Source organism: Thiomicrolovo sp. ZZH C-3 (genome assembly GCF_054862725.1).
Map to the genome: position 1 here is coordinate 170,636 of NZ_JBTKXX010000002.1, position 112,714 is coordinate 283,349.

At 56.1% G+C, this 112,714-nt stretch carries 112 protein-coding genes and 5 tRNA genes (1 of these 117 only partly in view); 27 read left to right on the plus strand and 90 right to left on the minus strand.

From position 1 onward, the window contains the following. The 13 genes from ACXWTF_RS09260 to ACXWTF_RS09320 form a co-directional block, all read right to left on the minus strand. Positions 1-347: the 5' end (the start) of an aldo/keto reductase gene (locus tag ACXWTF_RS09260; RefSeq protein ID WP_461714728.1), read on the minus strand. It extends 880 nt beyond the left edge of the window; only the first 347 of its 1,227 coding nucleotides appear in the window; the start codon lies at positions 345-347; its stop codon lies beyond the left edge, outside the window. 101 nt (positions 348-448) lie between these two features. After that, positions 449-2,197 (minus strand): glutamate synthase-related protein, encoded by a 1,749-nt coding sequence (locus ACXWTF_RS09265; RefSeq protein WP_461714729.1) that lies wholly within the window; start codon positions 2,195-2,197, stop codon positions 449-451. Then, positions 2,198-2,635 carry a DoxX family protein gene (locus ACXWTF_RS09270; protein WP_461714730.1) on the minus strand — a complete coding sequence of 146 codons (438 nt, stop codon included), beginning with the start codon at positions 2,633-2,635 and terminating at the stop codon, positions 2,198-2,200. Between the two features lie 137 nt (positions 2,636-2,772). Further along, complete coding sequence (gene rplQ / locus ACXWTF_RS09275; protein ID WP_416768616.1) at positions 2,773-3,123, minus strand: 50S ribosomal protein L17; 351 nt, start codon at positions 3,121-3,123, stop codon at positions 2,773-2,775. 9 nt (positions 3,124-3,132) lie between these two features. Further along, positions 3,133-4,125: a DNA-directed RNA polymerase subunit alpha gene (locus ACXWTF_RS09280; protein ID WP_461714731.1), complete on the minus strand. Its 993-nt coding sequence runs from the start codon at positions 4,123-4,125 to the stop codon at positions 3,133-3,135. Positions 4,126-4,146: 21 nt separating this feature from the next. Then, positions 4,147-4,773 carry a 30S ribosomal protein S4 gene (rpsD, locus tag ACXWTF_RS09285; protein WP_461714732.1) on the minus strand — a complete coding sequence of 209 codons (627 nt, stop codon included), beginning with the start codon at positions 4,771-4,773 and terminating at the stop codon, positions 4,147-4,149. A gap of 11 nt (positions 4,774-4,784) precedes the next feature. Continuing rightward, complete coding sequence (gene rpsK / locus ACXWTF_RS09290) at positions 4,785-5,177, minus strand: 30S ribosomal protein S11 (protein WP_231019312.1); 393 nt, start codon at positions 5,175-5,177, stop codon at positions 4,785-4,787. Positions 5,178-5,188: 11 nt separating this feature from the next. Continuing rightward, positions 5,189-5,551, minus strand: a complete 363-nt coding sequence (gene rpsM, locus ACXWTF_RS09295) for a 30S ribosomal protein S13 (RefSeq protein WP_231019313.1) — start codon at positions 5,549-5,551, stop codon at positions 5,189-5,191. Positions 5,552-5,553: 2 nt separating this feature from the next. Further along, positions 5,554-5,667, minus strand: a complete 114-nt coding sequence (gene rpmJ / locus ACXWTF_RS09300; RefSeq protein ID WP_231019314.1) for a 50S ribosomal protein L36 — start codon at positions 5,665-5,667, stop codon at positions 5,554-5,556. A gap of 281 nt (positions 5,668-5,948) precedes the next feature. Beyond that, a complete protein-coding gene (locus ACXWTF_RS09305) occupies positions 5,949-7,025 on the minus strand; it encodes an RDD family protein (RefSeq protein ID WP_461714733.1) in 1,077 nt (358 codons plus the stop codon). Between the two features lie 150 nt (positions 7,026-7,175). Continuing rightward, on the minus strand, positions 7,176-8,384 hold the full coding sequence (locus ACXWTF_RS09310) for a BspA family leucine-rich repeat surface protein (RefSeq protein WP_461714734.1): 1,209 nt from the start codon (positions 8,382-8,384) through the stop codon (positions 7,176-7,178). A gap of 237 nt (positions 8,385-8,621) precedes the next feature. Further along, the gene (locus tag ACXWTF_RS09315; protein ID WP_461714735.1) at positions 8,622-10,328 is read right to left on the minus strand and encodes a multiheme c-type cytochrome; all 1,707 of its coding nucleotides are present in this window, start codon (positions 10,326-10,328) and stop codon (positions 8,622-8,624) included. 142 nt (positions 10,329-10,470) lie between these two features. Then, positions 10,471-12,189, minus strand: a complete 1,719-nt coding sequence (locus tag ACXWTF_RS09320; RefSeq protein ID WP_461714736.1) for a hypothetical protein — start codon at positions 12,187-12,189, stop codon at positions 10,471-10,473. Between the two features lie 134 nt (positions 12,190-12,323). On the opposite strand from ACXWTF_RS09320, the gene ACXWTF_RS09325 reads away from it, so the two are divergent. Further along, positions 12,324-12,986: a response regulator transcription factor gene (locus tag ACXWTF_RS09325; protein ID WP_461714737.1), complete on the plus strand. Its 663-nt coding sequence runs from the start codon at positions 12,324-12,326 to the stop codon at positions 12,984-12,986. Between the two features lie 68 nt (positions 12,987-13,054). On the opposite strand, the gene ACXWTF_RS09330 is transcribed toward ACXWTF_RS09325, so the two are convergent. Genes ACXWTF_RS09330 through ACXWTF_RS09340 form a run of 3 tightly spaced genes read right to left on the minus strand, consistent with a single transcriptional unit; the run spans position 13,055 to position 16,522 of the window. Further along, the gene (locus tag ACXWTF_RS09330) at positions 13,055-15,085 is read right to left on the minus strand and encodes an ATP-binding protein (protein WP_461714738.1); all 2,031 of its coding nucleotides are present in this window, start codon (positions 15,083-15,085) and stop codon (positions 13,055-13,057) included. Beyond that, positions 15,082-15,501, minus strand: a complete 420-nt coding sequence (locus ACXWTF_RS09335) for a hypothetical protein (RefSeq protein WP_461714739.1) — start codon at positions 15,499-15,501, stop codon at positions 15,082-15,084. Before ACXWTF_RS09335 ends, ACXWTF_RS09330 begins: the two co-directional genes overlap by 4 nt. A gap of 10 nt (positions 15,502-15,511) precedes the next feature. Further along, the gene (locus ACXWTF_RS09340; protein WP_461714740.1) at positions 15,512-16,522 is read right to left on the minus strand and encodes a hypothetical protein; all 1,011 of its coding nucleotides are present in this window, start codon (positions 16,520-16,522) and stop codon (positions 15,512-15,514) included. A 56-nt stretch (positions 16,523-16,578) separates the two neighbouring features. Between ACXWTF_RS09340 and ACXWTF_RS09345 the strand changes: the two genes are divergently transcribed. The 3 genes from ACXWTF_RS09345 (at position 16,579) to amrS (ending at position 18,765) form a co-directional block, all read left to right on the plus strand. Then, positions 16,579-17,433, plus strand: coding sequence for a CvfB family protein (locus ACXWTF_RS09345; RefSeq protein ID WP_461714741.1), 855 nt, complete (start codon positions 16,579-16,581; stop codon positions 17,431-17,433). Between the two features lie 4 nt (positions 17,434-17,437). Then, a complete protein-coding gene (locus tag ACXWTF_RS09350; protein ID WP_461714742.1) occupies positions 17,438-17,635 on the plus strand; it encodes a hypothetical protein in 198 nt (65 codons plus the stop codon). A gap of 104 nt (positions 17,636-17,739) precedes the next feature. Further along, positions 17,740-18,765 (plus strand): AmmeMemoRadiSam system radical SAM enzyme, encoded by a 1,026-nt coding sequence (gene amrS, locus ACXWTF_RS09355; protein ID WP_461714743.1) that lies wholly within the window; start codon positions 17,740-17,742, stop codon positions 18,763-18,765. A gap of 9 nt (positions 18,766-18,774) precedes the next feature. On the opposite strand, the gene ACXWTF_RS09360 is transcribed toward amrS, so the two are convergent. From ACXWTF_RS09360 to rpsJ, 28 genes are all read right to left on the minus strand, one after another. Continuing rightward, positions 18,775-25,065 carry a cadherin domain-containing protein gene (locus tag ACXWTF_RS09360; protein ID WP_461714744.1) on the minus strand — a complete coding sequence of 2,097 codons (6,291 nt, stop codon included), beginning with the start codon at positions 25,063-25,065 and terminating at the stop codon, positions 18,775-18,777. Beyond that, positions 25,062-25,898 (minus strand): Ig-like domain-containing protein, encoded by an 837-nt coding sequence (locus ACXWTF_RS09365; RefSeq protein ID WP_461714745.1) that lies wholly within the window; start codon positions 25,896-25,898, stop codon positions 25,062-25,064. Before ACXWTF_RS09365 ends, ACXWTF_RS09360 begins: the two co-directional genes overlap by 4 nt. Before the next feature lie 210 nt (positions 25,899-26,108). Further along, positions 26,109-27,377, minus strand: coding sequence for a diguanylate cyclase (locus ACXWTF_RS09370; protein ID WP_461714746.1), 1,269 nt, complete (start codon positions 27,375-27,377; stop codon positions 26,109-26,111). Between the two features lie 117 nt (positions 27,378-27,494). Next, positions 27,495-28,214, minus strand: coding sequence for a 2OG-Fe(II) oxygenase (locus ACXWTF_RS09375; RefSeq protein ID WP_461714747.1), 720 nt, complete (start codon positions 28,212-28,214; stop codon positions 27,495-27,497). 78 nt (positions 28,215-28,292) lie between these two features. Next, positions 28,293-28,369 (minus strand) — tRNA-Pro (locus ACXWTF_RS09380). 89 nt (positions 28,370-28,458) lie between these two features. After that, positions 28,459-28,677 (minus strand): translation initiation factor IF-1, encoded by a 219-nt coding sequence (gene infA / locus ACXWTF_RS09385; protein WP_461714748.1) that lies wholly within the window; start codon positions 28,675-28,677, stop codon positions 28,459-28,461. Then, positions 28,678-29,445: a type I methionyl aminopeptidase gene (map, locus tag ACXWTF_RS09390; RefSeq protein ID WP_461714749.1), complete on the minus strand. Its 768-nt coding sequence runs from the start codon at positions 29,443-29,445 to the stop codon at positions 28,678-28,680. It abuts the gene before it with no gap. 5 nt (positions 29,446-29,450) lie between these two features. Beyond that, positions 29,451-30,713 (minus strand): preprotein translocase subunit SecY, encoded by a 1,263-nt coding sequence (gene secY / locus ACXWTF_RS09395; RefSeq protein ID WP_231019336.1) that lies wholly within the window; start codon positions 30,711-30,713, stop codon positions 29,451-29,453. Then, complete coding sequence (rplO, locus tag ACXWTF_RS09400; protein ID WP_461714750.1) at positions 30,713-31,111, minus strand: 50S ribosomal protein L15; 399 nt, start codon at positions 31,109-31,111, stop codon at positions 30,713-30,715. Before rplO ends, secY begins: the two co-directional genes overlap by 1 nt. A 4-nt stretch (positions 31,112-31,115) precedes the next feature. Then, on the minus strand, positions 31,116-31,559 hold the full coding sequence (rpsE, locus tag ACXWTF_RS09405) for a 30S ribosomal protein S5 (protein ID WP_461714751.1): 444 nt from the start codon (positions 31,557-31,559) through the stop codon (positions 31,116-31,118). A 10-nt stretch (positions 31,560-31,569) separates the two neighbouring features. Next, on the minus strand, positions 31,570-31,926 hold the full coding sequence (rplR, locus tag ACXWTF_RS09410) for a 50S ribosomal protein L18 (RefSeq protein ID WP_231019339.1): 357 nt from the start codon (positions 31,924-31,926) through the stop codon (positions 31,570-31,572). Between the two features lie 11 nt (positions 31,927-31,937). After that, on the minus strand, positions 31,938-32,474 hold the full coding sequence (gene rplF / locus ACXWTF_RS09415; RefSeq protein ID WP_461714752.1) for a 50S ribosomal protein L6: 537 nt from the start codon (positions 32,472-32,474) through the stop codon (positions 31,938-31,940). Positions 32,475-32,485: 11 nt separating this feature from the next. Further along, complete coding sequence (rpsH, locus tag ACXWTF_RS09420; protein ID WP_461714753.1) at positions 32,486-32,881, minus strand: 30S ribosomal protein S8; 396 nt, start codon at positions 32,879-32,881, stop codon at positions 32,486-32,488. Positions 32,882-32,917: 36 nt separating this feature from the next. Continuing rightward, a complete protein-coding gene (locus ACXWTF_RS09425; protein WP_231019342.1) occupies positions 32,918-33,103 on the minus strand; it encodes a type Z 30S ribosomal protein S14 in 186 nt (61 codons plus the stop codon). Then, positions 33,103-33,648, minus strand: coding sequence for a 50S ribosomal protein L5 (gene rplE, locus ACXWTF_RS09430; RefSeq protein WP_461714754.1), 546 nt, complete (start codon positions 33,646-33,648; stop codon positions 33,103-33,105). Before rplE ends, ACXWTF_RS09425 begins: the two co-directional genes overlap by 1 nt. 3 nt (positions 33,649-33,651) lie before the next feature. Next, positions 33,652-33,882, minus strand: coding sequence for a 50S ribosomal protein L24 (rplX, locus tag ACXWTF_RS09435; protein WP_231019344.1), 231 nt, complete (start codon positions 33,880-33,882; stop codon positions 33,652-33,654). Then, positions 33,882-34,250 (minus strand): 50S ribosomal protein L14, encoded by a 369-nt coding sequence (rplN, locus tag ACXWTF_RS09440; protein WP_231019345.1) that lies wholly within the window; start codon positions 34,248-34,250, stop codon positions 33,882-33,884. The genes rplX and rplN overlap by 1 nt, the downstream gene beginning before the upstream one ends. After that, complete coding sequence (rpsQ, locus tag ACXWTF_RS09445; protein WP_231019346.1) at positions 34,247-34,498, minus strand: 30S ribosomal protein S17; 252 nt, start codon at positions 34,496-34,498, stop codon at positions 34,247-34,249. The genes rplN and rpsQ overlap by 4 nt, the downstream gene beginning before the upstream one ends. 10 nt (positions 34,499-34,508) lie before the next feature. Then, positions 34,509-34,694, minus strand: coding sequence for a 50S ribosomal protein L29 (gene rpmC / locus ACXWTF_RS09450; protein ID WP_461714755.1), 186 nt, complete (start codon positions 34,692-34,694; stop codon positions 34,509-34,511). Beyond that, a complete protein-coding gene (gene rplP / locus ACXWTF_RS09455; RefSeq protein WP_345969994.1) occupies positions 34,681-35,106 on the minus strand; it encodes a 50S ribosomal protein L16 in 426 nt (141 codons plus the stop codon). The genes rpmC and rplP overlap by 14 nt, the downstream gene beginning before the upstream one ends. Positions 35,107-35,108: 2 nt before the next feature. After that, positions 35,109-35,810 (minus strand): 30S ribosomal protein S3, encoded by a 702-nt coding sequence (gene rpsC / locus ACXWTF_RS09460; RefSeq protein WP_231019350.1) that lies wholly within the window; start codon positions 35,808-35,810, stop codon positions 35,109-35,111. A 2-nt stretch (positions 35,811-35,812) separates the two neighbouring features. Further along, a complete protein-coding gene (gene rplV, locus ACXWTF_RS09465) occupies positions 35,813-36,130 on the minus strand; it encodes a 50S ribosomal protein L22 (protein ID WP_231019351.1) in 318 nt (105 codons plus the stop codon). 3 nt (positions 36,131-36,133) lie between these two features. Further along, positions 36,134-36,409 carry a 30S ribosomal protein S19 gene (rpsS, locus tag ACXWTF_RS09470; RefSeq protein WP_231019352.1) on the minus strand — a complete coding sequence of 92 codons (276 nt, stop codon included), beginning with the start codon at positions 36,407-36,409 and terminating at the stop codon, positions 36,134-36,136. A 3-nt stretch (positions 36,410-36,412) separates the two neighbouring features. Beyond that, positions 36,413-37,243, minus strand: coding sequence for a 50S ribosomal protein L2 (gene rplB, locus ACXWTF_RS09475; protein ID WP_461714756.1), 831 nt, complete (start codon positions 37,241-37,243; stop codon positions 36,413-36,415). Between the two features lie 2 nt (positions 37,244-37,245). Next, positions 37,246-37,527: a 50S ribosomal protein L23 gene (locus ACXWTF_RS09480; RefSeq protein ID WP_231019354.1), complete on the minus strand. Its 282-nt coding sequence runs from the start codon at positions 37,525-37,527 to the stop codon at positions 37,246-37,248. Position 37,528: 1 nt separating this feature from the next. Further along, positions 37,529-38,140, minus strand: a complete 612-nt coding sequence (gene rplD / locus ACXWTF_RS09485; protein WP_461714757.1) for a 50S ribosomal protein L4 — start codon at positions 38,138-38,140, stop codon at positions 37,529-37,531. After that, complete coding sequence (gene rplC / locus ACXWTF_RS09490; RefSeq protein ID WP_461714758.1) at positions 38,140-38,715, minus strand: 50S ribosomal protein L3; 576 nt, start codon at positions 38,713-38,715, stop codon at positions 38,140-38,142. The genes rplD and rplC overlap by 1 nt, the downstream gene beginning before the upstream one ends. Before the next feature lie 11 nt (positions 38,716-38,726). Then, on the minus strand, positions 38,727-39,038 hold the full coding sequence (gene rpsJ, locus ACXWTF_RS09495; RefSeq protein WP_231019358.1) for a 30S ribosomal protein S10: 312 nt from the start codon (positions 39,036-39,038) through the stop codon (positions 38,727-38,729). 180 nt (positions 39,039-39,218) lie between these two features. Between rpsJ and ACXWTF_RS09500 the strand changes: the two genes are divergently transcribed. Both ACXWTF_RS09500 and ACXWTF_RS09505 read left to right on the plus strand, forming a co-directional pair. Continuing rightward, positions 39,219-40,289, plus strand: coding sequence for an ATP-binding protein (locus tag ACXWTF_RS09500; RefSeq protein WP_461714759.1), 1,071 nt, complete (start codon positions 39,219-39,221; stop codon positions 40,287-40,289). A gap of 55 nt (positions 40,290-40,344) precedes the next feature. Continuing rightward, complete coding sequence (locus tag ACXWTF_RS09505) at positions 40,345-42,663, plus strand: putative bifunctional diguanylate cyclase/phosphodiesterase (RefSeq protein WP_461714760.1); 2,319 nt, start codon at positions 40,345-40,347, stop codon at positions 42,661-42,663. Between the two features lie 18 nt (positions 42,664-42,681). Here the strand turns inward: ACXWTF_RS09505 and ACXWTF_RS09510 are convergent, their stop codons facing one another. From ACXWTF_RS09510 to ACXWTF_RS09540, 7 genes are all read right to left on the minus strand, one after another. Next, entirely contained in the window at positions 42,682-44,454 is a 1,773-nt protein-coding gene (locus ACXWTF_RS09510) for a hypothetical protein (protein ID WP_461714761.1), read from the minus strand. Positions 44,455-44,541: 87 nt separating this feature from the next. Continuing rightward, entirely contained in the window at positions 44,542-46,416 is a 1,875-nt protein-coding gene (locus ACXWTF_RS09515) for a PhoX family protein (RefSeq protein ID WP_461714762.1), read from the minus strand. Positions 46,417-46,534: 118 nt separating this feature from the next. Then, the gene (locus ACXWTF_RS09520) at positions 46,535-47,671 is read right to left on the minus strand and encodes a hypothetical protein (protein WP_461714763.1); all 1,137 of its coding nucleotides are present in this window, start codon (positions 47,669-47,671) and stop codon (positions 46,535-46,537) included. Beyond that, positions 47,668-48,336 carry an ABC transporter ATP-binding protein gene (locus ACXWTF_RS09525; protein ID WP_461714764.1) on the minus strand — a complete coding sequence of 223 codons (669 nt, stop codon included), beginning with the start codon at positions 48,334-48,336 and terminating at the stop codon, positions 47,668-47,670. The genes ACXWTF_RS09520 and ACXWTF_RS09525 overlap by 4 nt, the downstream gene beginning before the upstream one ends. Continuing rightward, positions 48,333-49,568 (minus strand): ABC transporter permease, encoded by a 1,236-nt coding sequence (locus ACXWTF_RS09530; RefSeq protein WP_461714765.1) that lies wholly within the window; start codon positions 49,566-49,568, stop codon positions 48,333-48,335. Before ACXWTF_RS09530 ends, ACXWTF_RS09525 begins: the two co-directional genes overlap by 4 nt. Next, positions 49,561-50,778, minus strand: a complete 1,218-nt coding sequence (locus ACXWTF_RS09535; RefSeq protein ID WP_461714766.1) for an ABC transporter permease — start codon at positions 50,776-50,778, stop codon at positions 49,561-49,563. Before ACXWTF_RS09535 ends, ACXWTF_RS09530 begins: the two co-directional genes overlap by 8 nt. Positions 50,779-50,787: 9 nt before the next feature. Then, positions 50,788-51,519 (minus strand): outer membrane lipoprotein-sorting protein, encoded by a 732-nt coding sequence (locus ACXWTF_RS09540; RefSeq protein ID WP_461714767.1) that lies wholly within the window; start codon positions 51,517-51,519, stop codon positions 50,788-50,790. Positions 51,520-51,587: 68 nt separating this feature from the next. On the opposite strand from ACXWTF_RS09540, the gene ACXWTF_RS09545 reads away from it, so the two are divergent. Continuing rightward, a complete protein-coding gene (locus tag ACXWTF_RS09545; RefSeq protein WP_461714768.1) occupies positions 51,588-52,148 on the plus strand; it encodes a ribonuclease HII in 561 nt (186 codons plus the stop codon). Between the two features lie 5 nt (positions 52,149-52,153). Here ACXWTF_RS09545 and ACXWTF_RS09550 read toward each other — a convergent pair whose 3' ends face one another. From ACXWTF_RS09550 to ACXWTF_RS09585, 8 genes are all read right to left on the minus strand, one after another. Then, complete coding sequence (locus tag ACXWTF_RS09550) at positions 52,154-52,930, minus strand: glutaredoxin family protein (RefSeq protein WP_461714769.1); 777 nt, start codon at positions 52,928-52,930, stop codon at positions 52,154-52,156. Positions 52,931-53,027: 97 nt separating this feature from the next. Next, complete coding sequence (locus tag ACXWTF_RS09555) at positions 53,028-53,729, minus strand: lysophospholipid acyltransferase family protein (protein ID WP_461714770.1); 702 nt, start codon at positions 53,727-53,729, stop codon at positions 53,028-53,030. Between the two features lie 61 nt (positions 53,730-53,790). After that, positions 53,791-54,231, minus strand: coding sequence for a hypothetical protein (locus ACXWTF_RS09560; RefSeq protein ID WP_461714771.1), 441 nt, complete (start codon positions 54,229-54,231; stop codon positions 53,791-53,793). A gap of 78 nt (positions 54,232-54,309) precedes the next feature. Further along, positions 54,310-56,733 (minus strand): S8 family peptidase, encoded by a 2,424-nt coding sequence (locus ACXWTF_RS09565; RefSeq protein WP_461714772.1) that lies wholly within the window; start codon positions 56,731-56,733, stop codon positions 54,310-54,312. Between the two features lie 259 nt (positions 56,734-56,992). Continuing rightward, positions 56,993-57,081 (minus strand) — tRNA-Ser (locus tag ACXWTF_RS09570). A 22-nt stretch (positions 57,082-57,103) separates the two neighbouring features. Continuing rightward, positions 57,104-57,177, minus strand: a tRNA-Cys gene (locus ACXWTF_RS09575). 5 nt (positions 57,178-57,182) lie between these two features. Next, positions 57,183-57,270, minus strand: a tRNA-Leu gene (locus ACXWTF_RS09580). Between the two features lie 81 nt (positions 57,271-57,351). Then, positions 57,352-57,426, minus strand: a tRNA-Gly gene (locus ACXWTF_RS09585). A gap of 130 nt (positions 57,427-57,556) precedes the next feature. Between ACXWTF_RS09585 and ilvD the strand changes: the two genes are divergently transcribed. Beyond that, positions 57,557-59,245, plus strand: a complete 1,689-nt coding sequence (ilvD, locus tag ACXWTF_RS09590; RefSeq protein WP_461714773.1) for a dihydroxy-acid dehydratase — start codon at positions 57,557-57,559, stop codon at positions 59,243-59,245. 137 nt (positions 59,246-59,382) lie between these two features. Here ilvD and ACXWTF_RS09595 read toward each other — a convergent pair whose 3' ends face one another. From ACXWTF_RS09595 to ACXWTF_RS09670, 16 genes are all read right to left on the minus strand, one after another. Then, positions 59,383-61,161, minus strand: a complete 1,779-nt coding sequence (locus tag ACXWTF_RS09595) for a UDP-N-acetylglucosamine 4,6-dehydratase family protein (protein ID WP_461714774.1) — start codon at positions 61,159-61,161, stop codon at positions 59,383-59,385. Next, positions 61,158-62,264, minus strand: coding sequence for an aminotransferase class V-fold PLP-dependent enzyme (locus ACXWTF_RS09600; protein ID WP_461714775.1), 1,107 nt, complete (start codon positions 62,262-62,264; stop codon positions 61,158-61,160). Before ACXWTF_RS09600 ends, ACXWTF_RS09595 begins: the two co-directional genes overlap by 4 nt. Further along, entirely contained in the window at positions 62,261-62,875 is a 615-nt protein-coding gene (locus tag ACXWTF_RS09605; protein ID WP_461714776.1) for an acetyltransferase, read from the minus strand. Before ACXWTF_RS09605 ends, ACXWTF_RS09600 begins: the two co-directional genes overlap by 4 nt. After that, a complete protein-coding gene (locus ACXWTF_RS09610; protein WP_461714777.1) occupies positions 62,862-63,467 on the minus strand; it encodes a sugar transferase in 606 nt (201 codons plus the stop codon). The genes ACXWTF_RS09605 and ACXWTF_RS09610 overlap by 14 nt, the downstream gene beginning before the upstream one ends. 3 nt (positions 63,468-63,470) lie before the next feature. Then, on the minus strand, positions 63,471-65,579 hold the full coding sequence (locus ACXWTF_RS09615; protein ID WP_461714778.1) for an STT3 domain-containing protein: 2,109 nt from the start codon (positions 65,577-65,579) through the stop codon (positions 63,471-63,473). Beyond that, positions 65,560-66,780: a glycosyltransferase family 4 protein gene (locus ACXWTF_RS09620; protein WP_461714779.1), complete on the minus strand. Its 1,221-nt coding sequence runs from the start codon at positions 66,778-66,780 to the stop codon at positions 65,560-65,562. The genes ACXWTF_RS09615 and ACXWTF_RS09620 overlap by 20 nt, the downstream gene beginning before the upstream one ends. Further along, positions 66,777-67,886 (minus strand): glycosyltransferase, encoded by a 1,110-nt coding sequence (locus tag ACXWTF_RS09625; RefSeq protein WP_461714780.1) that lies wholly within the window; start codon positions 67,884-67,886, stop codon positions 66,777-66,779. The genes ACXWTF_RS09620 and ACXWTF_RS09625 overlap by 4 nt, the downstream gene beginning before the upstream one ends. Continuing rightward, the gene (gene wecB / locus ACXWTF_RS09630) at positions 67,887-69,002 is read right to left on the minus strand and encodes a non-hydrolyzing UDP-N-acetylglucosamine 2-epimerase (RefSeq protein ID WP_461714781.1); all 1,116 of its coding nucleotides are present in this window, start codon (positions 69,000-69,002) and stop codon (positions 67,887-67,889) included. Beyond that, positions 68,999-70,126: a glycosyltransferase gene (locus tag ACXWTF_RS09635; protein ID WP_461714782.1), complete on the minus strand. Its 1,128-nt coding sequence runs from the start codon at positions 70,124-70,126 to the stop codon at positions 68,999-69,001. The genes wecB and ACXWTF_RS09635 overlap by 4 nt, the downstream gene beginning before the upstream one ends. Next, a complete protein-coding gene (locus ACXWTF_RS09640) occupies positions 70,123-71,466 on the minus strand; it encodes a polysaccharide deacetylase family protein (protein WP_461714783.1) in 1,344 nt (447 codons plus the stop codon). The genes ACXWTF_RS09635 and ACXWTF_RS09640 overlap by 4 nt, the downstream gene beginning before the upstream one ends. After that, positions 71,463-72,419 (minus strand): GNAT family N-acetyltransferase, encoded by a 957-nt coding sequence (locus tag ACXWTF_RS09645; RefSeq protein ID WP_461714784.1) that lies wholly within the window; start codon positions 72,417-72,419, stop codon positions 71,463-71,465. The genes ACXWTF_RS09640 and ACXWTF_RS09645 overlap by 4 nt, the downstream gene beginning before the upstream one ends. Continuing rightward, a complete protein-coding gene (locus ACXWTF_RS09650; protein ID WP_461714785.1) occupies positions 72,412-73,383 on the minus strand; it encodes a sulfotransferase family protein in 972 nt (323 codons plus the stop codon). Before ACXWTF_RS09650 ends, ACXWTF_RS09645 begins: the two co-directional genes overlap by 8 nt. Beyond that, positions 73,376-73,918, minus strand: coding sequence for an acyltransferase (locus tag ACXWTF_RS09655; protein WP_461714786.1), 543 nt, complete (start codon positions 73,916-73,918; stop codon positions 73,376-73,378). Before ACXWTF_RS09655 ends, ACXWTF_RS09650 begins: the two co-directional genes overlap by 8 nt. After that, on the minus strand, positions 73,915-75,177 hold the full coding sequence (locus ACXWTF_RS09660; protein WP_461714787.1) for a lipopolysaccharide biosynthesis protein: 1,263 nt from the start codon (positions 75,175-75,177) through the stop codon (positions 73,915-73,917). Before ACXWTF_RS09660 ends, ACXWTF_RS09655 begins: the two co-directional genes overlap by 4 nt. Before the next feature lie 88 nt (positions 75,178-75,265). Then, entirely contained in the window at positions 75,266-75,922 is a 657-nt protein-coding gene (locus ACXWTF_RS09665; RefSeq protein WP_461714788.1) for an acyltransferase, read from the minus strand. A gap of 2 nt (positions 75,923-75,924) precedes the next feature. After that, entirely contained in the window at positions 75,925-76,884 is a 960-nt protein-coding gene (locus tag ACXWTF_RS09670; RefSeq protein WP_461714789.1) for a Gfo/Idh/MocA family protein, read from the minus strand. 331 nt (positions 76,885-77,215) lie between these two features. Here ACXWTF_RS09670 and ACXWTF_RS09675 point away from each other — a divergent pair, with 331 nt between their 5' ends. Next, positions 77,216-77,818 carry a class I SAM-dependent methyltransferase gene (locus ACXWTF_RS09675; RefSeq protein WP_461714790.1) on the plus strand — a complete coding sequence of 201 codons (603 nt, stop codon included), beginning with the start codon at positions 77,216-77,218 and terminating at the stop codon, positions 77,816-77,818. Between the two features lie 51 nt (positions 77,819-77,869). Then, positions 77,870-79,663, plus strand: coding sequence for an asparagine synthase (glutamine-hydrolyzing) (gene asnB / locus ACXWTF_RS09680; protein WP_461714791.1), 1,794 nt, complete (start codon positions 77,870-77,872; stop codon positions 79,661-79,663). A 9-nt stretch (positions 79,664-79,672) separates the two neighbouring features. Here asnB and ACXWTF_RS09685 read toward each other — a convergent pair whose 3' ends face one another. Genes ACXWTF_RS09685 through ACXWTF_RS09695 form a run of 3 tightly spaced genes read right to left on the minus strand, consistent with a single transcriptional unit; the run spans position 79,673 to position 81,950 of the window. Next, positions 79,673-80,083, minus strand: coding sequence for a CBS domain-containing protein (locus ACXWTF_RS09685; RefSeq protein WP_461714792.1), 411 nt, complete (start codon positions 80,081-80,083; stop codon positions 79,673-79,675). Next, complete coding sequence (locus ACXWTF_RS09690; protein WP_461714793.1) at positions 80,080-80,433, minus strand: transcriptional regulator; 354 nt, start codon at positions 80,431-80,433, stop codon at positions 80,080-80,082. Before ACXWTF_RS09690 ends, ACXWTF_RS09685 begins: the two co-directional genes overlap by 4 nt. Continuing rightward, positions 80,430-81,950, minus strand: coding sequence for a DUF1538 domain-containing protein (locus ACXWTF_RS09695; RefSeq protein ID WP_461714794.1), 1,521 nt, complete (start codon positions 81,948-81,950; stop codon positions 80,430-80,432). The genes ACXWTF_RS09690 and ACXWTF_RS09695 overlap by 4 nt, the downstream gene beginning before the upstream one ends. 100 nt (positions 81,951-82,050) lie before the next feature. Between ACXWTF_RS09695 and arsC the strand changes: the two genes are divergently transcribed. Beyond that, on the plus strand, positions 82,051-82,407 hold the full coding sequence (arsC, locus tag ACXWTF_RS09700) for an arsenate reductase (glutaredoxin) (protein WP_461714795.1): 357 nt from the start codon (positions 82,051-82,053) through the stop codon (positions 82,405-82,407). Positions 82,408-82,443: 36 nt separating this feature from the next. Here the strand turns inward: arsC and ACXWTF_RS09705 are convergent, their stop codons facing one another. Both ACXWTF_RS09705 and dcd read right to left on the minus strand, forming a co-directional pair. After that, positions 82,444-82,680, minus strand: coding sequence for a YdcH family protein (locus ACXWTF_RS09705; RefSeq protein ID WP_461714796.1), 237 nt, complete (start codon positions 82,678-82,680; stop codon positions 82,444-82,446). A 60-nt stretch (positions 82,681-82,740) separates the two neighbouring features. Next, on the minus strand, positions 82,741-83,301 hold the full coding sequence (gene dcd / locus ACXWTF_RS09710) for a dCTP deaminase (RefSeq protein WP_461714797.1): 561 nt from the start codon (positions 83,299-83,301) through the stop codon (positions 82,741-82,743). Positions 83,302-83,442: 141 nt separating this feature from the next. On the opposite strand from dcd, the gene accB reads away from it, so the two are divergent. Beyond that, on the plus strand, positions 83,443-83,901 hold the full coding sequence (gene accB, locus ACXWTF_RS09715) for an acetyl-CoA carboxylase biotin carboxyl carrier protein (protein ID WP_461714798.1): 459 nt from the start codon (positions 83,443-83,445) through the stop codon (positions 83,899-83,901). Beyond that, complete coding sequence (locus ACXWTF_RS09720) at positions 83,901-85,241, plus strand: acetyl-CoA carboxylase biotin carboxylase subunit (RefSeq protein ID WP_461714799.1); 1,341 nt, start codon at positions 83,901-83,903, stop codon at positions 85,239-85,241. Before accB ends, ACXWTF_RS09720 begins: the two co-directional genes overlap by 1 nt. A 65-nt stretch (positions 85,242-85,306) precedes the next feature. Here the strand turns inward: ACXWTF_RS09720 and ACXWTF_RS09725 are convergent, their stop codons facing one another. Continuing rightward, the gene (locus ACXWTF_RS09725) at positions 85,307-86,152 is read right to left on the minus strand and encodes a peptidylprolyl isomerase (protein WP_461714800.1); all 846 of its coding nucleotides are present in this window, start codon (positions 86,150-86,152) and stop codon (positions 85,307-85,309) included. A 191-nt stretch (positions 86,153-86,343) separates the two neighbouring features. On the opposite strand from ACXWTF_RS09725, the gene gltX reads away from it, so the two are divergent. Then, entirely contained in the window at positions 86,344-87,732 is a 1,389-nt protein-coding gene (gltX, locus tag ACXWTF_RS09730; protein ID WP_461714832.1) for a glutamate--tRNA ligase, read from the plus strand. Positions 87,733-87,744: 12 nt separating this feature from the next. Beyond that, complete coding sequence (locus tag ACXWTF_RS09735) at positions 87,745-89,025, plus strand: malic enzyme-like NAD(P)-binding protein (protein ID WP_461714801.1); 1,281 nt, start codon at positions 87,745-87,747, stop codon at positions 89,023-89,025. Positions 89,026-89,028: 3 nt separating this feature from the next. Here ACXWTF_RS09735 and ACXWTF_RS09740 read toward each other — a convergent pair whose 3' ends face one another. From ACXWTF_RS09740 to ACXWTF_RS09755, 4 genes are read right to left on the minus strand one after another with little or no spacing between them, the layout of a single operon-like run. Further along, complete coding sequence (locus tag ACXWTF_RS09740) at positions 89,029-92,217, minus strand: NAD-glutamate dehydrogenase domain-containing protein (protein WP_461714802.1); 3,189 nt, start codon at positions 92,215-92,217, stop codon at positions 89,029-89,031. Between the two features lies 1 nt (position 92,218). Beyond that, on the minus strand, positions 92,219-94,333 hold the full coding sequence (locus tag ACXWTF_RS09745) for an EAL domain-containing protein (RefSeq protein WP_461714803.1): 2,115 nt from the start codon (positions 94,331-94,333) through the stop codon (positions 92,219-92,221). Further along, positions 94,330-95,256 (minus strand): cytochrome-c peroxidase, encoded by a 927-nt coding sequence (locus ACXWTF_RS09750; protein WP_461714804.1) that lies wholly within the window; start codon positions 95,254-95,256, stop codon positions 94,330-94,332. Before ACXWTF_RS09750 ends, ACXWTF_RS09745 begins: the two co-directional genes overlap by 4 nt. 51 nt (positions 95,257-95,307) lie before the next feature. Beyond that, positions 95,308-95,961, minus strand: a complete 654-nt coding sequence (locus ACXWTF_RS09755; protein WP_461714805.1) for an MqnA/MqnD/SBP family protein — start codon at positions 95,959-95,961, stop codon at positions 95,308-95,310. Positions 95,962-96,070: 109 nt separating this feature from the next. Between ACXWTF_RS09755 and ACXWTF_RS09760 the strand changes: the two genes are divergently transcribed. The 9 genes from ACXWTF_RS09760 (at position 96,071) to ACXWTF_RS09800 (ending at position 103,378) form a co-directional block, all read left to right on the plus strand. After that, positions 96,071-96,292 (plus strand): MoaD/ThiS family protein, encoded by a 222-nt coding sequence (locus ACXWTF_RS09760; RefSeq protein WP_231019418.1) that lies wholly within the window; start codon positions 96,071-96,073, stop codon positions 96,290-96,292. 3 nt (positions 96,293-96,295) lie between these two features. Then, positions 96,296-96,745: a molybdopterin synthase catalytic subunit gene (locus ACXWTF_RS09765; protein WP_461714806.1), complete on the plus strand. Its 450-nt coding sequence runs from the start codon at positions 96,296-96,298 to the stop codon at positions 96,743-96,745. Then, positions 96,742-97,956 carry a molybdopterin molybdotransferase MoeA gene (locus ACXWTF_RS09770; protein ID WP_461714807.1) on the plus strand — a complete coding sequence of 405 codons (1,215 nt, stop codon included), beginning with the start codon at positions 96,742-96,744 and terminating at the stop codon, positions 97,954-97,956. Before ACXWTF_RS09765 ends, ACXWTF_RS09770 begins: the two co-directional genes overlap by 4 nt. A 14-nt stretch (positions 97,957-97,970) precedes the next feature. After that, entirely contained in the window at positions 97,971-98,573 is a 603-nt protein-coding gene (rdgB, locus tag ACXWTF_RS09775; protein WP_461714808.1) for an RdgB/HAM1 family non-canonical purine NTP pyrophosphatase, read from the plus strand. 51 nt (positions 98,574-98,624) lie between these two features. Continuing rightward, positions 98,625-99,593 carry a KpsF/GutQ family sugar-phosphate isomerase gene (locus ACXWTF_RS09780; RefSeq protein WP_461714809.1) on the plus strand — a complete coding sequence of 323 codons (969 nt, stop codon included), beginning with the start codon at positions 98,625-98,627 and terminating at the stop codon, positions 99,591-99,593. Beyond that, positions 99,590-100,360 (plus strand): pseudouridine synthase, encoded by a 771-nt coding sequence (locus tag ACXWTF_RS09785; RefSeq protein WP_461714810.1) that lies wholly within the window; start codon positions 99,590-99,592, stop codon positions 100,358-100,360. The genes ACXWTF_RS09780 and ACXWTF_RS09785 overlap by 4 nt, the downstream gene beginning before the upstream one ends. After that, the gene (locus ACXWTF_RS09790) at positions 100,357-100,755 is read left to right on the plus strand and encodes a secondary thiamine-phosphate synthase enzyme YjbQ (RefSeq protein ID WP_461714811.1); all 399 of its coding nucleotides are present in this window, start codon (positions 100,357-100,359) and stop codon (positions 100,753-100,755) included. The genes ACXWTF_RS09785 and ACXWTF_RS09790 overlap by 4 nt, the downstream gene beginning before the upstream one ends. A gap of 2 nt (positions 100,756-100,757) precedes the next feature. Further along, positions 100,758-101,948 carry a replication-associated recombination protein A gene (locus ACXWTF_RS09795; RefSeq protein ID WP_461714812.1) on the plus strand — a complete coding sequence of 397 codons (1,191 nt, stop codon included), beginning with the start codon at positions 100,758-100,760 and terminating at the stop codon, positions 101,946-101,948. Between the two features lie 95 nt (positions 101,949-102,043). Next, on the plus strand, positions 102,044-103,378 hold the full coding sequence (locus ACXWTF_RS09800) for an MFS transporter (RefSeq protein WP_461714813.1): 1,335 nt from the start codon (positions 102,044-102,046) through the stop codon (positions 103,376-103,378). A gap of 83 nt (positions 103,379-103,461) precedes the next feature. Here the strand turns inward: ACXWTF_RS09800 and recJ are convergent, their stop codons facing one another. Beyond that, positions 103,462-105,060, minus strand: coding sequence for a single-stranded-DNA-specific exonuclease RecJ (recJ, locus tag ACXWTF_RS09805; protein WP_461714814.1), 1,599 nt, complete (start codon positions 105,058-105,060; stop codon positions 103,462-103,464). Next, positions 105,044-106,672, minus strand: a complete 1,629-nt coding sequence (locus ACXWTF_RS09810) for a CTP synthase (protein ID WP_461714815.1) — start codon at positions 106,670-106,672, stop codon at positions 105,044-105,046. Before ACXWTF_RS09810 ends, recJ begins: the two co-directional genes overlap by 17 nt. Before the next feature lie 103 nt (positions 106,673-106,775). On the opposite strand from ACXWTF_RS09810, the gene ACXWTF_RS09815 reads away from it, so the two are divergent. The 3 genes from ACXWTF_RS09815 to ACXWTF_RS09825 all read left to right on the plus strand — a co-directional run bounded on the left by ACXWTF_RS09815 (position 106,776) and on the right by ACXWTF_RS09825 (position 110,235). Next, positions 106,776-108,386, plus strand: a complete 1,611-nt coding sequence (locus ACXWTF_RS09815; RefSeq protein WP_461714816.1) for a cation:proton antiporter — start codon at positions 106,776-106,778, stop codon at positions 108,384-108,386. 250 nt (positions 108,387-108,636) lie between these two features. Continuing rightward, positions 108,637-109,146, plus strand: a complete 510-nt coding sequence (locus tag ACXWTF_RS09820; RefSeq protein ID WP_461714817.1) for an RDD family protein — start codon at positions 108,637-108,639, stop codon at positions 109,144-109,146. Next, a complete protein-coding gene (locus ACXWTF_RS09825; protein ID WP_461714818.1) occupies positions 109,147-110,235 on the plus strand; it encodes an MFS transporter in 1,089 nt (362 codons plus the stop codon). Here the strand turns inward: ACXWTF_RS09825 and ACXWTF_RS09830 are convergent. Genes ACXWTF_RS09830 through ACXWTF_RS09840 form a run of 3 tightly spaced genes read right to left on the minus strand, consistent with a single transcriptional unit; the run spans position 110,232 to position 112,656 of the window. Next, a complete protein-coding gene (locus tag ACXWTF_RS09830) occupies positions 110,232-110,984 on the minus strand; it encodes a DUF481 domain-containing protein (RefSeq protein ID WP_461714819.1) in 753 nt (250 codons plus the stop codon). The genes ACXWTF_RS09825 and ACXWTF_RS09830 overlap by 4 nt on opposite strands. Before the next feature lie 41 nt (positions 110,985-111,025). Further along, entirely contained in the window at positions 111,026-111,817 is a 792-nt protein-coding gene (locus ACXWTF_RS09835; protein ID WP_461714820.1) for a DUF481 domain-containing protein, read from the minus strand. Next, positions 111,814-112,656, minus strand: a complete 843-nt coding sequence (locus ACXWTF_RS09840) for a mechanosensitive ion channel family protein (protein ID WP_461714821.1) — start codon at positions 112,654-112,656, stop codon at positions 111,814-111,816. Before ACXWTF_RS09840 ends, ACXWTF_RS09835 begins: the two co-directional genes overlap by 4 nt. Positions 112,657-112,714: the final 58 nt, after the last annotated feature.

Here is a 112,714-nt window from a genome sequence, read left to right on the forward strand (position 1 = left end):
AGCCGTTCCAGCGAACGTTCCAGCTGATCCCGCATAAAATCGGGATGGATACAGTGGAAAACGTGCGGCGCGTATTCGACGACCTCCTCGAACTGCTCCCCCGCTTCCAGGCGCGCCATCGTACTCCCCTGGATGTATCCGAACTTGCTGACGACTTTCACCGCCTCCCGCGCATCGTCCTCCATAAAACGGAGCGCCTTGGCGATGGCACGCTCCGCGCCCCCGTCCATGTAGTTGGTCGAGGTATCGATGACGCTGACGCCCGAAGTGACCGCCATCCGCAGCGCCTCGATGTGTTCGGGGTTTTCGTCGCTGACACGGTAGGTGCCGAAACCGATCTCCGCCATTGCTTCTCCCTTACCGGCGGCCCTGCTCCCAATTGGGAACACAGGGCAGCCCATGCTTTTCGTAACCGAAGGATGCCATAGGCCTCTTTAGCTTTTCCTGCCTATCCGGCAACGGCCGCCTCGAAATAGGCATCGACGTCACGGTTCCATCCGTTCGACCCGTCCCGCACAGCGAGCCGTGTATGGTCCAGCTCCCCCAGTGTACGGACCCCCGCTACCGCCATCAACCCCCGGATCCCTTCACACATGTGGCGGTGGTAATTGGCCACCCGGTGCGCTTTCTGCGCAATCAGGAAGGAGGCGCGTTTTTTCCGGTCCTGGGTCGCCAGTCCCACCGGGCAGTGGCGGCCGTTGGCCCCGGAACACTCCCGGGCCCGGATGCACCCCGCCGACATCATAAAAGCCCGCGCAATGCCGACGTAATCCGCCCCGAGGGCCAGCAGCAGGGTCGCATCATCCGGCGTCAGGACCTTCTCACTGGCGATGATTTTTATCTGCTCCCGGGCCCCGATCCGCTTCAGCTCCCGGTCGACGATATAGAGGGCTTTATGCAGGGTCATCCCGATGCTCATCATCATCTCCAGCGGTGCGGCACCGCTGCCCCCGTCCGCGCCGTCGACGGTGATAAAATCGGGACAGGCATCGGAGCCCGCCGCCAACCGTGCCTCGATCAACGCCGCGTACGGTGCAAAGGCGTCTGGGGAGGCCAGGACGATCTTGATTCCGACCGGCTTTTCCGACAGCCCCTTGAGCTCTCCGACAAAATCAAAGAGCTCCTCCAGAGTGTGGGCATAGGGGAAACGGTTCGGGCTGTTGATGTCTTTGAACGGTTCGATGCCCCGGTAGTAGGCGACGGCATCGGTCACCTTCTCGGCCAGTAGCTTTCCCCCCGTCTGTTTGGCCCCCTGGGCAATCTTGATCTCCGTCATCCGGCAAAAACGCATCACCTTACGGTAGCGTTCCGGATCGAAATTCCCTTCGCCGTCGCGTACCCCGTACAGCCCGCTGCCCATCTGGAAAATGATATCGGGAAGGTCCCCCGGCACCGTCTCGGGAAAGGCGTCCAGCGGTGCGCTCCAATCGATGCGGTAGCAGTTCAGGGATGCCGGATCGAACAGGTAGGTCTCCTCCGCTTTCGGTTCGAGGACCATATGGCGGTAGACGCGCTCGGCGATGGCCGGATTGAGGAGCAGGCGCATAACCCGGTAGACGCCCCGGGCGAAAAGCGTTCCCCGCTCCGCCTCCATGTAGCGGCAGTTTTTGGGATCAAAGCGGTGTGTCATCAGGAAATTCGACGTCAATCCCCCCTCCCCCGTATTGATGGGAAAGTTCCCCAGAAAAGCCCCCCAGGCAAAGGCCTTGGTCCCTTCAGGCGATATGGCACCGTCGCTCATCGCGGAACGCCCCACCACCGATGCCGCGGTAAAGGGGAAACGGACACTGCTGCCGAAGGTCACGTTGAACTGCTCCGGCACCTCCTCTTTGTTCAGGACGACATTGGCGTTTTTCAGCGTCAGGCGCGTACCGTGCAGCGGCTGCCCCGGCGAGAAGGAGGAGACGAGCCCCTTGTTCTCCGCCGCGTTATAGACCCAGCGTACCTTATCGAAGGAGTCGAAAAAGTTTTCATCCCCGAAATACTGCCGCATGGGGTCCCGCAGGGCATAGAAGACATAGCGCATCCGCCCGATCAGGGGGTAGTTGATCAGCAGCTGGTTTTCACGCTGGATATAGCGGTCGTACACATAGAGGATTACACCCAAGAGCAGCAGCACGGCGCCCGCACCCTGCAGCAGAAACGTCAGGATCGGAAAACCGTGCTCCCCCTGGATGAAATCGAGCAGCTGGTCCATCTAATTGCCTTTGAAGAGCAGGTGGTCCAGGCTGTATCTTCCCGGACCGTGGCTGAGGAAGAGGCCGAGGAAGATGAAATAGTAGAGCGGGATCTCAAATCCGCTTTTGCTGCACTCGAATCCGTTGGGTAGGTGGACCGTCAGTATCGCCGTCACCATAATGATCATCAGCGGTACCGTGATCAGGCGTGTCAAAAAGCCCAGCGCCAGCAACACTACCCCGACGACCTCGACCGATGAGACGAGGTAGGCGGTAAAGTGCGGAAGCGGGTATCCCAGTACCGCGAACCACTCCGCCGTTGCATCGATCGCTTCCCATTTGAGATGGGCGGCTTCGGTAAAGCCTGTCGCCACCGCCAGACGCGCCGCCAGAAGGAAGAGGCTCGAACCGTATTCGCCCAGGCGCGAGAATTCGCCATAGAACTTTCCGAATTGCATCACGACTCCTTATGGGTGTCATGTGACCATTGTAGCCTAATTCAAAAACGGCCCATTAACGGGATCAAAGCAAAAAAGAAAAAAATAGGGGGAAAGGTTGAAGAAGGTACGAAGGGGGAAATCCCTTCGCGATGCAGTTATACCAGTTCGATGAAAGCCATCGGTGACGCATCACCGCGGCGTGTTCTGGTTTTGATGATGCGGGTGTAACCGCCGTTGCGCTCTTTGTATTCCGGTGCAACTTCGTTCATCAGTTTTTTGACCGCTTCTTTGCTCTGCAGGGAAGCGAAGACGGCGCGGTGCGCGTTGGCGTCACCTTTGCGTGCCGTCGTGATCAGCTTCTCAACGTAAGAGCGGAGCTCTTTCGCTTTCGGCAGCGTCGTTTCGATTTTTCCGTTTTCGATCAACGCAATGCTCATGTTTTTCAGCAGGGCGGCGCGGTGTGCGCTCGTACGACCGAGCTTGCGGTATCCGTGACGATGTCTCATGACAGTTCCTTATTCAGATTCAATTTTCTTTTTCAGTACGCTGATCGTTTCGTCGCTCATCTCCTGACCGACCTGGAAGCCGGCTTCTTCGAGCTTTTCAACGATCTCGTCATACGATTTTTTGCCAAGGTTCTTGACGTTTTTAAGGTCATTCTGGCTCATCAGGACGATCTCACCGATGTATTTCAGGTCAGCGCGGTCCAGGCAGTTGAAGCTGCGTGCGGAAAGGCCGAGCTCTTCGATCGGTGCTGTCAGCTTGCCGATCTCTTCGGAAGCTTCGGCGCGTTCGATCGTTGCCGGGGACTGGATGCTGATCTCGCTGCTGAAGACCGCCATCTGCGCATGCATGACGTTCAGCGCGTTGCGGAACGCGTCCAGCGGGCTGATCTGACCGTCGGTGACGATGTTCAGGACAACCTTCTCAAAGTTCGGGTTGTCTTCGACGAGGACGTTCTGGATCGCGTAGGTCGCTTTGCGGACCGGCGTAAAGAACGCATCGAGAGCGATATAGCCCTCTTCGATTTCGTCGCGGATATCTTCGCTCGGAACGTAACCGATCCCCTGGAAGATCTTCAGCGAGAAGTTCAGCGTCGCGTCTTCGTTGAGCGTTGCGAGGAAAGCGTCCGGAGTGACGACGTCGACGTCGTCATTGATCAGGTCACTTCCTTTGATCTCGCACGGTCCGACGAAGCTGTAATCGATCGTCGCCTCTTTGGCATCGTTTTTCAGTTTGAAACGGATGCTTTTGAGGTTGATGATAAAGTCAGAAATATCTTCGAGCATACCGCGCACGGAGTCGAACTCGTGCTTGGCTCCCTCGATCTTGATCGCGATCGGCGCATAGCCTACCGAGCTGCTCAGCAGGAACCGGCGCAGCGGGTGCGCCAGTGAAACCGCGTAGCCTGTCTCGAACGGATAGGCAATGATATTCGCTTCGGTATCGCTGATCTGCTCGACGACGAACTCTTCGGGCAGAAGCGGAGCTGTTTTGATCTTTTTCATAAAGCGCCTTTCGATTAAAGATTATTTCGAGTAAAGCTCGACGATGAAACGTTCTTCCACTGGAATAACAACTTCTTCACGCTCCGGCAGGCGGGTAAAGATCCCGAACTTCTTCTCGCCGTCGACGTCGACCCACGGAGCCATACCTGTCTGGCTGGTCAGTTCGATCGCGCGGACAACTTGAACGTTGTTCTTGCTCTTTTCGCGGATTTCAACCTTCTGGCCCGGTTTGACGCGGTAAGAAGGGATATCGACACGTTTGCCGTCCACCAGGATGTGACCATGGGTAACGAACTGGCGTGCGAAACGGCGCGTAGACGCGAATCCCATGCGGTAAACAACGTTGTCAAGGCGCTGCTCGAGCAGGGTGATCAGGTTGTAACCCGTGTTACCTTCGCGGCGCTTAGCTTCGGCGAAGAGAGAACGCATCTGCTTCTCGGAAACACCGTACATAAACTTCGCTTTCTGCTTCTCGTTGAGCTGCAGACCGTACTCGGACACTTTCTTACGGCGCTGGCCGTGCTGACCCGGAGCATAAGGACGTTTGTCGAGTGCAGATTTACCTGCCAGACGACGCTCACCCTTCATGTTGAGGCTAACGCCGAATCTTCTTTCGATCTTTTCTACTGGACCTCTGTATCTTGCCATCTATAGCCCCCTTACACTCTACGACGTTTCGGCGCGCGGCAACCGTTGTGCGGCAGCGGAGTAACGTCTTTCATGAATGTGACGCGAACACCTTCGATCGCACCAACTGATTTCACTGCTGTTTCACGGCCGGAACCCGGACCCTGAACCTTGATACCGACCTCTTTGATGCCGTGTACCATTGCTTTTTCCATAGCGGCTTCAACCGCCTGCTGCGCCGCGAACGGAGTAGACTTTTTGGAACCCTTGAAACCAAGGCTACCTGCAGAACTCCATGCGATCATGTTACCCATCTCATCGGTAACGGTAACGAGCGTGTTGTTGAAAGACGCAGAAATATGCACGATACCGCGTGCAATGTTCTTCTTGACAACTTTTTTACGAGTTACTTTACGTTTAGCCATTCAATCGCTCCTTACGCTGCGCCGACAGTACGACGCTTCCCTTTGCGGGTACGTGCGTTTGTCTTCGTTTTCTGACCGCGGCAAGGGAGTCCCTTACGGTGGCGGAGACCGCGGTAGTTACCGAGGTCCATCAGGCCTTTGATGTCCATTGCGACTTGTTTGCGCAGGTCACCTTCAACCATGTATTTTTCGCGGATCTCTTTCGTGATGACCGCGACGTCGTCTTCGGAGAGCTCATAGACACGCTTGTTGTAATCGATACCTGTAGCATCGAGGATCAGGCGTGACGTGTGGAGGCCGATACCATAGATGTAGGTCAGGCCGTACTCGACGCGTTTTTTCTTAGGAAGGTCTACACCAGCAATACGTGCCATGTTTATCCTTGTCTCTGTTTATGTTTAGGGTTCTTGCAGATAACTCTGACGATCCCTTTGCGCTTGATGACTTTACAGTCATCACACATCTTCTTGACGGAAGAACGTACTTTCATTGTATGCCCTTGGTTGGTTTATATTGAAACACTCTCCCCACCCGGGGAAAAGTGGGTTCAGCCGCATTCCACCGTGCGGAAACGGCCCACGATAACCAGCGATACGCTTTACGCGTTTTAGGCGGGACTCACACCCTGCCAATACTTGCAGCTGCCTTGTCAAAAAACAGATGTAAATACTCAACGCTTTGTGTTTAAAACGGTAAAGTGGACGCGTATATTACTTAAAAAAAGCTGAATGTATTATTAAGACTGCCGGCAAATTCACCCCCCGGGGAGGCTTACTGTTCCCTGCCGTAGCGTAAGGCCCTTTGCAGTGCGCGGTCATTTTTTGCCAGTGTCTGGATAGAGACCCCGTTATTGTCTTTTGCCCGTGTATCCGCCCCTTTGAAGACCAGCACCTTGACCATCTCTACATGCCGCTGCTGCACGGCACAGAAAAGCGGTGTCCGCCCTTCGTCGTCCCTGGCGTTGATATCTGCTCCCCTCACGATAAGGCGCACGGCTTTAAAGTCGTCATCTTCTGTCCCCTTGACCAGGGCAAAGAGCTGCTCGGTCGCAGTATGATCGTTTGGCGTTGACGCCCCTGCCTGAGGCTGCTGCATCTCTTCATGGTCGTCTGCACCGTCGGACGCGCTAAATGACCACGACCAGCTTCCCTCCTGGGATGCTCCGCTACTGTGATAGGTCATTTCATACGATTCGGACACCTCCTCACCTTTGGCATTATAGGTAACGTGATGCGAGTCTTTGCCCGCCATGCCTCCTTGGAACATCATGGGCCGGGTCCCCTCCGGCATACCCATCTGCGCTTCTGCGGATTCCATGAAGTCGTCGATCACGTCATTGACGAGGTAAGTGCCGATCACAGCAGGAAAGAGAAAACTGATCAGCAGTATCAGCGGTGCCAATCTCCTACTCCATCGGTATTTCCCCGGATTAGTCGGGTCCATATCCGTGACCAGTGATCCTACCGCCATATCATGGAGCATGCGTTTTTTCGACGAGAAGAAGATGACAAATACGGGAAGGATAAATATAACGGTGATGCTGAAGACAATATAGCGTGCAAACGCTCTCAGCAGGGAAATACGACCACCGCTATCTGCATCGACAACCCTGACCCCGATGGCCATTTTTCCAAGCGTCCCCTGGAAGGACGAAGCATCCATCAACGTGAAGTAGAGTAAAGAGGAGAGCACAAAAAGAGCGAAAACCAGTTCTTGTAATGCAACCGGTTCCAAACCGAGTAGTGACGCCGCGACGATGATCAATGCCAAGAGCACATTCAGAACAATGCCATCGATCCACTGCGCGACAAAACGGTACCATGCCGAGGCATAGAGCACTCCTTCCATCCAACCCTCCGGAAAGTAAATGGAATTATTCTATCCTCAACGTACTTAAATCTATTTAGTGCTCTATCCTGATATTTTTTGTTCATTATAAATATATAAAATATCGACTGTGCATACTGTACAGCAGTACGGCATATAACCTCCTGCAGGTTAGGGCCAAACCGGTTCGGTATTTCCCGTACCCCAGCCGGCACTGAACAGATAGTAGTCCGTCACGTTTGCCACGTCCCATCCGCTCAGGTCATGATTCGTAAAGCCCACTGCATTGTTGAACATCATATCCATATTGGTGACACTGCCCGTGTTCCACTCGTCAATATAGCTGTTGAAGGCATATGCATTTCTGAACATCTGGCTCATATTGGTAACATTGCCGACATTCCACAGACCGATAAAACGGTTGAATGAAGTCGCCCCGGAAAACATGCTCTGCATATCCGTCACGCTGCTGACATCCCAGAAACCGATATCTTTGTTAAACGCGTTCGCCACAAAGAACATGCTGGCCATACTCGTCACGCTGCTGACATCCCAGCCGCCGATGGGCTGATTGAACGACTGTGCCGCATAAAACATACCAATCATACTCGTCACACTGCTAACGTTCCAGTCTCTGATATCCTGATTGAAGGAGGTCGCATAGAGGAACATACTGCCCATATCCGTCACGCTGCTGACGTCCCAGCCGCCGATGGGTTGGTTAAACTCGTCCGCGTACCAGAACATATTGCTCATATCCGTCACGCTGCTGACGTCCCATGCACTGATATCCTGATTGAATGCGCCGGCATACCAGAACAGGCCGTGCATGTCCGTCACCGTACTGACGTTCCAATCCCCGATATCCGAATTGAAGGCCGTCGCCCTCATAAACATCCGGTTCATATCCTGAACCTGTGAGAGGTCCGGCCTGTCCGCCGCTTCGAATTGAAGATGGGAGCACCCTTCAAAAGCGCTGGCCATCGAACGCCATTGCCCCGTGCCCCATTGCTGGACACTGAGCAGCTTGTCCCTGTCGCCTACACCATTGAAATAGATCCGCGGGAACGCGCCGGTAATGGAAACGGTGTAATTCCCCTCCGCCGGGTAGGTACAGATATAATCCCCCGTGACATTGACATCTTCAACGACACCGTCGCTGTCACAGTCGACGCTGTAGTCGTATCCCGTTCCCGTCGTCGGGATCCGGAACTCCGTGCTGCTCGTCGTGCCGGGGTTATCCGTTTTAACGGTCATCATAAATGCATCGGTATTGTCACCCGTACCGCCTCCGGAGGATCCGCCGCCGCATCCGGCCAGCAGTGTCATCACCGTTGCCGTCGCCAATATTACATAGGTTTCGCGCTTCATAAATTTCATGACAGTCTCCTTTTTTAAAGAGTACTTATAAATATCATAATTATTCATTAAATATGTCTCTGAAAACGACGGAAACGTATCCCTGTGGCGGCGGTCCGACACCTTGTCGCCTGCCGATTGGATAACATCCCGGGTGTCATAGCTGTCATGCACAGCGTTGGAACGTTGTGAAACCAGGCATAGTGGAACGTGGCGTATTGCAGAAAGGAGGGTGCCGCAGGGGCACCCCTCGGAAGATCAATCTCCTCCGGGACCGTTGTGACAGTCGTAGCAGCTGACCGCGTGACCGGCGGCGAAGGTTTTCGTCCCACCCTCGGTACTGAAGCTGCGCGCCGAGAAGGTCTTTGAGAGGAAGGTACCGCGATAATCGCTGCCGTGGCAGGCAGCACATTGGGCAAGGTTTCCACTGGCGGCGTTCTCGTGTGCCCCTACCCAAGACTGTCCGACGCTGTGCATTCCGTGCGGCCCGCCGCTGGTCGTTGTCGGCACCGTATCATGGCAGGCCGTACATTCGGCAATCGTCCCCGCATGCCCCTGTACGGCAATACTCTGGAGGTTGTCCTCCGTATGCGAGCTCGGGTAGATGGCGTGGGTTGAACCGTGGCAGGCCGAACACTGCATCTCGCCGTGCCCCGTGCTGAAACGGTAGAGGCTCACGCCGGACATCGGCGTATCGGCATTAGTCGCGAAACGGCTGTCGAGCGCTTCGCGCAATGTCCCCGTCTGCATATCCGTGACGGCCGTTTCATAGCGCATACCGTTCTGGTGGCAGGCCTGGCAGTTGGGCTCTTCCAGCCAACCGACCCGACCATGCTGCCCGACGGCGTTCATACTGCCGTGACAGCTCTGGCACTGGATACTGCTGATCTTGCCCATCGCCCCGCGCAGACACTTCGTCGTCGCCCCCGGGTGGCAGCGGTAGCAGGCATCGCGGTTCGTCGAGCTGTTCAGCGGCTGGCCGTTCACCGGGTCATCAACCTCGGCATGCAGGGAGTGCAGTGCCTCGGTCAGCGGTTTCGTCCCGCTCACACCCGACGTCCCCAGCGCATTGGTGCTGTGGCAGGTGGCGCAGAGCACCGGGTTGCCGTTCTTGGCCGTCGTATAGAGACCGGCATCGTTATACGCCATATAGCCTGCGGCCTGCAGCTCCGCCTGGTGCGCGCTCACCGCCGTCGGATGCTCCTCGTCGTGCAGCCGCAGAATATTCCATTTGAAATCCTTTTCCGGATCAGCGTCGTTCTCCCATCCGGATGAAGGCATCGCCTCGCTATAGCCGCTGGTCGAACCGTGGCAGGCGCGGCAGTCCATCTCGTCGCTGACCGGCAGCACGACCCTTGTCGTCGCCAGCACCTTTCCCGATCCGTCCTTGGCAACTACATCCACCATAGGGTAGTAGTTCTTGCTGCCGTCATCGTTGTACGGCGTAATCGGCAGCCCCGTCGCTTCCCACCACTTTTCCCCTGCATTGTACTGCAGTGAATGCCCGGTCATCTCCGGCGTATGGTTGCCCGTCAGGCCAACGTCCGGGGCAGGTTTCGCAAGAAAGAGCGTGCCCACGTAGTCCCAGAAGTTCGTCTTGAGATTGTGACGGTCGTCGTAGACGCTCGTCGTATTGTATTTCCCGTCCAGTGACGGTGCCGATGTATAGCTAATAGTGACCCCGGATGTCACGTGCTTTTCGCCGCCGTCGGCTTTCATAATCAACTGCGCATTGAGCGTATTGTAGGGCGGCAGGATCGAAAAGACCGAAAAGTCCTTCCCGTCCATGCAGTGCATCCCCAAGTCGTTCCAGGCCAGTAATGTATAAGAAGCCGTGCTCGTACCGCCGCTTCCACCTCTTCCTTTTTTGCCTCTGTTGCCATCGCTTTTCGCGTTGGCCCCCGTTGCCATAGCACAGGCCAAAGCCACGCACACGACAGCGGCAAGTACTCTTTTGCCTTTCATACCGTACTCCTTATACGAACGTGAAGACTATTATGAAAAAAAGTTATGAAGATTAAATGAAGATTTTCTCAAAAAGGCGTGGCCGGATCGGTTTAGTATATGAGAGGAGACCGACCCGGGCGGCACCTCTCTGAATGAAAGATCAATCCCCTCCGGGACCGTTGTGGCAGTCGTAGCAGCTGACCGCGTGGCCGGCGGCGAAGGTTTTCGTACCCCACTCGGTACTGAAGCTGCGCGCCGAGAAGGTTTTCGAGAGGAAGGTACCACGGTAGTCACCTCCGTGGCAGGCCGTACAGCCGGTCCGGCTGCTTTCGGCGACATCACCATGTGCACCGACCCAATACTGCCCGACGCTGTGCATGCCGTGCGGACCCCCGGTGCTTGTCCGCGGCACCGTGTCATGACAGGCGAGACACTCGGAGACGGTTCCCGCATGCCCCTGCACCGCGATACTCTGAAGGTTGTCCTCCGCATGGGAGCTCGGGTAGATGGCATGGGTCGAACCGTGGCAGGCCGAGCACTGCATATCGCCGTGCCCCGCGCTGAAACGGTAGAGGCTGACGCCCGATGCCGGTGTGTTCGGGTTCGTCGCGAACCGGCTGTCGACGGCGTCGCGCAGCGTCCCCGTCTGCATATCCGTCACCGCCGTCTCGTAGCGCTTCCCGTCCTGGTGGCACGCTTGGCAGTTGGGCTCTTCGAGCCAGCCGTTGCGTCCATGCTGCCCGACGGCACTCATGCTTCCGTGGCAGCTCTGGCACTGGATGGTGCCGACCTTGCCCATTGCCCCGCGCAGACACTTCGTTGCCGCCCCCGGGTGGCAACGGTAACAGGCGTCACGGTTCGTCGAACTGTTCAGCGTCTCCCCGTTCGTCGGGTCCGTCACCTCGGCATGCAGGGAGTGCAGTGCCTCGGTCAGCGGTGTCGTGCCGCTCACCCCGGTTGTCCCCAGGGCATTGGTACTGTGGCAGGTGGCGCAGAGGACCGGGTTTCCGCTTTTGGCCGTCGTATAGAGCCCGGCGTCATCGTAACCGTTGTATCCCAGTGCCTGCAGCTCCGCCTGGTGGGCGCTCACCGCCGACGGATGCTCGTCGTCATGCAGGCGGAGGATGTTCCATTTATAATCCTTCTCCGGGTCGGCATCGTTTTCCCAGCCACCCGCCGGCATGGCGTCCGTGTATCCGCTCGTCGAACCGTGGCAGGCGCGGCAGTCCATCTCGTCACTGACCGGCAGGACGACCGTCGTCGTCGCCAGGGTGTTCCCCGATCCGTCTTTCGCCGTGACATTCACCATCGGATAGTAGTTCTTGCTGCCGTCGTCGTTATAGGGCGTAATCGGCACTCCCGTCGCCTCCCACCACTGCTCCGCCGCATTGTAACTCAATGTATGTTCGGTCAGTTCCGGCGTATGGTTGCCCGTCAGGCCCATGTCCGGTGCCGGTGTCGTGTTGAACAGCGCCCCCACGTAGTCCCAGAAATTCGTCTTGAGGTCGTTGCTGTCGGTATAAATGCTCGTCGTGTTGTACTTTCCGTCCAGCGAAACCGCCGCGCTGTACGTGATCGTCACACCGCCGGTGACATGTTTATCGGAAGTCCCGGCGCGTTTGAGCAGCTGGGCATTCAGGTTGTTATAGGGCGGCAGGATGGAAAAGACCGAGTAGTCATTCCCGTCCATGCAGTGCATCCCCAGGTCGTTCCACGCCAGGAGCGTGTAGTCGCCCGTAGTGCCCTCCCAGGTCGTTCCCCCGCTGCTGACGCTGTCCTCGCTCTCACTCTCGTCCGACGTCGACGCCATCTGGCACCCTCCCAGCCACAGGGCCGCAAGTCCGACCATCAGAAGCTTTCGCCACAGTTGCGTTTTCATCTTCATCTCCTCGTGTAGCCGGGGAATTCCCCAATCACTTTTCTACATTGGCAGTATGGAACAACTGTATGAAGATTTGATGAAGGGTTGCCAACCCCTAGTATAATAATGGATAGATTTCAAAAGGAGGCGAAGTGGATATCCTGATCGTCGAAGACGAAACCGTCGTGGCACGGCAGCTTGAAGAGACCCTGCACCAGGAGGCGTACAAAACCGTTGCCGTCGGCAGCGTCGCCGCAGCCAGACACGCCATGCAGGAGCAGAACTTCGACCTCATCCTCCTGGACTGGAACCTCCCCGACGGCGACGGCATCACGCTGCTGCACGACTGGCGGGAGCAGAAAATCCCTATTCCCGTCCTCGTGCTTTCAGCCAATATCGCCGTCGACGACCGGGTCCATGCCCTCAATACCGGTGCCGACGACTACCTGTGCAAACCCCACTCGAGCATCGAACTCCTTGCCCGGGTCCGGGCGCTCCTGCGCCGGGACGCGCCGCTGAAAAGCTCCAAACTGAGTGCCGACGATGTCGTCGTCGATATCATCGCCAGGGAGGTAGGTGTCGCCGGCCGCCCCGTCAAGCTCAGCCTGGCCGAGTTCGACCTGCTGACACTGCTGATGCAGCACCAGGGCATCGTCCTCACCCGTTTCCAGCTCAACGAACATATCAGCAAGGATTTCGACCGGATCTCGGTCAGCAACCTCATCGATGTGCATATCCGCAATATCCGCAAGAAACTCGGCCGCCCGGAACTGATCCAGACCGTCCGTGGCGTCGGCTATACCATTAAAACGTAACGGCATCCGGGCAGCACAAGGGGGCCGCCCGTGCAGCGATGGTTCCAAAATGGGCCGGAGGTTGTACGCTACAGCGTCGTGAAGCAGAGCCGCGCCGTGCTGCCTTTGCCCGGTCCGTCGCTGGCAAGCTTGAGCTCCGCGCCGATGTGCTGGGCATAACGCCGGCTCAGTGCCAGCCCCAGACCGCTGCCGCGTCCGCGCCCCTCTTCACCCTGTACAAAGGGCTCGAAAATGTGCTGCAGGGTCTGCTGCGTCATCCCCTGCCCCGTGTCGCTCACCTGGAGGCAGAGAACCGACTCTGTGGTATCGAACCGGCACGAAACGCTGCCGCTGTCGGTGAACTTCACGGCATTGGAAAGCAGGTTCAGGATGATCTGCCGCAGGAAACGGCGGTCGGCAACCACCGTCGCCTCCGGCACGGACTCCGGCAGCAGGAGCGCCACCCCTTTTTGCTCCGCGAGGGGGGCGAGCAGCCCCCCGACCTCTTCGAACATGTCGCTGATCTCCGACGTCTGGAGGGTTTCCAGCTCCGGTTCGTATTTTCCGGCATCAAGCCGTGCCAGGTCCAGCAGGTCGTTCACCATCCCCAGCAGCTGCTGGGCCGCGTGTTCTATTCCGCCGATGCGCTCCAGCGCGCCCGCTTCCAGTTTCCCGTAGCCGACCAGAAACTGGGTCTGGGACAAGATGGCATGCAAGGGGGTGCGCAGGTCGTGGGAGAGGTGGGAGATAAACGCCGTTTTGGCCGCCGAATCCCGGCGCAACCGGTTGTAGGCACGGATCTGCCCGATCCGTGCCGCGATCATCGAGGCGACGGCACGGAAAAACGCCTGTTCCTCCTCCGCCAGCCCTTTGGGCAGGATAAGCGACCCGTAGTATTTGAGCGTTTCATGTTCGAAGTCGTACACGAAGAGCGTGGGCATCGCTTTTGACGCCCCGGTACGGGCAAACCGCACATTGTACTCGGGGGCAAGCGTCTTCAGTTCGGTCAGGGCCGTTTTCAGACAGGCGCTCTCCTCCTCCGTCTCCATCAGGCGGTGGAAAAGGGCGATCATCTGCGTCAGACGCTGCAGGCGGAAAACGTTCTCCCGTTCCAGCGCTTCGAAGGCGCGGCGGATATCCTCCGCCATCGCGTTGAACGCCTGTGCCAGCTGCCCGATCTCGTCCGTACGGCCGCTCTCCACCGGCAGGCCGTATTCGCGGGTCCGCACCATATCCGATGCCTGCCGCTGCAAGACGCCGAGCGGTGCAACAATGCGCCGGGAGAACCAGAAAGCCGCTGCGGCGATCACCCCGACCCCAAAAAGCAGCATCAGACTCAAAAGACGGTTCAGGTCATTGATCAGCGAGCGCTGAAGCGCCCGGTCCAGATGGTAGACCACGTACCAGCCCGCCAGTTGCGGTGCCAGCGAGCGGTAGAGCCAGAGCGTCCGCTTCTGCTCCACCACCCCCCCGGGCCCGTCAAGGAAAAAGGGCGGCACCGCGCCCCCGATGCTGTCGCCCGTCTCGGGATTAATAAAGAGGCTCGACGCCGGGGCACCTTCAAGGTTGAACCGCTGCAGGTTCGCCGCCTTGTACTCCAGCACCAGATAGCCGATCACCCGCTCCGCCCCCAGCGCCGCATGCACCGGGACCTCCATCAGCAACAGGCCTGCGTCCGCCTGGACGGGCGCACTCTGCCCCACGGCCCGCTCGAAGGCGCGGTAGCGGGCGTAAGGTTTCCCGGTCAGCGCGACATCCGTCGCGGCGACGACGCGGCCGTTGAGGCCCAGCGCCAGCAGGGTGATATCAAGATCATACACCGCCTTGTAGCGCTCCAAAAGGGAGGCGACCCGGCGGTCAAGGTCGTTGATCAACAGGTCATCCATGACGACCGACCCGGCCAAAAAGTGCAGCTCCCGGTAGAGCTGGGCGATGTGATGTTCGACATCCGAGGCGACCTGCGCCATCCGCCCCTCGTGCTCTTTATAGAAATGCTCCGTATAGAGCCGCTCCTCGCTGACAAGGGTGTAGGCGAGGATCGCCGCATAGGGCACCACCCCGATCAGAAAGATCAGCAGCAGCAGCTTCGCCGCCATGTGCCGGCGGATCCAGCCGATCATTGCGACGCCCCCGCGTCATAATGCAGCACGGTAACATTGGCGTCCACCGCCATGGCGTAGGGGACGTAGCCCACGGCACCCTCCACCTGCTGCACATAGGCCAGGATCGCTTCGGCGGAACCCACGACCTTCGGCGGACGTTGGCCGAGGTAGTGGCGCCGGATCCACCACTCCCGCAGCGCCGTACGGGAGAGCCCCAGCGTCTCCCGCTCAAACTGCTGCCGCAGCGGATCGTCCGCCCCCGGCTGCAGCGGAAAGAGCCTTGTATCACCGATATAGCGGGTTTTACCGAGGTAGAGATCCCGTATCTGTGCCGTGTTGAGCGAATCGAGGGGAGAGTCGGCACGGATGACAAGGGCCCACTCCTCACCGCTCAGTATCACGGAGAGGAGCAGGAACAACACCTGTTTGACCATCGTGCCCATCCTAGAAGAGCATCGAGAACGACACGATCAGCACGTCCTCGTTCTCCCGGGTATGGAACTGGTACTCCCCTTTGAGCGCGACGGGGAAGAGGGGACGATAGGTATACCCCACCACGGCAATGCTGTCGTCGGAGTTGGCGATATAGTCCGTCGTATACTCCAGGCGCAGCACCGCATAGTGGTGTTCACGGATCAGCTGGGTCCCCTGGAGATATCCGCCCGCATTGCTACGCGTATTGTCATCATTGCGCCGGTAACCGGCCTCGGCCATGATCCGGGTCGCCGGCGTACGGTACTGGCCCGAGACATAAAAATACCCCCACGCCTCCTCTTCGACCCGCTCCTCGTAGCGCCCGGCGTTCACGCCGCACGACCAGGCGCCCCGTTCGCCGGTCACACCGATCCCGCTCTGGCGCTCGATATCGAAATTGTTATAGAGGTTGTCGCCATTGAACGCCGCATCGAGGTCCTGCGTGATCTGCATCAGGACATTGACGCTGACGGCCCCCGTCGTGATCCTCGCATCGATGCCCGTGGTAAAACGGGGGAAGACCTGCTCGGTAATACGGGGGCTCGAGGTCGTATCGCGCAGCACATTGATCGGCATCCGGTTCCAGTACCCGACCGGTGTATTGAACTTACCCAACGTCACCTGCAGCCGTTCGGAAGGTTCATACTGCACGTAAACGCGCTCCGCGTGGGGCGTGCCGTCGATATCGGTCTGGGCGCCGTAGCCGTAACGCTTCCGGTACAGGTCACCCCATTCGACCTCCGCCAGACCGCTCCACGCCCCCTTGGAACCATAGAGCATCACGGCCAGATCATCGAGACTGATCTCGCTTGATCCTTTGAAGTTGTTCCAGTAGTCCAGAGAGAAGTACCCGCCGACGTAGAGCGGGGTTTTGCCGATCTGCACCCCTTCGCCGAGACGGTACTCTTCCGCTGCCGCCCCCGACAGTGTCATTAGTGCCAGCAGCCCCGCGGCCCAAACCCGTCCCATCATCTTCATCATGCCCCATTATACAATGACTCCTCCCAACAACGGAGGCTTTGGGCTATAATGTCGGTATGAATAGTACCCTCACCCCTACCCTTGATTTCGGCCGCATCAACACACTCCGGATCGACCGCTTCGCCGTGCCCGGCGCCTACCTGATGGCGAAGGACGGCAGCGACGTCCTGCTGCCCAACCAGTACGTGACCGATGAGATGGTCATAGACGATCTTCTCGAGGTCTTCGTCTATACCGACTCCGAGGACCGCCCCGTCGCGACCACAGACCGCCCGACGGCGATGCGCGACGAATTCGGCTTCTTTGAAGTCGTTGACGTCGCCAAATTCGGCGCCTTCGTCGACTGGGGGCTGCCCAAGGACCTGCTGGTACCGAAGAACCGTCAGAAAACACCCTTTAAAGTCGGGGAGAAGCGCTTTTTGCGGGTCGTCAAAGATGAGCAGTCTGAACGCCTGGTCGGGGTGGAACGCATCAGCAAATACCTTTCGCATTCGCCCCACGGGTACCACCCCAACAAAGAGGTGAAGCTCCTCTTTATCGCCAAAACGCCCATGGGCTACAAGGTGATCGTCGACGACACCTTTGAGGGACTGGTCTACGATAACGAGATCTTCGAACCGGTCGCGGTCGGCGACAGCAGAACCGGCTACGTCAAACAGGTCCGCGCCGACGGCCACTTCGACGTCAGCCTGCAACCCGTCGGGAAAACGGCCCGTGCCGACAATGACAGAGCCAAGGTCCTCGTTCCCCTCGACGCGGCGGGCGGCATGCTCCCGTACAACTCCAAAAGCGATGCGGACCTCATCACCAAAACCTTCGGCCTGAGCAAGAAGGCCTTCAAAAGAGCACTTGTCCAGTTGCAGGAGAGCGGCGATATCGAGGTCAAAGAGACCGGGATCTACCGCAAATAGCGCGATGGCGAAGAAAAAACCGGCCGAATCCTATGCCGATGCAAAGATCGTGTTCGAACATGAGCAGGCACTTTGGCAGCTGCTGCGGCTCGACCCCAACAGCATGAACGTCGTCCTGCGCGCGCAAGACGGCGGCAAAGAGCGCACCCTCCCCTTCGCCCACCTTCCCAAAAGCGTCAAGAAAAAGATCCGCCCGCTTTAACGCCCCTCTCCTTCTTCGGTGTCCCGAATAGTGTATAATGGAATATAAGCAGTTCCTATTCAAGTGACCCGTTTTTCTCTACGATACCGTTGAAAGGAGAAAGTATGTCAGCCCCCGCATGGTTATCCAAAAAACTCGACGACGGCCGCATCCTCTGCGAGGCGTGCCATCAGCACTGCAAACTCTCGGAAGGCGAATACGGCGTCTGCGGCATCCGCAAGGTCGAAGAGGGGCAGCTGCAGCTGCTCACCTACGGCCTGGCCGCCGCCGTCAACGTCGACCCCGTCGAAAAGAAACCGATGTTCCACTTCCTGCCCGACACCAAGGCCTTCTCCTTCGGAACGGTCGGCTGCAACTTCGCGTGCAAGTTCTGTCAGAACGCGGACATCTCCCAGTACCCCAAAGAGCACGACCACAAAATCGCGGGGCAGCCGCTCAGCCCCGAACAGATCGTCGCCCTGGCCAAAGAGTACGGCTGCGATTCCGTCGCCTATACCTATAACGAGCCGGTCGTTTTCTTCGAATACACCTACGATACGGCCAAGCTCGCCCACGAGGCTGGGCTGAAGAACATCTACGTCACCAGCGGCTTCGAAACCCACAAGGCCATCGACACCCTGCTGCCCTACCTCGACGGGATGAACATCGATATCAAAGGCTACACCGAGGAGTTTTACGAAGATATCTGCGGCGCCAAACTCAAACCCGTGCTCGATACGGTGAAATACGCCCACGACAAGGGGATCTGGATCGAAGTAACGACCCTGCTTATTCCCGGCAAGAACGACAGCGACGAGGAGATCAGAAAGATCGCGCGCTTCGTGGCCGACCTGGATGTGAACATCCCCTGGCACGTCAGCGGCTTCTACCCCATGTACAAGATGCTCGACGTCCCGCCGACCCCGCCGACCACCCTGATCCGCGCCTACGAGATCGGCAAAGAGGAGGGGCTCAACTTCGTCTACATCGGCAACTACGACGATGAAGACCGCGAATCAACCTACTGCCCCAACTGCGGCTTCAAGGTTATCAACCGCAGCGGCCATATCGGCCAGTACGTGCAGAACCACCTCACCGACAAAGGCAACTGCCCGCAGTGCGGGACGCATATTCCGGGGGTGTGGGAATAAATTACATATTTATTGTAATCCGGTAAGGTCTATCATCTGTACTCCATTTTTATAATCAAAAATGTACAGTTGTTTCGACCGTGAAGAGGCATATATCTTGTCACCTGTGAAAGCCAATGGTATTACATTCTCAATCGTAAGTGACAAAGGATTACTCACGTCAACTACATAGACTTCTGGAGAATCCCCACTTAAGACATATATTTTTGTTCCATCAGATGAAAGCTCCGAATCATCAGCCCTGATTTGCATTGAAGTCAAAAAAGTCAGGTTGTTGTCTTGGCTACTATCCAAAGCCGTCAAACCACTATAGTATCCCAAAAGATAGACTTTTGAGTTCTCATCATAAATATTTATAGCATTGTAATAATCACCTGCTCTTGAAAAAGTGCTGAAAATCGTCGGTGCAGCGGGATCAGTAACATCTATAACCTGTAAAGATGTACCATCTGCCAGATAGACATGTCTATAATCATCTGTCAGGACAAGACTCGTTGCATTCGAAGGTGTATCAACTGCTCCTTGTATATATGGGGCGTTTGGATCAGAAACATCCACCACCTGTAAACCAGAGCCACTGTCTGCGATGTATAGCTTATTATCATCAGAAGACAACACCATGTCATAGATGAAAGCAGGCGTATCAACAGTGCCAAGGAAAGCAGGTGCCATTGGGTCAGTGATGTTAATAATTTGCATGACAGACGACATACTTGCAAATAATACAGAATCATCTGATGAAAGTGACATACACCATACCCAACTTGGTAGTGCGAGTGTACTTATGGCTAGGGGTTGATCTGGATCAGCTATATCGAAGATTCCTATATGATCGTCAAAGGAAACATAAGCTTTTGATTCATCCGCCGAGAATACAACGTTGTTTGAAGCGCCAAAATATATGAGGTGACTAATTGCTGAAACATTTACAGTCACATTTGCTGGGGCGCCACTACCAAAACGGTTTGTGGCCATGACTTGCAGATCGTATGTCGGTTTAACAAAATAATGAAGTTCTGCCCCCGGGGCAACATAAATGGCTCCATTTTTATCAATTGTAAACTTCTCAGCACCATCACCGAATAGTGTAATATCAGAAATTGTTGTATTATCATCAATCCACATATCTACTTGTCCTACAAAAGTACCCTCTTTCGCCATACTGTGTACCGTAGTCGTCAAGTCTTTCAATTCTGGTATTTCATGAATTCGTATGGTGACATCTACCTCTCTATCGCCGATACTATTCGTTGCAACTGCCTTGAGACTATAAATGTTTCTTGTCGCATAATCAAGTTCGTTTTTCAGAATGACATCACCATTTAAATCAATTGAAAAATCCTCTGCTCCTTCTCCGATCAACTTAAAAGCTGTAATCCCATTATTCCCCGAATACACCGTTTCCACACTGCCTACAAATGTTCCAACAGAGATGTTTGATTCAAGTGTTGTCGAAAAACCGATAATGCCCGGTACTTTTTCCGGCACTTCATAGCCGCCAATATCAAAAATGTTTAATCCTGCCCCTCCTTCCGCGAAGTAGACCTTTGTTCCATCTGAAGAAAGGTCTAGACCCAGGGCATACAGTGGATATACTTCGGCCTTGGTATCGATACTTGCTATGATGCTCGGCGCAGTAGGGTCACTGACATCAATTATCAGCAGAAGACCGGCCAAATAGCTTGTCCCATCAGAGTGAAGGTTCCTATCCCAACTGCCGACATAAGCCTCTGTTCCATCAGCTGAAAGCACAACGCTCCATACATACCAAGAATCGTCGATTACGTCCACTGAACCAATGATATGCGGCAGCGCAGGATCACTAACATCAATACTGATTAACAGTCTTGACGCATCGTCGGCGATATATGCTATCGTACCGTCTTGAGAGAGGGTGATTTTCCTGGCGCTACCTGGTGTATCTACGGAACCAATGACAACAGGGCTGGCAGGGTTACTGACATCCACAACCTGAAGGCCGGACGTACCATCGGCAACATAGGCCTTTGTTCCGTCTGAAGAAAGTGCAACCCCCAGTGAACTATCCGGTGTATCGACCGAGCCAATGATAGCAGGCTCGGCGGGGTCGCTGACATCGATAACCTGCAAGCCTGATGTATCATCGGCAACATAAATTTTCGTACCGTCAGGAGAGAGAACAATATCGTTGGCACTTGCAGGGGTATCGACGGAACCAATAATAACGGCGGCAAAGGGATCGCTTATATCAACTATTTTCAGGCCTGTGGTTGTGGCAATGTAGGATTTGTTCATATCCCCAGACAATGCGATACCGTTGGTATGTGCATCCGACATGCTGACCGTTTGGATGACTTGCGGCTGCTGAATATTATTGATGTCAACAATCTGCAATCCATAAGAATAATTCGCTACAAATGCTTTCTTCTCATCAGATGAGAGTACCACATCGCATATTGAACCATCAATGGGAAGCGAACCAACTATACGTGACTTAACATGGACCTCTACTATTGCTTCTGATAAACCATTCACTGTTGCTTTCAATGCATAGTAATCCTGTCGACTCGATTTCAGTGTTACCCCGGCAGCAACACGGATCGTTCCATCCGAAGAGATTTCAAAATCCTCGCTTCCCGTACCGCTCAAGCCAATCGTTTCAACCGTGCCTCCGTTCAATGTCATTGTTAATTGCCCTATGGCTGTTCCTGCGGGAGAATTGTCATATGCCGACAACGACAAGTCTTCGACACCGATATAATTGCCAAGAAGGATAGTGACAGAGGCTTCATTACTATAGCCGAATGCGTTCTCAGCCCTTGCCTGTAACACGAACAGGGTTTTCTCCTGTCCCGAAAGATTCCCGTCGACGACGATGTCGCCGGAGGCTAGAGCTTTGAACGGAGAGACGGGGGTGAGCTCGATATACGTGATGTCGCTGTCGCCGCCATCATCCAGTATGTTGCCGACAACACTACCGACAGCACTTTTCTTGTTTATAGTGACATTCAAATCGCGCAGCATTGGTGCCGTTTCCGGGATATTATTCACCGTCACGTATGCATCGGCGATGATGACCGTTCCATCGATATCTAGCGCCGTGACGGTAAACGTATAATATTTCCTCTTTTCATAGTCTAATGCTGTATTTGCCGCAACAAAGATGTTTCCGTCATCATCGATAACAAATTCCTCAGTCCCGCTGAGCCCATAACTCACAATAGGAATATTACTTGCCTGATGCAAGGAAACGGTGCCCACGGACGTACCTTCAGGACTGTTTTCGTCGATGCGACCATGAAAGCTTTCAATGACAGGTGAAACCGCATCCTTTTCTATGCTGATATCCATCTGCACTGTTCGACTGACTTCGGTTTCATTGAATGCCGTGATGTATACAGTATATAAACTCTTTTCGGCTTGCGGAAGCAGCGGTTTTGTCAACCGGATTGTGCCGTTCAGATCAATGCTAAACCACGCGCTGTCGTTGCCGTCCAATTCGACCGAAACCAGCGGGCTGCTGCCGGGAGTGATATGGGCATATGCGATGATTGTCTCTTCCGGCGTATTCTCGTGCAGATGAAGCGGATTTTTCTGCAGAGAGATTGCCGGTGCATCGGGAATATCAGTTACAACGATCCTGACCAGCGTTGCCGGACTTTCCCCGGAATCATTGAACGCTTTTACAAGAAGTGAATAACTCCTTTGCATCTCGTAATCGAACACTGCTCTTGTCGATATCATCCCATTCTCGTCGATTGAAAACCTCGACGCATCCTCCCCGGACAACTCAAAAGAGTTGATGCTGCTGTTGCCCTCATTCAGAATATATACGTTACCGATTTCTGTACCGATTGCAGCATCTTCTTTGACCTGTAACGTTGTCGTGAGCAGTAAAGGCACGGTAGCCTTTGAATTATAGACGAGGTCATAAGCATCGGCATAGATCGGTTGATCCAGAAGTACTTTCTGGACGATGGGTTCTATGTACACACCGTAGTTCATGAGGGTTAAACCCCGGTCAAGTTGCGGCAGCCAGTCAAGGAGGTCAGTGTACAACAGTTCACTCCCGTCTTGCGGGTAGACTTTGGAGCGCAGCAATCGGCGTGCGACATCGTCCAGCGTATCAGAGACTTTTGTTGTATTGAGCTCTTCGGCCCAAAGTTCATTTTTGACGATCTGGTAGGCAACCTCCGTCAAGATATTGACTTTCGGATGCCGGGTCTTCATGGCGTATCCGGTCACGAGAGCGTGAATCGTTCCAAGATTTTGTGTCGGCTGCGCGTCTGGCGTCAAGTCATCATCGGCATCAACATCCTCTCCGCCCCTGACCTCTATAAGGTACCAGGAATCGTCTTCAAGGCTTTGGATGAATTCGCCGGAAAACTGGAATTGGCCTGCATTGAACATATCATTGCTTTTGACCGTACTTCCAGAATAGACAAGGGTACCCGAAGTGTTGGTTTCCAAATGATAAATCTTCACGTCAGCGCCGGAAAGCGGACCTAGATGAGTCCCACTCAATGTATTGAAGATCTGATATTCACATTTTATACACCCGCAACTGTCCTCCTCTGATGCTCCCGGCTGGCAGCGTGAGCTTGTATTATCCTCTGCGCCGCTACCGGTCACGGTCTGTCGATCATCTTCTTTGAAATATATAAAATTTTTGTCCTCTTTCTTTTTAATAATGATTCTTGCGACATTACCGTTAGCATAAAAATGGTTGAAAGACATTGTTTTCGAACTGCTCCCAGGTAGTACAAAAGTCAGGTTCAGCCAATCGAGATAATAGGCTTCAGGCGTATTAACCTGCGTCACACCAACGGGATACGTCCCCGGAACGATGTCGCCTTCGCTGGCAACATAATAGTGTTCCATATTGCACACCTGTACGTCGACTTCGCCGCCAAGCTCCCCGCCTTCTGTGTTGGGACTGATTATAAGGTCGTAGTCACTTGTGACTCTTTCCCAATCCAGCGTTATCTCCAACACTCCATGTGTTACGCTATCGTTAACGTCGACGCCGTAAGTCTTTTGCGAAGTGCCTTCCAGTTCATAGCAAACCGTGCCGTCTTTGACTTCGTTGATGCCAACTCCTGCGGGATCGCCTTTAACCGTATAGCCATCCATGGGAAAGACTTTAGCGCTATCGTCAAAAGAAAGGACCTCAACATCTGACATCTTTTGGTCCATCTCATGATTGCCGGAAATATGTTTAAGCAGAATACGCGCTGCGCAGGTGTTCGGGCAATTTTTATTCTTCTTCCATTCCCATTGAGAACCAGCATTGCCATGCGCACGTATGGCCAATTTGACATCATCTAAGATCTCCGTTTTTGCATTATCTGTTTGATAAGGTTTCCCGTTTACCGTTACCTCTTCCCCCATATAATATTCAAATCCATGGAACTCAAACGGTGTATCTATAATATGTTCCCCCAAACCGGTTTGGTCCCCGGTATACACAACATGATTCGGTATGTTATATCCAACACAGCCCGGTATATTTTTTATAGGATCATTTTCAAAGGTTACTAGCCAATGATCTACCCCCGCAAATCGCGTCGCTGGGGAGGCCACACTGATATGATAAAAGTATTTTTGCATCCACCATCTTTGTTCGGTCTTCGCATGTTCGTCTTCAAGACCATCATAGGCTTCAATGGCAAAAAGGTTTCCCTGCGAATGTGCCACAACAATCGCCGCTCGTCCAGAACGAATGGTGTCCTTATAAGATGATATTTGTTCGTTAAGATCAGTAGTATGTTGTGCGTCAATTAAATCTCCCAGTATAGCTTGCTGGATGTTGATGAGCGTGTCGTAATTATTCTTTCCGATTTGATCCTCTACAAACTCTGCAAGATAGTCTGCCATTCCGTTGTCGATTAGATATTCCTTCAGCGTTTTGGTGGTACCGCCAGAAGTCGACCCCAAAGAGGGTACTTTCAGATATTTTTTGCTCGCGAAATTGACCACCAAATCAAAAAGAGTCCATCCGACTGAAGTATTTTTCAGTTGTTCGTAGGACTCCATAATGTCCAACAGTGCTCCTGCCGCCTTCCCGAAATTTTTTTTGAAACTGTAGTTGTAGGCAAGTTTGAAATAGTGGTATTTCACCATTTCATCTTCGTCACCATTATAAATGCCATTTCTCACTATGCTGAATAAACGGTCTTGTAAATGTTGATCAGCTTCGGCTTCTGTAGTCAATATTCCGTTTGCAAAAAATATATCACTTTTTCGTTCGTCGATTTCACTAGAACTAGTAGGTCCTGAAAATATTATGATAAAAATGACAAAAAAAATAAGTTTTTTCATTGACCATTCTTCAGCATTTCCAAAACATTAAAATCGCATTGATTTCTCATTTCCTGACTAGTTGGTGCGGAGTAGACGCCACCACTCAATGCTACATTATAAATTGCATATGCACGTGCTCTTTGCGTAGTATTAAATTGAATATTATTAAAATCGTCGCCCCACATGAATTCATCAATAAGTAATGGTTCGCCATAATAATCTGCACGCGATTTAAAATAAATAGAACAATATTGAGCTTTCTTAAAAATATGTCTCGTTTCTCGTCCCTTCTCCGGCTCCTGGATAATAATCTGTGCGGCTCTGGCCCCCTGTAGACCAATCAACGTAACAATGGGGTGCTTTTCTTTGTATTTCAGAATGGTCCACCGCTCCACATCATCCCGAACGCCGTTATCATTGCTGTCGACTCCAAGCAGCGTTGAATTATTGATCTTCGGGTCGGGTTCCGGCGGTAGGCGGTGGCCATGGATAATCTTGTAGACCGTCACGTTCTGCTCCTGCGAATATTCCCCGTCGACTTCTGCCCGGACCGTCGCCGACCCTTCCGCATTGGCGAACAGCTTCGTGCCGTTGATCTCGGTCACGTTTGTATCGCTGATATGCCAGACGATATTTTTATTGGAAGTGATATCTTGCCCGTCGTCCGTCTTAAGCATCACTGCCGTTTCGTTGTTCTCCGGAAGCTCAACGGTTTCGATCTGCAGCTCCAGCGTCTGCAGGGCGGGGTCGATGGTTTGCATCGTATTCGTTTCAGTGCGTTGGTCCCGCTCGGAGCATCCCTGGAAAAGTACGGCTGCGGACAAGAGTATCATGGAAACAATGTAGCGCATTTTTCAACTTTTTTAAATATTTTCAGCCATCTTAATACTTCTCCAATAAACAGGGGCTGAAATTCATGTAGTGGGAAGGAGGGAAAATACTTATGGTTTTCTCTTACCAATTTACTGATGTTTAAATCACATCATGCGCGCATTTCCTGACTGGTTGGCGCGGAGCAGATGCCACACCTGTCTGCAGCTGCATGCCGGCGAATAGCGGTGCTACATCACCGTCCGGTTTCGGCCGAGCTGTTTGGCGCGGTAGAGGTTCATATCTGCCTCGAACACGAGGTGACGGGGGTTGTCGCGCAGCCGTTCGCTGTATTCGGCGATGCCGATACTGACCGTGACGGGGGTCGTGATGACGCACCCTTCCCAGCTCCGGTTTTCAAAACCGGTACGAATCTTTTCACAGATGGCAAATGCCTCCTGGGCCGTCGTCCCCGGCAGAATCGCCAAAAACTCCTCCCCCCCGTAGCGGAAGATATGATCGGTTTTGCGCAAATGCTTTGAGAGTGTCTCCGCCATACCGACGATCACCACGTCGCCGTCCTGGTGACCGCAGGTGTCGTTGATCGCCTTGAAGTGGTCGAGGTCGAGCATCACAACGCAAAAGACCGTGCCGATCAGGCTGTGCAGCCGGATCTCACTGCTGAGGATCTCCATGAGGTCGCGGCGGTTGAGCAGACCCGTCAGGGCATCCTTGGAGACATCATCAATAAGTGTCTGCTGGGTGACGTTGATATTGAGTTCGTTGTAGAGGTACATCGACTGGCGGACCAGCATGACGTAGTCGATGAAGATCTTGTGGTAATCCTCGCGCTTGATGGAGCGGTAGATGTTCATGGTGATCAGGTGGATATCACGGTGGGTGTCCAGCATATCCTGCCGCACCATGGGTTCGGGGATAAACTTCACAAGCTCTTCGCTGTGCAGCCAGCTGCCGCACATGCAGCGGTGTTCGTCAAACTCGATCCGCGCGTCGGGATTCATCAGGCGGATATCCTTGATCACCTCGAGGATCCACTCCAGGTGCTCTTTGACCGCGGGGATGCCGATCTGCTGCTTGATCTGGCGCTCGAGGGTCTTCTGGTCACTGTCAAGGTTGGGCGCCAGGTAACCGGCGGCACTGGCGTTGATCGCCCGGCGGATATAGAGCTCGATCGCGTCGGGCAACCCCTTGATATCGTTCACCTCTTCGAGCTCGTCGATCATGAAGGTGTAGAGCGTATCGAAGGCGCCGCGGTATTCGACATAGGGAAGACCCATCTTGAAATGGAAGAGGCCCAGCTGTTTGAAACGTGCAAAAAAAGCCTCATCGTCATCGTAGACGGCTTCAAGGAAACTGGCAAGCTGGGCCTGCTTCAGCTTAGCGAGATCCACCCCTTTGAGAAACTCCTCCACATAGGTATTCTTGATCAGGTCTTCATAAAAACGGTCAAAGGCGCGGTGCAGAATCCCTTCGAAAAGGGTGATATTCGACTTGATCATCGCCTCTCCTTCAACCAATGTTTTATTTCATTGAACTGTGAGAAATTATTACATCATTGAGTCATTATACACCATTTTATTTCGTGCTTTCTGTCTCCTCCTGCTACCCCGATTTTTTCAGCTGATGATGGCGTCATGCCACTGGACAAGGGTCAGCCGGTATCCGCCGGTGACAGGCAGGACCTCATGACTGTAAACAGGATTGCTCGGAAAGATGACCATATCCCCCGCCTTCGGCCGAATATGAATAGGCATGCCATCCGCATCAAACAGGTAATTAAAGACCAGTTCTCCCCCGGTGAAGTGGCGTTCCTCCCCCTCTATCTCGCGGTGCGACGTAGCGAAGAGCACCGTCGTGATCTTGCGCTCCGGGGCCACCTGCGTAAAGCCCACCGTCTCCCCGTCACTATTGACGAGCTCGTTCGAGTCATCGGCATGCTTGATATAAAAGCCACCCTTGGTGTACTCCAGGGCCTGAACCTCCGTCGCCGTCGTGAGCGCCACACTGAAATAGTCTTCGATCTGTTTCTGGTAATAGGCAAAGCTCAGATGATACCCTTCGAGCAGAATATCAGGCAGCTCATGGATCGCCGTCTTCCGGATATCCTCTTCCAGTTCGGGCACAATGACGCCGAGTTGGCTGTGCTTGACCATGGCCCGCTCCCCCTCGCTCTTTTCAGAAGTATACGCGGCGATCTCCGCACAGGCCTCTGCGGAGAGAAAGTTCTCGATGATCAGATAGGGAAAGTCGTAATAGGGGTTGGCCATCAGGCGGGTCTCGTATCGGAGGTCGGCGATGAACTCATCGCAGTAGACAAAATTGCTGATTTGCCGCAAGCAGTGCTCCGTGCCGGTAAAGGCGAAAGTGGAATCTGAAATAGTAACCTAAATATTGAAAAAATGTGTGGTGGAAAATGGTCGGGATGACAGGGCTCGAACCTGCGACCCCCAAGCCCCCAGCTTGGTGCGCTACCAGACTGCGCTACATCCCGACGAGGAGGGAAATTATATCCAAAAAGTTTAAAAGTTCATGCTGGAAACGCACTGAAAAGCAGTGCGAATTCCATGGGGGAGGCAAGACCTATTTGTAGCGGTACGTAATACGGCCCTTGTCCAGGCTGTACGGCGTCAGTTCGAGCTTGACGCGATCGCCCGGAAGGATTTTGATGTAGTGCATCCGCATCTTGCCGGCGATGTGACACAGGATCACGTGGCCGTTCTCAAGCTCTACACGAAAAGTCGCGTTCGGCAGCGCTTCAACTACTGTACCGTCAACCTCAATGACATCATCTTTTGCCATTTATACTCCTTGGGGTAATGATAAGATTTCCGCTTTGCCGCCGATGACAGCAACCGTATGTTCGTAATGCGATCCGCGGAGGTTGTCGCTGCTGACAACGTCCCAGCCGTTTTCCAGGATCACGGCCTTGGCCTCTTTCTGGCAGATCATCGGCTCGATGCAGAACACCATGCCGTTCTTGATCTTCGGCCCCGCCTTGGGGTTGGAGCCCTCCAGATAGTTGGGGATCTCCGGCTCCTCGTGGGGGCGCTTGCCGATACCGTGGCCGCAGAATCCGCGCAGCGGCACGAAGCCGCGCTCGAGGATAAACTGTTCTATGGCCATGGAAAGCTCTTTGAACCGCATCCCCTCTTTGATAGTATCAATGGCGTAATAGAGCGAGTCTTTGGCACAGGCGATCAGCGCCTCGTCCTGCTCGGTGACCTTCCCGACCGGAACGGTAATGGCCGAATCGCCGTAATAGCCGTTCAGTTCCGTCCCGATATCATAACCGATGATATCGCCTTCTTGCAGTTTGTAATCATTGGGAATACCGTGAATAATCACTTCATTAAGAGAGGTACAGACGGCATTGGGAAAACCGTAGAGCCCTTTGAATGAGGGACGCGCGCCGTGGCTGCGGATATAATCCTCGGCCATGGCGTCGAGCTCTTTGAGGCTCAGTCCCGGACGGGTCTCTTTACGGAGAAGGTCAAGGGTACCGCCGACAATGGCGTTGGCGGCACGGAGTTTTTCGATCTCTTCAGGTTTGCGCAGCGCGATGGCCATGGGAGTTACAGACCAACCGCGCTGAGAGTTTCGTACTTGCTCATGTAGATCTGCGCTTCAATCTTGCGCATCGTATCAAGAGCGACCTGAACGACGATGAGGACGGCCGTACCGCCGAAGTAGAACGGTACGCCCATCCCCTTGACGATGATCCACGGCAGTGTCGCCACCAGGCCGAGGTAGATCGCCCCGGTGAACGTCAGGCGTGATGCCGTTTCGTTCAGGAACTCCTTCGTCGCTTCACCCGGGCGTACACCCGGAATGAAACCGCCCTGGCGCTTCAGGTTATCGGAGATATCCTTGGCGTTGAAGACGATCGACGCATAGAAGTATGCGAAGAAGACGACAAAGAGGAAGGTCAGGAAGTTGAAGAAGTAGCCGCTCGGGTTGAGCAGGTCCGCTACCGCCTGAACATACGGGTTCGTGCTGGATGAGAGCACCGTCATCGGGAACATCAGGATCGCCGAAGCGAAGATGACCGGGATGACACCCGAGAGGTTGACCTTTATCGGGATGTAGTTCATCACGCGCTTGTTCTGGTTCGCCATCATCGTTTTCTTGGCATAGGTCACCGGAATACGGCGTTCGCCGAGTTCCACGTAGATGATAATGCCGACGGTGACGAGGATCAGCAGCAGGATCGCAATGACCGTGATAAAGCTGATCGCACCCGTGTTGAGCATCGTGACCGTCTGACCGATCGCGGACGGGATCGCGGAAACGATCCCCGCGAAGATGATCAGGGAGATACCGTTACCGACGCCGCTTTGCGTAATCTGCTCACCGATCCACATCAACAGCATTGTACCGGCGAGCATGGAGATCGCCGCCACCATTACAAAGGTGCCATGGTCCATCAGGATCGCGCTGCTGCCGTCTTTGCCGGTCATGCTCTGCAGACCGATGCTGACACCGACCGCCTGCACGAGGGTGATGGCGATCGTGGAGTAGCGAATGATCTGCATGTATTTGACCATGCCGTCACGCTCTTTTTTCATCTGTCCGAGGTTCGGGAAGGTCGCTGCAAGCAGTTCCATAATGATCGACGCGGTGATGTAAGGCATGATACCGAGTGAAATGATGGAGAGACGTTCGACGGCGTTTCCACTGAACATGTTAAACAGACCGAGTGCATCGGAGGAGTGTGAATCGAAGAAGGAGGCGATGACGGCAGTGTCTACGCCCGGCACCGGCACGTAGGCCAGGAGCCGGTAGAGGAACAGAAACCCGATCGTAATGAGGATCTTGTTGATGAGCTGCTGGTTCATTACTTGCCGGTTGTTGTAACGTTTTCGTCTTTGATCTTGGAAGCGAGGTCTTTCGCAGAAGCGCCGACCAGTTTAACCTTCGTCACGGCTTTGCCCATCTTGTGAACACCGCGGATCGCTTCGACTGTGATCTCGTCGAGTGCCGCGACCGCTTTCATACGGTCAACGTTGATCACGTACGGTTTGACAACACGTGACGTGAATCCGATCTTCGGCAGACGGCGAGCCAGCGGCTGCTGACCACCCTCGAAGTTACGCTTGGCTTTGTAACCGCTGCGTGCCTTCTGACCTTTGTTACCTTTACCTGCGGTCTTACCGTTACCGCTACCCTGACCGCGGCCCAGGCGCTTAGTAGCGCTGGTAGAACCCGCTGCAGGTGTCAAGTTTTCGAGTGCCATATGCTTATCCTTTCATACGCGCAAGCGCTTCGATCGTCGCGCGGACAACCGAATTCGGATTGTTCGAACCGATGGATTTCGTCAGGATGTCCTGGATACCCGCCAGTTCGAGAACCGGACGCATCGCACCACCGGCGATAACACCGGTACCTTCGGATGCCGGTTTCATCAGGATGCGGCTTGCGTTGAACTTGTGCTCGATATCGTGCGCAATTGTAGTCCCTTTAATCTTAACATCCGTCAAGTTTTTGAACGCTTCGTCAACCGCTTTGCGGATAGCGTCCGGAACCTCTTTGGCCTTACCGTAGCCGAAGCCGACGACGCCGTTCTTGTTACCGACCACGACCAGCGCGGTGAAACGGAAGCGACGACCACCTTTGACAACTTTAGTGACCCGACCGATGTGTACGATCGATTCTTCGAATTCTTCTCTGTTGATATCTTTCATCGATCAGTCCTTAGAACTTAATTTCGTTCGCGCGAAGTGCATCGGCAAAGGCCGCAACGACGCCGTGGTAGACGTAACCGTTACGGTCAAAGAAGATCTCGCTGACGCCGGCTGCTTTGAGCTTGCCTGCGAAATCCGCTGCCAGTGCTGCCGCACCCTCTTTGTTCGCTTTCGCACCCAGCGGCTTCGTGTTGGAAGCTGCCAGTGTCACCGCGCTCGCGTCGTCGATTGCCTGGACGCTGAGGTAGCGGTTAGAGCGGAAGATGCTGACGCGCGGCTTTGCTGCCGTACCGTTGATGTTTGCACGGATGCGGCGCTTGCGCTGAACACGTTTTGAAACTTTTGCTTTCAATACTTTTGCATTCATCTGCTCACCCCTTATTTTTTAGCTGTTTTACCGGCTTTGCGGACAATATGCTCTTCAACATATTTGACACCTTTGCCTTTGTAAGGCTCCGGCGGACGGAAAGCGCGGATCTCGGCAGCCATTTGGCCGATCTGCTGGTTATCGATCCCTTTGAGGGTGATAACGTTCTTGTCGACAGAAACCTCAACACCCGCAGGGATGTCGTAGTTGATGTCATGGGAGAAGCCGAGCTGCAGGTTCAGGACTTTGCCCTGGACCGCGGCACGGTAACCGACACCGTTGATCTCGAGCTGCTTCGTGAAGCCCTCAGTGAGGCCTTTGACGATGTTTGCAGCGAGGGCACGGTAGGTTCCCCAGAAAGCGCGGTGCTCGCGTGCATCGGATTTGGATGCGAACGTCAGCGTGTTGTCTTCGATTTTGAATTCAACGTTGCCTTTCGTGTCGAGGGTACGCGTGTTGTTGCCTTTTTTGAAAGTGATAACTTCACCGTCAGCCGTTACGTTCACATCGGCCGGGAATGCGACCGGAGCTTTACCAATACGTGACATGTGTTATCTCCTTACCAAACTGTACAAAGTACTTCACCGCCGACGCCAAGCTCGTAAGCTTTATCGTTCGGGATGACACCTTTGGAAGTACTGACGATGATCGTACCGTAACCGTTTTTGAAACGCTTGATTTCATCACGGCCCTTGTAGACACGGCGTCCCGGTTTGGAAACGCGCTTCATCTCGTTGATGACGGTTTTACCCGCTTCATCATACTTCAACACAACGTTGATGCTTTTCTTGTTACCGTCTTCGACAACGTTGAAGCTATCAATGTAGCCCTTCTCTGCGAGAATACCGACAACTGCTTCGACTGACTTGGAGTGCATCAGCGTTGTGACGTCGAGGCGACGCATCGCTGCATTCCGGATACGGGTCAAAGAGTCTGCAATAAGATCATTTACCATTTTATTTTTCCTTGCTAACAGTCAGGAGTTTCAAGCTTACCAGCTTGACTTTCTGACGCCTGGGATCAATCCCTCATTTGCCATTTTTCTAAAGCAAACACGACAAATACCGAAGTCACGGAGAACAGAGTGCGGGCGGCCGCAGATCTGGCAACGTGTATAGGCGCGAACCGCGAATTTCGGTTTGCGCTGCTGTTTTGCGATCATGGACTTCTTAGCCATTACTCTCTCCCTTTCGCGAACGGCATACCCATTGCTTCGAGCAGGGTCAATGCCTCTTTGTCACTCTGTGTTGTTGTGACAATCGTGATGTTCATCCCGTGAATCTGCATGATGGAATCATAGTTGACTTCCGGGAAGATCAGCTGCTCGTTCAGACCGAAGTTGTAGTTACCGCGGCCGTCGAAACCGTTGCGCGGAATACCACGGAAGTCTTTCACGCGCGGCAGAGCGACGGCGATCAGTTTGTCCAGGAAAGTGTACATGTTCTCACCGCGCAGGGTGACTTTGACACCGACCGGCATCCCTTCGCGGACTTTGAAGCCTGCGACGGATTTGCGTGCGTCTACGACCGTCGCATGCTGACCGGCGATCAGGCTGATCGTGTCCTGGATGTTCTGGATGAGTTTGTTGTCTTTCATCGCGAAGCCGGTACCGACAGAGATGATGATCTTCTCGACAGCAGGGATCTGCATCGGGTTTTGGATCTCCATTTTGCTCTGCAGTTCCGGTTTCATTGCGACATATTTATCTTTCAAACGTGCCATAACTTACGCCTCCACTTTGCGGACATTGGATGCATCAATAGGCATCTCTTTGCTCATGAATCCGCCCTTCGGGTTCTCTTCGGTCGGCTTGACCGCTTTTTTCGCGAGCTTGCAGCCTTTGACGAGGACCTTGTTCTCTTTCGGCATGACCATCAGAACTTCTGCCTTGGTGCCTTTGTCGTCACCGGCAATGATCTCGACCATATCGCCTTTTTTGAAGTTAAACTTTGCCATTACACAACCTCCGGAGCCAGGGAAACGATCTTCATGAACCCTGCGTAGCGTACTTCACGGCTAACAGGACCGAAGATACGGGTACCGATCGGCTCTTTTTTCGCGTCGAGGATGACGGCGGCGTTGTCATCGAAACGGATCAGAGAACCGTTTTCGCGCTGTACTTCTTTTTTCGTACGGACAACGACTGCCTTGACGACCTGACCTTTTTTGACTTTTCCGGTCGGGAGCGCTTTCTTGACTGAAGCAACGATAACGTCACCTACAGAAGCGTAACGGCGCTTGGAACCGCCCAGAACCTTGATACACATGATCTCTTTCGCACCAGTGTTATCTGCAACGTTCAGACGAGTAAAGCTCTGGATCATGACTCTACTCCTGTGGCGACAACGCTTTTAAGTTCGAAAGACTTTGTCTTGGACATCGGGCGGCACTCGACCGCGATCACTTCGTCACCGACGTTGAGCGTGTTGTTCTCATCGTGGATGAGATACTTTTTGAAACGCTTGACCGTTTTGTGGTAGCGCGGGTGCATAACGCGGCGCTCGACAACGACCGTCGCCGTTTTGTCACCGGCTTTCTTGACGACTACACCCTGAATTTCACGTTTAGACATTCGGGTCTCCTTACTTCGCTGCGCTGAGCGCAGTGTTGATACGGGCGATATCTTTGCGCACGTTGCGCAGTTCGCTCGTGTTCTGCAGTTGCATCGTTTTTTGCTTCAGTCTCAGCGTGAAGAGTTCTGTCTTCTTCTCTTTGAGCATCGCGCTCAGTTCCGCTGAACTCTTCTCTGCCAAATCAGTATACTTCATTGTCCATCTCCGCCGTTACAATTTTCGTTTTGAATGGCAGCTTGTGCATCGCAAGCGTCAGCGCTTCGCGTGCCAGGGACTCTTCAACGCCACCCATTTCGAAGATGATACGACCCGGTTTAATATTCATAACCCACTGGTCGATCGCACCTTTACCTTTACCCATACGTACTTCAAGCGGCTTCGCTGTAAGCGGCTTGTCCGGGAAAACACGGATCCAGATCTTACCCTGGCGCTTGATGTGACGGGTTGCCGCGATACGCGCCGCTTCGATCTGACGGGAGTTGATACGACCCGCTTCGACCGCTTTGAACGCGATATCACCGAATGCAAGCTTGTAGCCGCTACGCGCTTTACCGCGGTTGCGACCTTTCATGTACTTGCGGTATTTCATTCTTTTTGGCATCAACATGATTAATCCGCCTTTCTCGGAGCACGACCGCGGCGCTCACGCTTATCTTCTTCTTTAGGTTCCGGCTGGATACCTTTGGAGAGGACTTCACCTTTGAAGATCCAGACCTTGATACCGATGATGCCGTAGGTTGTATGCGCTTCGGCAAAACCGTAATCGATTTTGGCACGGAGCGTATGCAGCGGCACGCGACCTTCGCGGTACCACTCGGTACGTGCCATTTCAGCACCACCGAGACGGCCTGCGACGGCGATACGGATACCTTTGGCACCGGCACGCTGTGCGTTCTGCATTACTTTCTTCATCGCACGGCGGAACGCAACACGGCGCTCCAGCTGTGTCGCGACGTTCTCGGCAACCAGCTGCGCCGCGATCATCGACTTTTTCTCTTCTTTGATGTTGACGGCAATGTCTTTGCCGATCAGGTTCTGAAGCTTTGTTTTGAGCTTCTCGATATCAGCACCTTTTTTACCGATGATGATACCCGGGCGTGCTGCGACGATAGTCACGCGCAGACGCTTTACCGTACGCTCGATGATGATGTTGTTCACACCCGCATAGTAGAGTTCCTTTTTCAGGAAAGTACGGATTTTGTGGTCTTCGCCCAGGTTGGCCGGTGCGTTTTTGAAATTCGGATACCAGCGGGACTCCCAGTTACGGTTGATGCCCAGACGGAATCCGATCGGATTGACTTTCTGACCCATAATTATTTACCCTCTACTTCTACTAAGATGTGTGCCGTCGGCTTGCGGATCCCGCTTGCCATACCGCGAGCACGCGGACGGAAGCGTTTGAGAACCGGACCGTTGTCAACACGGCAAGAAGTGATCACACAGTCGCTGGCATCGTTGCCGCTGTTCGCGACAGCCGATGCAACGACTTTAGAGATGATCTTCGCCGCTTTGTTCGGTGTGAACTCCAGCGCTGCGATCGCTTCTTCAGCGTTCATGCCCTGGATTTCGCGTGCGATGAGGCGAGACTTCGTCGGAGAGACGCGGATAAATTTCAACAGTGCTCTTGCCATGCGTTACCCTTTTCTCTGTACAGAGCCCTTGTGGCCCTTGAATGTACGTGTCGGCGCGAACTCACCGAGCTTGTACCCGATGTGGTTCTCTGTGACGTAGACCGGTACGAACTGGCGTCCGTTGTGGACGTTGAGTGTCAGACCGATCATATCCGGCAGGATCACGCTGCGGCGTGACCATGTCTTGATAGGCTTATTGCTCTTCGCTTCTTTGGCTGCGAGCACTTTTTTCATCAAATGGTCGTCTACGAACGGACCTTTTTTTACTGAACGTGCCATCGATTAACCTTTCTTACGACGAGTGATAATAAGCTTATCGCTCGCTTTTTTACGACGCGTTTTCGCACCCTTGGTCGGTTTACCCCACGGAGTAACCGGGTGACGACCGGAGTTTGTCTTACCTTCACCACCACCGTGCGGGTGGTCAATCGGGTTCATCGCGGAACCGCGCGTCTGCGGACGGATACCCATGTGGCGTGTACGACCGGCTTTTGCGAAGACGATGTTGCTGTACTCTTCGTTACCGACAGTACCGACAGTCGCCATACACTCGCCGAGGACGTAGCGCATCTCACCGGAAGGCAGACGCAGGGAGACGTACTTGCCGTCACGACCCATGATCTGCGCGGAAGCACCGGCGGAACGGACCATCTGGCCGCCTTTACCCGGCTTGAGCTCGACATTGTGGACGGTCGTACCGACCGGAATGCTCTTGAGCTTCATCGCGTTGCCCGGCTTGATGTCGAGACCTTCGACTGCAGCTGCAACCGTGTCACCGACGTTCAGGCCCTTCGGCTGGAGGATGTAACGCTTCTCACCGTCTGCATACGTGATCAGTGCGATACGGCAGTTACGGTACGGATCGTATTCAATCGCAGCGACTTTGCCCGGGATACCGAACTTGTTGCGTTTGAAGTCGATGATACGGTACAGTTTCTTCGCACCGGCCTGCTTGTGGCGGGACGTGATACGACCGTTGTTGTTACGACCAGCGTGCGCCGGCAGTTTCTTGAGCAGGCCGCGAACGGATGCTTTTGCTGTGATGTCACCGGAGTCGATGTTCGTATAGAAACGGCGACTCGGGGTAATTGGTCTGTAAGTTTTAATTGCCATGATTACACCGCCATCGATTCGATTGCTGCGCCCTCAGGCAGCTTGACATAAAACTTTTTATAGTCGTTCTGCTTGCCCATGACACCGCGGAAGCGTTTTGTCTTACCGCTTTGGTTCAGTGAGTTGATACGTGTCGGGATAACACCGAAGTACTCACGGAACACCTCTTTGAGACCGGTTTTGGTCATACGCGGGGATGTCTGAACAACGACGACACCCTCTTCCTGCAGACCAAGCGTTTTCTCTGTGTAAACGATTGATTTAATATCTGTAATATCAGCCATCTTAGCTCTCTTTAGTCAGATTTTCCCATACCGCTTTTTCGATAACGACAGCGCGGTATGCTGATGCCAGGAATGCATTCAGTTCATTCTCTTCAACCAGGTAAGTTGACTGGATGTTACGGAAGGCCAGGAATGTCTTCTCATCAACAATAGACTTGACGAGCAGCGCATCGCGTACGTCAAGCTTGTCAAAGACCGCTTTGGCGTCTTTCGTTTTACCGGAAGCGACTTCAAGCGAATCGACGATGAAGAGTTTGCCCTCTTGTGCCAGAGCGTCAAGGGCAAAGTTCAGCGCGAGCTTCTTCTGCTTCTTGTTGACTTTCTGGTCGTAGTTACGGCCGGTGTTCGGACCGTGAACGACGGCACCGCCGACCCATACCGGTGAACGGCGTGAACCGGCACGTGCACCACCGCGGCCCTTCTGTGCCCACGGCTTCTTACCGCCGCCACGCATCTGTGAACGTGTTTTGGCGGAAGCAGTGTCTGCACGCAGGCCTGCCTGGTATGACTTAACATACAGGTAGAGGTTGTGCGGATTGATACCCGAAAAGCTTTCCGGCAGTGTCAGCTCGGACGCTTTTTCAAAATTTTCATTCAATACGATAGCGCTCATTATTTAACAACCTTTACACGACCCATTGCACCGTTGGCGCCCGGGATGGAGCCCGCGACGACGAGGATGCCGTTTTCTGCGTCGTAAGAAATCACTTCGTTTTTGACGGTGACTTGCGTGTTACCGTACTGACCGGCCATTTTGCGGCCCGGCATAACGCGGCCCGGCCATTCACAGTTACCGATAGAACCCGGACGGCGGTGGAAGCGTGAACCGTGTGCTGCAGGACCCCCTGCAAAGTTCCAGCGCTTCATAACACCGCTGTAACCGCGACCTTTGGTGTTGAAAGAGGCTTTGACCACTTTCGCTTCACCCAGGGAAGCTGTTTCAAGATCACCGGCTTCCGTGTTGCTGACCGTCAGTGTCACGAAACGGTTGAACTCTTTCGGCAGGTCATATTTCTTCTGCTGACCTTCGATAGATTTGTTCATCTTTTTACCGTCGTTGTATGCAACGATCGCGCGGCCGTTCTCGACTTCGCAGACCTTTGCCTCTTTGACTTTCAGAAGCGTTACCGGAGTGCTCGGAACGGTGATCGTACGGCTCATACCGATTTTTTCAACAATAAATTCCATTGTGCTACTCCTTACTTGTCCATCGAGCGGACTTCAACATCCACTTCCGGCGCCAGATCAAGTTTCATCAGAGAGTCGACCGTGTCCGGCGTAGCGGAGACGATGTCGATCAGACGGGCGTGCATGCGGATCTCGAACTGCTCACGGCTGTCTTTGTTGACGTGAACGGACTTGAGAACCGTATATTTACGGATTTTTGTCGGAAGCGGAATCGGACCGCGGATTTCCGCACCCGTACGCTTTACAGCTTCTACAATAGAACTAACCGAACGATCCAGTACACGGTGATCGTACGCTCTCAGTTTCAAACGAATCTTTTCCATAGTTTTTCCTCATAAAAGAACTCGTTGGATCTTCTCCAACTATTATAAAGGGAGCGGAATTATACTGAGATCACTTTCCGAATTCAAGGGTTTTAGGGGGGTAAAGGCCAATTTTGTACAAATTTATTTCCTTTTTAAAAGGAAGTGATAAAATTACTCCGACCAAAACGGGGAGCAAAGATGACCGAACTGCTGGAAAAATTCTACCGCCAGGACCTCCATGCCGGCGGATACGTCGAACGCAAATTCTCGACACCGGAACACTCCTTCTACCTCAGCGGCATCCCCCTCAGCGGTAAAAGCATGCTGATCAAGCACTACCTGCTGCAGCAGAAGAAGGCCTCCTACCTCTACATCGACTGCAGCGACATCCGCATCGACACGGAGCGCTTCAATGCCCAGATCCGCTCCTTTTGCAACACCCATGAAATTGCCATCCTCGTGCTGGACAACTACCGGCCGGAGCTGCTGCTCCCTTCAGTCGCACAGCTGATCCTGATCGGCCGCGAGGTCCCCGACACCGGAGCCTTCCCCCACTACCGCCTCTATCCCCTGGATTTCGAGGAGTTCCTGGCCTTCGAGCGCAAATATGACGAAAGCGCCCTCAACGACTTTTTGCAGCTGGGGGGACTGCCGGTCATGCACAAGACCCCCTCCGAAGAGCGCCACCCCCTGCTGCAGCGCGCCTTCCAGGCGGCCCTGGGCGACATCGGTTTCGACCTGCTGCAGCTGGCCGCGCGCCTGCACACCCAGAAGGTCTCCGCCTTTATGCTCTACGAGCGACTCAAGAGCGAACGCAAGATCTCCAAGGATATGCTCTACCGCCACTACGACAGGATGCTCTCCGAGGGGTACCTGCATGCCGTGGCGAAGTTCGGTCACCCCCGGGCGACCAAGAAGCTCTACCTCTGCGACATCGCGCTCAAGAACGCCCTCGTATTCCAGAAACACTTCGGACGCCTCTTTGAGAACATGGTACTGACCGAACTCGTCAAGCACCACGGCGATATCTTCTATGAAGAACAGATCGACTTCTACCTGCCCGAGACCAGCCGCGTCATTCTCTGCATGCCCTTCGGGACCAAAGAGATCCTGTTCAAGAAGATCGAACAGGCCGAAGCCTTCATCGTCACCCACGGCGTACAGCGGGTCGAGGTCATCACCATGAGCAACGAATCCTCCCTCCACCACCCTTTCGTCGATGCGGAGATGATCCCCTTTGCGCAGTGGGCCCTGAGCGAAGCGGAGTGACCGTACCGCCAAAACACAATATATAGTATAATAGCCCGAAAAATGAAAGGCACGGATGAAGGGCTTCTCCCTCCTGCATCTCTCCAAACACTTCAACAAAGCCGATGATATCCGGTTGCGGCTGCTGCGCCTGCTCTATGACAACCTCTCCGGGGCATCCATTGTCATCTGGTTCAATGCATCCCTTTTCATCTACATGCTCTGGCCCGTGGCCGACCATACACAGCTGACGATCTGGTACGCCGTGCTGACGGGGATCACCCTGATCCGCTACATCGACACCCGCCGTTTCTTCCGCCAGAAGACACCGCAATACGACGCATGGTACCTGCGGCTCTACCTCGGCGTTCTGGTCTCGGCACTCCTCTGGGGTGCCGTACCGCTGCTCTTCTTCACCGAGCTCACCCCCACCTACCAGATGTTCGTCATTATCATCATTGTCGGAATGAGTGCCGGGGCGCTGAGTACCCTCGCCGCGGATCTCCGCCTCTCGTTTCTCTATCTTTTCGGTCTGCTCTTCCCCCTGGCGTACCGCCTGCTCGAGGCGGGATCGCCGATTTTTATCGCCTCTTTTATCCTCGTGCTTGCTTTTATCGCCGTTGTCCTGCGTACGGCCCAGGAGTTTCACCGCAGCCTGATCGACAGCTACCGGAACCTCGAACTCTACCACCAGGCCAAAGCGCGCCTCGGCAATAGTGAGCAGCGCCTTCAGATGATGTTCGATCAGACGCCGATCGGCATCTTCTATTACGACACCGACCTTGTCATCGTCGACGCCAACCGTGCCCTCGGCAGCTTCCTGCACGTCCGGCCCGAAGAACTGGTCGGCCTCAGCCTCCGGGACCTCCCCGACCAGCGCCCCCTTCAGGGGGCCTACCATGACAACGACTACACCCGTCCCGCCGTTTATGAAGGGCCCTACCATACCAAACTGCGCGGCCTCGATCTCTGGATCAAGGTGGAGTTCACCCCCATCGTCGATCAGAATGGCACCATGGTCGGCGGCATGGCGATGTTTACCAACAAAACCCGGGAGCATGCGGCGATGAAACAGGCGGAGTTCCTCTCCCTGCACGACCCGCTGACCCAGCTTCCCAACCGCGAACTCCTCAAGGAGCGCATCCGGCAGCTGCTCAAAGAGGACCGGCGCCTGGCCCACTACTCGGCACTGCTCTTTCTCGACCTGGACCGCTTCAAGCATATCAACGATACGGCCGGACACCTTGTCGGCGACCGCCTGCTGATCGAGGCGGCCGAGCGGCTCGAGACCCTCCTGCGCGAGAGCGATACCCTCAGCCGCCTCGGGGGAGACGAGTTCGTCATCCTCCTGCCCCTGATCGCCACCGACGAGGACGGCACCATCCGCCATGCCTTCCAGGTCGCCGAAAAGATCCATGAGGCTCTGCGCCGCCCCTTCCCCATCGAAGGGCACCAGCTCTACACCTCCTGCAGCATCGGTATCACGACCCTGGAGAGTGATTCCGATGATATCGACGAGGTACTCAGACGCGCCGATACGGCAATGTACCAGGCCAAGGAGGAGGGGCGCGACCGTACGCGCTTCTATGACCCGGAGATGGACCAGAAAGCCCGGGACTACCTCCGCACCCAGCAGCGCCTCCGCCACACGATCGAGACCAACGGTTTCAGCCTCTGCTATCAGCCCATCGTCCGGATCGCGACCGACCGGGTCATCGCCGCCGAAGCCCTGCTGCGCTGGCATGACGAGATCGGCAACGAGATCCCCCCGGCCCACTTCATCCCCGTCGCCGAGGAGTCGGGGCTCATCCGGGCGATCGGCGAGTGGGTTATCAACGAGGCGTGCCGGCAGATCAGCAGCTGGGAAGCGGAGGGGGTCTTCAACCTGGAATACATCTCCGTCAATATCAGCCCCCGCCAGCTGATTGAAAGCGACTTTGCCGCCTCTATCATCAAAGCCGTATGGCGCCACGGCATCCAACCCGAACAGCTGCGGCTCGAGATCACGGAGACCGCCCTGATCGAGAATTTCGAGAAAACAAAGAAACTGATAGAAACACTCAATGAGGAAGGGATCAAGTTCATTATCGACGACTTCGGTACCGGCTACTCCTCCCTCTCCTATCTCAAGCAGTTCGCTTTTTCCGCCCTCAAGATCGATCAGAGCTTTATCCGGGACATCCTGCAGGACCCCAAGGATGCCGCGCTGGTGCGGGCCATTATCGACATTGCCCGCCAGTTCGGTTACCAGGTGATCGCCGAGGGGGTCGAGGAGGATGCCCAACGCGAGATGCTGCGTGAGAACGACCCTGCCATCGCCTACCAGGGCTACCTCTGCAGCGAAGCGAAAGCGGCCGAGGCCTTCCGGGAACACCTGCTCACAAAGGGGTGTTAACCCGGCGGGGATCAGGCGTCAGTGCAGCGGGTAGCGCTCCATTGTGACCGCCTTGATACCGGTCGGCGTATCGATCGGCACCTGCTGGTGTACATTCACGGCGGGCGACACGTGGGCATCGCGGCCGTAGATGTAGCTCTGCTCCTCCACGATGACCCGGTACGCCTTGTTCAGCAGCAGCGCCCGCGCTTCCGAAGGGATGATGAGCCGGGAGATATCGCCGTGCAGCGCTTCGACCTCGGATGGTTTCAGGCTCCCGTTCGCATCAAAAAAGCGTTCCATCACCTCATCGTTGCTGCGGAATTCGTCCCCGGCATGGTTCGCTTCCAGGTAGAGGGTGTACTCATAACGGCCGTCGGCCAGCACCGGTTCTTTTAGAGCGTTAAAACCGCTCTCCGACTGGGTCCAGTGGTACCACCCCATCTGCTTCGCCCCGGCACCGAATTTGCGCGGGAAGACAAAGGTACTGTCGATGACGGCGCCGATGCCCGAATGGCAGCCGATGCAAAAGAGCGTCTCCTCGTAGGTCTGGGGCCGAAGATACCCCTCTTTGTCCTCGATAAAGCCCTGGTAAACCCATCCCAGCCCCGTATTGAGCCCCGTCTCTTCGTTCCCGGTGATCGTACGCAGCCGGTTGGGGAAGGCATCCTTGTCCTTGATCTCCGCCTGCGCCGCGTTGGAGAGCTGCGGATAGGTGTTCCAGGCGCTCTTGCGTCCGTAGCGCAGCTCTTTCATCCGCGGGGCCATCCCGACGCTGCCGTCGGCGTCCACGTCGAGGTAACGCACCGTATGCAGGAACTCCGTCTGCTCGGGGTAGAGGCCCGGGGCCATGTGCAGCGCGTTGTCGATCTGTGCGTTTTCGGCACGCCCGACGTAGTACATGGAGTAATCGTAAAAACGCTTCTTTTCAAAATCGTACGAGGGTGCGGCCCAGCGGTAGACGACCTTTGACGCACTGTCGAGGGTGCCGTTCTGGTTCAGGTCAACGCCGTACGCCTGCTCATCCACCGGGTCAATGGCTATGTCGCTGCGTTTGATCAGCGCCTCCACGATGGCGAGGTTAAGCTTGTAGACCTCTTTGTCGAAGACGCCCTCCTTGTTCTGACGCATCACTTCCGGCAGCCGGATCAGCACGTCGTCCGTCGAGCCGTTTGTCGGCCAGAAGGTGCCCAGGAAGGGGTAGTAGGCAAAGGCCCGCCAGCCGGTATAGTCACCGCTCGGATCGCGGTCAAACCCCTCCCCGTCGAAGGCGAAGTAGCAGTCGGGGATGAAGCCGCCCCACTGCCCGTCATGGTTGTAATCCCACTCCTCCGGAACATGCTTCAGGATCTCGCCGAGCATAATGCTGCCGTTGGCGTCGAAGTAGTTGTCCCCGCGGACGTACTCAGTGATCGCCGCATCGGAGACGGCGGCCGCGGCATCGGTACGGTCGACAAAGAGGTTGCTCCACGGGTTCTTGGAGGTCGCTTCGCTGAAAGCGTAGGTCTCCTGAAGGGCCGCGTCGTCGATATAGTTGGGTTCGACCGAGTTGATATGGCAGGTAAAACAGGGGTTGTGCACACTGCCGTCGGTTGCTTCGGTCTTCGTATAACACTGCGACGTCACATAGGCGCCGTAACTGTTCGTGACGGTCATCGCCGTCACGTCGGTAAAGACCTGGTCCGTTTCATAGAGGCTCACATTGGCCTCGGGAAGCGGGGTTGACGTCGTATTGGCGTCACCTGAAGGTTTGTCGCTGCTGCAGCCTGCAAAGAGTAAAACAGTAGCCAGGAGATAAGAGGGGTACTTCATGATTCTATCCTTGCAGACCGTACGGAGGAGGCGGTACGGTCTACACGAAGAGAAGGCGCGATGCCCTCCCTGAGCGCCCGGGGGCGATCAGAACTTGAACGGTCCGACGACACCGACGAAGGACTCTTTCTGCGCGTCCGTCGCCTGGCCGACAAGGCCGTATTCAACGTCGCCACTGGAGACTTCACCGAAGGGGTGCTGGGTGACGACGGTGAGGTAGTCATACCCTTTGACGTCGCGCTCCCAGTACGGGGACGTTGTCTCGGAGCCGTACGGCGTAGAGATGATACGGGTCATCTTTTCACTGACGACATCGTAGGCCCAGACAAAGTCGTTCGGGTGGTAGCCGGTATCTTCACCGATCGCCAGGATGTTCTGTCCCGCGAGGTAGGTCAGGTTATCCGGGTTGGCGATGCCGCTGACCGCACAGGTGTAGCTCTCATACGCAGAGCCTTCCGGGTAGGATGCCGGTGCACCTTCGACCACCCCGTACATGTTGTTGACGACATAGTTACTATCGATCACTGCCTGTGCTGTATCGTAGGCTGTCTGCGTCTCGCCGTTGATGTTGAGGCCGTAAACCGCACCGCATTTGTTCTCGGAGAGCTGAACATCGCCCTCGCCGTCCGTCATCCCTTTGCGAATCTGGCTCATCGCGACGAACAGGACACCGTGGTCAGGGTCAAAGGTGACGCCCTCTTCCTTTCTGAACTCGGTCGTTGCACCTTTCATTGCAGCATAACGGCGGGTCTCGAGGAATGCCGCCGCTTGCTCCATGCCTGTTTTGACCTGCAGACACTCTTTGCCCATCGCCGTGTTCACGAAGGTGTAACCCGGGGTACAGGCATCGGACACCGGCGCTTCATAGGCGAAGATGTCGCTGAAGACCGGCTCGCCGGCAACGATCGTTTCGATCTCGGCATCCGTCGCGTGGCCCAGTTTGATCCACATCAGGTCCGCTTTGCCCGCACCTTCATCGGACGTCTGGATCCACTTGGCAGCATAAAGCGTCCCTGCACTCAGATCCTGTGCCGCATCGGCGATATACATATAGAAACCGACATTCGTGCCGTCATCAGTGAGGTACGCTGTACGTTCATCAGGCATAACGTAAGCAAGTTCCCACGCCGCGCGCCCCATGCTGAAGTGTTTTGTATAGTTGAAAACCGGTGTCGCCGCAGAAGCGTCGACTTTGACTTCCGGGATCCAGCCGTAGAAGTACGGGTTGTTGTTCGCCGTGGCGTTCGCGTTGTTCTCGTCTTTCCAGTAGAACTTCGTCACCTCGTTGAAGCGTGAGTTGCCTGTCAGCATCGTGGACGGATCGAGCGTATCCTCGATCGTTTTCGCATCGGGTTCATACTCTTCGGAACCGAGGTGGGATTCCCACGGTGTCGTCATACCGGCACAGTGAACCCAGCCGCCGAAGCCTTCTTTCTGGCTGATATACTGCATGGAGTCCGGCTTGACGGAGAGCGTACCGTTGTTCTGCTGCAACTCCATACCGTACATGCCGCCGATGCCGCATTCGAACTGGTTGACCATAAAGATACGGCCGTTCGCGCGCAGGATCGAGGAGTGGTCCAGACCCGAACCGTCACCGCTGTTCGTACCGTTACAGATGTACGGGCTGCCGTCGGTGAAACTGATCGCCTTGTCCTCGTGGTCTTTGAGCAGACCGAAGGTCTCGCCGTTGTTCACATCGGCCGTCGCCATCAGCTTCATAAAGCCGATCGGGGCCGTTTTCCCCGTTTGGAGGTAAATGACGCTGTCCGTTGCGCGGAGGCTGGACTTCTCCTCGTCGAGGACAGGGGCGCTCAGCTCCGAGAAAGAGATCAGCGTCGCTTCGTTGACGTTCGGGGTGATCCCGTCAACACCGTTGGAACCGTCTTCGGTACAGCCGCTCAGCATCAGCAGTGCTGCAGCCGAGGCGGATAACATTGTAATGGTTTTATCAAACTTCATCGTCCAATCCTTGTTTAAAAAAGATGGCGAATTGTAGGCGGCGAATATTACGCCCGCGATGCCGATTGATATCGCAACCGTTACGGCAAGGATACGTTTTGAAAACATTTGTCTCTCTCTAATAACTGGCCTGCCACTCCAGGTAGAAGCGCTCGCCGTAGGGGCCGAAGGCGCTGCTGTCGCTGCCGAAACCCAGCAGCATCCCGGCCGTGAAGGTGTTGTGGTCATTCAGCGTGTAGGTCAGCGACGGGGCGACAAAACGGCTATTCGCCTCGTCAAAACTCTCTATATAAAGAAAGGAGCCGCTGAAGGCGAGGTTGAAATCATACACGAAAGTCGTCCCGGCGTAAAAGGGGGACTGCACCATATTGCCGACCAGTTCATCGGCGTAGTTGTCAAGGAGCTGCGTATAGGTGAAGGTTTCGGAACTGTAGAGCGCTTCGACGGCCCAGGTGATGCCGTTCTCGAAGCCGTAATCGAACCCGGCGATCCCCTGGAAAAATTCCGTGTCCAGGAGGTCGCTTTTGAAATACCCCCCTTCGCTCCGCCACTCCGCCCCGGTAGCGAAGAAGTTACCTTCGAGCTCGTACCCCACCATCAGCGTATCTTCGCTCCGGATAAAGTCGATGCCGGCGTCGGCAAAGGAGAGGTACCCCTTCGCGCGCGCGGCATACTTGAACGTGCGATCACGACGCAGCGAGGCCACGGCAGTGACGGTGCTGAGGTCACTGGGCGCATAGCTGTAAGTTGCCGCCAGCACGCCGTACACTTCATCAGGCTCCAGGGCGTAACTGTTTTTCGCGTTGTAAAGGTCCGTCGGCGTCCAGATCCGGCCCACCCCCATGCTGATCTTCTGGATCCCCGCGGTGATCCGCTGCACACTGTCCTCGTAGCCGCCGTAGAGGCGGTAGATCCGGGCATGGGCCGCCCCCGGACCGTAATGCTGCGCCTCGGTGCGCACTTCGAACGGGATGTCCGGCCGAACGTCGTCCAGCAGCGTGAATTCATCGCTGTGCACATAGCCATTGCCCAGGTGGTTGACGACGTCCCCGATGCCCGTCAGGAAATACACCCCGCTGCGCCAGCCGCCGCTGAGCCGGAGCCGGTCGTAGTCATAGGTGTACGCCGTGTCGTCCAGGCCGGAGTGCTGCTGCAGCAGGAAATTCGTATTTTCGATCGTGAACGCCGTCTCCGCCGCCCGCAGGGGCAACAGCGCCAGAAGTAACGATGCGCCAGCGAAACGCCACAGGGTCATGGCACGACTTGCCCGTCGCTGAGCTTGATGATCCGGCGGGCCTGCTCCACGACGTAATCGTCGTGGGACGAGAAGAGGATCGTGATCTTTTCGACCGCGTTGAGCTGCTTCATCATCGCCATCAGGTGCTCGGAGTTGCGCGAATCGAGGTTGGCTGTCGGTTCGTCGGCGAGGATGAGCTTCGGTTTGGCGGCCACCGCCCGGGCCACGGCGACACGCTGCTGCTGGCCGCCGCTGATATGGCCCGGCATGGCATCGAGCTTCTCCTCTATCTCCAGCAGACGTGCGACTTCCGCCACCCGCGTCTCGATCGCTTCCGGCGCAAACCCGCGCAGTTTCATAATGAACCCGATGTTCTCGCGGACGGTCAGCACGGGCACAAGGTTATAGGCCTGGAAGACGAATCCGATCTGCTCTAGGCGCAGCCGCGAGCGTGCCCCCTCGTCCAGGCCGGAGAGTTCGGTACCGTCGATGGTAATGGAGCCGCTGTCAACGGCATCGAGCGCCCCGATGGCGTTGAGCAGGGTCGTCTTGCCGCAGCCAGACGGCCCGGTGATGACCCCGTACTCCCCCGTCTCCACGGTGAGGTCGATATCGCGCAGGGCATGCACCTCGCGCTCCGTATCCCTGTAAAAGTATTTGTTCACTCCGCGCAGTTCGATCATACCTGTATCACCTCGATAGGATTAAGCTTTTTGAGCCGTCGCATCGGCAGCAGCACCGAAACGATCGCCGCGGCGATAATGGCCAGAAACGTATTGGTAAAGTAGCGGCTCTTGATGTCGGCGTAGACGACGGCATTGTAGCCGAACGCCTCCAGCCCTGCCGCGTATTCGCGCAGATCAAGCCCCTGCGTCTGCAGGTACCACAGTGCGAGGTAACTGGTGAACGCGCCCAGCACGAAACCGACCACGCCCAACACCAGCGCCTCCGCGGCCACCTGGACACGCAGCTGCGACTGGGGTGTCCCCAGCGCAATGAGGATGCCGAATTCCCGGGTGCGTTCCAGCACCGAGACGAGCATGACCCCGAAGATGCCGATGAGGACCACGAGCATCACGATGGCGAAGGTGATGGAGTTGAAGATGACCATCATCTCCTGCATCTGCTTCAGCACCGGGTAGAGCGTCTGCCACGTCTCGACCTCAAGCCCCGGGAAGGCGGCCTGCAGCTGCGCAGCGACCGCTTCCGTTTCCGCAGGTGCCTTCAGACGCAGCGCCACCTGGGTCGCACCGTTCTCCCCCAGCCCCGAAAAAATGCGGCTGCGCGGCAGAGCCACGTAGATCGTCTGGTTGTCGATGAGCAGGTTCGATGTCTGCACGATCGCCGTCACGTAGAGCGAAACGGCACTGATATCCCCCTCGGCGTTCTGCGACGAGAAGACCAGGCGGTGCCCCACCTCAATGCCAAGGTCTTCGGCCAGTTTCTTGCCGATGGCGCAGCCGTTTAGCCGCCGTCCCCAGTCGATCTTCCCCGCTTTGACAAAGCCGGAGAGCTGCCCGAAGCGCTCTTCGGCCTCCAGGTCGATGCCGACGAGCCGTCCCATCGCCGATTTGCGTGCCGTCGATGCCAGCCCGGTCTGCGAGAGCCGGACGGAGTAAGCGGCGACTGCCGGGTCCGCATCGAGCGCCGTCAGCAGGGGCCGGTCATCGGCAATGGCGTACTCCAGGCTCTGGTAGAGGCGGAAATCCGGGGCATAGACGGAGATCTCCCCGCTGTCGCTGCGGATCGTGCTTTCGCGCATCGTCTTGACCATCCCGTCGTAAAGCCCTTCGATGGCGAGCATCGCCGTCATACTGCCGGCGATCATGAGAATAACGAGCCCGGAACGGCGGGCACGGCGCCACAGGTTGAACCATGCCATCTTCAGTGCCAGAATGAGGGTCGTCCTAGACATGGTGCATCGCCTCTACGGGGGTGTTACGTTTGACGACCGCAATAGGGTAGAGCACGGCCAGCATATTGAGGGCAAAGACGACCGCAGCGTTCCAGCCGATGGTGAATCCGTCGAAACGCATCGGGATCTGGTCGTCGACGATCCCGTAGTCGCGGTACGCTTCCGCGATCCCTTCGATGACGACGGGATGCAGCTCGTAATACCACGCGATCGGCGCCCCCACTGCCACGGAAGCCCCGACGGCCGCAAGGGCGATCAGCAGCATCTCCAACAGCAGCAGCACGGAGACATTCCGGGGGGAGAGGCCGATGGCCCGCAGCATCCCGAGCTCCCGGGTCCGCCCGACGACATTGAGGAAACTGAAGATCATGATGACAAAGAAGATGACGACAAAGAAGACCCCCATCGAGATGTAACCGAAGACGCTGTCCACCTCCATCGCCTCCACCTGCGCATGCATCAGTACCGTCCACGGCACGGCCTCGAGCCCCTCGGCCAGCCCGGACTGGACCGCTTCGACCGTCTGCGGTAACGCGCTAAGATCATCGACGGAAGCGACGATATACGATGCCATATCCCCGCTCAGCATCAGGGTGTCGTAATACGCCTTGTTCACAAACGCGGAGGAGGAATCGAATTCGAAAAGGCCCGTCTTGAAGATGCCGACGACCCGGAAGTTGTCGGCGGCAAAGGAGTCGTCCGTCGCCGTACCGATGAGCGCCACCGTATCGCCGACCCCCACCTTCAACCTGACCGCCAGTTCACTGCCGATGTAGAGCGCATTGGTGTCGTTGTCCTCGAGGTAGCGCCCTTCGCGGCGTGCTTCGGCCATTTTGGAGAGCCGGCGCTCCCGCCCGGGGTCGATACCCACCACCATCGCCCCGACGGAGTCCCGGGGAGTCGAGAGCAGCGCGAAACTCTCCAGGCGCGGAGCATAGTCCGCGATTCCCTCCGTGCGCGCCAGCAACGCCTCCTCCTCGGAGACGTCGGTCAGCAGGTAGTCGTACCCGCCCTCTTCACGGTACCCTTTTTGATAGATATGCAGAGCGTTTTCATAAACATCGAGGGCACTTTTGAGCATATGCGCGTGCGAGCCGTCCATCAGGGCGACGTAGACGATAAAGAGCAGGGAGCTGAAAAAGGTCAGGGCAAAGGTAACGACGGTCCGCCCCTTGTAATGCAGGATGTTTTTCAGCGCCAGTCCGAACATCGCGAGCCCCTAGCGCGAATAGCGTTTGAGCGCCTGCTTGGTGAAGTAGCTGCCGCTCACGCCCCGGTCGTAGACGACGTCGGAGAGAAGCACCAGCGTCTCGTTTTTCTCCTTGCCCTTCTCCAGCGGCTTGATCCGCATCACCGTCGGGAGATGGTGACTGCCGAAGGTTTTAACGTCGCTGTAGAACATTTCACGTACCTTGCTGCCGAAATCGTCGTAAAAGACATCGTGGATCTGGGTGTAGGTCCGCCGGTCGATCTTCGAGACGATCCGTCCCCACACGACGGCCGCATCGGGTTTCGGAGTGAAAGCGATCGTCACCGTCTCCGCCGTTTTTTCGAGAATCTCCGCATCATAGTCATCGACCATCGAGCTCTCCTTGACCATGTCGTCGTTGGTGAAATCGCTCCCCATCCAGCTCTGCAGCATCATCGACGGCGGGATCTTGACGATGCGTTCGATCTTCGGCACGTACTGCCACAGCTGCTTGTCGAGTTTCAAAAAGGTAATGCCGCGGTCCTTAGGCGGGTAGAGGATCTTCATAAAGCTCTTCGTCTTCCCTTCGGCCCAGCTCTCGATCCGCACCGTACGCTTGTGCCGCACCGAGGTGATGACCATCTCCAGCTTCATGTAGACGTCTTTGCCCCGAAGGTTGTCCTCGACCTTTTTAACAATGTCGGACGCCTCCGAACCAAACAGCAGGAGCGCCGCCGACAGCCAGACCAACAGTAACCGCATCGCGCTTTCCCTCCCCTCGTTTTACCGATTATAGCTATATTTGGGCCGGAACACCCTAAAATATCCGAATGGAAACAGTACTACCTCTTTGCGGGATCGACGAAGCGGGGCGGGGCCCCATCGCCGGTCCGCTCGTCATGGCGGGCGTTATTTTGCACGCGCCGCTGGTCGGCCTGAACGATTCGAAAAAACTGACGGAGAAAAAGCGCGAAGCGCTCTATGAAAACATAACGGCAAACGCCGTCTACCACATCGTCCGTTTTTCCGCGCAGCAGATCGACGATGACGGTATCTCGGTCTGCCTCTCAAAAGGGCTCAAGGAGATCATGGCGGTTCTGGGGGAGGCCGACTACCTCTTCGACGGCAATTCGACCTTCGGGGTCACGGGGCTGCGGACGCAGGTGAAGGCCGATGCCGACGTCCCCGAAGTGAGCGCGGCCTCTATCCTCGCCAAGGTCACCCGGGACCGGGAGATGGTCGCCCTGGCCTCAACCTACCCACAGTACGGTTTTGAAAAACACAAAGGGTACGGTTCAGCGGCGCATATCGAAGCGATCAAAACCCACGGCTACAGTGCCGTCCACCGCCGCAGCTTCCGCCTAAAGGCCCTGCAGCCTACGCTGTTTTAGCCGCCCTACTTTCCGTATGCCCGGAGGATCGCCGCCGGGTTATGGCCGGTGATCGTCACATCACCGATAAGCACCAGTGGCACTCCCGTACCCCCGTGCTCTTTGAAAAGCCGCTTGCCTGTCTCGGAGGTCCTTACATTGTAATCCCGGAACGGGATCCCCCGCTCCCGAAGGAAACGACGTGTTTTGATGCAGTACGGGCATGTCGGTGTCCCCAGTACCGTCACCGTCGGATGTCTGCCTTGCGGGTGGTAAACGCCTCCCCCCGTCTGCGCCTCCCAAGCATTTTGCGCGTAGCGGACCTCCGCCTTGCTGTCGCGTACCAGCGCGTCCAAAAAGGCCGATTGCCCTCCTAGCTTTTTCGCTTTACTGAAAGCCACAACCTTTTCCCGCAGACCGGGGTCATCCCGTACGACTGAAGGTTCCGTCGATACGATCTGCACGACACGCTTTTCGTTCCCGGCCTTCATCGCGGAAAGCAGTTCCCGTTTGACTGCAATCATCAAGCGGTCATGTGACTTCTGGAGTTGACGAAGCTCCTTGAGGTAAGCGTTTCTTGCCGGTACTTGCCCGGACGACTGAGCCTCCAGTCCCGTTTCTTTGACAGATGCCGCCTGACGTACGTATGCATTCACGCTGTCGCCGAGTTTCGCATCACTTGCCATAGTCCCGACACCGGCTGCAAAACGATAAAGCGGATCCCCCATCTGTGCAAAAAGCGTCGGGAACGCTTCACCTGCCCAAAGCTGCAATGCCACCAGCATCACCATTAGCATTTTCATCACTGCCCCCTGCCATATTTTCCAGTGGGGTTCATTCTAACACAGGGAAACGTAAATAAATGGAAAGGTTTAAAAGTTTATGTAAGCAGCTTTCCTGCTAGGCTTTTTGAGCAGTCTCCATAAAGGCGCGGTACTGCTCCTCTATGTTTTCCAAAGCGAGCGGTTCTCCGATGTGGATGTGTACTTCATAGGACTGTTTGAACGGGGATGCCCGGTACACCTTTTCGAGCTGGTCGTCGATATAGATCGGGACGATCTGCATCTTGTTCGCCTTGGCGATCTTCTCCGCGCCCGGCTGGAACGGCCCAACCCCCTCGCCGCCGAAACGCTCCCCCTCGGGGAACATAAAGAGGTTGAGGTCCGGCGCCACCTGGAAAATATGCTTGATCTTCTTGAAGAAGGCGAGCATCCCCTTGCCCGCTTTGAGGTCGACCGCGATACAGCCGCTGTATTCGAAAAACTTCCCGTAGATCCTGTTGTCCAGCAACGTCTGCTTGGCGATCCACATCCCCGCCTTCTGCTGCGTCGAAAAAAGTGATTCAATGCTGATGATATCAAGCAGGCTGCGGTGGTTGGCGATATAGAGCACCCGGTTTGCCTCGGGCAGCTCACCATGCATCACGGGAACAACGTTAAGGTAGTCCAGTACGCTGAGCGAATAGTTCTGGCGCTCTTTTGAAAGGGCATGGTAACGGTCGTGTTCATCCAGCTGTGTGTCCAGGTAGACATGGCGGAAAATGGGAATGAATTTCTTCCCGAGCCAGATCATATAGAGGTATTTGCGGAAGTTTTTAAACATGGGGCGCATTATAGCAGGTTATACCAGAGAGAATGCCTCTGCCCAGCAGGGCACAATGTGCTCACCGCAGCAGGACCGGTTTGATCCATTCCGGCTCGGCGTAATCGACCTCCGGAAGGGTGTTCAGGCGGTTGACCTGTCCGATCACTTCTCCGGCATCAGCGGGCGCGAAAAGGTAGATACCCGCCGAAACGTTCACCGTCTGCTTCAGGGTCAACCCCTGTGCCGTGGCAAAGGCTTCAGGCTTGACATCCGGCTGCAGGCGGACCAGGAAGTTCCCCGTCGCGATAAAGCGGTTGCGTTCGCTCCGGCGCTCAGAGGTGTAAAACACCCGCCGGTATTCGGAGCCGAAAGCCGCCGTCTTCGCCGCCACGTCGGCCGGGGCAGCTGCTACGACCCGCTTGGCCGATGCACCTGCAGCGGGAATGACGGCCATTTCATCCTCGGCGCGGTAAAAAACCATTGAGGATGTTTTCGTCTCAAGCACCTGTTTGGTCATCATTGGGGCATCAACGGCAAAAGCTGCTCCCGCCAATAGGTATAAAACAAGTCCAATTATTCGTATCATTTTACGCACCCCTTAATGCCCCCGGATCTGCAGTGACCAGCTGTTGAGGGTCCCGGTCGTGCCGGTCCGGAGGTCTTTTACTTTCAGCGTCCATGCTCCTGATGCATTCTCGTCAAGACAGCGGACGGTGGAAAATCGCCAGTTGGAATAACTCCCCTCGAGATAGTACTGACCACCGTATGCCAGGTGGCTCTCCGTTCCCTGCGGCGATACGAGTACGATATCGAGGTCTCCCGGGCGGGTATGCGAGATCGTCACCCAAACGTCAACATGCTCCACGGACAAAGATTGGGTCTCATTGATCGTCGAGGTCACTCCCGCCGTGTTATTGTCCGGGATAGCTTGGGCCGCGTCATTCGTCCTTTTGAGCAGCACCGTTTCCGCTCCCAGCGAGATAAAGCCTTCGGCTGCGGCAACGGCGCTGTCTGTATCAACCAGTCCGAATCCATAATTATGATTCACAGGATAACCAGCGCCATTATTGATCCAGTCACCGTCGCTCGGATCGATCTTCTTCGCCGTCGTCGCCAGGATATAACCCACATCACGGTAGGTGAGCGTAGGGTTTGCCGTGAGCATCAACGCGATGATGCCGCTGACGATTGGTGTTGCCGCCGACGTCCCGTTCATATAGTTGGTATAGTCTCCGTTCTCATTGCCCGGGACATCAAAACGGTAACCGCCGCGATAGCTGTCCGCAAAGCCCGTCGAATCCATGCCGTAGGTCAGCCCCGTATAATCCGTCGTCACAATAGCGGGTTCATTGACACCGTACTCCCCACCGGGTGCCGACACAAGAATATTGGCACCATAATTGGCGTAAGAGGAGTATTGCCCATCCGCATTGATCGCAGTCACGGTAAGAACGTACGGGTTATTCAATATCTCGGAATTGTTGGCGTTACCGATATGAAGCGTATTGTTGTTTTCATCTTTATAACCGTTGTAGTTGCGGTCATTTCCCGCCGCAAAGACAATGACGGTACCTTTTCCATCCCGGGCTGTTTCCGTTACTGTCTGAGCTGAAGCAACAAGCGTCGGATCGGGGACCAGGAACTCCGAACCATACCCCCAGCTGTTCGAGGAAATATCTATCTCCTTGGATAGCGCATCGGCAAAATTTGCATCCGTCGGAAGCGAGAACACGTTATAGCCCGCCAATTTCACAAAGGGAGCCACCCCCCGTACCCCGACATCATTCCAGCCCGACGCAGCGACCAACCCTGCACATGCAGTCCCATGGCTGGAGCCGTAAGGGTCCGATGCCAGCTGATCTGCATCAGGTGTGGGGTCACTGGAACCATCGGAATAACGGTGACTTTTTGAAAGGTCCAGATTAGCCACCAGATCGGGGTGGATTGCCTGGACTCCCGTATCAACAATCCCCACATAAATATTCCGACGGCCCGCGTAAGATGTCCAGACCGGAGCGACATTGATATCATTCCCCGGTATACCACTGCCGCCATAAATACTGCCGGCATCCTGACCGGTATTTTCAAGGTGCCATTGATAGGGATATAGGATATCTTCATATACCGATGTATCGCTTACGTTCAGATCGGTTCCGGCAAAAAACTCGCCATAATCCCCGAGCGCATCTCCGTCGCTGTTCTTTGATGTCGGATCACTGCCAATGAGCAGCTCGAAATCATCAAAAAGAGCGTCGTTGTCCGTATCATGGAAAAGATGGGTCGTTCCCGCAAAAAGCTCCTGGATCGTTGTCGATGCCATGACATTCACATAAGACTGTGCATCAGACAGGAGTGTCAGATCATCCATTGTGCTGCCCGTCAGCTTGGCAGGGTTGAATGTGCTGAGTTCCGTCGACGGGGCCGCAAAAAGAAATCCGGAGAGGCGGGCGAGCACCGACTTGATCTCCGTCTCGTCCGTCAGACCCTCCCGCCGGATCCACTCCGCAGCGATTGTAGTGAAAGCGTTTACCCTCACCTCATTGTTGAGCAGATCTGCCACGGTCACATAAGCATAAAGGCTCCCCTGCACAGCTTTGACCTCGGCTTCAACATATTGACCGTCGTCGTCAGGGTCGATATCCTTACCCCCTTCACTTTTCACCAGTACCAGTCGTGTCGATGCCAAGCCCCCGAGTGACGCAACTGTGAACTTTCCGACCGTCTGATCCACGTACGGTACCAGCGTCCGGTTGTCATCCATCAACTCTGTTGCAGCATTAAATGTTGTTGTTTGCGTCTGGTAGAGGTTCTGCCCCGCCACATCCCATACGGTAACCGTTGCCCCGCTGATGGGGCCAAGGGCGATGCTGTTTGCGACCGTCGTTGGGTCGGTCGGAACCACCGGGTCATCCGGTGTTGACGAGGAACCGCCACCTGATCCGCACGCATTAAACAGTAGTGCCAGACCGAGAAAGAGCAGGCCGCTCTTTCCCGCAAACCGATGGAATCTATTCTGCCGCACAGAACCCCTTTTTATAAAAACTATCTACTCAGATTATACATGAGGGCCGGTAAACACCTTCATAGAGCAGCCGGCTATTCTCAAAACATTCTTATATTACAATACAACATAATAGTTAATAACATTAAAAAATCTAAGTAAATTGCAGATTAGGGGGATATCGTTGGGAGAGGGTTACACTTTCGCGAATAAATCAGCTAAATCAATAACATTTCGAAAATGTCAATTACCTGCCTGAATGATTTAAAAGGGAAAAGGGTGGCGGACAGACAGGGATTCGAACCCTGGGAGGTATGACCCTCGCCGGTTTTCAAGACCGGTGCATTCAACCAGCTCTGCCATCTGTCCATAAATAAAAGTCGGAGTTTGGTGGAGGCGCCACCCGGACTCGAACCGGGGATCAAGGTTTTGCAAACCCATGCCTTACCACTTGGCTATGGCGCCACCGGTGGTGCCCGGAGCCGGGATCGAACCGGCACGATCGCAATGATCGAGGGATTTTAAGTCCCTTGCGTCTACCAATTTCGCCATCCGGGCTCAAGACACCAAAAAAAACCCCAACTCAAACCTCTATGTTGAAGTCTAAGAAGTTTCAGTTGGGGTGTTTAAAAATAAAAATGGAGCGGGAAACGAGGTTCGAACTCGCGACCCCAACCTTGGCAAGGTTGTGCTCTACCACTGAGCTATTCCCGCATCTGTTGTTGTGGACCGAAATTATAGGCAAATTCATTCCCGATGTCAAGGGCTTTTCGCCGTTTTTTGCGAAAACTTCGTTATAATCTCGAAAATTTGCATTTGATATAAATATAGAAGGACCTGACCTATGCGCAGCGATACAGTCAAACGCGGCTTCGACCGCACCCCGCACCGGAGTCTTTTCAGAGCGACCGGCCTCAAAGACGAGGATTTCGACAAACCCTTCATCGGGGTCGCCAACAGCCACATCGACATCATTCCGGGCCACTTCTTCTTGCAGGAGTACGGCCGTATCGTCAAAGAAGCGATCCGTGAAGCGGGCGGCGTCCCGTTCGAGTTCAACACGATCGGTGTCGACGACGGGATCGCCATGGGCCACGACGGGATGCTCTACTCCCTGCCCAGCCGCGAACTGATCGCCGACAGTATCGAAACCGTCATGAATGCCCATAAGCTCGACGCGCTCATCTGTATCCCCAACTGTGACAAGATCGTTCCGGGGATGATCATGGGCGCTCTGCGCGTCAACGTCCCGACCGTTTTCGTCTCCGGCGGCCCGATGGCAGCAGGTCACAAAAAAGACGGAACGCCGATCGACCTCGCGACGGCCTTTGAGGCCGTCGGCCAGCACGCCGAAGGGAATATGAGCGACGAAGAGCTCTACGAGATCGAGTGTGAAGCCTGCCCGTCCGGCGGTTCGTGCTCGGGGATGTTCACCGCGAACTCCATGAATACCCTCTGCGAAGCGATGGGTATCGCCCTGCCGGGCAACGGTACGGTCCTTGCAATGACGCCGGAGCGTATCGAGATGGTCAAAACAGCGGCCAAACGCATCGTCGAAATGGCCAAAGCGGATGATCCGAAGTACAACATGCGCAATGTCCTCAACGAAAAAGCGGTCCATAACGCCTTCGTCGTCGACATGGCAATGGGCGGTTCAAGCAATACGGTCCTGCACATGCTCGCCATCGCGAAAGAGGCAGAGGTTGATTTCGACATCACCAAGATCAACGAGATCGCCAAGAATGTCTCGCACATCGCGAAGATCTCCCCCTCCCTCGGAACGGTCCACATGGAAGACATCGGCCGTGCCGGCGGTGTCAACGCCGTGATGAAAGAGGTCAGCCGCCGCGGCGGACTGCTGCACCTGGACAACCCGACGGTCACGGGTGAGACGATCGGCGAACGCATCGCCGATGCGGCGATCAAGGATACCAATGTTATCCACACCAACGAAAACGCCTACTCCCCGGTCGGCGGCCTCTCCATTCTCTTCGGCAACCTTGCCGAAGAGGGTGCGGTCGTCAAAACGGCGGGTATCGCGCCGAGCATGCGTCAGTTCAAAGGGACCGCCGTCTGCTTCAATTCGCAGCAGGAGGCGATCGCCGGTATCATCGGCCATAAGGTCAAACCGGGTAACGTCGTCGTCATCCGCTACGAAGGTCCCAAAGGCGGACCGGGTATGCAGGAGATGCTGGCCCCGACCTCGCTGATCATGGGAATGGGCCTGGGCGAAAGCGTCGCCCTCATTACCGACGGCCGCTTCTCCGGTGCAACCCGCGGTGCTTCCATCGGCCACGTCAGCCCCGAGGCGGCTGAGGGCGGCCTCATCGGCCTGATCGAGGACGGTGACGAGATCGAGCTTGACGTTGACACGCACCTGCTGCAGCTCAATGTCGACGGCGAAGAGCTCGAACGCCGCCGCCTCCATTTCAAACCGCACAAGAAAGCCATCAACTCCAAGTGGCTCAAACGCTACAGCCTGCTGGTCTCCAACGCCTCCAACGGCGCCGTACTGAAGACGGAACTGGACTGACGTCCCGTTCCCCAGAAGAGCACGTCTTCACTTACACTGCCTTTTAAGGCTTGTACGACTCGGAATTTAGTTCCTCACATGTATTGCCCTTTAGGGCTTATGCGACTCAGGATTTAGTCCTTCGCTTGCACTGCCCTTTAGGGCTTGTGATCAAACTCCGGAACGATCTTTTTCAGCGCTGAGACTTTATCATCCGCTGTCAGTAACGCAGCGATATCCTCTTGCAGCTCCCCAATTGGGTAATCCGTCTTGCCCGCGATAAAGATAGAGCTGTACTGTGTTTTTCGCTCACTGTCGTCGATGAGGAGCTCTTCGTAGAGCTTCTCACCCGGCCGCAGGCCGCACAGCTCGATCCCGACCTCATCCTCTTTCCCGTAGAGCCGGATCATCTGGCGCGCCAGATCGATGATCTTTACCGGTTCACCCATATCGAGTATAAAGAGCTCACCCCCCTTGGCGATGGCTGCCGCCTGCAGCACCAGCTGGCACGCCTCGGGAATCAGCATAAAGTAACGCGTCATCTCCGGGTCGGTCACCGTCACCGGCCCGCCCGCTTCTATCTGACGCTTGAACTTCGGGATAACGCTGCCGCTGGACCCCAACACATTACCGAAGCGTACGGCGACGATCTCCGTGCCACCGCTCTCGACGTTCCCCGCATAGAGCTCCGTCACTCTTTTGGTCGCTCCCATCACATTGGTGGGTCGGACCGCCTTGTCCGTCGAGACGATGACCACTTTCTCCACGCCGGCAGCAATGCTCGCATCGATAACGTTCTTCGTCCCCAGTACGTTATTGCGGACAGCCGTCTCTTTGTTGGCTTCGCACAGGGGAACATGCTTGTAAGCCGCCGCATGGATGACGATATCCGGCCTGAAAGCCACCATCTTTTCATCCAACATGGGCCGGTCGGTCACACTGAACATCTCCAGCTCCGCCCCCGGGATCTCCTCACCGACACTGTAGAGATTGAACTCACTATGGTCGACCAGAGCCAGAGCGGCAGCGCCAAACCGGTGACACTGACGGGCGATCTCACTGCCGATACTCCCCCCTGCCCCGGTAATGAACACCCGTTTGCCTTTCACAAAAGAGGCGATAACCTCTCTGTCAAGGTCCTTCGGGTGGCGGGCAAGGAGGTCTTCAATGGAGAGATCTTCGAGTTTGTCGTACTGTCCCCCCAATAACCGGACACGCTTCACCTCCGTCACGCCTGCATCACTCAGGCGCTGATAAAGCGCCTGTAATTCGGACTGGGCCAGGCTGCTCGTCACGATGGCCGCAGCGATCCCGCGTTCATCGATCAGGGTCTCCAGCGTCTCTGCTCCGTACACCCGGATATTGCTGATGTAAGTCCCCACCGCACTGCGGTTCTCCTCGGACAATACGATGACGGCAGAGGGGTAATAGGGAATGTCCCCCTCCTGCGCACTCTTGATGATCGCGGCCGTTTTGGGGTTGACGCCAAGCAGCAGCACCGGCTGCTGACGGGATGAGTACTCCTGCTCCGTCAGCAAGCGTTTTGAAATGCGCAGTGCCCCGATAGCAAAGAGGGAGAGAAAAAGGTCAATGACGATGACACTGCGGGGGAACGGATCGAAGACGCCCGGGAACAGCAAATAAACAGCCGTAAAAACCGAATAGGCAGCCACATGGGCTTTGACAATATTCTTCGCCTCCGCGAAGCCGACAAAACGCCAGACGATGAAGTAGATCCTGAAAAAGAAAAACGCGGCGATCTTGATGCCGACCAGATAGAGATAGACGGTATCAAAAGATGAAAAGAAACGCAGCGGAATGTCAAAATTGAAACGCAGTGCATAGGCACCGTACAGGGTGGCCAGGGAGAGCAGCATATCCAGTAACAGAAAGAAAGCAATCCGTTTACCGGACGTAGGTCGCAATAATCCGCTCACGCAAGTACCTTCCGAATAGCATTTGAAACCCTAACAACGTCTTCTTTATTCATCTGGGTACCGCTGGGCAGACAGAGACCGTGCAAGAACAACTGTTCACTGACACCGTCCGTCACCGCTCCCGCCCCGGAAAACAGGGGCTGCATATGCATCGGTTTCCAGAGGGGCCGGCTTTCGATATCCTGGGCTTCCAGAGCCGTACGGACCCGCTCGGGATCGGTGCGACTGAAGGTGATCGTCGTCAGCCAGCGGTTCCCGTGTGCTCCCGGGAGTTCCGGCATAAAGGCGATCTCGTCGATCTCCCCTAACGCCTCTCGGTACCAGCCAAATATCCGGCGCCGCTGTGCGACGCGCTCGGCAAGCACCTCCATCTGCGCCACGCCAATAGCCGCGAGCACGTTGCTCATCCGGTAGTTGTACCCCAGCTCTTTGTGCTCGTACCAGGATGCCGGCTCTTTCGCCTGCGTCGCGTAGAACATCGCCTTTTTGATCGCCGCCTCGCTTTTGGCGACGAGCATCCCCCCGCCGGAGGTGGAGAGGATCTTGTTCCCGTTGAAGGAGTAGACGCCGAAGTCGCCCCAGGTCCCCGTATGGATGCCGTCCAGGGTCGCCCCGAGGCTTTCGGCCGCATCCTCGATCACCACAATACCGTGCCGCCGGCAGATTTCCATAATCCGCCGCATCTCCGCGCACTGGCCGTAGAGGTGAGTGACAATGAGGGCCTTCGGCGGTTTCGGGGAACGCGCAATCGCGCTCTCGAGCAGTTCGGGCGAGAGGTTCCAGCTTGCCGTATCCGCATCGATGAAACAGGGCGTAGCATTCTGGTAAAGAATGGCGGCAACGGAGCCGATAAAGGTAAACGACGATGCGAGCACAATGTCACCCTCCCCGATACCGCTGACACGCAGCGCCAGATGCAGCGCGGCCGTCCCGCTGGACGTCCCGAGCGCATAGGGTGCCTGCGTGTAGTCGCATATCGCCTGCTCGAAACGCGTCACCATCGGCCCGAGCGGCGCGATGTAGTTGCTCTCGAACACTTCGGCGATGTAGCGCTGCTCATTGCCGGTCATATGCGGTGGGGAGAGGAAAAGGCGTCCGTTCATTGTCTCAGCTCCTTTTTGATCACGGCGGGGACGCCGGCGGCCATCACACCGTCCGGGAGCGGGGCGATGACGACCGACCCCGCGGCAATCACGGCATCAGCGCCGATGCTCACGCCCTGCACGACGCTGCTTCCGATCCCCACGTGCGTCCGTAGGCCGACGCGCACCGCACCTGCCAGCGCAACCTTCGGACTCAGGTGTGCAAAGGCTCCGACATGGCAGTCGTGCTCGACGACGGCACCGGAATTGACGATGACCCCCTCCCCGATCGTTGCACCGGTGTTGACAACGGCCAGCGGCATAATCACGCTGCCGCATCCGACAGCCGCATCCGCTGCGATGACGGCGGAGGGGTGGATAAGCGTCAAAGGCTCCGCCCCGATGGTCGCCAACTTTTCGAAAACGTGCTGGCGTGCCGTATTGCTTCCGACACCGAGAGCGACAGGGATGTCCGCATATGTCGTTTTGAACGTCTCAAAATCGCATGCGCCCTCTTTCACCGCATCATCGATCCACAGGATATCGCTGTAGCCGCATGCCCGTGCGATCTGGGCCACGACCCGGCCATGTCCCCCGACCCCGTAGATGCCGATACGTTTAATTGTTTCCATTGAACTTCTCCACCGTCACATGTCCCTCGGCATTGATGCCTTCGCGGACAAACACTTTTTTGATCGTCAGGAGTGCGATCCTGAGGTCCAGCCGCCATGACAGATGATCGACATACCAGACGTCGTAGGCGAACTTCTGTTCCCAGCTGATCGCATTGCGCCCGTTGACCTGGGCCCAGCCCGTTATCCCGGGTTTGACGTCATGCCGGCGCTTCTGCACCTCATTATACAGCGGAAGATACTCCTCGAGCAACGGGCGGGGGCCGATGAAACTCATCTCCCCCCGTAAGACGTTGTAGAGCTGCGGCAGTTCGTCCAGACTCAGCGACCGGATCACCCTTCCCGCACCGCGAAGCCGCTGGTCGTCAGACAGGAGGTCCCCCCCCGCGTCACGCCGCTCATCCATCGTCCGAAGCTTGTAGATCGTGAAAAGCCTTCCGCCGAGCCCGGGACGGCGCTGGGTAAAAAAAAGCGGGCGTCCGAGCGAAATATACACCGCCGCCAAAGCAACGGCCATCAATGGCGAAAACAGCAGCAACAGTGCCGCTGCCCCGATCCTGTCAAGCAGCGGCTTGAGGAGACGACGGTACATCGGTCAGTTTTTAACCCTGAATATTTTGACATAAGGTGACATCTCGACCGGCTCGAAGAGCGCCGGGTCGTAGCGCCCCAGCACGAACATCTGAATATAGTTGGAATTCAGTACCGAATCGTCGAGCAGCAGCATCCGGCCGTACGATGCCATATAGATCAGTGAAAGGGTACCGTCCATCTTGACCAGCTGCGATTTGACTTCTACGTCTCCGTTGGCCGAAAGGCCGGTCGTGTAGAAAGCTTTGAGGGAGACTTCCTGCCCTCCGGCCCTGATAATACCGCGGCGCTGGTCAAGGGTGATCCCGTTGCCAAGGAGCAGCATCCCCTGCTGTTCCTGAAATTGCGACGTTACGTATAAGAACGGAGGGGCATAGCGCTGCCCGGAGTTGAGATCGAGGTTGCTGAACGTACAAACGGTCGGGAAGATGTCGAGCATTCGCAGCGGCAGGTAGACGAAAATATCGCGTGTGCTTTCAGGCAGCGTGATCTCGCCGTAGCGGAGGGATTCCAGGAAGGCGTTGGGCTCTACCTGATCGGGCTGATTGTTGCGGAACAGAATATCCGCCGCCGGTTTTTTATAGTCGGCGGCGACATAGGCCTCGACAGCCAGGCGCCCCAGCCGGGCCGCTTCAAGCTGCGATTCGCTGCACACCATCTGCGATACGATAAAGTTGTCATGGTTGTGTTTCCCGCCGTCGATCAGCGTGTTTTTATCCCCGTAAAACCAGATGGGATAGCCGTAGTCCCACCAGGTCAGGACATAATCTTTCGGGCTTCCCGTTTTTGAGAGCTTATCCAGCGCCTGCACTTCGGGCACGCTGAAGACCGTCGGGACCTTATACCCGAGAATATGCGTAATATTCGGGTAGAGCACTAATCCCGTCAGTGCAGCCACTACGCCGTAGCGGGCCCAGTGGTTGGCCAACTGAAATGTCAGCATGTAAAAGAGATAGACGACGCTGATCGCCGCTACCGGAACGGCATAAACGGTAAAACGGAGACCGCCCCACAGTGAAAAAATGCCGATCCCGATCAGCGGCAGCGCCAGGATAAACCCGCGGTGGCGCACCACCAGGACGATATAGCCTGCCAGTGCCGCCAGGACCGCCGCGACGGAACCGCTGATGCGGTTGGCCATCATCTCAAACGGGATCTTCCCCGCCTCGCGCACGGTCTGGGCCACTTCGTAAAACCGAAGACCGCCGCTCTCGTCGACGCCTCGGTAGAAATAGGTGGAGAACTTCGCCCAGATCAGGGAGAAGACGTTGCCCGTGTATAAAAAGAGCAGGACGGTGATCCCCGCGGCGATCATCAGTTTCTGCTGGGTAAACGCTGTTTTCGAAAAGAGCAAGTAGAGTCCGATGATCAGTACGAACTTCGCAGCCGTGGGGATACCCATCAGCGCAACGGCAATCAGGATGATAGAGTGCCACGTGAACGTATCATTGCGGTGGAAGATGACCATATACCCCATATAGAGCAGCCCCATCGCATAGATCAGTGAAAGCCCCGAATCGTAAAGGAACGGGTAGATCATAATCGAAAGTGCCGACAGCAGCATGAAGATGCGCTTTTCCGTCTCCAGGGTTGCCAGCAGGAAATAGAGGATGAACATCGGCATCATGGCCGAGAACATATCCGTATCGTAATATCCCGTCATGGTGCGGTTATAGTAGCTCCAGGCAATCGAACCGATCAATGCCGCGAAAAAGCCCAGAAGTGCCGATCCGTAGAGGCGTCCTATCAGAATGACCGGCACGACGACAATGCTCGAAACGACGGCCGGGAGATAGAGCATGACGGTGTCAAGGGAAAACGGCGTGTATTTCGTTAACAAGACCGTCAAAAAGACGACACCCGACCCCAGCCAGTCAGGTAACCGTGGGTTGAACTGATGCACCCCCTCCAGTACCTTCTGCGCCGCCGCACCGAAGTAGTAGCCGTCGTTGGTATTGATCATCAGCTGACCGTTCCAATGGAAATCAGCGACGCCCCCCATCTGGTAGACCCATATCATACGGATCAAAAGCGAAAAAAGGTACGCTACCGCCATCAAAATAACGATAAAACCGAGCCGGTTACTGCCAAAATCAATCTGTTTTATACTCATCTATTGCCTCTTTCAAAACCGACTCAAATGCTCCTGCGATGACATCCATGCCAAAGTGAAAACGTACATACATCTCCCCTTTCGCTGCCATAGCCGAGCGCTCCGACGGTGTGTAATTATATAGTGTCAAGATCGCATTTGCAATCGCGTCCGGATTGTCCGGCCGGACGATCAGACCGGAACCTGCCTTTTCGACCGGGTTCTCGGGTACGGCAGCGGCGAAAACGACCGGACGCCCCGCCGCCATATAGTCGAATACCTTGTTCATGCTCATCCCGTAATGGTAAAGCGGCAGGTCTTTCAGGCCGACATAGAGCAGATCCGCTTCGGCGAGCAGCGGTGCGACCGCTTCCTTGGGGACCGCATCCAGAACCGTGACGTTCGTGAGCTTTTCAGCCTGCCCTGCGAATGCCTCCTTCAGCGGTCCGCTCCCCACCAGGGTAATATGGATGTCCGCCCTAGCAGCCAGCAGTGCAGCGGCAGCCATCAGCGGCTCCAGGTTGTTCGCCTGTCCCATCGTACCGGCATAGAGGACGTTGAACTTCGCGGGATCGAGCAGATGCGACCGCTGTACGGAGTCGAATGGCGTAAGATCGACACCGTTGGAGACCCAATGCACCCTCTCCCTGGCTACGCCGAAAGCCGTGATATGCTCCCCTGCCCGGGGAAGAAGTGTAATGATCCGCACCGCGCGCCGGTACAGGAAGGGTTCCAGTACGCCCAGCAGCAGGACGAAGGGGTGCCACCGAGGCACTCCCATGTCCACCAGCGTCCGTGGCCAGATGTCGCGGACCTCCATGACAAACGGAACGTGCAACGCCTTGGCTAGCCTATAGGCGCCGAAGACGGCAAAAAGATGGACTGACGACCCGACGATAACCTCAGGTATCGGCAGGTCGAGTTCACGCAAATGGCGCAGCTTCCAGGTAAATTCGAACATGCTGCGCACCCTGCCGAAGCCGTTGCCGCGGTAGGGTGCGGTCTTGACCCAGACGAACCGGATGCCTTCCAGCATTTCGACCTGAAACGTCTCCCCTTCGCCATACTGTTTCGTCTCGGCCAGCGTCGCATAATGAAAGCTCGAGGCGATCACCGTGACGTCATGGCCGCGCGCGGTCAGTACCCGGGCAAGATCATAGTGGCGCGTTCCACCCGGATGGCCCGGCGTCACGGCATAATGGTTGATGATCCAGATCGTCATTGCATCACCGCCCCGTAAAGCTGCATAAGCGCCGCTTTTTCATGCAACCAGTTGTAGACCGAATGCACGGCCTCTTTCCCGTTTTCACCCATCCGTGCCACCGCGTCCGGATGGTCGAACAGGAAAACGATCGCCTCCGCCAGCGCTTCCGGGGAACGGGGATCGATGCAGAGCCCGCACTGGTGTTTCTCGACAACATCCTTGTACAGTTCGAAGTCGGAGGTGATCACCGGCAGACCAATTGCCATGTATTCAAATATTTTTGTCGAATAGGAGTGCAGGTAGTTCCCGATGGGCTGCAGGACCGACAGGCCCGCTTTCGCATGCAGCGACAGCCCGTACGCCTCATCCAGCGTCAGGCGGCCGTAAAATACGACCTCCTCTTCAATGCCCTCGAGATCAAGCCCGTCGCGCGTGCTGCCCTGCAGGTTGCCGATGTAATGCATTTTGAACGCCACGCCTTTTTGTTTGAGCAGCTTCAACGCACGGAGCGTCACATCCAGCCCCCGCGCATCCGAGATCGCCCCGACGTAGAAGAGTTCGTTCCGGTCCCGCTGCGAAGAGACGAACGGCGCCAGGAAGGAGGCGTCCGGCATATTCTGCACGACGGCAACGGTATCGTTCAGCGGCGTGTAGCGGGAACGGTAGGAGGCTTCGGCGAGGACAAGCCCGTCAAGTTTCGGCAACAAGACACGTTCCAGCATCCCGTACGTCAGCGATACCCCCGTGCGCAGCCATTTCGGAAGATAGTGTTTCGACTTGATCTGTTCCGTGACCATTTCATGTATGTCGAATACCACAGTCTTTCCCCGCCGTTTAAGCCTCAGGGCGGCCCAAAGCAGCTCAGGATCGTGGCAGTGGTACAGATCGGCATCGAGTGCCAGGGCCTTGCGGTACACCCTGTTCGCGGCATTCACGATACGATCGGTCCGGCCTTTGGACGCCCCGGCATCTACGATCCGCACACCCGTTTTGACCTCATCACCCTTGCCGTCCGCAACGATCAGGAGCACGTCAAACGACTCCGCCAGCGACCGGCACTCTTTAACGAAAATCCGTGTATCGTAACGGGGGTGGACCGAAGTCAGGTGGCAGATCCGGTTCATTTAAGCTTCCCTTAGTGCCCTGATGATTTTCTCGCCGGCATGCCCATCCCCATAAAGATCCTTTCGGCGACTTGTAAGCTTTTTCGGTTTTAGAGCATTGCCCCAGGCTTCAATGATCTTTTCTCCATCCGCGCCGACAAGTGCATTTTCCCCCTCTTCTACCAGTTCAACCCACTCCGTCTCATCACGTAATGTCAAACAGGGCCTATTAAAAAAATAGGCTTCTTTCTGCAGGCCGCCACTATCCGTCATGACCAGCATACAATTCTTAAGCAGATAAATCATTTCTAAATAACTCACGGGATCAATAAGTATCAAATTGGAAGTATCAACGTTTAGACCAAAAGTTTGGAGCTTCCCTCTGGTTCTCGGATGTAAAGGGAGGACAACAAGGGCATCCTTCGCAATTGTATTGAGTGCTGTAAAAATCGACTGAAACCTTTCAGGGCAATCCGTGTTTTCAGCCCGATGTACAGTTACAAGGACAAAAGAGGAGAGCTTAAAGTCCTGAAGCGTATCCGGCTTTTTCGCTAATGCGGTATAAAAGAGCGCGGCATCCTTCATGACATCACCCGTTCTAACAACTGTCCCAAATCCCCCTTTATTATCCGCACCTTTTTCCATGTCAACAAAAAACCCCTCATTTGCAAGGTTATTGACAGCAGTATCCGTAGGGCAGAAAAGCATATCACTGATGCGGTCGGTCAATATACGATTTATCTCTTCGGGCATTTTCATATTGAAGCTACGCAATCCTGCTTCAACATGGGCAATTCTGATATGAAGTTTTTTTGCTGCGAGGGCCCCGGCTAGGGTTGAATTCGTATCCCCGTATACCAATACCCAATCAGGCTTTTCCTGCAATAAGACACCTTCAATCTTCTCCAGCATCTGCCCCGTCATGGCACCGTGGGAAAGCCCATTTACTTTGAGATTGTAATTCGGTCTCGGAATCTGCATCTCCTCAAAAAAAATGTCACTCATGTTGGCATCATAATGCTGCCCGGTATGGACAATCACCTCCTGCACATCAGGAGTAGAAGCAATCACTCTACTTACAACAGCAGCTTTGATAAACTGGGGACGCGCACCGACAATCGTGACAATTTTAATCATAAAACTTCCCTATAAAGATCGAACAGCTTTTTCTCTTCATGTTCCCAGTTAAACAGCATTGCAGTGTCATGCAATCGTTTTGAATACTGCTCCAAATCCGTTTCACAAAAATGGATAATTTGGCGGGCAACAGCTTCCGCGTCCTGCTCAAAAGCGACAGCAATACCCAAGCCGTTTTGTTCCACATAGTGCTGCATTTCCGGAAGTGCGGAAACGATCATCGGGATATTGGCCATGGTATACTCGAAAACTTTGTTGGGCAGACAGTAGTCATGATTCAAAATACCGTCACCAGGTATAGGATGGACGCCAATGTCCGCTGAAGCGGTATAGTTTAGAATCTCATCGGGTTTGACAGCTTCATGAATATGCACGTTTTTATTGGTTATGCCTTCAAGAAAGCTTTTGATCTCCGTACCATGCCCCATAAGTACCAGATGATAGTTTTTTGGCAGATACTCAAAAACCTCAACAAGCTTTTCAATGCCCCTTTTTCTGCCCAATCGCCCCTGATAGAGAAAAATGAGGTCTTCGGAAGTCAAATGGTATTGTTCTTTGAAATATGCGTTTTTTTGCACGGTGTGATAATTCGGCGCATTCAGAATAACCTCCGGCCTCTCGATGCTGTAATCCTCCGCATACGCCCCGGCAATGGAGTCGCTGACGACGATCACTGCATCGCAGGAGGGAAGCAGAAGTTTTTCCAGGTAAAAGGCGATCCTGCTGCCAAGCCTGCTGATGTGTGCCCGCTGGGTCTGATACTCATGACTGTCGTAGACAACCTTTGCACCCCTGTTAAAGATCTTTTTGATCATAACGCCGACGGGCAGTGCATTGAGATCATTGCAGTGGTAAATGTCCCCGTCTTTATGATCGCGAATGACTCTATAAAGAAATTCCACATATTTGATGAGCTGCACTGCTTTGTTTTTGGACCAATCTTTTGTCTTCAGCCGAATGCGGTAGACAGGAATACCTCGAATATTCTCATATTCAGGCAGACCCTCTTCATGAAGTGCCACAACTCTCACTTCGTAGCCAGCCTGTTGAAGCGAGATATTCTCTTTCAAGACTCTGGCATCATTCAAAAAGTTGTTTAGCACAATCGAAACGACTTTTTTCACTCAATCCCCTTTATCAGTTTCTCGTAAAATCCACGATATTTCCCATAGGAGTTATGCCATAAAAACGTCACCGAACTTCCCGCCTCCCGGACCTTTGCGACCGCCTTCAAAGCCTCTTCCTCACCCAAACCCTGATAATCAAAAAGGCTGCAGTCCATAACGACCAGGGGACGTTCCCTGAGACTGAGCGTTTCCCGCTTCAAGATGTCGAACACGCGGAACGCGTCGCCCGTACCGCACCGGAAGCCGATGCTGTCGGCATACCCGCAGGTGCTGTCCGTTTCCATGCCGTTTTCTTCCCAGACCCGCCATGTCGCCGGCACGTCAAAGCGCAGGTAGTGCTGCCTTCCCTCCGTGATCTCGCATTCGCACGCCTCTTCCAGCAATGCTTTCTCTTTTGCGAACTGTTCGGGATCGTTATAGCTGTTATAGCTAGTATGAATGCCGATGATATGCCCGCGTTCCTTGATCTTTTGCATAAGTTCCACAGCCCTGGGCTCGTTGATACGGTAGCGGTTGTCGTAAGCCGTCACTCCGCCGCTCATGAAATAGAACCGGGACGTAGTGCCGATAGACTCCGAAAGATCCATCAGCCAGTCGAAGGTGTCGAACGGGTCTTTTTGCAGCCCTTTTTCGACACGTAAAAATTCCCGGAACCGCTCCAGGGCCAATTTTGGGTCGTGCCGCTTGAGAAAGTCTGCAGTAGTGATGCGTAGAAGCTGTTTGGCGTTTTTCCAGAAATAGAGCTGATCGACATCGTGGGTCAGGAAAAGCTGACGGTTACTGGTTTTTCGTTTCTGGTTGATACCGAGATGTTCCAGCATGTTCCAGAGCATTTCGGCGTATTCATTGACAACGGGACGGTGTAAGAAGCCGTTTTGATACGCCAATGACGCCGTGGCGGGGAAACGTCCGTGCCCATCCCGTCCCGTTTGCACATGCTCCTCCCAGCGGGTCAGCATGAAAAAGGCGGAGGCAAAGATGTCGATGCCGCAGGTTATTGCAACAGTTTGTGACTGCTGCTTTCCGCTTTTCAACTCTAGTCTGTCAATCCCATATATCACCGGAATATCATTTTCGGGGATGAATCGGTTTTCAGTATTCGACTGGAAGTTTACAGCCAGTGGAATATTGTCGGCTTCCAAATATTCCAAATTGTTTGGAAATTTGTTGAAAAAATGGTCCTCGACGATGAGCTTGTTGCCATTTTCCAAAAGGATTTCATAATGCGTAGATCCGGTTTTTAGCTCGTAATCCAGTCCCAGAAAGACATCCAACATCATGTCGACGATGTACGTCCTCTCCTTGAGATTGTTGTCGGGAATGCTAACGACTATCATTTCAGGAGTTCTTTGACCAAGGTCAAGGCTTTCAAGAGCTTTGAATTGGTCTTTGTAATTTGAAAATAGGGTTTTTGAACCGCACCGAATGATCTGAAATATTTCTCAATGCTCTGGACCATGCTTCCCTCAAAATCAAAACTCTTGTTATTTTCCAAAGCAAACCGAATGCTCTCGTGTAATATCAGGTCCATGCCTCCCAAATTTTTATACTTCGGATCAATGCCACCCATCAGGTAATAAACTGAGTTTTCATCGGCAATTAGAAAAGCTGCCGCAATGTCCCGGTGATCCTTAGTCTCCGCAAAAAATATTTTGCATAGACCGTTTTTTTGGCAGGCATGATAAATCTTCTCCACGGTTTCGAATGAATACGGAATATCCTTCCCTCGTCTCTCAAAAGTCATTTTGTTTAAGGTATAGAACTTATGCGGATCGTTTTTCTCAATCACTCTTATTCCGCTTTGATCAGCTTTTCTTCTTCTTCTTCTAATATCTGTTTCTAAACTACTATCTAAGGCTTCCATAGAAGTGTTCTCGTCTATAACATACGTATACCGGGTCGTTTGTTCATAGCCTTGCCAGTAAAAGGGCAGCCAGTTTGTAACACGATAATGAAACGTTTGGGAAAACCTGTCTACATCCGGAAGCTTCTCGGCGAGATCTGTCATGATCTCTTTTTCCCAGGAAAGCTTTTTATAGTACTTTTGCCCTTTGGGATATTTGATGTAGACTCCCATATTCTGTGTGAGTTTTGGCATCGCAATCAATGTGAATATCAATCGCTTTATCCTAAAATAGGGCATGGAGGCAACGACTTCTCCCCCCTTTTCTATCAAGACCACATCCCAGTTGACTTCGCCGCAAACTACGTCCAGCCACCAGTCTTTGCTGAATATCGGAATCTCATTCTCGGTTTTGCAGAATGCTCTGTATTTTTGTTTATCAGTCATTGTAGGCTTTCCAGTCAAGCTTGGCGATCTCTTGTTTCAGTGCATGAATTTCCGCTTCCGGCAAAGAATCTTTCTCGCTAACACGGATATCTGATGGCTGAAATGCTTTCCTTTCAATATTGCCATTCAAAAACTCTTTTATAATTTGGGATTTGGAGGTATCTGTCAAATCCGTGTAATGGACTTCCAGGAGATGACCACGTCTTATCAACTTTTTGTCTACATTGATCTGTTTTTCAAGATAGTAGATCTGTTTGACGATCTGTTCATAGGCATTCAACTGTCTCAATCTTTCTACATTTTCTGGCATAACTGACCAGAATGTATTATCATCGATGCCAATGCTCCTTTTGGCCTTCAAAATGGATTGAGCCGTATAAAGGGGATCTCGTTTAATGAAGATGAATTTGGCATCCGGGAAAGCTCTGGTAATCAGCTTCATTCTCTGTCCGGCATTAAGATTTTTAAAGATCAGGGGCTTGTCAAAATAGTTTATAACGGCAGAAATTTCTTGCCGAATTTCTTGGACCATCATATCCGTAATATCATCGTAATCTATAAAATGTCTATCTTTTGGTAACCAGCGATACCAGTATCCAGCGCACTCACTCGGAGCCCTCAATCCGTATTCGGCAGTATTGCCATGATTCGATCTAAAACAGTTATGCGCTTTCTGTTTAAACAATTTATTGCTAAGCCAAAATCCAAAAAACAGGTGTTTGTGAAATCTACATACAAGGTTGTCTATATATAGAACATCCAATTGATTTGTCAACGTTTGATAGAGTATCGTTGAACCGGTTCGTGGAGCACCTATGATGAAGACTGGCTGATGCTTTAAAGAAAGCGATGAATATTTACTGATATACTTCTTTTCCCATGCTGCGATCAAAGGCGACAGGATTGTAATAGTCTTGTTCAGGAAAAAGTTTACATAACTTTTCGGATTAAAGTATTTATTCATGCCCAGAATTATATTCCCCAAGTTTTTTGACAACTTTTGCAGGGTTTCCTGCTAAAACCTGGTTCCCTTCAGGAAAAGATTTAGTCACAATCGCTCCAGCCGCCACAACAGTATGTTCACCCAGTTCAACGCCCGCCAATACAATGGCATTGGTTGCTATCCAGCTATTCTTTTTGATAATAATCGGTTCCGTTTTAACATAATTATGATAATTCAAGACATCATGATTCATACTGACAAGAGATACTCCCGGTCCGATCCATACATTCTCTTCAAGAATTATGCCATTGCGTCCGTCTATGTTACAACCTTTTCCAAGTCCTGGTGTTCTCGTTCCCGGAACGATGTTTCCGGGGGCATTGATGGTAGAAGTCCAATGTACGGGCCAAGGTACATGACGGTTAAAGCCCAATATTTTCTGGAAAAATCCCATCTTGAATATGATCAACTGAGGGTGAACAGAATTTTTAACATCGTAGTCAGGATATAAAATTCGATTTATTACATATATAATTTTTAGTACCAAGAATTTCATATTTTACCTCTTGAAAGTGATAAATAATAAATGAAAAAAATAAAATACTCAAATGATAAAATTGTTGAAAATAAATACAGGAATTCAACAATCTCAAGAGCAAACATCTTTGCAATGAACAGTAAGCTTGTGGAAGACGCGAGTAAAGTAATATTTATTAGAAGTCCGATATTTTGTTTTTCAAAAACGATATTGATCGTACTGATCGATGAAGCAACAAACTGCATGAGGAATAGTGGAATCAAGATTTTCGCATACTCTCCGGCAATCCGCCACTCTTCACCAAATACTATGGCAAACAAGTCTTCAATAACAATAAATAGGCCACTGAATGTCGGAAGCCCAATAAGAAGAAGTTTTTTTACTGCGCTGCTAAACGTTTCGGTGGCGTTTCCAGTATGCTGCTTTTCTTTCGTCGCCTGTTCAAAAAAAACCTGACCAATCGCGCTGCCGACGAGTGATGCCGGCATACCCAGTGCTCTCTGAACCAAAGAGTAGTAACCAAGCGTGGTTACATTGTAAAAAATGGATATCAAAATATTAACAAGATGATTTGATAGCGTATTGGCCAGAGTCGCCCACAAAGAATACTTTGGAAAATCCTTATAACGTTTCGCCAAGGCGATTATCTTCAGAGGCTTTATAATCGACAGTTTCTGATTGGCAATGGTGTTTTTCAATAACCTGGTATTAGCAAAAAAACCGGAAATCAGAGAACCGATGATCAGGCCTGTGACACCGGGCTTCAAGCTTCCGACAACGATCTGCACAGTTCCCAGCATCAAGGATTTGTGGATGGAGGCTTTAGCGATATCTTTATAGTTTTTGAGCCTGTTGTTATAGTATTTCAGTGTATTGAAAAGCCCAATCAGAAAGACCGAAAGCGGCGCGAGATAGAGCCACATGGATATCTCTTCACTCCCCAACAATTCGGTAATCTTTGCATTAAATACCGCAGTGATCAGCAGCAAGACAAGGGAGAGCAAGCTGATAATAACCAGGCAAAGCGCCGCGATATTGATGGCGTCCTCATCTTTTTTCGGAAGCATAATGGCCAGTTCGTATCTCGCACTCGCAATGGAACCGAAAACCGCCGCAACCGAGATGAACAGTGCGAATACTCCGAAATCCTTCGGCGTATAAAGACGTGTCAGTATCGGGGAGACCGCCACGGGGATCGCCTGTGCGATCGTCGTACCCGTCATCAGGGTAATAACATTACGGCCAAACTCGCTTTTCGGTTTAAATCTAGACAGCAATTACAGCCTCTCGAAATTGTAAGCGATTACTATTAACGAGCTCGACAGTGGGTTTTGTTTTTGGGGATCTAGCAAACCTGTCATGCGTTCAGTCCATTACAACCAAATTACCATTGTCCAATTTGTAGTGACTATGGTCAAAACTGTCCACTGCCAATCCGACAGCATCCAACTCAAGCCGGTTTCCTGCCATACTCACCCATCCGATCTGCCTTGCCGGCACCCCTGCCATTAAAGCAAAGTCAGACACGTCCTTCGTCACCACAGCCCCGGCGCCGATCATCGCGTAACGGCCGATCGTAACACCGCAGACGATTGTTGCGTTCGCCCCGACCGTGCACCCTTTTTTGAGCAGCGTCTTCTTGAACTCTTCTTTGCGGACGATAAAAGCGCGGGGGTTGATAACGTTAGTGAAGACCATCGATGGACCCAGGAAAACGTCATCCTCTATCTCAACCCCTTCGTAAATACTGACATTGTTCTGTACTTTCACGCCGTTGCCGATGACGACCTTCGGGCCGACGACGCAGTTCTGGCCGAACGAACATTGACGCCCGATGCGGCTATGCGGCAGAATATGGCAGAAATGCCAGATCTTCGTCGCATCACCAATCAAGACTTCAGCATCGACGAACGCAGATTCATGCACGAAAAACGATACCGGCTTTTCCGCCTCTTCCGCTTTTCCCTTCGAACGCAACCGCTTTTTCCACTCCTCCGGTGTCAATTTTCTGGGTTCGTCCATCTTCAGATCTCCACCTTTTTACAAAAGGGATGATACTCGCCGTGCAGACCGACCGGCGACAGGTTGCGAATCGTTGCGACGGTTTCGATGGAACCATACGCCTCCTCCAGCCCAAACCCGTTGCCTGCGAGGATCTGTTCGTACGACCGGGTATGCAGATCTGTGAATCCTCCGCTGAATTCGATCTCCTCGCCGTCCACCGTGATCGAACGGTAGGTCCGCTGCCCCTGCGCCTTGATTTCGTCGGGGATATAGTCGTAAACGACAGAAAGGAACCATCGGACATTGGCGTTTCTGAGCCTCAAAAGTCCGGCATTGGCATACGGCGTTTTCAGGTGAACAATGTTTTCCTCCACATCACCGAAAATCCAGGTCAGCATGTCGTAGAAATGGACCCCGATATTCGTGGCGATCCCGCCGCTTTTGCTTTCGTCGCCTTTCCAGCTGATGAAGTACCATTTTCCCCTCGATGTCAGATAGGTCAGGTCAATATCGTACATTTTGTCCGGATTTTCGGCAAGTTCCCTCTGGACTTTCTCTTTCAGAGCGACAATGGATGGATGCAAACGCAGCTGAAGGATATTGTAGACCTTCTTTCCGGTTTCTTCCTCGATCACTTTGAGCTGGTCTATATTGTGCGGATTCAGCACCAGCGGTTTTTCGCAGATGGCATCAGCACCGCTTTTGAGCGCAAAGCGGATGTGTGAATCGTGCAGATAGTTTGGCGAGCAAATGCTGACATATTCGATACGGTCGCTGTGACTATGGTGCCATTTATCCACAAAGCGGTCAAACCGCTCATACTCAGTAAAGAAGCTGGCCTCCGGGAAATAGCTATCGATAATGCCTACGCTGTCACAACGGTCGAGGGCTGCAATCAAATTGTTTCCCGTATCTTTGATCGCTTTCATATGCCGGGGAGCAATATAGCCTGCAGCCCCGATCAATGCAAAATTCTTCATCCTCTAACACTCTCCATACCAGTTTTCTACAGTACATTTGACGTAAACCAATACAAGATCAAAGGTACTGATACGCTTCTATTCTACCATCTGAAGTGTTTTGAAGCGTATAGTGTTGAACCATCACTAGAGGTAGACTCACCTAACATTGTCCGATATTCAAAATAGTCTCAATTTTGCTCAAAACATCTTCTAGAATGAAAGTGAAACATTATAACGCTCCATCGCCAACAGAACTCTAAACACTTCTGTTAACCGGAAAAACCCCTCCTCTCGAAGCCGTTCCTAACCCCCCGGGCGTTAAAATTGCGGGAAAAAGGAGCTTCGCCGCGTGCCCCGAATCGACAACCGCTGTTTCTATACGACAGCCCTCGAGCGCCATGGCCTCACCGCCGGTGGTGTCCATTGGAACTCCGATGCCTCCCAGTCGAAGCGCTTTGAAGTCATCGCGTCGCTGCTTCCCGACACGCTTGATGGTGTCACGCTCACCGATGCGGGATGCGGGTTCGGCGACCTCTTTTGCTATCTGCGGGAGCACCGCCGGACTCCCCTGCACTATCTCGGCCTCGACTGTATGGACCCGATGGTGGAGGAGGCGCGCAAACGCACCGGTTGCGAGATCCGACGGGCCGACATTCTGCACGACGCACTGGACGCTGCTGACTATTACGTCTGCAGCGGGGCGATGAACCTCCTGACACCCGCCGAGACCCGTCGTTTCATTGAGCGCTGCTACGCGGCCTCGCGTCGAGGATTTGTCTTCAACCTTCTCGAAGGAGACGACGACTCCATCGCCTATAACTACATGCGCCCCTCGACGGTCCGCAAGATCGCACAGGAACTAGGTGCAAATGTCCAAATCAGGCGCGGCTACCTCAAACGGGATTTTACGGTAGCCTTATACAAAGAAGCGCCCCAGGGGGGAAAGAGCTGACATGACGCCATCCATGCTTTTCATCTGCCGCCTACCGCGAAGGGCACACTGATGTGCGCCGTCTTCGGGGTCCTCGGTGAATATGACCCCAAAACCGCCCGCAGGGGTCTCGCCGCACTGGCTCACCGCGGGCCGGACTACTGCGGGATCGTCGAAGAGAGTGGGCTCTTTTTCGCCCAGCAGCGGCTGAGCATCCGCGATCTCCACGAACGTTCCCACCAGCCGCTGCGCGAAGGCAACGTCCTGCTCAGCTTCAACGGGGAGATCTACAACTACCGTGAGATTGCGGAGACGCTGCAGCTCCAAGCGGCCACGGAAGCCGAAACCGTCCTGGCAGCCTACCTGCGCTGGGGGATAGAGTGCGTGCACCGATTTCGCGGCATGTTCGCCCTGGCGATTTACGACGACGGTACCCTCTACCTGTTCCGCGACCGGCTGGGGAAAAAACCGCTCTTTTTTGCCAAACAGAAAGAGTGTTTTGTGTTTGCCTCGGAGATCAAAGGGATTCTCCCCTTCCTTTCACGCGTCAGAATGAACGACGATGCCATGATGGGTTTTCTCTCCTTTCAGGCCCCTACAGCGCCCCATACCTTCTTCGAAGGCATCGAAAAAATCGCGCCCGGCGAGCTCATAACGGTGACAAACGGCAGCGTTAGCCGGCGTTCGTATTACTGTTTGCTCGAACATGCCGAGCCGGTGGATGACAACAGTGCCCCGAAGCGTATCGAGACACGCATGGAAGAGAGCATCGCAATGCGCCTCGATGCCGACGTCCCCGTCGCGGCCCTGCTCAGCGGCGGGATCGACAGTGCCGCCGTGAACGCCTTTGCCAAAAAACTCGGCCGTCCGCTGCAGACCTTCAGCCTGGGTTACGCGGAGCGCTGGAACTACGACGAGAGCGAGAGTGCCGCCGAAACGGCGCGCATCCTGGGGATAAACAATACGAAGGTCACCATCAGCCAGACCGACTTCATCGATGCCATCGACCCGGTCATGGACGCCCTCGACGAGCCCCTGAACGACCCGGCGGCGATCCCGCTCTACCTTCTCTTCGGCGCCATCAAGAAAAAGGGCTACCGCGTCGTGCTCAGCGGCGAGGGGGGAGACGAACTCTTTCTGGGCTACCGGCAGTATTTCGACTACCTCGATATCGAGCAGCTGGCCGCCCTGCAGCGCAAGGCGTGGCTGAAAAAGTTTTTTCACGGCCACTTCTCCGTCAACCGCGAATGGGAGTGGTACAAGCGCGCCTTCGATGAGACGCTGCTCTTCCGGGGGGCGGGTGAAAAGTTCACGGACCTGCAGAAAAACGCCCTAATGCGCCGCAACGTCCGGGACGAAGAGGGGCTACGCTTCATTCAGCCCGAACGCGACCGTTTCGATGCGAGCCGCTGGACACACCCCACGCAGTGGTACAGCTACCTCGACCTGCGCCATCTCCAGGCCGAATACTACCTCACGAAGCTCGACCGCGTCTCCATGGCCCACGGTATCGAGTCCCGCACCCCAATGCTCGACCACCGTCTGGCCGAGACGGTCTTCGGCACGTCAGCGGAACTCAAGATCGGCAACGGACGGCCGAAAGCGCTGCTCAAACAGATCATGCAGCCCTACCTCGGTGACACGATACTGAATCGCAAAAAGAAGGGATTCGCCTCGCCCTATATGGAGTATCTGCACGCCTCGGGGAAGATCGACCTCATCACCGAGGTCAACGAGCAAACGGGGCTGTTCAAACAAGAGATGCTTGAGCGCTACATTGAAGCCGCAGTAAAACGCGGCCGCTTCAAGCAGCAGGCGTGGAGCCTCTTCGTACTCTCACACTGGATGAAAAAGCACCTGCTCTGACGCCGAAACCTACATATCGGCGCGTGCTTCCTCCATCAGGACCCGGGCGATATCCGTCATACTGATCACCCCCGTCAGGCGCCCTTCCCAGGTGACGGAGAGGTGCTTGATCTTCTGGTTGATCATCAGCTGCGCCGCGTAGCGGATGTCGAGGTCCGGTACGATCTGCACCATCGGCTTGCTGGCGATATCGTAAACGTTCAGCAGGTCCATATCGCCGTCATTGCTGTAGATCGCCTCCAGGATGTTCGAGTAGGTGACGATCCCATAGGCGTCGTTCTCGCTGGTACGCTCGACAATAACAGAACGCACATCGCGCGTGTCCATCATGTTGATCAGCTCACGCACCGTCGCATAGGGCGAGATCATCGCGATCTCGTCCGCCGGGGTCATAATATCCCGCACTGTAATCAGTTTCATACCTCTTTCTCCTCTTTGAGTCTGTTGGCAAACGCTTCGATCTGGTTGCTGGCGATCCCCGCGAGATGTTCGATGGGCAGCGACATGACGATCCCCTTGTTCTCGGTTTCAAGGTGCAGTTCGTTCTTCAGCGCTTTCATCACTTTCACGGAGCTCCGTTTCTCAAGAACGAAGAGCAGCACGCTCTCCGGGCGCTCATACGTCAGGCCGAAAAACGTCTTCTTTTCATTCAGCCCCGTCCCTTTGCCGGTCAGACTCGTGACACCGCCGGCACCGTTAGCCTTGGCGATATCGATCGCCTCCTCTTCCAGCGACTGTTCCACGATCGCTACTAGTAATGCAAACCTCATTCAAACTCCTCCTTGTGTTGAGTTTTTGTGCTCCTGGCACTGACTTCCGTGATCACCCCGTAGGCCATGACGGTGATCATCGGGAAGAGTGACGCAAACGCGATCAGCCCGAACCCGTCAATGAGCGGGCTCCGCCCCTCGATGTTGGTTGCCAGCCCCAGCCCCAGCGCCGCAACCAGCGGCACGGTAACCGTCGACGTCGTCACCCCGCCGCTGTCGTAGGCGATCGGGATGATGTAGCGCGGGGCGAAATAGGTCAGAATGATGACGATGATGTAGCCCGCGATAATGTAATAGTGGATGGGATCCCCTGCTACGATACGGTATGCCCCCAGGGCGATGCCGACCGCCACCCCAAGGGCCACGGCAATGCGAAGGACCATCTGACGGATCTTTCCGGCAGATATCTCCTCGACCTTGATCGCGATCGCCAGCAACGCCGGTTCCGCCATCGTCGTCGAAAAACCGATGAGAAAGGCGAAAAGGTAGATAAGCAGCCGGTTATCCTGCTCGGTGAGCTGAAGCGCCATCGTCTCACCGATGGGGAAAAGCCCCATCTCCAGTCCGACGATAAAAGCATACAGCCCCAGGATCACCAGCACGATACCGAAGACGATACGGCGCAGGTAGGGCACCTGCTTCTTGATAATGGCGTACTGGAAAAAGAAGATGACGGCGAGGATCGGCAGAACATCCTTGATGACATCGATAAGCTCCAGCAGCAGTGCCAGCGCCTGCTGGCCGATCGTACGGCTCTGCTCCACGTGTTCCGACACGCTCTGTGCCACGGCGGCAATCGCCTGACCGTTGCCGGAGGCGTAGACGACGATCCCGTAGAGCTGCACAAAGATCATCGGCGTCAGCGAGGCGAAGGCGATCAGCCCGAAGCCGTCGATGACCGGGTTACGCCCCCGGATACTGCTCGCAAGCCCGACACCGAGCGCCGCGACGAGGGGAACGGTTACCGTCGAGGTCGTCACCCCCCCGCTGTCGTAGGCGAGCCCGACGATCTCCGGAGGGACGAAGAAGGTCAGCACGACGACGATGATATAGCCGGTAATGATATAGAAATGGATGGGATGGCCCGTCAGGATACGGAACGTCCCCAGGGCGATGGCGAAGCCGACCGAAAACGCCACCGTCAGCCGCAGCACGAGGGCATCTATCTTGCCGTCGCTGATGACGGCCGCCTTGTCGGCGATGGCAATCAGCGCCGGTTCGGCAATGGTCGTCGAGAAGCCGATGAGAAAGGCGAAGAGCAGCAGCCAGAACGCGGAGCCCTTCCGCGCGAACTCCTGGGCCAGATTCTCCCCGACGGGGAAGATACCGACTTCCAGCCCCTGGATAAAGAGTGCGAGTCCTACAGCGACGATAAACAGTCCCGTCGCGACAGAGAGCAGATTGTCGGGCATCTGCTGCAGGATGAAGATCTGGAAAAAGGCGATGACGGCGATGATGGGGGCCAGGTCACCGAAGGAGCCTTTGAGCATGATCAAAAAGAGTCTGAGTTGTTCCATTGGGATATTTTACGCATTTTTGTGATCGATGTCATGGCACGCCTCATGCAAACGGAGGCAAATCAGAAAAGCGTTACAATTTCGGAAAAAAGGAGTCTCAATGCATTCGAAAGTGACCATCTGGCACAACCCCCGCTGCGGTAAATCCCGCGAAGCCCTGAAACTGCTGGAGGCAGAGGGGATCACCCCGGACATCGTCCGCTACCTTGATGATGTCCCGACCGAGACGCAGCTGCGCGATCTTCTGGCCATGCTCGGCATCGGAGCCCGCGACCTGATGCGCACGAAAGAGGCCGTCTACAAAGAGCTCGGGCTGAAAAACGTCACCGACGAAGCTGCCCTGATCAAAGCGATGACGGAGCATCCGAAGCTCATTGAGCGTCCCGTCGTGATCACGGAGGACAAAGCCGTTATCGGCCGTCCGCCGGAAAAAGTCATTGATCTGGTAAAACCGTAGGGGGAATCGGCTGCCGTACGGCAGCCGGGCGTCTTTTTAGAGGTTGTTTTCTTTTTTGTACTTGATGATCTCGGCGTAAGCCTCGTCTTTGAGCAGCAGCTTCTCTTTTTTCAACTTCTCGATCTCAACGTCGTCCATCGGGATCTGGCCGTTTTCACCCTTCGTGATCAGGTCATCCAGCTCGTTGTGACGCTCGAAAATTTTCAGAAAATGCGCGTTGGCGCTTCCGTCTTCCTTCATCTTGGTGATGATCTCACGGTATTCGTGCAGCATATGTTGTCCTCATCTTTTTTAGGACGCCGCTTTACGTCCCATAGACGCCACTATAGCGTATTACTGTAAAATGCGCGGTAAAGTAATACCCTCTTGCCCCTGGTATTTTCCGCCCTTGTCGCCGTAGCTTGTCTCACACATTTCGTCACCCTGCAAGAAGAGCACCTGGGCGATCCCCTCGTTGGCGTAGATCTTCGCCGGCAGCGGCGTGGTGTTGGAGATTTCGATCGTGATATGCCCTTCGAATTCCGGTTCGAACGGGGTCACGTTAACGATGATCCCGCAGCGCGCATAGGTGGACTTGCCCAGACAGATCGCCAGGACGTCGCGGGGGATCTTGAAGTACTCGACGGTCCGCGCCAGCGCAAAGGAGTTCGGCGGGACGATGCAGATGTCGCCCTTGTAATCCACGACGTTCGCATCATCAAAATGTTTCGGATCGACCACGGTGGAGTTGAGGTTCGTAAAGATCTTGAACTCGTCGCTGACACGGATGTCATACCCGTAGGAGCTCAGACCGTAGCTGACCACGCCCTTGCCGACCTGATCCTCGCAAAAAGGCGTAATCATGGCGTGTTTAAGCGCCTGTTCCCTGATCCAGCTGTCCGCCTTCAGTCCCATAAAAATCCTTCCCTGCCTCGGGGCGTTTCCCGGGCGGCTTAAATTAAGTTGTGCTATTATATCGCATTAAAATTTAGGCGGCCCCGATGAAGAAAACCAAGGGTTTTCACCCATTTCCAGGGCCCCCAGGAGCGTTTTGACATGGATATGAGACAGATCAAGGCATTGATGCAGGAATTTGACGAGAGCGGGCTTTCCAAACTGAAGATCACCAAAGAGGGATTCGAGATGGAACTGGAAAAAGTCATCGGAGCCGTCGCGGCACCTATTGCCGCTCCTGCACCGGTCGCAGCACCGGCTGCTACCCCCGCAGCCGCACCGGCACCTGCCGCGGCAGCGGCTCCGGCCCCTTCTGTCAGCGGCGACGAGATCCTCTCCCCGATGGTCGGTACCTATTATGCGGCGCCGTCGCCGGACTCCGCCCCGTTCGTCAAAGTGGGCGATACGGTGAAAAAAGGCCAGGTCATCGCCATCCTCGAAGCGATGAAGATCATGAACGAACTCGAAGCGGAATTCGACTGTAAAGTCCTCGACGTACTCGTTTCCGACGGCCAGGCGGTCGAATACGATATGCCGCTCTTCGTGGTAGAGAAGCTCTGATGGCCCAGATCAAGCGTATCCTGGTCGCGAACCGCGGCGAGATCGCCCTGCGTGCCATCCGAACCATCAAAGAGATGGGAAAGGAAGCCGTCGCCGTCTACTCCAAAGGGGACAAAGGCGCCGCCTACCTTGAGCTGGCCGACGCCGCCATCTGCATCGGCGAAGCGCCCAGCAGCGCCAGCTATCTGCATATCCCCGCCATTATCTCCGCCGCGGAAGTGAGCGGCTGTGATGCCATCTTCCCCGGCTACGGCTTCCTGAGCGAGAACCAGCACTTCGTCGAGATCTGTGCCCACCACGGCATCAAGTTCATCGGGCCAACCCCGGAAGTCATGGTACTGATGTCGGACAAGTCCAAAGCCAAAGACGTCATGATCGCCGCAGGCGTCCCGGTCGTTCCGGGCAGCGACGGTGCCATTACCGATATCGATGATGCCAAAAAGCGTGCCCGCGAAGTCGGTTACCCGGTCATCCTCAAAGCCGCCCAGGGCGGCGGGGGGCGCGGGATGCGCGTCGTCGAAGACGAAAGCTACCTCGAAAACGCCTTCCTCGCGGCAGAATCCGAAGCGGTCACCGCCTTCGGCGACGGCACGATCTACATGGAAAAGTTCATCCTGAACCCGCGCCACATCGAGGTGCAGGTTATGGCGGACAGCCACGGCAACGTCATTCATGTCGGCGAACGCGACTGCTCCATGCAGCGCCGCCACCAGAAACTGATCGAAGAGTCCCCGGCCGTCGTCCTGACGCCGGAGGTCCGTGAACGCCTCCATGCTGCCGCCGTCCGTGCCACGCAGTACATCAACTACGAAGGCGCCGGTACCTTCGAATTCCTGCTCGATGCGAACCTCGATTTCTACTTTATGGAGATGAACACGCGTCTGCAGGTCGAGCACACCGTCTCCGAAGAGGTCAGCGGCCTTGACCTCATCGAGCTGATGATCCGCGTCGCGGAGGGGGAGACACTCCCCAAGCAGGAGGAGATCAAGCTCAAAGGCCATGCCATCGAATGCCGCATCACGGCGGAAGACCCGGTCAAGTTCCTCCCGAGCCCGGGCAAGATCCAGGAGTGGATCGCCCCGGGCGGTATCGGCGTGCGCATCGACACCCATGCCCACGCGGGCTACATCGTTCCGCCGACCTACGACTCCATGATCGGGAAGCTGATCGTCTACGGCCGTGACCGCGACCATGCGATCAAACGGATGCACCGTGCGCTGAGTGAATTCACCATCAGCGGTATCCGCACAACGATCCCCTTCCACATCAAAATGATGGAAAACGACGACTTCATCTCCAACAACTTCGATACGAAGTACCTCGAAAACTACAAAGGGTAAGGCCTCAGGCCCCGCCCGCTTTCACCTGTAAACGCAACGCTGTTCTATACCTGGGAAATGCTGCCCTATTGCTGGTCCGGCAGACGGATCACGGTGATCTCGGCATTCAGACGGGCACGGTTGAAATAGTCCTTGAGCGTCTGTTCGCGCGCATCGCCCATCATCTCCTCCTGCACCTGCATCTTCACCGTCTCGAACGGCTGCATGACCGGGAGGCTTTTATTGCGGATATAAAACGAAACGAATCCCCCCTTCGGGTCGGAAAGCATCGGCGTGAATGCGCCGATCTCCGTCTTGATCAGCAGGGCGGCAAGTTGCGGCTCGATGTTCGCATAGGGCAGTGAAGCCTCCTGCATCGTCACGTCCGGCAGCATCAGCATCGGGTTGTCCATCTTGCGTTTCAGGGCCCCCTGCGCCGGTGCATGGTAGACGGTGACCTCAAAGGTTTCGGGATGGGAGAATTTGTCCGCATGCAGACGGTAGTATTCGCGCATCTCCTCGTCGCCGGGCTCCTCCATATTCGCCATCGCAATGGCGCTGTAGAGTTTCTGGGTCAGCATGGACTGCTTGAGCTTCGCTTCGAAAGCGGTGCGGCTGAGATGTTCCGTTTTCCAGACCGCGTCGAAGAGCTGCGCCGATGTCATGTTATTCTGCCCCGCGATCTGCTTGATACGCTCCTGCAGTTCCGTCTCGCTGATGCTGAGATCGCGCTGCGCGATCTCCTGGGACTCGAGCTTCTCCCGGATCAGGGCATCGACGGCCTGGGCCTGCGTCGCGCCGCCCTCCTGCATCTTCTGCGTGATGGCATAGAGGGTGATCGGTTCCTCCTTGACGAGGATGGCGACACCGTCGACCATCCGGGCGTATAACGCCGCGGTAAAAAGTATGAAAAGCAGTGCTGTTTTTTGCAAAGCGGTCTCCTGATTGAAAGGCACTATTTTACCCGTTTTAGTTGAATGGACGCTCTCACGGCTTTTTTCGGGACGGCAAAGCCCTTCCTCCCGGCTGCATACCCTTCCGGCACAATCCCCCGCGACTTCACACTTTTCCTACCTCCAATCCGTAATGAGTTATAATGGCGCCAAAAAAAGGCTTGCTTACCATGGTTGTCACCCGCTTCGCCCCCAGTCCGACCGGATACCTGCATATCGGGGGACTGCGTACCGCACTCTTCTCCTGGCTCTGGGCCCGCCGCAACGGCGGGAAATTCGTTCTGCGCATCGAAGACACCGATCAAAGCCGCAACAACGAGGCTGCGGCCCAGGCGATCGTCGATGCTTTCGAATGGATCGGCCTCGAACACGACGGCGAGATCCTCTACCAGTCACAGCGCACGGGTGTCTACCGGATGTATATCGAGCAGCTCCTCCAGGAGGGCAAAGCCTACAAATGCTACATGAGCAAGGAAGAGCTTGACGCCCTGCGTGAAGAACAGCAGGCACGCAAGGAACGCCCGCGCTACGACGGCCGCTACCGCGACTTTACCGGCACGCCGCCCGAAGGCGTCGATCCCGTTATCCGCATCAAGGCCCCGACAGAGGGAACCATTACCGTCTATGACGGCATCAAGGGCGAAGTCACCTTCAACGTTGACGACATCCTCGACGACTTCATCATCGCCCGCGCCGACGGATCGCCGACTTACAACTTCGTCGTCGCCGTCGACGATGCGCTCATGGGTATCAACGAGGTCATCCGCGGGGATGACCACTTCTCCAATACGCCCAAACAGCTCGTTGTCTACGACGCCCTGGGCTTCAAAGCCCCCGCGTTCTACCACGTGCCGATGATCCACAACAGCGAAGGCAAAAAGCTCTCCAAGCGTGACGGCGCAACGGACGTGATGGAGTACAAACGCCTCGGCTACCGGCCTGAAGCCCTGCTCAACTTCCTCGTACGCCTGGGGTGGAGCCACGGCGACCAGGAGATCTTCTCCATGGAGGAGATGAAGAGACTCTTCGATCCGAATACGATCAACAAGTCGGCCTCCATCTACAACACCGAGAAACTCGACTGGCTCAACGCCCACTACATCAAGAACCTCGCCAACGATGCGCTGGCCCACGAGCTGCTCCCCTTCGGCGTCGACCTGCAGGCCCACGACAAGAAAGAGATCCTGCTCGACGCCCTCAAAGAGCGCGCCAAGACGCTGCTCGAACTCGCCGAGATGGTCAAAGAGGTGCTGACCGCGCCGACCGAATACGATGAAAAGGCGTTCAAGAAAGCGGTCAAACCCGACTCGAAAGCGGTCCTGGAAGCCTTCGCCGCGAAGGTCGAAGCCGCTGCCGAGCTTCACCTCCCGACCGACTACCACGCCCTAATGGAGACGGTCGTTGCCGAGATGGAGATCGGTTTCGGCAAGATCGGGATGCCGCTGCGCCTGGCGCTGATGGGCAAACTTGCCGGCCCCGGTGTCGATACCATCATGGCCGCCATCGGCCGGGAAGAGACCCTGGCGCGTATCGCCGGACTGACCGCCCAACTCAACTAAAAGGGAGCTACCATGGCCACCCCGCTTACCAACGAAGAAGCCCTCGCTTACCATGCCGAACCCACCCCGGGAAAACTCGGCATCAGCGTCACCAAATCCTTTAAGAGCCAGCACGACCTCTCCCTGGCCTATACCCCCGGGGTCGCCGTCCCCTGCCTCGCCATTGAGAAGAACCCCGAAGATGCCTACCGTTATACGGCCAAGGCGAACCTGATCGGGGTCGTCTCCAACGGTACAGCGGTGCTCGGTCTGGGCGATATCGGCGCACAGGCCTCCAAGCCCGTGATGGAGGGCAAAGCGGTCCTGTTCAAGAAGTTCAGCGACCTCGACGCCTTCGACATCGAAGTCGATACGAAGGACATCGAGCGCTTCTGCAGCGTCGTCGAGGCGATCGCCCCCACCTTCGGGGGGATCAACCTTGAAGACATCAAGGCCCCCGAGTGCTTCGAGATCGAAAAACGCCTCGCCGCCCGCCTCGACATCCCCGTGATGCACGACGACCAGCACGGCACCGCCGTCATCAGCGCCGCAGGCATCATGAACGCCTGCCGCCTGACGGGGCGCGACATCAAAACCCTGCGCATCGTCATCGTCGGGGCCGGGGCCGCGGCCATCAGCTGCGCCCGCCTCTACCGCTACCTGGGCGTGGAAAACATCATCCTGATCGACTCCAAGGGCGTCGTGCATACGGGACGCAGCGACCTCAATGCCTATAAAACAGAGTTCGCCATCAAGGTCCCCATCAGCCAGAGCGACGCCTTCGAGGGCGCCCACGTCGCCGTCGGCCTTTCGCGCCCGGGTACCTTCAGCACGGACGACGTCAAACGCATGGCCGAGAACCCCGTCGTCTTTACCCTCGCCAACCCCACGCCGGAGATCATGCCGGAACTGGTTCGCGAGGCCCGTCCCGACGCCATCGTCGCCACCGGGCGCAGCGACTTCCCCAACCAGGTCAACAACGTCCTGGGCTTCCCCTTCATCTTCCGCGGGGCCGTTGACGTGCGCGCCAAAGCGATCAATACGGAGATGAAGATCGCCGCCGCCGAAGCGCTGGCACGCCTGGCCCGGACGGAGGTCCCCGCCTACCTGAACGAACTCTACGGCACCGAACTCACCTTCGGCCGTGACTACCTTATTCCCAAACCCTTCGACAAGCGCCTGATCGTCGAGGTCTCCAGCACCGTCGCCGCCGCGGCCATCCATACGGGCGTCGCCCGCGCGGCCGACTTCGATATCGAGGCCTACCGCCGTGAACTCGCCGAGCGTATCTGCGTCGACTGCGAGACGGAATAAACCTTAGATCACCGACGTCATCAGCAGATTGACCAGCAGGGTCACGTCCCGCAGGGAGGGCTTTTGGTTCGCCTCCAGTGCCGCGATCGACTCCAGAATATCCGCAAACGCCTCCTGGTCGTTGGCCAGGAAGTTCTCGAACGCTTCCACCGGCGGTTCGTTAATGCGCTGGAATGCCAGGATACGGTTGGTATAGTGCACGGCAATGTACTCGACGAACTGCAGCAGCTGCCGCCGCAGGTTGAGATCCCGTTCATCTTTGAGATCGAGGGCATTGAGGATATTGATGATCCTCAGGATCGCAAACCGCTCGATCACCAGGTAAAAGAGCGTCGCGACATCGCCGAAGGAGTGTTTGCTCTGCTCTTTGGTCACGATGACCGCCACCGCAAAGCGCAGATACTCCAGCACGTCGAAGAAACGGTTAAAGGTCTCGTTCCCCTCGATCAGCATCCGCGGCTGTTTGGGCTTGATCTTCGAGAGCATCTCAAAGAGCTCCTCCCGGTGCTCGATAAAATGAAGCGCATCGATCGATTCGACATCGACGTATTTGACCATCCAGCGCGTGGCGAAATTGAGCACGTGCTCGATCTGGTCCAGCAGGGCATACTGCTGGCGTACCGGCATCGTATAGTCCGAGCGGAAGATCGTATGCCGGATGTCGTTCGCGCCGAAAAGGGCGTTGCAGATCAGGTAGGCGCGTATCTTCATCAAGAAGCGCGCTTTCCCCAGGCGCCGGAAATCCTGAACGAAAGAGACCCCCTGGTTGTTGATGACCATATCGGCGATCATCGTCGCGATGATCTGCGGACGCAGCGGGTGGTGGCGGATCTCTTCCTCATAGGCGCTGACGAAGGCCTTGGGGAAATATTTGTACAGATAGCGCTGGGCGAACTGCTCATCGATCAGTGACGTATCGATGATCAGCTGCTTGATGAAGATCTTCGCATAAGAGAGCAGCGACCCCAGGATCGGCCGGACGATGCCCCCTTCGACGGAGAGTACCTCGAAAATATTCTCTTTTTTCGGGATGTAAAAGTCACGGCGGTTAAAGACCGGGTTCTCCTCGGCGATGATATCGATGGCTTCTTGGAAATCCTCCAGGTACATCCGGCTGAGCTGCTCGTCGCGGGAGATCGCGAGGGCCTGGCGGTAGCAGCTCCAGAGCACGCTGTTCTCCACCTGTTCGCTATGGCGCCCGAGCACCTCCGTACGGCTCTGCTGATCCAGCAGCCCCTTTCGACTGAGTGACTGCAGCAGGATCTTGATATTGACCTCGTGGTCTGAGGTGTCGACCCCGCCGGCGTTGTCGATGCCGTCAAGGTTGATCTTGCCGCCGCCCAGGGCATACTCAATGCGGGCGCGCTGGGTAAACCCGAGGTTGCCCCCTTCGCAGACGGCGAAACAGCGCAACTGCGCCGCGTTGACCCGCACCGACTCGTTCTGTTTGTCCCCCAGCTCCAGGTCGCTCTCCTCCGAGTGCTTCACATAGGTACCGACCCCGCCGTTGAAAAGCAGATCGACTTTCAGACACAACAGCGCCCGTGCCAGCTCCTCCCCGCTCATGGTGTGTACCTGGGTCTGGAGCATCCGCCGTATCTCGTCGCTGAGCACGATCGCCTTCTCGCTGCGCTCCCAGACCCCGCCCCCGGCCGAGATCAGCTCCTTGTTATACGCCCCCCAGCTTCCGTCTTTGGAGGCAAAGAGCCGTTTGCGCTCCTCGAACGCCTCCTGCGGCGAGGGGTTGGGGTCGACGAAGATCTCCCGGTGGGAGATTGCCCCGAGCAGTTTGAACGCCCGCGAGAGCAGCATCCCGTTCCCGAAAACATCGCCGTTCATCGACCCGATGCCGACGACGCTGATGGGGTCGTTGTAGAGGTCGATGCCACGCTCGAGGAAGAAGCGCTGCGTCGAACGCATCGCCCCCTTGGCCGTGATCCCGATCGCCTTGTGATCGTAGCCGTTGCTTCCCCCGCTGGCAAAGGCGTCCCCGAGCCAGAAGTCCCGTTTGAGCGCGATGCCGTTGGCCGTATCGCTCATCGCCGCCGTGCCCTTGTCCGCCGCCACGACGAAGTAGCTGTCTTCGCCGTCATAGGCGACGATGCGGCTGTCATGCGCCGTCTCGCCCCCCTCGACGTTGTCGACCAGGTCCAGCAGATTTTCGATGAAGGCGCTGTAAATAGCCGTGAAAAGCTCCTTGGTGATCTCGCTGCGCGGCCGGTCGATGACAAAGCCGCCTTTGGCGCCGTCGGGGATGATAATGGCGTTTTTACCCTCCTGGGTCACCATCAAAGAGCGCACCTCGGTGCGGTAGTCGTCATAGCGCTCGCTCCAGCGGAGCCCCCCGCGGCTGACGCTGCCCATGCGCAGGTGCACGCCCCGGAAATCACGATGGTAGACAAAGGCCTCGATACGCGGCTGGATCCCGCGAAGGTGCTCGGCGAACTTCGTCATATCAAGTTTGAACGCGATCGCCTCGCGTTCCAGGTAGTAGTTCGTCCGGCACATGGCGCCGAGCATCGCGAAGAGGAGTTTCAGTATCCGGTCGTCCATGATGTCGGGTACCGCCTTGATCGCCTCGGCGATGATTCCCTCTATTTCCGTGCTTTTCTGGGCCCGTGTTTTGACCTCCGGGTTGAACCGCGCCGCGAAATAGTGCAGCAGCATGGCCGAGAGCTCATCGTACCGCGTCACCGTGTGCAGGATCGTCTCGAAATTGATCGACGGCACCGCCTGGTTGATATACTCGATAAACGAACGCAGCAGTGTCACCTGCCGCAGGCTCAGGTTCTGCTTGTAGACCAGCGAATAGATGCGGCAGCTGCTGAAGGTCCGCCCCAGCAGCGAATCCGTGATGACTGTCTCGATGTTCGTTTTGGCCCGGGAGAACGCCTCCGTGTCATCCACCTGCAGGTTGAAACGGCAGACATGGACCGGCTTCCCTTCCGGTTCGACCGTATAGGTGACCTCATCCACCACCACGAAGGCGAAATCATGCAGGATCGGGGTAATGTCGGAGAGCAGCAGCTGCTCCCGGGAAAAGAGCCGTACGGCGGCCTTGCCCGCGGCAAGTGTGATCTGTGTAACAATAGAGGTCTGCCGCAGTGCGGTGAGCAGATCGTCCCCTATCTCCAGGTCTTGGGGGTGCAGCAGCTGCGAACAGACTGCACCGAGCTGGCTTTCCGGGCTCATGTTAACTCCTTGAAATGCATGTAACTCCCCCCGGTGACGGTGCGGGATGACCGTAGTAGTATCCCTGTCCGTACTCGACCCCCATCCCACGCAGTACGGCGATGGTCGCTTCGTCCTCGACGAATTCCGCAACGATCTCGAAGCCGAGCTGCTTGGCGAACCGGACGATCGTCTTGACGGTGTGCTGGGTCATTTCGTCGGCGACGACCTTGGTGATCAGCGAACCGTCGATCTTCAGAATGTCGATATCCAGCTCCATCAGGTAGGCGAAGTTGGAGTAGCCGACGCCGAAATCGTCGATAGCGACACGGCAGCCGTACGCCTTGACCCGTTCGATAAACGTTTTAACCGATGCCAGGTCGTCAAGTTCTTCGCTCTCCAGCAGTTCGATATCCAGGCGGCCGGCACGCTCTTTATAGGTCTCCAGCAGGGAGAGCAGCATCGATACCATCTTTTCGTCGGCCAGGTCACGCATGCCGAGGTTGATGGAGAAACGGGTGTCATACCCCTCCATCGCCTCGAAGACCTTCTGCACCATCACGGCGGTGATCCGGCGGTAGTAGGGGGTCTGCATCGCTGTTTTCAAAAAGACCGCCGGGCCGATGATGGCACCGTCGCTTCCCACCATCCGCACCAGGGCTTCATACTTGGCAACCTCGCCGCTCTGCAGCTGTACGATGGGCTGGAACCACGGCACGATAGCATCGCGGTCAAGGGCTCTTTTGAGCTCATGGGCCGTAGCGATGTTCCTGGCCACCTGCTCTTTGAGATGCAGCGCCTCGGAGAAGAACAGCACCCCCTCGCTGTGGCGCGCCTTGTCATACTTGAGGATCAGGTCCGCATTCTCCAGCAGCGGGGCCACACCGTTGACCGCGACGGAAACGGTCAGGTAGACCTCGATATCGTCCACGAAGAAGGTGTATCCCTCGATGCTTTTTTTCAGCATCACCCCCATCTGCCGCGCACGTTCGGCGTCGATCCCCTGGAGCACCACGCCGAACTCGTCCCCTCCCAGGCGGAAGTAGTGGGGGCGGTAGGGCTCCAGGACCGGCTGGCGGATCAGCAGGCCGATCTCTTTGAGGATCGCGTTGCCGGCGGCACTGCCGTAAAAGTCGTTGACATGCTTGAAACGGTCCAGGTTGAGCAGCAGCAGATACGGAGATTCGAACTCCGCCTGCAGCTGTTCGAAGCGGCTGCGGCTGAGCAGGCCGGTCAGCTGGTCGTGGCTGATCGCATGGCGCAGCTCCCCCTCGAGCTCCCGCAGACGGCGGTTTTCGTTCCCGGCACGGATCAGCAGGCCCATGACCAGTATCAGGGCCGTCAGGAAAAGTACCGCGAGGATGGTGACGAAACGGTCGAGCATCTCGTAATCCCGCTTCGCCTCGTCAAGGAAGTTCGTCTCCAGCTCCACGATCCGCCGATCGAGGTCGAAGGTCTCGATACGGTTCACGTTCTGCACGAACCCCGGGTAGTTCCCTGCGATGTAGTGTACGTGCAGGATAAAGCTCCGGATCAGGGCCGCCTGCTCCTTGGACATACCCGAAAGATACCCCAGCGGTTCCACCTCCCGGTTCAGGTCCCCGAGGAAGGTGGCATCGAAGAGGATCCGTGCCTGGGAGACCTCTGCAATGATGGAGAGGATCCGTGCATAGGTCACGGGGTCCTGCTCGAACATCTTCACCTTATCTGCCGAAAGCGAAGTGATGTAAACAAAGGAGTTCTTGATCCCCGCGTTGAGCATCATAAAATCGTCAAGCATCAACTCGTACCGGTTCAGCGCTTCGCCGAGGCGTACCAAAGAGCGGTAGCTCTGGCGGTAGGCATCCCGCTGCAGGAACGCATTCTTCCGCAACGCCTCATACTCCTGCTTCACCGTATCGAGATCCCCCGTGATTTCATCCTGGTTGGAGTAGGCGAAAAGCGAACTGCGCAGGATCGCGTAGTTGAGCCGGTGGTAATTGCGGTCGATCGTGTGGAAATGGCCGCGGACCTCCCGGAAGTTATACTCGACATGGCGCTGGGAGAGGTAGAAATAGATCAGGAGCGAAAACGACCCCACCCCGGCGGCCAGCGCCAGGAAGGGTTTCCAGCCGATCTGCCGGAGCAGCGCACTCATCGGAGCACTTCCGGACGTTCACCGGTCAGCGTTTTGAGGAACGCCACGATCGCCTGGACATCCTTGTCGCTCAGTTCGACCCCCAGGTTGTGGTAGCTCATCTTCTGGACCGCGTCGGTCAGGGTCTTGGAGGAAGCGTCGTGGAAATAGGGTGCGGTCAGGGCAATGTTGCGCAGCGTCGGGACCTTGTAGACATTCACGTGGCGGCGTTTGTTCGTAATGGCATGCAGGTCCGGGGCCGCTTCGTCATGTTCGTAGGGAACGAAAAGCCCCATCTTCTGGAAGGAGTTCCCCCCGATGTTGATCCCGTTATGGCAGGTGATGCAGCCGTAGGCCTTGAACCGCTGGTACCCCTCCAGCTCGAGCGGGGTCATGGAGGCTTCCCCCCGCAAGAAGCGATCGAAGGGGCTGTCGGGCGTTACCAGTGCTTTTTCAAACTCGACGATGGCATCGATCACCTGCTCATAGGTGACCCCCTCACCCCCGTAAACGGCGGCAAATGCTTTGACATAATCGGGATCGGCATTCAGGCGCCGCGCAACCGTGCCGCTCTCCATGCCCATCTCGACAGGGTTGTGGATCGGCCCGCTGGCCTGTTCCGTGAGCGATGCCGCACGCCCGTTCCAGAACTGCTTGAAGTTGTAGCGGGCGTTATACACCGTCGGGGACTGGACGTTGCCCGTTTTCCCCCCGACTCCGATGGAGACCGGGCGGGGATCCGCACCCCCGTAATTGAAACTGTGGCAGGTGGCGCAGGCCACCGTTTTGTCGCTGGAAAGCAGGGTCTCGCTGAAGAGCTGCCGCCCCAGCGCCGCCTTGGCGTGATCGTACGTCACATACCTGGGCAGCGGTTCAATGGGTTCCTGTCCCATTGCGAGCGGAGCAAAAGCCGATAAAACGATCACTGCGAGCCAATATTTCATTAGGTCGAGTATAGCATAAGCGCACCCCGCTTTTTCAAACGGAACGCGCGATCAACGCCCCTTTTCGGCGAGACGCCAGAAAAGGCGGAGACTGCGGTGGGCACGGTGGTCCATACGGTAGTGGATCCCCTCCAGGTAGGCAAGGATATCCTGGGGCCGGACACCGGTACGCACGGAAGCGCGCTTGAGCAGGTACTGCGGGATCTTCTGGCGGCGGCGGGCAAAAGCGCGGGCGAGCTGCTGCAACTGCTTTGCATGTGACTGGTAGCTCAGCAGCCCGAAGACAAACGGGAGGCCGTGGCGTTTGTGCCACTCTTCGGCCAGGTCCAGCGCCTCGACGCCCTCCAGGTAGGCCCGCAGCGCGGGGTCGCCGATGATGACCCTCCCCTCGAGTCCCAGGACCCGGGTCAGGGCGTTGGAGGTCTCCGAGGCCGTATCCGTCTGGGGGCTTTCAGAGGGGATCAACAAGACGCTCTGCACGGGGCCGTCGGCGATGATCCCGAGGTTCAGATGTTTTTGCCCCTTGGCCCGGATACTGGAGATGAACGCCGCATCGATCTTGCGCGCCCGGTAGGCACGGTTGATGGCGGAGGGCACGTTCGCCCCGTGACGCAGCATCATCTGCGACTGCGATGAACGCAGGTAACGCTTCATAAAGACGTGAAACGGCAGCAGATTCAGATATTCGATCCGGCCAAAACGCATAGTCCCTCCTGAAATAAAGCTAACAATTATACGGCGCCTCCTCTGAAATAACCCGTCCTCAACTCCGCTTTGTTATAATCACGGACTTGTTTTCATAAGGATTACCACTATGGTTCGTATCGAATTCCTTGGGCCGATCAACAAACCGGCCATCGAAATGGAAGCCGCCACCCTCGCCGACGTCGCCAAGGCCCTGCGCGAGGACGCCGAACTCGCCCCCTGGCTGGAGAACAGCGCCGTCGCTGTCAACGACACCCTCGTTGCCGGCCTCGAGACGCCACTGAAATCCGGGGACAAAGTCTCCCTGCTTCCGCCGGTCTGCGGAGGCTGAGGCGTGCTGGAACTCTTTGACGGGGCACTCGACGTGCCCGCACTGCTGACACGCTGGTACGAAGAGGAGGCGCAGAGCAACTACGGCGCCTACATCCCCTTTGTCGGGACCGTTCGCGACGAGAACGGCATCGAGGGGCTGAGCTTCGACATCTACGAACCGATCCTGGGCAGCTGGTTCGATGCCTGGCAGGAAAAAGCCGCCGAACGGGGCGCCGTCGTGAAGATGGCCCACAGCCGCGGCGACGTTCTCCTGCACGAATCCTCCTACATTGCCGCCGTCTTCTCCCCCAAACGCCGCGTGGCCCTGGAGATGATCGAGGCGTTCGTGGAGGATTTCAAAGCCAGCGCCCCTATCTGGAAATACGACCTCGTAAACGGTGAACGCGTCTACGCCGACGACCGCTCCACGGCGATCAAAGGCAGCGGGCTGCTGGCCGGGGGTGAGTCATGAGTTTCCTCTCCTATACCGAATCCGTCGACCGCCTGCTCTCCCTCGACACCGGCCGCGTCCGCGTCGAGAAGGTCGCCCTACCCGATGCGCTGGGCCGCATCCTCGCCGAGCATATCGTCGCCGACGAGGACTACCCCCGCCACCCGACGGCTTCCATGGACGGCTACGCCATCGTGGCCGCCGACCAGAGTCAAGGGACGATCGCCCTGGCCCGCAGCGACAACCCCGCGGGAAGTGACGACCGCGAAGCCGTCCGCAGCGGCATGGCCGTCAAAACGTTCACGGGCGCCAAAATGCCCGAGGGTGCCGACACCCTGATCCCCATCGAAAACGTCACGGTCGACAACGGTGCCATCCGCATCGACACCCCCGTCCGCGAAGGCTTCAGCGTCCGTCCCGTCGGCGAGAGCTACTTCAAAGGCGAGATCCTCATCCCCGCCGGTACGGCCATCGGTTATGCCGAGATCGGGGTGATGGCGGGACTGAACCGCGTGATGATCCCCGTCGCCCGCCGCCCCCGCGTCGGCGTCCTCTCCACCGGCAGCGAAATCCTCGACCTGGGTGAACGCGAACGCACCGATTCGCAGATCCGCAGTTCCAACAACTACACCCTTGCCGCCCTGGCCCAAAGCGCCGGCGCCGAGGTCGTCCAGCTCGGCACCGCCGAAGATGACCGCGACAGCATCACGGCCGCCTTTGAGAACGCCCTTGCCTGCAGCGACATCGTCGTCAGCACCGGCGGCGTCAGTGTCGGTGACTACGACTTCGTCAAAGACGTCGTCCCCGCGCTGGGAGCGACCGTGATCTACAAAGGGGTCCGAATCAAACCGGGGCAGCATGTCATGGTCGCCCAGCGCGGCAGCCAGTTCATCCTGGCCCTGCCGGGCTTCGCCTACTCGTCCACGGTCACCTTTATCCTCTACGCGCTGCCGCTGATCCGAAAGATGCTCGGACGCGACCCCGGCCACGCCATCGTCGAAGCGACCCTGGCCGAGCCCTTCAACAAGCGCTCGAACAAGAGCGAATTCACGACCTGCAACCTCCGCCTGAGCGAAGGGCGCTACCTCGTGGATTTCGAAGAGAAGAAAACGGCCTCCTCCGCGGTACTGACCAACATGCTCGGCAACGCCGCACTGATGATCACTGATGAGAGCGACGGCCCGCTCGAAGCCGGAACCGTCGTCCGGGTGATCCGGCTCGACCGGCTGTAATGATGGGAGAGAAGATGCAGCTCGTACTCGCCACCTCCAACAAAGGCAAGATCCGGGAGATCGCCCAGCTCTGCGACAGCTTCGACGTCGTCGCTTTCAGCGACCTCATCGACCTCGGCGAGATCGTCGAGGACGGCGACACCTTCGCCGCCAACGCGATGATCAAGGCGCGCACCGTCTATGACGCCCTGAACGACCCCGACGCCATCGTCCTCTCCGACGACAGCGGCATCAGCGTCGCAGCCCTGGACAACGCCCCGGGTATCTACAGCGCCCGCTACGCCGGCAAAGGCGCGACGGACAAAGACAACCTCAACAAGCTCGTCGACGCCCTCAAGGCCAAGGGACTCACGGAGTCCCCCGCCTTCTACACCGCCGCCATCAGCATCGTCTGCCGCGAAGGCGAGTACACCGTCCACGGCTGGATGCACGGGAAGGTCATCGACACCCCCCGCGGCGACGGCGGCTTCGGGTACGACCCGATGTTCATCCCCCAGGGTTACGAGCAGACCCTGGGCGAACTGGACGGCGAGATCAAGAAGCGCATCTCCCACCGTTCCAAGGCCCTCGGCCTCGCCAAGGTCGTCCTGGCCACCATCCGCAAGGCGCGCCACTAGCGCCTGCCACATCATCCCAGCCTTAACGACATTTCAGTTATAATCTTACCTATGAAACAAAACTATATTCCCGTAGCACGCGAGGTGCTTGTCATCGAGGCCGAGACCCTTCAGATGGCCTCGGACGCCCTCGACGAGAGCATCAACCTCGCCGTCAACCTCATCCTCGAAACCCGCGGCAAACTGATCGTGACGGGGGTGGGAAAATCGGGCCTGATCGGCGCCAAAATCGCCGCCACCATGGCCTCGACGGGAACCCCGAGCTTCTTCCTCCACCCCACCGAAGCCCTGCACGGCGACCTGGGCATGATCGGCAAGGAGGATGCCGTCCTTGCGATCAGCTACAGCGGCGAAAGCGAGGAGCTCAGCTCCATCCTGCCGCACATCAAACGGTTCGACATTCCGCTCATCGGCCTGACGCGCAGCGCCGAATCGACGCTGGGGCGCTACAGCGACGTCCTCGTGCCTATCCGCGTCGAACGCGAAGCCTGCCCCCTCGGCGTCGCCCCGACGAGCTCGACGACCCTGACCCTGGCCGTCGGCGACGCCCTGGCCGTCTGCCTGATGAAAGCGCGGGACTTCCAGAAGGAGGATTTCGCCTCCTTCCACCCCGGCGGCAGCCTCGGCCGGAAGCTCTTCGTCAAGGTCGCGGACGTCATGCGCAAGGAGCAGCTGCCCGTCACCGACGAGAACACCCCGCTCAAAGAGGCCATCGTCACCATGAGCGAGGGGCGGCTGGGCGCCGTGCTGCTGACCGGCAGCGACGGCACACTCCACGGCCTGCTGACCGACGGGGACCTCCGCCGCGCCCTGATGAAGCCCGGCTTTGACATCAATGCCCCGGCGAAAACCTATGCCACCCCCGAACCGCGGACCGTCAGAGAGAGCGAAATGCTCGCCAGCGATGCGCTGGTACTGATGGAAGAGAAAAAGATCCAGCTGCTTATCGTCACCGATACGGCCGGCCATATCCACGGCGTGCTCCACCTGCACGACCTCGTTGAAAAGGGGATCGCATGACGCGTCTCAACAAATTCATCTCCCACCACTCCACCTATTCGCGCCGCGAGGCCGACCGCGCCATCCAGGACGGGTATGTCCGCATCAACGGCGAGGTCGTCACCAACCCCGCCACCCAGGTCGACGAAAAGAGCGACGAGGTCTACATCAGCGGGAAAAAAGTCAGTACCGTCGAGAAGATGACCGTCATCGTCTACAACAAACCCCGCGGCGAACTCGTCACCAAAAAAGACCCCCAGGGGCGCCGTACCATCTACGACACCCTGGAGAAACCGTACAAGCACTTTATCCCCGTCGGGCGGCTTGACTACGCCACCGAAGGGCTGCTGCTGCTGACCGACAGCCCCCGTGTCGCTTCCGTGCTGATGCACTCCGCGCTGGAGCGGGTCTACAAGGTCAAGATCAAAGGGCCCGTGACCGAAGCGATGGAGGAGGCGATGCGGGAAGGGATGCACCTTGACGACGCCTCGGCAGGTGCGCACGCCAAAAACGATATCGAGGCGATGACCTTCGCGCCTTTCTACGCCTACCAGGTCCAGAAGAACCGCCACGACTACTCCATCCTCAAGATCGCCATCGGCGAGGGGAAAAACCGCGAGATCCGCCGCTTCTTCGCCCACTTCGGCGCCGAAGTCGCCGACCTGAAGCGACTGGCCTACGGCGGGATCGAACTCAACAACCTGCCGACAGGGAAAACCCGCTTCCTTTCGCGCAGCGAGTATGCCAGCCTGCGCGACTTCATCAAAGAAGAGGAGAAGAAACAGTGAAAACATTGACACTCACCACCAAAAGCAAAACGGAGATCACCGACATCACCGACGACGTCAGGGAAGCCGTCATCACTTCGGGGGTCAAAGAGGGCATCTGTGTCATCTTTACCCCGCACACGACGACAGGTATTCTGCTCTCCGAGAACGTCGACCCGCGGCTGCAGCGCGACCTGCTGGGATCGCTCGCGCGGATCGCGCCGGACAACGTCCGTTACGCCCACGGCGGCGGCAATGCCGCGGCCCATATCAAGTCGGCACGTACGGGGGTCAGCGTGACTATCCCCGTCGTCGGCGGCCGCCCGCTGCTGGGCGAATGGCAGGGGGTACTCTTCGCCGAGTTCGACGGGCCGCGCGAAGCGCGCGAAGTCATGATCAAGATCATCGCCGGCTAGGGATGGATTTCACCGCGCTGCTCCGCCCCGACTCCTTCGACGCCCTGCTGGGGCAGCCGCACCTGAGCGCGCCGGACGCACCGCTGCGGACCCTCTGCGAAAAAAACGCACTGGGCCACACCTTCTTCTACGGTCCCCCCGGCACGGGGAAGACCTCTATCGCCCGCATCATCGCCAAGGTAATGGACCTTCCCTTTTACGAATTCAACGCGACCTCGCTGAAGATCGAACAGCTGCGCAAGATCTTCGACCAGTACAAAAACGCGCTGACAAGACCGCTGCTCTTTATCGACGAGGTGCACCGCCTGGCCAAGAACCAGCAGGAGGTTCTGCTGCCTGTTATGGAGACTAACAGCGTGTTAGTCATCGGTGCATCGACGGAAAACCCCTACTTTTCGCTGACGGCGGCGATGCGCTCGCGCTCCATGCTGTTTGAGCTCAAACCCGTGGACGAAACCGCGATGGCGACGATCCTGGAGAAGGCGGTGGCACAGTCGGGATGCACCATCGAGGAGGATGCCCGCGACTACCTGATCCGCACCAGCGGCGGTGACGCCCGGGCGATGCTGAAACTGCTGGAGTTCGCCCTGGCGATCCGCAGCGATGTCGACCGTGACCTGTTGCAGAGCCTGCGCCCGGCAGCCCAGAGCCGGGGCAGCGCCGAAGCGACGGAGCATTATGACCTCGCCTCGGCCCTGATCAAGTCGATCCGAGGCTCCGACCCCGACGCCGCCGTCTACTACCTCGCGCGCCTCATCGAAGGGGGCGAACCGCCCGAGTTCATCGCCCGCCGTCTCGTTATCCTGGCCAGCGAAGACGTCGGCAACGCCAACCCCCAGGCGCTGACGCTCTGCACCTCCGCCATGACCTCCGTCAAGCAGATCGGCTATCCCGAAGCGCGGATCATCCTCGCCCAGGCCGTCATCTACCTCTGCGCCTCCCCCAAATCCAACAGCGCCTACAACGCGATCAACGCCGCCCAGCAGGCGATCAGGAACGGCGTCCTGCTTGATCCCCCGCCGACAATCAAACAGTTCAACGAACACTACCTCTACCCCCACGACTACGGCGGCTGGGTACCGCAGGAGTACCTCACCGAACCCCTGCACTTCGTCGACTTCAAGCCGATCGGCTATGAGCAGAAGATGGGGGAGTGGCTTCGCAAAATACGCGGGGATGAAGCACCAGCTTAAACGAACAATAAACCCCCCTGTTGTCCCCAAAGTAAACACACGCCCTAAGTATTTCTTCTTATAATACTGGGATTTTTTCCGTCCAAGGATGCTTGATGAAAACCATCATGAAGAAAACCCTTCCCCTGAGTATGATCATCGGCCTGCGCTTTTTCGGGCTCTTTATCGTCCTCTCCGTGCTGTCGCAATATGCCCTGGAACTGCCGGGCGGTACGCCCTTCCTCGCCGGGGTCGCCCTGGGGGGCTACGCCCTGACCCAGGCCTTCTTGCAGGTCCCCTTCGGGGCGATGAGCGACAAACTCGGCCGTAAAAAGACGATCCTCGTCGGTCTGCTCATCTTTGCCGCAGGTTCCGTGATCGCCGCCCTGGCGGACAACGTCTACTGGCTCCTTTTCGGCCGTTTCCTGCAGGGTGCGGGCGCCATCGGCTCCGTCGTCACCGCAATGATCGCCGACCAGGTCCGTGAAGACGAACGCGCCCACGCCATGGCCGTCATGGGGATGGTCATCGCGATGAGTTTCGCCGCTTCCATGATCATCGGGCCGCTCGTCGCCGGTGTCTGGTCCGTCTCCACCCTCTTCTGGCTGACAGCGATCCTCTCCGTCACGGCCCTCGTCATCCTCTTTACCGCCGTACCGGAACCGCCGCAGATCGTCCACCACTACAGTGAGGACGAGGCGCAGATCAAGCACGTGTTCAAGGACAAGGAACTGGTGCGCATGTACATCACCTTCCTCTTCCACAGCTCGACGATGGCGATCGCCTTCTTCCTCATTCCGATCATCATGAAACAGCAGTTTGAAATGAGCACGATGGAGTTCTGGAAAGTCTACCTCCCCGCCGTCGTTTTCGGGATCCTCGCGATGGGGCCGGCGGCCGTCTTCGGTGAAAAATACGCCAAGGGCAAGCAGATCTTCCTCATCTCCATCGGCTTCATTATCGTCGCCTTCGCGCTGATGGGCTTCACAACCTCTTTCTGGGCCTTCGCCGTCGGTGCCGTCTTCTTCTTTATCGGCTTCAACATGTTCGAGCCGCTGCTCCAGAGCTTCGTCAGCAAGTTCGCCAAGGTGCACCAGAAGGGGGCGGCGCTGGGCGTCGCCAACACCTTCGCCTACATCGGCATCTTTATCGGCGGTGCCCTGGGCGGGGCGCTCTACCAGCACTACTCCAAAGAGGGGGTCGCCCTCTTCGTCATGGGGGCGTCGGTGCTCTGGTTCCTCTGGATCCTCGGCATGCGCAACCCGGGGCTTCGCGCAACCGTTTTCCTCGATTTCGAATCCTACGACAAGGCAAAAGTGCCGTCACTCAAAGGGATGGAAGGGATCTCCGACTTCTACGTCAACGAGACCGAAAGCCTCATCATCATCAAGTACGACGCCGAACTCCTCACCGAAGAGGGGCTCAAAACCCTCATGCTCAAAGCGGCCTGACGCCGCGCGGCATCCGCACTCCACTCCCGTAAAAAACCTCTGAAAAACGTGTAAGAAGAAAGCGCCGTGCAAACGGCCGATGCCTAGCCGTAGAGGCGTTCGAGCATCATCTGGATGGAGACCCGGCCGCCCCATTCGTTGCGGGCCAGGGTGTAGCTGCAGGTAAGGCGGCCGCTCTCGGGGCGCTCCAGCTTGCGCCGGAAGGCCATCAGGTCGAAGGTCTCGCGCTCATGCCTGAAGAGACGCAGGCTCACCTTGGAGTGGTCCCCGTCGCTGCCGAGGTAGCGGATCCCCACGACCTCGGCATCCCGTGCCAGGAAACGGGGGCGGGGGTTGCCCTCGCCGTAGGGCTCGTAGCGCTCCAGGATCTCCAGCAGTTCGAAATCCACGCTGCCCGTATCGAGCTGTCCGACGATCTCCTCGACCGGCAGGAAATCTTCCGGATCGAGCGTGGCCGCTTCAGCGTTGATCCCCTCGCGGAAAGCGTCGACATCCTCGGCGCGCAGGGAGAGGCCCGCCGCCATCTTGTGGCCGCCGAACTTCTCGAGCAGCCCCTCCTGCGAGGCGATCAGATCATAAATGCTGACGTTGCCGAGCGAACGCGCGCTCCCCTTGGCCCGTCCCGCTTCGATGCTCAGCACGATGGCCGGCTTCTCAAAACGCTGCACCAGCCGTGCGGCGACGATGCCCACGACCCCCTCATGCCACCCCTCATGGGCGACGACGATCACCCGGTCGTCGGGCCGCACCAGGGCGATGGCCTCCTCCGTCGCTTCCGCCTCGATGGCCTTGCGCATGACGTTGAGCTGTGTCAGGAGTTCAAACTGCCGGAACGCCGTCTGTTCATCCGGTGCGATCAGCAGTTCCAGGGCCAAAGAAGCATCTTCCAGACGGCCCGCGGCATTGATACGCGGTGCGATCTGAAAGCCGATATCTTCGGCACCAAGTTTCGTTTTCCCCAATGCTTCGCGGACGATGACGGACATCGGGCGGGAGGAGCGCTCCATCTGGGCCAGCCCCGCCTGCACGATTGCGCGGTTGATGCCCTTAAGCGGCATGACGTCGGCGATGACTGCCAGGGCAAGGAGTTCGAGGAACTGCCCCATATCGATGGAGAGTCCCAGCTCTTTTTTGATCAGCGCCATCAGCAGCCACGCCACCTGTGCACCGCAGATCTCCGGGAAGGCGTAGTGGTCGTCAGCACGCTTGGGGTCGACAACGGCGTAGGCGTCGGGCAATTTCTCCGAAGGCGTATGGTGGTCGGTGATGATCAGGTCGATGCCGCGCGCCTTGCACACCTCGGCTGCCGCGAAGGCGTTGATGCCGTTGTCGACCGTAAAGACGACGTCGGCGTCGATGCGTTCGAGGACGCGTTCGGAGACCCCGTAACCGTCCGTAAAACGGTTGGGAATCGTCACCTCGAGCGGGTAGGGGATCTGACGGAAAAAGAGGGTCGTGATCGCTGTTGCGGTCACCCCGTCAACGTCGTAATCCCCCACCAGGGCGATGCGTTCGCCTTTGCGGATGGCATCGGCGATCCGTTTGGCGGCCTTTGTGGCGTCGGTCAGACCTGCAGGGTCGGGGATATCGGAGAGTTTGGCAAAGCCGGAAGCAAAGCGCGAACGCAGCAGTGCCTCGAGGGCACGCTTGTCCAGCAGCGGGGCGTCAGGCGCCTTTGGCATGGGCCAGTGCCGCCTTGACGAAGGCGAGAATGGAGGGGTTCGGCGTCTGCAGGCGCGACGTGAACTCCGGGTGGAACTGGACACCGAGGAACCACGGGTGCGCCGGGATCTCGACGGCTTCGATCAGGCCGTTGGATTCGCCGGTGACGACCATGCCCGCGTTCTCGAGCTCTTTGCGGTAGGTCGGGTTCGCCTCGTAGCGGTGGCGGTGGCGCTCGAAGATCGTCTTTTCGCCGTTATAGGCTTCACGCAGCAGCGAGCCCTCTTTCGTGTCACAGGGGTATTCGCCCAGGCGCAGGGTCCCGCCCATCGGCGACTTGTGGGTACGCAGTTCGGTCTCGCCGCTCTGGTTGATGAAGTTGTCGATCAGGTAGATCATCGGGTGCGCCGTCTCTTCGTTGAATTCGATGGAGTTGGCGTCCTCGTAGCCCAGAACGTTGCGGGCATACTCGACGAGGGTCAGCTGCATCCCCAGACAGATACCGAGATAAGGCACCTTGTTCGTACGGGCGTAGTGGATCGCCTGGATCTTTCCTTCAACCCCGCGTGAACCGAAGCCGCCGGCAACAAGGACGGCGTCGCAGTCCTGCAGCAGCGCTTCTGCGCCGCGCTCCTCGATCTCCTCGCTGTCGACCCAGCAGAAGTCGACTTTCGTATCCAGGTGGGCTCCCGAATGGATCAGGGCCTCGATCAGAGACTTGTAGGACTCTTTGAGTTCCAGGTATTTGCCGACGAAGCCGATGCTGATGCGCTCCTGCGGGGAGACGATCTTCTTCACAAGCGCATCCCACTGCTCCATGTCCGGGTTCAGGTCGCCCAGTTCCAGCGCCTTGGCGATCGGAGGCAGGATGTTCTGGTGCATGAAGCTGATGGGCACCGCGTAAATGCTCGGCGCGTCCAGGGCTTCGATGACGCTGTCCTGGGGAACGTCACAGGAGAAGGCAAGCTTCTTCTTGAAGGTTTTCGGCAGGGCATGTTCGCTGCGGGCGATGATCATCTGCGGCGTGATACCGATACGGCGCAGCTCCTGGACCGAGTGCTGGGTCGGTTTGCTTTTATGCTCTCCGGCCGCTTTGATGTAGGGGATCAGGGTAACGTGGATGAAGAAGGTACCGGCGACCTCCTCGTCGTGTTTCATCTGGCGGACGGCCTCCATGAACGGCTGTCCCTCGATGTCCCCGACGGTCCCGCCGAGCTCGACGACGAGGATGTCATGCCCCTCGCCCGCCTTTTTGATCCGGTCGACAATCTCGCCGACGATGTGCGGGATGACCTGGATGGTCTGTCCCAGGTACCCCCCGGCGCGTTCGCGCTCGATGACGGAGCTGTAGACCTGTCCGGTCGTGAAGTTACTGGTTTTCAGGAACGCCGTGTCGAGGAAACGCTCGTAGTTCCCGATGTCTAGGTCGGTCTCCGCGCCGTCTTTTGTGACGAAGACCTCCCCGTGTTCCAGGGGGCTCATCGTCCCCGGGTCGACGTTGATGTAGGGGTCGATTTTGAGCATCCCGACCTTTTTGCCGGCATGCTTCAGCAACGCGCCGATGGAAGCGGCCGTGATCCCTTTTCCGAGGGAACTCAGTACCCCGCCCGTTACAAAGATATATTTCGTCATCGCAGACCCCGTTTGAAGCTTTATTTTTTCGCAATTATATCGGGCGGCGGCTTATCGCTGTATGAGAAAGACCTGCTATACTTATCCGAAAAAAGAAACCTTTATGGACCAACCCCTGATCTACGCCGTTACGGCCCTCGCCATCTCCGTCGTCATGAACATCCTGCTCAAGAAGATCGGCGTCTCCCAGGTGATCGGCTACATTCTGACCGGTACGATCATCGTCTACGCGTTTGACCTGCGCCACTACAACGATTCGCACACTTTGGAGCAGATGGCGGAATTCGGGATCGTCTTCTTGATGTTCACGATCGGCCTGGAGCTCTCCCTGCCCCGGCTGGGGGCCCTGAAACAGATCGTCTTCGTCAACGGTCTGCTTCAGGTGCTTGTCACGGCGGTCACCGTCTTTGGCTTCGCCTATGCGCTTGTCGGCATCGGCCTCACCTCATCCATCATCATCGCCAGCGCTTTCGCGCTCTCCTCCACCGCCGTCGTGCTCAGCTACCTCAAAAGCTCCAAGGAGATCCATCTCCCCTACGGGCAGCGCGCCATGGGGATCCTCATCTTTCAGGATATCGCCGTCATCCCGATCCTGCTGCTCATCGGCTTCCTCGCCAGCGACGGGGGCGACTGGCAGAGCACGCTGCTGCACACCGCCGAAAGCGCCGTGCTGATTCTGCTCATCCTCTTTACCGTCGGCCGGCCGTTGATGACCTGGCTGCTGCACTTCGCCGCCGACAGCGGGATCGAGGAGCTCTTCCTCGGCTCGGTCCTCGTCATCGCCGTCGGGGCTTCTTTGCTGGCCGACGCCATGGGCTTCACCTACTCGCTGGGCGCTTTCCTCGCCGGGGTCATCATCGCCGAAACCAAGTACCACCACAAGGTCGAGGCGGATATCGCCTCGTTCAAAGACCTCCTGCTTGGCGTCTTCTTCGTTACCGTCGGGATGAAAATAGACCTCGCTTTTTTCGCCGACCACCTCGTCAATATCCTCGGTATCCTCGCGGCGGTGATGCTGCTCAAAAGCCTCATCATCTTCGCACTGATCCGCCTGAGCAGCCCGACGCCCGTCGCCTTGAAAACCGCGCTGTCGCTCTCCCAGCTCGGCGAGTTCTCCTTCGCCATCTTCGCCCTCGCGGCCTCCGACGGCCTGCTCGACCCGGCCCTGGAGCAGTACCTCATCATGATGGTCGTCGTCTCCCTCGTGCTGACCCCCTTTTACCTGCCGAAAATCCACCCCTTCGTCCTCAAACGGTTTCAGCAAAAAGGGCTCCACGACAACCTCGCCCCCGTGGCGGAACACCGCGACCATATTATCGTCTGCGGTTACAGTACGGTCGGGAAATTCGTCGCGGCCGAGCTCAAAACACTGGGGATGGATTATGTCATTATCGACAACTCCCTCAAACATGTCAAAGAGGGGCTGGACTGCGGGGAAGCCATCTACCTCGGTGACCTCTCCAAGCCGGCCATTGCGGAGGCCCTGCACACCGAGAACGCATCCGCCGTCATCGTCACCCTGGACAACCCGGAGAAGAAAAGCCTCATCTGCGAAACGGTCCTTGCCATCAATCCGCAGGCGAACCTTGTCGTGAAAATCGTGACGCTTGAGGAGAAAAAAGGGCTTGAAGCACTGCATGTCGGCCATATCGTCGACGGCAAGCATGAAGTTGCAAAGGTCCTGGTCTCCCAGGCCATGCAGTGTGAAATGTAAAAGTGTGGCTTAAAAACATCCCGGTAAAAGGAGGGGGGAAACCGGGATGCGCTTCATAGGTATATAAGGAGTGTATAAATGAAACTCAATGACTGCTACTGTTTGTCGTTGAGACGGTGGAAGTATAGGGCAGAAGAGGTAAACTAGCCGTAAATATGCAACTATAATACAAATCTTTTATGTTATGTTTAAGTATAACAAATAGTTTTACTTCGCCTTTGGCTGCCGCCCCTTGCGCTATAATAGCGCCATGCGATGGCGAGAGATCAAACACACCAAACCGAAACCCAAGCCAAAAAGCGGTCCGACGGTGACCTATGCCGATTTCAGGTCGCGGGCCATGGCCTTTATGACGGACATCTTCATGATCGGCATCCCCATCACCCTCATCATTATGGTCGCCTTCGGGCACGACCAGATGATGAACAGCGCGGGAGGGACGGACGTCCTCATGAACCCCGCCGAAGCGAAGCAGCACGCCCCCAACCCCTACGCCTCGGTCACGCAGATGCTGCTCTATGCCGTCACGTTCGTGCTTTTCTGGCATAAAAGCGGGCAGACGCCGGGCAAAAAGATGATGCAGATCCGCGTCGTCGACGCGCAGACCTTCCGGACGGCCTCCTGGGGCCGCCTGCTCCTGCGTTTCGTCGGCTACTTTCTCTCCGCTTTCACCCTGGTCGGCTTCTTTACCGGCCTGTTTCGCCGCGACGGCAGGGCATTGCACGACCTGCTCAGCGGCACCGCCGTGATCCGTGCCTGAATGACCCTGCTCGTCTCCGCGTTTTACTTTTTCTACTTTGCCATTATCGGCGTCTACGTCATCTTTATGCCCAAAGTGCTCGAGATGGTCGGCTACGCCCCCTCCGAGATCGGCATCATCTTCGCCAGTGCGCCGCTGGTGCGCTTCGCCGTCCCCTTCGCCTTTATGCGCGGCCTCCGGCTCGACCGGACGGTCTTCAACGCCGCCCTGCTCCTCATGCTCGCCGCGGCCGCCGCTTTTTTCCCGGCCCTGCCCCACTTCTGGGCGCTGCTGGCCGCTAACATCACCCTGGGAATAGGGCTCAGCCTTATCCTCCCCTATATCGAGGTGATCGTACTGGAACTGATCGGCAAGGAGCGGTACGGTAAGGTGCGGCTCTACGGTTCGGTCGGCTTCATCCTCGTGGCCCTCGCACTGGTCAAGGTGCTGGACGCACCCCAGACGGCACTCTTTTTCCTGATGGGGACGACGCTGCTGACGGCGCTGTTCGGGTACAGCATCGCCAGGCATGATGCGAAAAAACAGTCAGAAGCGCCTGCGGCAGCCGACAGCGGCGGGTTTACGCTGCTGACCCACCCCGGCCTCTGGCTGGGCTTTCTGCTGATGCAGATCAGTTTCGGCCCCTTTTACAACTTCTTCACCATCTACGAGACCGCCCACGGCGTGAGCCTCGATATGACCATCTACCTCTGGAGTTTCGGCGTGATCGCGGAGATCCTCCTCTTCTACTTCCAGGGCCCCCTGCTGCGCCGCAACCTGCACCGCCTGCTGGAGTTTGCCGCCGGCGTGACCGTCATCCGCTGGCTGATCGTCTGGCAGTTCCCCGAAAATCTGCCGCTGCTGTTTGCGGCGCAGAGCATGCACGCCATCAGTTTCGCCCTCTTTCACACCGCGGCCATCAGCTACCTCTACACCCTCTTCACCGAAAAAAAACTCGCACAGCAGTTCTTCTTCGGGATCAGTTACGGGCTGGGGGGATTTATCGGGGCCGTGGGATCGGGGTATGTCTATGAGTACGCCCCGTCATCCCTCTTCCTCACCGCGGCGGTCGCATCGGCGCTCGCCCTGCTCGCGCTGCGGCGCGGCTAGAACTTGAAGGTAAAGAGGGTCCGCTGGGAAAAATCGTCCTGCTTGATCCCGACAGCCGGTTCCGAGTCGTGGTTGTAGCCGACCCGGAGTCCGAGATAGAGCTGCTTGTAGATCCGTAACTCGATGCGGGCGGAAGTCGCGATGTAGTAATCGTTGCTCTTGTCGACCTTCGGCTGGTAATAGGCGACCGCCGCGAACAGGGCGTCATCCGGCAGCGGCAGGCTGTAGGCGAGGTAGCTGTTAAAGCGGAGGTTGCGCTCCAGCGGGTCGATGGTCGTCGAATAGCCGATATATTCGGCATAGGCACCCACTCCGATGAAGAGCCCGCCCCACTCGCCGCGCTTCTTGTTCAGGACCTTCCATCGCACGCCCCCGCCGGCGAGGGCCCGCTCCTCGATCGACTTGAACTCATCCTTCTCCATCTGCGCAAACCCTTCCGCTGCGATATCGGCGCCGACGATGTTTTCGATATAGCGCAGGTGGGCAAAGAGGTTGTTCGTATCCCTCACCCCGCTCGCCTCGCCGTATTCGCCGCGCACGACCCCCCAGACCACATAGCTCGCATTGCTGTCGTACTGCAGCTGAAGGCTCCCGGAGTAGTTATCTTTCTCCGTATTGCCGCGCTTCGTCTCGAAGGCGCCGGAGAGTTCGCCGGAAAGGCCCGGTTTCTCACCGACCTCACGGGGTTTGATCGCCACAATGGCAAAAAGCTGAATGGAAATGAGCAGGAGAAAAAGCGTACGTAACAAAGAGAGGCTCCGTCTGAAAAATCAGACGGCATTATAGTGGACTAGTAGTCGATAATCAATGAAGTCATGAAGGTCGTATCGGTACGTTCGTTGCCTGCCGGAGGGAGGTTGGTGTAATCGACCTTGTAGCTGATCCCCATCGAGAAGGTGCTGTTGATCTTGCTCTCAAGCGCCGTTTTGGACGCGACGAAGTAATTCTGGTCATTGTCGAAGCCGCTGCGGTAGCTCGCCTCTTCGATGAATTTGAACCCTTCAATGATGATCCAGCTGAACGCCCCTTTGAGCATGTAACCCCAGTAGTCGTTATAGGTGCCGTCGACTTTGGTCAGGCCGCCTGTGCCGTCCGGGTAGGGGTAAGGGACCTCCGTCCCGTTGACGTCGTAGTACTTGTTCATCCCCTGGTCGATGCTGTAAAGCACGTTCCCCTGGAACTCCAGGGCGTAGGGTTTTTCCTCCAGCACGATCACCTTCGCACCGGGGCCGGTGTAGAACTGATAGGCGAAACCGGAGAACTTGTCATCCTTGTAGCCGGCCACATAGTTCAGCGCGACATGCTTGGCGAACTTCCAGTCATAGTTGAGCTCGCCGAAAATCTTGTTCTTGTTCTCCTGGCTGTTCTCCGTACCGTAAAGCGCATCCGCGTGGAGTTTCAGGCTGTGCGCCCCCCAGCTCTTTTTCCCGTTGAAATCCAGCGAGAAAGCGGTCGTGTCGGTATTCCCCTGGGTCTGCACGTAGCTGAGTTCCGTGTGCGTGACAAGGGGGTTGGGCTTCGGTGCCGTCTCGGCGGCAAAAAGGGCCGAAGCGGCCAGGATCGGGGTCAGAAAACGTTTCATGCCTTGGGCTCCTCGTTATCGGTAGGATCAAGATGGACATCCATCTGCGGATAGGGGATGCTGATGCCGTTGGCATCCAGCGCGAGCTTGATCGACTCGAGCATGCCGAAGTAGGCATCCCAGTACGCTTCGGACTTGACCCAGGCCCGGACGGTAAAGTTAACGCTGCTGTCGCCCAGTTCGCTCACCGCGACCAGCGGTGCGGGGTCGGCCAGGGTACGGGGGTCATCGTGGATCACCCCGTAGAGCACCTCCTTGGCCTTTTTCAGGTCGTCATTGTAGCCGATGCCGATGATATGATCGATACGCCGCTGCGCCTTGTTGGAAAAATTAACGATGTTCCCGGCGGTGATCGCGGCGTTGGGCACGATGATGGTGCGGTTGTCCACCGGGCTGATGGTCGTCGTAAAGAGGCTGATGCTCTCCACCGTTCCCGTCGCACCGCCGGCCTCGACAAAGTCGCCGACCTTGAAGGGGCGGAAGATCAGGATAATCACGGCGGCACCGACGTTGGCCAGGGTATCTTTCAGTGCCAGGCCGACGGCGAGACCGGCGGCACCGAGGACCGCCATGAACGAGGTCGTCTCGATCCCCACCTGTCCGAGCGCCGCCATGATGACGACGACCAGCAGCACGAAATAGACGCTGCTCGACACAAACTTCGTCAGCGTCTCGTCGACATCGTACTTGCGCATCGCCCTGTTCGTCACGTTGCCCAGCGCCTTTGCGACCCGCTTCCCGATCAGGAAAATGAGCAGCGCGCCCAGGAACTGCAGCGCATAGCCAAGGGCCAGCTCCAAGTAGGGACCGTACGTCTCCGGATCCAGATATGCTTCCATGGGAACCTCCCGGTTTAAGTGTAAGGCAGTATAACACAGCAAACAACAGCGAAATGTT

What these genes read in the sequence shown, in the direction of transcription:
- ACXWTF_RS09265 (WP_461714729.1), bottom strand. Translation starts at nt 2,197, where the DNA reads ATGGACCAGCTGCTCGATTTCATCCAGGGGGAGCACGGTTTTCCGATC.
- ACXWTF_RS09270 (WP_461714730.1), bottom strand. Translation starts at nt 2,635, where the DNA reads ATGCAATTCGGAAAGTTCTATGGCGAATTCTCGCGCCTGGGCGAATAC.
- rplQ (WP_416768616.1), bottom strand. Translation starts at nt 3,123, where the DNA reads ATGAGACATCGTCACGGATACCGCAAGCTCGGTCGTACGAGCGCACAC.
- ACXWTF_RS09280 (WP_461714731.1), bottom strand. Translation starts at nt 4,125, where the DNA reads ATGAAAAAGATCAAAACAGCTCCGCTTCTGCCCGAAGAGTTCGTCGTC.
- rpsD (WP_461714732.1), bottom strand. Translation starts at nt 4,773, where the DNA reads ATGGCAAGATACAGAGGTCCAGTAGAAAAGATCGAAAGAAGATTCGGC.
- rpsK (WP_231019312.1), bottom strand. Translation starts at nt 5,177, where the DNA reads ATGGCTAAACGTAAAGTAACTCGTAAAAAAGTTGTCAAGAAGAACATT.
- rpsM (WP_231019313.1), bottom strand. Translation starts at nt 5,551, where the DNA reads ATGGCACGTATTGCTGGTGTAGACCTTCCTAAGAAAAAACGCGTCGAG.
- rpmJ (WP_231019314.1), bottom strand. Translation starts at nt 5,667, where the DNA reads ATGAAAGTACGTTCTTCCGTCAAGAAGATGTGTGATGACTGTAAAGTC.
- ACXWTF_RS09305 (WP_461714733.1), bottom strand. Translation starts at nt 7,025, where the DNA reads ATGGAAGGAGTGCTCTATGCCTCGGCATGGTACCGTTTTGTCGCGCAG.
- ACXWTF_RS09310 (WP_461714734.1), bottom strand. Translation starts at nt 8,384, where the DNA reads ATGAAATTTATGAAGCGCGAAACCTATGTAATATTGGCGACGGCAACG.
- ACXWTF_RS09315 (WP_461714735.1), bottom strand. Translation starts at nt 10,328, where the DNA reads ATGAAAGGCAAAAGAGTACTTGCCGCTGTCGTGTGCGTGGCTTTGGCC.
- ACXWTF_RS09320 (WP_461714736.1), bottom strand. Translation starts at nt 12,189, where the DNA reads ATGAAAACGCAACTGTGGCGAAAGCTTCTGATGGTCGGACTTGCGGCC.
- ACXWTF_RS09330 (WP_461714738.1), bottom strand. Translation starts at nt 15,085, where the DNA reads ATGATCGGCTGGATCCGCCGGCACATGGCGGCGAAGCTGCTGCTGCTG.
- ACXWTF_RS09335 (WP_461714739.1), bottom strand. Translation starts at nt 15,501, where the DNA reads ATGGTCAAACAGGTGTTGTTCCTGCTCCTCTCCGTGATACTGAGCGGT.
- ACXWTF_RS09340 (WP_461714740.1), bottom strand. Translation starts at nt 16,522, where the DNA reads ATGATGAAGATGATGGGACGGGTTTGGGCCGCGGGGCTGCTGGCACTA.
- ACXWTF_RS09345 (WP_461714741.1), top strand. Translation starts at nt 16,579, where the DNA reads ATGAATAGTACCCTCACCCCTACCCTTGATTTCGGCCGCATCAACACA.
- ACXWTF_RS09350 (WP_461714742.1), top strand. Translation starts at nt 17,438, where the DNA reads ATGGCGAAGAAAAAACCGGCCGAATCCTATGCCGATGCAAAGATCGTG.
- amrS (WP_461714743.1), top strand. Translation starts at nt 17,740, where the DNA reads ATGTCAGCCCCCGCATGGTTATCCAAAAAACTCGACGACGGCCGCATC.
- ACXWTF_RS09360 (WP_461714744.1), bottom strand. Translation starts at nt 25,065, where the DNA reads ATGAAAAAACTTATTTTTTTTGTCATTTTTATCATAATATTTTCAGGA.
- ACXWTF_RS09365 (WP_461714745.1), bottom strand. Translation starts at nt 25,898, where the DNA reads ATGCGCTACATTGTTTCCATGATACTCTTGTCCGCAGCCGTACTTTTC.
- ACXWTF_RS09370 (WP_461714746.1), bottom strand. Translation starts at nt 27,377, where the DNA reads ATGATCAAGTCGAATATCACCCTTTTCGAAGGGATTCTGCACCGCGCC.
- infA (WP_461714748.1), bottom strand. Translation starts at nt 28,677, where the DNA reads ATGGCAAAAGATGATGTCATTGAGGTTGACGGTACAGTAGTTGAAGCG.
- map (WP_461714749.1), bottom strand. Translation starts at nt 29,445, where the DNA reads ATGGCCATCGCGCTGCGCAAACCTGAAGAGATCGAAAAACTCCGTGCC.
- secY (WP_231019336.1), bottom strand. Translation starts at nt 30,713, where the DNA reads ATGAACCAGCAGCTCATCAACAAGATCCTCATTACGATCGGGTTTCTG.
- rplO (WP_461714750.1), bottom strand. Translation starts at nt 31,111, where the DNA reads ATGGCACTCGAAAACTTGACACCTGCAGCGGGTTCTACCAGCGCTACT.
- rpsE (WP_461714751.1), bottom strand. Translation starts at nt 31,559, where the DNA reads ATGAAAGATATCAACAGAGAAGAATTCGAAGAATCGATCGTACACATC.
- rplR (WP_231019339.1), bottom strand. Translation starts at nt 31,926, where the DNA reads ATGAATGCAAAAGTATTGAAAGCAAAAGTTTCAAAACGTGTTCAGCGC.
- rplF (WP_461714752.1), bottom strand. Translation starts at nt 32,474, where the DNA reads ATGTCACGTATTGGTAAAGCTCCGGTCGCATTCCCGGCCGATGTGAAC.
- rpsH (WP_461714753.1), bottom strand. Translation starts at nt 32,881, where the DNA reads ATGGTAAATGATCTTATTGCAGACTCTTTGACCCGTATCCGGAATGCA.
- ACXWTF_RS09425 (WP_231019342.1), bottom strand. Translation starts at nt 33,103, where the DNA reads ATGGCTAAGAAGTCCATGATCGCAAAACAGCAGCGCAAACCGAAATTC.
- rplE (WP_461714754.1), bottom strand. Translation starts at nt 33,648, where the DNA reads ATGGCACGTTTGAAAGATAAATATGTCGCAATGAAACCGGAACTGCAG.
- rplX (WP_231019344.1), bottom strand. Translation starts at nt 33,882, where the DNA reads ATGGCAAAGTTTAACTTCAAAAAAGGCGATATGGTCGAGATCATTGCC.
- rplN (WP_231019345.1), bottom strand. Translation starts at nt 34,250, where the DNA reads ATGATCCAGAGCTTTACTCGTCTGAACGTTGCAGATAACACTGGTGCG.
- rpsQ (WP_231019346.1), bottom strand. Translation starts at nt 34,498, where the DNA reads ATGTCTAAACGTGAAATTCAGGGTGTAGTCGTCAAGAAAGCCGGTGAC.
- rpmC (WP_461714755.1), bottom strand. Translation starts at nt 34,694, where the DNA reads ATGAAGTATACTGATTTGGCAGAGAAGAGTTCAGCGGAACTGAGCGCG.
- rplP (WP_345969994.1), bottom strand. Translation starts at nt 35,106, where the DNA reads ATGTTGATGCCAAAAAGAATGAAATACCGCAAGTACATGAAAGGTCGC.
- rpsC (WP_231019350.1), bottom strand. Translation starts at nt 35,810, where the DNA reads ATGGGTCAGAAAGTCAATCCGATCGGATTCCGTCTGGGCATCAACCGT.
- rplV (WP_231019351.1), bottom strand. Translation starts at nt 36,130, where the DNA reads ATGGCAAGAGCACTGTTGAAATTTATCCGCGTCTCTCCGACGAAGTCT.
- rpsS (WP_231019352.1), bottom strand. Translation starts at nt 36,409, where the DNA reads ATGGCACGTTCAGTAAAAAAAGGTCCGTTCGTAGACGACCATTTGATG.
- rplB (WP_461714756.1), bottom strand. Translation starts at nt 37,243, where the DNA reads ATGGCAATTAAAACTTACAGACCAATTACCCCGAGTCGCCGTTTCTAT.
- ACXWTF_RS09480 (WP_231019354.1), bottom strand. Translation starts at nt 37,527, where the DNA reads ATGGCTGATATTACAGATATTAAATCAATCGTTTACACAGAGAAAACG.
- rplD (WP_461714757.1), bottom strand. Translation starts at nt 38,140, where the DNA reads ATGAGCGCTATCGTATTGAATGAAAATTTTGAAAAAGCGTCCGAGCTG.
- rplC (WP_461714758.1), bottom strand. Translation starts at nt 38,715, where the DNA reads ATGGAATTTATTGTTGAAAAAATCGGTATGAGCCGTACGATCACCGTT.
- rpsJ (WP_231019358.1), bottom strand. Translation starts at nt 39,038, where the DNA reads ATGGAAAAGATTCGTTTGAAACTGAGAGCGTACGATCACCGTGTACTG.
- ACXWTF_RS09500 (WP_461714759.1), top strand. Translation starts at nt 39,219, where the DNA reads ATGACCGAACTGCTGGAAAAATTCTACCGCCAGGACCTCCATGCCGGC.
- ACXWTF_RS09505 (WP_461714760.1), top strand. Translation starts at nt 40,345, where the DNA reads ATGAAGGGCTTCTCCCTCCTGCATCTCTCCAAACACTTCAACAAAGCC.
- ACXWTF_RS09510 (WP_461714761.1), bottom strand. Translation starts at nt 44,454, where the DNA reads ATGAAGTACCCCTCTTATCTCCTGGCTACTGTTTTACTCTTTGCAGGC.
- ACXWTF_RS09515 (WP_461714762.1), bottom strand. Translation starts at nt 46,416, where the DNA reads ATGAAGTTTGATAAAACCATTACAATGTTATCCGCCTCGGCTGCAGCA.
- ACXWTF_RS09520 (WP_461714763.1), bottom strand. Translation starts at nt 47,671, where the DNA reads ATGACCCTGTGGCGTTTCGCTGGCGCATCGTTACTTCTGGCGCTGTTG.
- ACXWTF_RS09525 (WP_461714764.1), bottom strand. Translation starts at nt 48,336, where the DNA reads ATGATCGAACTGCGCGGAGTGAACAAATACTTTTACAGGGATACGGAG.
- ACXWTF_RS09530 (WP_461714765.1), bottom strand. Translation starts at nt 49,568, where the DNA reads ATGTCTAGGACGACCCTCATTCTGGCACTGAAGATGGCATGGTTCAAC.
- ACXWTF_RS09535 (WP_461714766.1), bottom strand. Translation starts at nt 50,778, where the DNA reads ATGTTCGGACTGGCGCTGAAAAACATCCTGCATTACAAGGGGCGGACC.
- ACXWTF_RS09540 (WP_461714767.1), bottom strand. Translation starts at nt 51,519, where the DNA reads ATGCGGTTACTGTTGGTCTGGCTGTCGGCGGCGCTCCTGCTGTTTGGT.
- ACXWTF_RS09545 (WP_461714768.1), top strand. Translation starts at nt 51,588, where the DNA reads ATGGAAACAGTACTACCTCTTTGCGGGATCGACGAAGCGGGGCGGGGC.
- ACXWTF_RS09550 (WP_461714769.1), bottom strand. Translation starts at nt 52,930, where the DNA reads ATGAAAATGCTAATGGTGATGCTGGTGGCATTGCAGCTTTGGGCAGGT.
- ACXWTF_RS09555 (WP_461714770.1), bottom strand. Translation starts at nt 53,729, where the DNA reads ATGTTTAAAAACTTCCGCAAATACCTCTATATGATCTGGCTCGGGAAG.
- ACXWTF_RS09560 (WP_461714771.1), bottom strand. Translation starts at nt 54,231, where the DNA reads ATGATGACCAAACAGGTGCTTGAGACGAAAACATCCTCAATGGTTTTT.
- ilvD (WP_461714773.1), top strand. Translation starts at nt 57,557, where the DNA reads ATGCGCAGCGATACAGTCAAACGCGGCTTCGACCGCACCCCGCACCGG.
- ACXWTF_RS09600 (WP_461714775.1), bottom strand. Translation starts at nt 62,264, where the DNA reads ATGAACGGACGCCTTTTCCTCTCCCCACCGCATATGACCGGCAATGAG.
- ACXWTF_RS09605 (WP_461714776.1), bottom strand. Translation starts at nt 62,875, where the DNA reads ATGGAAACAATTAAACGTATCGGCATCTACGGGGTCGGGGGACATGGC.
- ACXWTF_RS09610 (WP_461714777.1), bottom strand. Translation starts at nt 63,467, where the DNA reads ATGTACCGTCGTCTCCTCAAGCCGCTGCTTGACAGGATCGGGGCAGCG.
- ACXWTF_RS09615 (WP_461714778.1), bottom strand. Translation starts at nt 65,579, where the DNA reads ATGAGTATAAAACAGATTGATTTTGGCAGTAACCGGCTCGGTTTTATC.
- ACXWTF_RS09620 (WP_461714779.1), bottom strand. Translation starts at nt 66,780, where the DNA reads ATGACGATCTGGATCATCAACCATTATGCCGTGACGCCGGGCCATCCG.
- ACXWTF_RS09625 (WP_461714780.1), bottom strand. Translation starts at nt 67,886, where the DNA reads ATGAACCGGATCTGCCACCTGACTTCGGTCCACCCCCGTTACGATACA.
- wecB (WP_461714781.1), bottom strand. Translation starts at nt 69,002, where the DNA reads ATGATTAAAATTGTCACGATTGTCGGTGCGCGTCCCCAGTTTATCAAA.
- ACXWTF_RS09640 (WP_461714783.1), bottom strand. Translation starts at nt 71,466, where the DNA reads ATGATAGTCGTTAGCATTCCCGACAACAATCTCAAGGAGAGGACGTAC.
- ACXWTF_RS09645 (WP_461714784.1), bottom strand. Translation starts at nt 72,419, where the DNA reads ATGACTGATAAACAAAAATACAGAGCATTCTGCAAAACCGAGAATGAG.
- ACXWTF_RS09650 (WP_461714785.1), bottom strand. Translation starts at nt 73,383, where the DNA reads ATGAATAAATACTTTAATCCGAAAAGTTATGTAAACTTTTTCCTGAAC.
- ACXWTF_RS09655 (WP_461714786.1), bottom strand. Translation starts at nt 73,918, where the DNA reads ATGAAATTCTTGGTACTAAAAATTATATATGTAATAAATCGAATTTTA.
- ACXWTF_RS09665 (WP_461714788.1), bottom strand. Translation starts at nt 75,922, where the DNA reads ATGGACGAACCCAGAAAATTGACACCGGAGGAGTGGAAAAAGCGGTTG.
- ACXWTF_RS09670 (WP_461714789.1), bottom strand. Translation starts at nt 76,884, where the DNA reads ATGAAGAATTTTGCATTGATCGGGGCTGCAGGCTATATTGCTCCCCGG.
- asnB (WP_461714791.1), top strand. Translation starts at nt 77,870, where the DNA reads ATGTGCGCCGTCTTCGGGGTCCTCGGTGAATATGACCCCAAAACCGCC.
- ACXWTF_RS09685 (WP_461714792.1), bottom strand. Translation starts at nt 80,083, where the DNA reads ATGAAACTGATTACAGTGCGGGATATTATGACCCCGGCGGACGAGATC.
- ACXWTF_RS09690 (WP_461714793.1), bottom strand. Translation starts at nt 80,433, where the DNA reads ATGAGGTTTGCATTACTAGTAGCGATCGTGGAACAGTCGCTGGAAGAG.
- ACXWTF_RS09695 (WP_461714794.1), bottom strand. Translation starts at nt 81,950, where the DNA reads ATGGAACAACTCAGACTCTTTTTGATCATGCTCAAAGGCTCCTTCGGT.
- arsC (WP_461714795.1), top strand. Translation starts at nt 82,051, where the DNA reads ATGCATTCGAAAGTGACCATCTGGCACAACCCCCGCTGCGGTAAATCC.
- ACXWTF_RS09705 (WP_461714796.1), bottom strand. Translation starts at nt 82,680, where the DNA reads ATGCTGCACGAATACCGTGAGATCATCACCAAGATGAAGGAAGACGGA.
- dcd (WP_461714797.1), bottom strand. Translation starts at nt 83,301, where the DNA reads ATGGGACTGAAGGCGGACAGCTGGATCAGGGAACAGGCGCTTAAACAC.
- accB (WP_461714798.1), top strand. Translation starts at nt 83,443, where the DNA reads ATGGATATGAGACAGATCAAGGCATTGATGCAGGAATTTGACGAGAGC.
- ACXWTF_RS09720 (WP_461714799.1), top strand. Translation starts at nt 83,901, where the DNA reads ATGGCCCAGATCAAGCGTATCCTGGTCGCGAACCGCGGCGAGATCGCC.
- gltX (WP_461714832.1), top strand. Translation starts at nt 86,344, where the DNA reads ATGGTTGTCACCCGCTTCGCCCCCAGTCCGACCGGATACCTGCATATC.
- ACXWTF_RS09735 (WP_461714801.1), top strand. Translation starts at nt 87,745, where the DNA reads ATGGCCACCCCGCTTACCAACGAAGAAGCCCTCGCTTACCATGCCGAA.
- ACXWTF_RS09740 (WP_461714802.1), bottom strand. Translation starts at nt 92,217, where the DNA reads ATGAGCCCGGAAAGCCAGCTCGGTGCAGTCTGTTCGCAGCTGCTGCAC.
- ACXWTF_RS09745 (WP_461714803.1), bottom strand. Translation starts at nt 94,333, where the DNA reads ATGAGTGCGCTGCTCCGGCAGATCGGCTGGAAACCCTTCCTGGCGCTG.
- ACXWTF_RS09750 (WP_461714804.1), bottom strand. Translation starts at nt 95,256, where the DNA reads ATGAAATATTGGCTCGCAGTGATCGTTTTATCGGCTTTTGCTCCGCTC.
- ACXWTF_RS09755 (WP_461714805.1), bottom strand. Translation starts at nt 95,961, where the DNA reads ATGCGTTTTGGCCGGATCGAATATCTGAATCTGCTGCCGTTTCACGTC.
- ACXWTF_RS09760 (WP_231019418.1), top strand. Translation starts at nt 96,071, where the DNA reads ATGGTTCGTATCGAATTCCTTGGGCCGATCAACAAACCGGCCATCGAA.
- ACXWTF_RS09770 (WP_461714807.1), top strand. Translation starts at nt 96,742, where the DNA reads ATGAGTTTCCTCTCCTATACCGAATCCGTCGACCGCCTGCTCTCCCTC.
- rdgB (WP_461714808.1), top strand. Translation starts at nt 97,971, where the DNA reads ATGCAGCTCGTACTCGCCACCTCCAACAAAGGCAAGATCCGGGAGATC.
- ACXWTF_RS09780 (WP_461714809.1), top strand. Translation starts at nt 98,625, where the DNA reads ATGAAACAAAACTATATTCCCGTAGCACGCGAGGTGCTTGTCATCGAG.
- ACXWTF_RS09785 (WP_461714810.1), top strand. Translation starts at nt 99,590, where the DNA reads ATGACGCGTCTCAACAAATTCATCTCCCACCACTCCACCTATTCGCGC.
- ACXWTF_RS09795 (WP_461714812.1), top strand. Translation starts at nt 100,758, where the DNA reads ATGGATTTCACCGCGCTGCTCCGCCCCGACTCCTTCGACGCCCTGCTG.
- ACXWTF_RS09800 (WP_461714813.1), top strand. Translation starts at nt 102,044, where the DNA reads ATGAAAACCATCATGAAGAAAACCCTTCCCCTGAGTATGATCATCGGC.
- recJ (WP_461714814.1), bottom strand. Translation starts at nt 105,060, where the DNA reads ATGCCAAAGGCGCCTGACGCCCCGCTGCTGGACAAGCGTGCCCTCGAG.
- ACXWTF_RS09810 (WP_461714815.1), bottom strand. Translation starts at nt 106,672, where the DNA reads ATGACGAAATATATCTTTGTAACGGGCGGGGTACTGAGTTCCCTCGGA.
- ACXWTF_RS09815 (WP_461714816.1), top strand. Translation starts at nt 106,776, where the DNA reads ATGGACCAACCCCTGATCTACGCCGTTACGGCCCTCGCCATCTCCGTC.
- ACXWTF_RS09820 (WP_461714817.1), top strand. Translation starts at nt 108,637, where the DNA reads ATGCGATGGCGAGAGATCAAACACACCAAACCGAAACCCAAGCCAAAA.
- ACXWTF_RS09825 (WP_461714818.1), top strand. Translation starts at nt 109,147, where the DNA reads ATGACCCTGCTCGTCTCCGCGTTTTACTTTTTCTACTTTGCCATTATC.
- ACXWTF_RS09835 (WP_461714820.1), bottom strand. Translation starts at nt 111,817, where the DNA reads ATGAAACGTTTTCTGACCCCGATCCTGGCCGCTTCGGCCCTTTTTGCC.
- ACXWTF_RS09840 (WP_461714821.1), bottom strand. Translation starts at nt 112,656, where the DNA reads ATGGAAGCATATCTGGATCCGGAGACGTACGGTCCCTACTTGGAGCTG.